The following is a 115,343-nucleotide window of genomic DNA, read 5'->3' on the forward strand; positions in this document are numbered from 1 at the left end:
AAACGTTTAATCATATTAGCCTTTTCCCTCATTCTCCTTGCCGGTTGTAATGATGCCAAATCGACGACATTATCTTATGATGAAGTAAAGAAAATTATGGTCGATGCCATTCAGACAGAGGATGGGAAAAAAGCAATTCGCCAAATGTTTGAAGATAAGAATTTTCGGGAGTTGCTTATTTTAAATACCGAAGAAGTTAAAAAAGCGACTGAAGAGACAATGTTATCAAAAGATGCAATGGATTTTTGGATTAAAACATTCGAAGACCCGAAATTTAAAGAAACATTTGCAAAAAGTATGCAGGATCAGCAGGAAGATTTAATGAAAAACCTACTGAATGACGCGAGTTACCAAGAATCTCTAACGTCTTTCTTCGGTCAGCCGGATATGCAAAAGCAGCTTGAAAGCATCATGAAAGGTGCTGTTATGCGAAAAGAGCTGGAGAAAATCGTAATGGAAACAATCGAAAATCCGCTTATGCAGACAAAATGGCAGGAGCTCATTAAGAAAAGCGGTGAAGCTTCATCCGAGAAGGGTTCTGGTTCGGGGTCTGAATCCGGATCTGGCTCAGGGAAGGATAGCGGCGGCGGTAAAGACAGCGGTGGAGGCTCATAAAAAAACAACCAGTCGTCTCATTGGGACAACTGGTTGTTTTTTTGTTATTTATTTAATTCTGAAATAATTTCTTCAGCAATTTGTAAATAGATTTTACCTGTTGGATGCGATTCTGCATATACAGAAGGTGCGAAGTCTTCCTCTGTCCAATCTGGTTGTCCTAACGGAATTTGACCAAGTAATTTTGTGCGCAGTTCATCAGCTAGCTTCGGACCGCCGCCTTGACCAAATACAAATTCTTTTTCGCCTGATTTGCTTTCATACCAAGCCATATTCTCAATAACACCTAGGATTTCATGATTTGTTTGTAATGCCATCGCACCTGCACGGGCTGCTACGAAAGCGGCTGTCGGGTGAGGTGTTGTCACAACAATCTCTTTTGAAGATGGCAGCATTTGGTGAATATCCAGTGCTACGTCTCCCGTTCCTGGTGGTAAATCCAATAGTAGATAGTCTAAATCGCCCCACTCGACATCACGGAAGAACTGGTCCAATACTTTACCAAGCATCGGTCCGCGCCAAACGATTGGTGCATTATTTTCAACAAAGAATCCCATTGAGATAACTTTTACACCAAGACGTTCCACCGGGTAAATACGGTCATCTTTTACGACCGGCATTTCTGTTACACCCATCATGTCCGGTACAGAGAAACCATAAATATCAGCATCGATTAAACCGACTTTTTTGCCTAGGCGTGCTAGTGCAACTGCCATATTTACAGATACCGTCGATTTCCCTACTCCACCTTTACCTGAGGCAATTGAAATAAATTGTACGCTTGATAAAGGTGATAAAATATCTTGTGCTTCTGCTTCGGTCGCTTGTCCACGGAATGATTGCAGTACTTCTGCCGGTAGCTCTTCAAAACGAATCCCAACGGAAGCCGCGCCATTTTCTTTTAACACTTCAACAATTTTCATTTGAAGTGTCATTTGTTCAGGCGTATTAGTTTTTGCAATCGCAATACGAACACTAACATGCGCTTTTTCTGCTTTAATCGAAACGTTTGTTACACCTTTTGTTTCTGCTAGTGATTTATGTAAAAACGGATCTTGTAGTTCTCCTAATAGTTCTCGGACTTGTTCCTCATTTAACATATCAAACACTCCCCTGAATGAAATTACATTTGTTAGTATATCATAATCGATTCGTATTGTTATTACATGTTGCCTACTCGTATTTTACATGAATATAATTTTCAATTCCGCGTGCAATCGCAAATGCCATTTTTTCCTGATAGCTGTCATTTGCCAGTAAATCACGCTCTTCCTCATTACTTAAAAATCCTGTTTCTACTAATACAGCCGGTTTTTCAATTTTCTTTAATAAATAAACATTTTTAATCGACAGTGCTTCGCGGTCCGTATTTTCCATCGTCTCTCGAATTGATTGTTGTACAGCCTGTGCGAGTGCCTGGCTTTTCTCGTGTCCAGTGTGATGGTAAAACACTTGCGCCCCTCGCCATTTACTATTTGGGATTGCATTTGCGTGAATCGTAACGAATAGATCCGGTTCATGTGAGTCCACTAACGTTTCACGTAAAAAAATGTCCTGCTTTTTACGCTCACGAAGTGTTGGAAATGTTTCACTTGGTGCATGTTCACTTAATACATCTCCATCCGTTGAACGTGTTAATACTACTTCCGCACCTAAACGTGTTAATTGACGAGCTACTTTTTTTGTAATTGCCAGTGTCACGTCTTTTTCAATTACCTCTCCATTTGAAGCACCACCATCAATTCCTCCATGACCAGCATCTAACACAATTTTTACCCCACCTAATGGCTCGGGTAAAAAAAATCGCCGGTCGGATGCGTTCGTTTCATATACAACGACAAGCATCGAACAAAAAATTACGAATATGAGTGCAAGCCAACGTTTCAAAAAAAACACCGTCCTTTTTGCCTACTATACGCAAAAGGACGGCGGAATATTCACCTTATCATTGAGACTGGAGCTGACGTTGTAATGTTGCATAAAAACCTTGTTCCTTCATTAAAGAATCATGATTTCCTTGTTCTAAAATTTGACCGTCCTTAATGACGAGGATCTGATCCGCATTTTCAATTGTTTTAAGACGGTGTGCAATGACAAAGCTTGTTCGCCCTTCCATCAAATTGTTCAAGCCTTTCTGAATATGCACTTCTGTCATCGTATCAACACTTGAAGTTGCTTCATCTAAAATTAAGATATCGGGATCCTCTAGAATTGCACGGGCAATCGCTATAAGCTGACGCTGCCCCTGACTTAAATTTAAGCCTCCGCTTGTCAGTACAGTATCGTACTGTTCAGGCAAATACTTTATAAAATTATGTGCATATGCAATTTTTGCTGCTTGTTCAACTTCATCATCTGTTGCATGGAGCTTACCGAAACGGATATTTTCACGCACCGTTCCTGAAAACAAATACGTATCCTGCAGAACGACACCGACATGGTCGCGCACATTCGTCATTTTGTAATGTTCAATTGGTTCGCCGTCCAGTAAAATCCGGCCACCTGTCGCATCATAAAATCGTGTTAGCAGCTGAATGATTGTCGTCTTCCCGGAACCAGTAGGACCAACAATGGCAATTGTCTCTCCTGCTTTCGCTTCAAAATTAATTCCGTGTAATACAGGCTTGCCTGTTTCATAGGCAAACTGTACGTTTTCGAACTTTACATCACCACTATACTGTTCTTTCGCTTTTGCATTTTCAATATCCGCTACTTCTTTTGCTTCATCCAGCACTTCAAAAACACGTTCGGAACCCGCAATGGCCGATTGGAACGTATTGAGCAGGTTCGATAGCTGGTTGATCGGCCGGAAAAACTGTCGGGTGTACGTAACGAATGATGCGATTACACCGATTGTCAGTCCGCTTGTTACAGCCATGATTGCACCAACACCTATTACAAGACTTAAACCTAAGTTGTTCATAAAGTTATTGATTGGACCCATGAAACCAGAAATAATATCGGCTCGCATTGCTGAACCGCGCAATCGCTCATTGGCTTCTTTAAACTCCGCGAGCGTTGAATTTTCCTGACCGAAAAGCGTAATAATATCCGCGTTCGAAATGGTTTCTTCAATATAACCATTCAAATTACCCAAATCCCGTTGACGTGCCTTATAGTTTACGCTGCTTCGCTTAATAATCTGCTTTGTCGCATTTACGATGAGCGGGATAATGATGAGTGTTACTAGCGCTAATCGCCAATCTAAATAAAAGAGTGCAAAGGCCGTTCCGATTATCGTTAAAAAACTTGAAACAATTTGTATAACACTTTGTGACAATGCCGCATTTAAATTTTCGATATCATTTGTCATCCGGCTCATTAAATCGCCTTGCTGCTTTTTATCGTAAAAGGCGAGCGGCAATGACTGATACTGCTCAAACAGGTGTTGACGCAACCGGCGAATGGTCTTCTGTGAAACACGAATCATGACAAATGTTTGAAGCCAAGTGAGTACGGACGATGCGATATAGACCCCTGCCAAAATAAGTGCCATGCGAATCGCCCCCGGCACATCGAGCTTCACAATATAATCATCAATCGTTTTCCCGATTAGAAATGGACCGACTAAACTTAACAGTGTACTAATAATAACGAAAATGACGACACTGATCAGCTCTACCTTTTGAACACGTAAATAGCTCCAAATCCGAAGCAGTGTTTCCTTTTGATTTTTTGGCTTCACAACTGGACCTGTAAAGCGCCCACCTGGATGCCTCATAGGTACAGGCGGTTCCCCTTGTTGTTTATTCACTTAAGGTCACCCCTTTTTCTGCCTGTGTTTTTGCCATTTCTTGATACAATATACTTTCCTGCAATAGTTGCTCATGTGTTCCTTGTGCAGCAATTTTCCCGTCGTCCATTACAAGTATTTGATCAGCATGGCGAATAGAAGAGATTTTAGACGAAACAATCACTTTTGTAGCATCACTGAACTGCTCTTCAATCGCACGTTGAATTGTTTTTTCAGAAATACTGTCAACCGCACTTGTCACATCATCCAAAACTAAAATACTCGGTTTCCGGATAAAGGACCTCGCCATTGCCAAACGCTGCTTTTGCCCACCGGACAAGTTTGTCGCCCCTTGTGTGAGCAAATGTTCTGTCCCTGCATCCAGTTTGTCGACAAATTCCTTTGCGTTTGCCGACTGTAATGCCTGTACAATGTCCTCTGACGTTGCATCGGATTTACCGTAGCGCAAGTTGTCGGCAATCGTTTTTGAGAACAATGTCGCTTTTTGCGGGGAAAAACCGATTGACTGGCGTAAATGTTCCAATGAATAGCTGCCAATTGGCACTCCGTCTATTTTTACGCTGCCACTGTCAGGATCAAACAGGCGTGGAATCATTTTAACTAATGTCGATTTCCCGCTTCCTGTCATTCCGATAATGCCGACTGTTTCTCCCGCATTCACGTGGAAGCTAATATTTTTCAATACGGATTCTGTTTCTTTTAAATAGGAGAAGCTTACATTTTCAAAACTAATACTTCCCTTAATTTGTTTTATCTCTGGTTTTAAAGGGCTCGTTAAGTCTGTTTTCTCTTCCAGCACTTCTACAATTCGCCCAGCGCTTGGTATTGCACGTGCCAGCTGTACAAGTACCATTGATGAACTCATCAGCCCCTGCATGACCATCATTAAATAGTTGATAAAGGCAAGAATAACCCCTACTTGCAACGTGTTGTTATCCACTTTGATCGCACCCATCCAAAGTGCTGCTACAATACCTAAGTTCACGACAAACATTGTAAGGGGTGCCAGTACGCCTATAATTTGATCGGCTGCCATACTGCGTTTCATCAGCTGTGTATTCACTTCGGTAAACTGTTCAATTTGATGATTTTTCCTGTTGTATGCCTTAATGACACGAATACCAGCCAAGTTTTCTTGAACTTTTGTGTTTACCATATCGACAACCTTCTGCACTTTATGAAAAAGCTTTCCTGAAAGTGCCGTAAAATAATACATGCAAAATGCCAAAATCGGAACCACGACCAATAAAATCGGAAATAGCTCTCGCGCTGTAATAAAAACAATGACAATGGCCCCGATAAACATCATTGGTCCACGGACAAATACTTTCAATAACATCGTCAATGCCCGCTGTAGCATTTCCATATCACTCGTTAAATTTGTAACAAGCTTTCCGAGCGTAAATTTATCTTTACTGCTATTTGAAAAATACGTAATCGTTTCATATAAATCTTGCCGTAGATCGGTTGAAAAGTTTACGGCCGTCCGTGATGCATAAATGGAACACCCTATCCCGCCAATTAGACCGATTACGGATGTCGCTATCATTAAGCCAAACATTTTCACAATATATGACGTATCATTTTGAGCGATCCCATCATCAATAATATGCTGTAATATTGTAGGTTGCAGCAAATCCATACTTACCTCAATAACCATCATTACAGGAGCGATGATCGCAAATAATATATATGGCCTAATATATTTTGAGAGTTTCCATACTGCTTGCATTAAACAAGTTCACTTCCTTATGTTGTGAAAAATTATTCCTCTTCTGTTGCTTGTGCTTCTTCCAATAATTCATTCAGCTGAAACAAGCCGACAAAATCATTCATAATTGCTTCAGTTGCTTTCAATTCCCCTGCAATAACAGGATGAATTGATTTCAATTCTGAAGACTCCAGTTGTTGTTTCAATGTTGAGCGCTTCATTTCGAGTTGACGATAAAACTCCAATGCACGCCCGCGCCGGAATGTTTGTGCACCCTTAGAACGGCGACTACCGTGTTCTCCTTCGCCTCGATGTCTCCCTTTGGTTTCAGACCTCATATTTTTAACCCCATCCTTTTTGAATACTATTGTATACTAATGTATACAAAAATACTACTCCTGCTAAAGTATTTAGGGAGAGTAATTTATTCAAATCCTTTTATTTTGTTTGTTCATTAAAAATCGTTACTATAAAAAAAACAGATTCATTAAAGGAGTACATCATGAAAAACGTGACGAGCGATATTATCCAATTTAGAGGATCCCATTATGAGTTCGGTGTATATCAGGGAGAGCTCTTAAAAAATTCGCCTCTTTTTTATAATAGAGAAAAGCTTTATAAACAATTGGATGATAGGTTTTCTATAGATAAAATATATGTTAAACAACTTTTAGCCCGTTTCGGCCCAGGAATTGAAGAAGAAATCGAAGGCCTCGCTTATACACTTGGTTATAAGGAAGAACAGGCTTTACTTCATTATGGCGGATATTATGCAGCACACAAAAAAAGCGGCTGCTCTATTACGACAAACCCTTCTTATATGATCCGCAACTATGACAATGACCCCGAAAGCTATGATGGGCGTTTTGTGTTATATGAACCAACTGACGGTGGCTATGCGACACTCGGACCTTCCATGCAAATTACAGGACGGATGGATGGGATGAATGAAAAAGGACTCGTCGTCGGTTATAACTTTGTAAATACGAAAAACAGGGCGGATGGCTTTGTATGCAATATGATCGGGCGTCTGTTACTGGAGCGTTGCGCAACTGTTGAAGAGGGGATTTCATTACTAAAAAATATTCCCCATAAACATTCATTTAATTATGTATTACTAGATGCGGAGCAAACGATGGCGGCAGTAGAAGCATCTCCGCGCAATGTAGCTGTTCGGGACGCAACAGCCTGCACGAATCACTTTAAAGTTCTGACAGAAGAAAACCGTTACCGAACAGAGGATTCATTAGCGCGCGAACATATTATTTCGAATGCCCAAGCAACACCACTTACTTTTGAAAATGCGTTCAAATTAATGAATGGTATCGAAAATGGGGTCTTTGCGACAAAATACGGAGCATGGGATGGTACACTCCATACGGTTGGCTATGTACCAACTGAAGGTAAATGTACTATTGCTTTAGGTGGAGATGCATTGCCTATAGTTATCGATTTTAAATCGTGGCTAAGCGGAACTTATTTGCCTCTTTCGAAGATTAAAGGAAAACTTCATGCGACAAATGGCTTTGCGAATGAATAAAGAAAAAACCCTTTCTCGGAAAAATTCCAAGAAAGGGTTTTGTAATTTCGCAAAATAGTAATCGTAAAGATTAACGTTTTGAGAACTGAGGTGCACGACGAGCGCCGCGTAGACCTGGTTTTTTACGTTCTTTCATACGTGAATCACGAGTTAATAGACCCGCTGATTTTAAAGCTGGGCGGAAGTCTGGATCAACTTGTAATAATGCACGTGCGATACCGTGACGGATTGCTCCAGCTTGACCTGTGAATCCACCACCGTTTACGTTAACGTGAACGTCATATGAACCTTTAGTTTCTGTAGCTACTAATGGTTGGTTGATAATTAAGTGTAAAGTTTCGTATGGTAGGTAATCTGCAACATCACGGTTGTTGATTACTACTTTACCTTCGCCTGGTACTAAACGTACGCGAGCAGTTGAGCTTTTACGGCGACCTGTGCCGATGTATTGTACTTGTGCCAAAGTTATTTCCTCCTATTATAGTTTATTGATTAACCACGTAACTCGTAAGCTTCTGGTTTTTGTGCAGCATGTGGATGTTCAGAACCAGTGTAAACGTTCAATTTAGAGAACATTTGACGACCTAAAGAGTTCTTTGGAAGCATACCTTTAATTGCTAACTCAAGCATTTGAGTTGGGTATTTTTCCTTCATTTCACCAGCTGTACGTTGTTTTAAACCACCAGCGAACTGAGTGTGACGGTAGTAAATTTTCTTTTGTAATTTGTTACCTGTTAACTCAATTTTATCAGCGTTGATGATGATCACATGATCTCCTGTATCAACGTTTGGTGTGAAAGTTGGTTTATGTTTACCGCGTAAGATAGAAGCTACTTCAGAAGCTAAACGACCTAACGTTTGGCCTTCTGCGTCAACTACTAACCATTTACGTTCTACTTCTTGACCTTTAGCCATGAAAGTTGTGCGCATGTTTGTATCCTCCTAATCGATATGAATTACCGTTATTTTTCATTATATACACTTTATAAGTTTCGGGGCTTATTTTTGTGGTGGTAATGAAAATACCATACATCATCATATACTGGATCGCGTTTAAAGTCAAGATATTTAATTGAACACCTGGAGAGGTTGTTAACCCTTTTCACAAGCCGATTTCTCTAGGATTTTATAGAGAAAAGGAAAACTTTTTCAAAAAAAAATCACAAATCTTGATAAAAAACTTGTTCTAAATATAGACCATGTGCTGGTGCTGTTTTACCTGCTTGTGCACGGTCCATTGAAGCAATCGTCTTTTCTAATGAAGAAGCTTCTCTTCGTCCAATGCCAACTTCCCATAATGTACCTGCAATAATCCGCACCATATTATATAAAAAGCCGTTGCCGCTAATTGTCATATGCAGCTCTTCCCCTTGCCAGACAAGTTCCAGCGTTTCAACCGTACGTACTTTGTCTACAACACTCGTATTCGCCGCGCAGAAACAGCTGAAGTCATGTGTCCCGACAATTGCTTGTGCGGCTTCACGCATTGCTTCTACATTCGGCTTTACTCCACCTGTCTCGACTGTATAGTGTCTTCTAAACGGGCTTTGAACAGTGCTGCAATCCCAAATATATCGGTAACGCTTGCCTGATACATCATAGCGGGCATGAAACTCTTCCTTTACTTGCTCCATGTGGAGTACACGAATATCACGCGGCAATTGGACATTTAATGCCTTTTGAAATTTCTCGGGCGGAATCTCAAGAGCTGTATCAAAATGTATAACCTGACCCGTTGCATGGACACGCGCATCTGTACGGCCGCTTGCTGTAATTTTAACTTGTGTCCCTTTTTGCATTGTTGTTAATACTTTTTCGATTTCCAGCTGTACTGTACGTTCACCCGGCTGCACCTGATAGCCGGCAAAGCCGGTACCGTCATAGCTAATCGTTGCTTTTAATCTCACCATATCTTTACTCCTCTAACTGCGCAGCATCCATAACAGGACGCCCAATAATACAAGTACAACTAAAATAGCCGTATCTCTAACCATCCACTTTAGCTGACGGTATTTCGTACGCCCTTCTCCCCCACGGTAGCCGCGCACTTCCATTGCAGTCGCTAAATCTTCCGCTCGTTTAAATGCACTGACAAAGAGCGGTACTAACAATGGCACGACCGCCTTTAGACGATCTTTAATTGGTCCTGCACTTAAATCTGAACCACGAGCCATCTGTGCTTTCATAATTTTATCTGTCTCATCCATTAATGTTGGAATGAAACGTAAAGAAATCGACATCATTAGTGCAAGCTCATGAACAGGCAGCTTTACCTTTTTAAACGGATCGAGAAGTACTTCCAGACCGTCCGTAATTGAAATAGGAGAAGTCGTTAACGTTAAGATCGATGTCATAAATACTAGCATTAAAAAGCGCATTGATATGAACATCCCTTGTCGTAAGCCTTCTTCGTATATTTTTATAAAGCCAAGATCAACTAATACAGGCCCTTCCCTCGTCATAAACAAATGCAAAATCAAAGTGAAGAGCATTAAGAATATGACAGGTTTTAAGCCGTTGATTAAAAAATAAAGGCGTATTCTCGACAGTAAAATAACGAGTAATGTAAACGCCAAAAGCAGCGCATAGGTTACCACATTATTGGCAAAAAAGACTACGATAATAAATGCAAAAACAAAAAGCAGCTTTGAACGCGGATCGAGCTTATGCACAAATGAATTTCCTGGTATATAGCGTCCAAAAATCATTTTTTCCATCATTGCTGTTCACGCCCCTTTGGAATGGCCTGTCCTATTTCTACGGCAAGCTCTTCTTCAGTTAAGCATACTTTTTCTAACGTTTTACCCAACATCTTCTCTACCTGATGCTGAAAACGAACAATACGTGGCGGCTCCAGACGGAATTGGGCAAGCGTTTGACGATCGCTGAAAATCGTACGCGGATCTCCAGTTAACACACACCGTCCTTCATGCATAATTGCAACCGAATCCGCATAACGTGCTGCATCTTCCATACTATGTGTTACAAGTATCGTTGTTAAACCGCGCTCTTTATGTAGCGTATAAAATAAGTCCATAATTTCCTTTTGACCACGGGGATCAAGACCCGCTGTTGGCTCATCCAACACAATCACTTCAGGATCCATTGCCAGTACACCCGCAATGGCAACACGGCGCATCTGTCCACCTGATAGGTCAAATGGGGATTTGTCCAATATTTCTTCCGGTAACCCTACTAACGAAATCAGCTCACGGGCACGTTTTTCCGCTTCTTCTTCAGACACCCCAAAATTCATCGGACCAAACATAATATCCTTTAATACGGTTTCCTCAAAAAGCTGGTGCTCAGGAAACTGGAACACGATGCCTACTTTTTGACGTACTGTTTTTAAGTCTTTTGCCTTTTTTCCGGCTTCAATGATTCGGTCCCCGATTTTCACTGTACCGCTCGAAGGTTTTAATAATCCATTAAAGTGAAGGAGGATTGTTGATTTACCAGAACCTGTATGTCCGATAATCGCCTGAAATGTTCCACTTTTAATTGTTAAGTCAACCTCATGTAAAGCTTGCTTTTCAAATGGAGTGCCTTTTGCATAGGCATAGCTTACTTGTTGAAGTTGGATGTCCATAAGTCATTCACCAGCTCTTCTTCTGTCATATGTTGTCCTACAAGTTGTACACCTTGTGCTTGCAACAGCTTCGTCATTTTCATCGCAAACGGCATATCCAAACCAAACTGTACGAGATCATCACCTAAAGCAAAAATCTCTTCCGGCGTTCCCTCAGCGTATTTTTTGCCGGCATTCATAAAAATAATGCGATCGGCCAACAATGCTTCTTCGAGATCATGAGTTATCGCGAGTACCGTAAGATCAATTTCTTTACGCAATGCTTCCACGATTGTTAACACTTCTTCACGGCCTTGAGGATCCAGCATCGATGTCGCTTCATCCAATATTAATATTTGCGGATGCATCGCTAGTGCCCCTGCAATGGCAACACGCTGCTTTTGTCCGCCAGATAAATGATGAGGCTCGTGGTTGATAAAGTCTTCCATCTTTACTTGTCTCAGTGCATTGTGCACACGTTTAACCATTTCTTCATGCGGAACACCGTTGTTTTCCAACGAGAAAGCTACATCATCCTGCACAGTAGCCCCTACAAACTGATTGTCCGGATTTTGAAAGACAATACCAATCTGCGAACGAATATCCCATATATTTTCTTCTGTGAGGATTTCACGTTTAATCCGGATTTCCCCTTGCTGTGGCATTAGTAAGCCACTCATCAATTTAGCCATTGTCGATTTTCCGGAGCCATTATGGCCAACAATCGTAATCCATTCCCCTTTATTGATTGTAAAAGAAACATCCTCTACTGCATTGCGTGTATGAGGCTCTTCCGGTGTATAGGAGTAGGTTACTTGATTAAATGATAAAATTTCACTCATGCGCAGCTACTCTCCCCTCTGCTTCGCTATTGTATGACATATTAGTAGTCAGTTTAAATTTCCCAGGAAATGATACCTATATAAAAATAAAGCACGTTTTCAAACAAGTTTTGCGCGAACGGCCACCTATCTAAACGTACTTTATGTTTGCATATGTATTGGGAATTTAGGGGCTCAACCCTTCATTCCATAAATAAAAAAGCGCGCACCTCATTCAGAGAAATGCGCTTGTCGTTACATTTACAAAATTCGCGGGTGCTCAAGCCCGAGAATTCGTTGAATGAGGTGCGGAGAGCTAAACGAGACGCCAGTATTTACTACCCCGCTCATCATAACGCTCAGCTTAATTATGTCGTATAAATCAATTTTGTTTATATAAAAAAGGGGTGCGGGTTCAACCGGTGAACCGGACACCCCTTTTCCACCTGTATGTTATTAAGAATTAAACTAATTCGATAACTACTACTGGTGCGCCGTCTCCACGACGAGGACCTACTTTAAGAATACGAGTGTAACCACCTTGACGCTCCGCATAACGAGGTGCGATATCGTCAAATAATTTTTGAAGTGCAAAAACAGTTTTTTCTTCTTCGCCTTCTCCAACTGTTACTAGCTCACGACGGATGAATGCTGCTGCCTGACGACGAGCATGTAAATCTCCGCGTTTACCTAAAGTAATCATTTTCTCAACAGCTTTACGAGTTTCTTTAGCGCGCGCTTCAGTAGTTTCGATGCGCTCGTTGATGATTAAATCAGTAGCTAAGTCGCGTAATAATGCTTTACGTTGAGAACTTGTACGACCAAGTTTTCTGTAACCCATGGACGTTTCCCTCCTTTTAAATATATCTGATCTAGCTAAATTTTATAATTTTTCGCTTAGTCTTCTTTACGCAATCCTAAACCAAGCTCTTCTAACTTATGCTTAACTTCTTCAAGAGACTTACGACCAAGATTACGTACTTTCATCATATCGTCTTCTGACTTGTTAGCTAATTCTAGTACCGTATTGATACCAGCACGCTTCAAGCAGTTGTAAGAACGAACAGAAAGATCAAGTTCTTCGATAGTCATCTCTAATACTTTTTCTTTTTGGTCTTCTTCTTTTTCGACCATGATTTCAGCAGTCTGTGCCTCGTTCGTCATGCCAACGAAGATATTTAAGTGTTCAGTTAAAATTTTCGCTCCAAGTGAAATCGCCTCTTTAGGACCGATGCTTCCATCTGTCCATACATCAAGTGATAACTTGTCGTAGTCAGAATTTTGTCCAACACGAGTGTTCTCTACTTGGAAGTTGACGCGTGAAACTGGAGTGTAAATAGAGTCGATCGGGATCACGCCGATAGGAAGATCCTCACGTTTGTTTTGATCAGCAGGAGTATAACCACGGCCACGCTGTGCGTACATACGCATACGTAAATGACCGTTCTTAGCGATTGTTGCGATATATAGATCTGGGTTTAAAATTTCTACATCACTGTCATGTGTAATGTCAGCTGCAGTAACCGTTCCGTCACCTTTTACATCAATCTCAATAACTTTTTCTTCGTCAGAGTAGATTTTTAAAGCTAGCTTTTTCACGTTTAAGATAATCGAAGCGACATCTTCTACAACGCCTTCTACAGTTGAGAATTCGTGTAATACGCCGTCAATTTGAATTGACGTAACAGCAGCTCCAGGTAATGAAGACAGAAGGATACGACGTAGAGAATTCCCCAAAGTATTACCATAACCGCGTTCAAGCGGTTCTACAACAAACTTGCCGTATTTGGCATCTTCGCTAATCTCCACTGTTTCAATCTTCGGTTTTTCAATTTCGATCATTCCAATTTACCCTCCTTCAAAACATCTAATGTATAGGTTCTTATCATCAAGTTGTTAATCTGAGTTAGACTATAAAATGCACAAGACTTTTGTACAAAGTAACATGATGTACGTAGAAGTAATTATACTTCTAAGCTGCACCCATTACACACGACGACGTTTTGGCGGACGGCAACCGTTATGAGGAACTGGAGTAACGTCTTTAATAGCAGTTACTTCTAATCCAGCAGCTTGAAGTGCACGTACTGCAGCTTCACGACCTGAACCAGGACCTTTAACTGTTACTTCAATGTTTTTTAAACCATGTTCCATTGAAGTTTTTGCAGCTGTTTCAGCAGCCATTTGAGCTGCGAATGGAGTTGATTTACGTGAACCACGGAAACCTAAAGCACCAGCTGAAGACCAAGATAATGCGTTACCTTGCATATCAGTGATCGTTACGATTGTATTGTTGAATGTAGAACGGATGTGAGCAACACCAGATTCGATGTTCTTTTTCACACGACGTTTACGAGTTTGTTGTTTACGAGCCATGTTAAGAAGGAACCTCCTTTACTTAATTATTTTTTCTTGTTCGCTACAGTCTTACGTGGACCTTTACGCGTACGCGCATTGTTTTTCGTATTTTGACCACGAACAGGTAAACCACGACGGTGACGGATACCACGGTTTGAAGCAATTTCCATTAAACGTTTGATGTTTAAAGAAACTTCACGACGTAAGTCACCTTCAGTTTTGTATGAATCTAATTGTTCACGAATTTGGTTTAATTGATCTTCTGTTAAGTCTTTAACGCGAGTATTTTCGTCAATACCTGCACCTGCTAATACTTTTTGAGAAGTAGTTTTACCAATACCGTAAATGTATGTTAATGAAATTACAACGCGTTTGTCGCGAGGAATATCAACACCAGCAATACGTGCCATTCGTTAGTGCACCTCCTTGATTAATTATCCTTGTTTTTGTTTGTGTTTAGGATTTTCACAGATTACCATTACTTTACCGCGTCGGCGAATTACTTTACATTTTTCGCAGATCGGTTTCACAGATGGTCTCACTTTCATCTAACCTAACCTCCTTAATAGTCCGGAGTGCAAAAGATTATTTAAAACGGTATGTGATACGACCGCGAGTTAAATCATAAGGAGATAACTCAATAGTAACCTTATCTCCAGGTAGGATACGGATAAAGTGCATACGGATCTTTCCAGATACGTGTGCAAGCACAGTGTGCCCATTTTCTAATTCTACCTTAAACATCGCGTTTGGCAAAGTCTCAAGAACTGTCCCTTCGACTTCAATTACATCGTCTTTCGCCATCTTCTCGACTCCCTTCTATATGCTTATATCAAAAAACTCATGCGAGCTCTTGCAACTGTTTCTCCTAATTAAGAAGCAACTCGTTTCAACATATGGTTTGGATTGCATGAGAGATGTAGAATAAGACGCTCGTCTGGTTTCGCTTCACACAATCCATGGAAACAGTATCCTATAAGGAACCGCATCCTTATGTTAACACGATAGCCGGAATGTCTTGATGAGAGATTCATACCCGTTACACAGATGCTTCCACGAAACCCATTATACGTTACAAAGATGTCATCACACTATTTAAGTGCTCAACCTTTATAGTATATACCGGGCACAATATGCTTTTGCAACTCTCAAAAAATTATGTTTCGTTGTTGCCTCCGCATGACTACCGCGGAAGCTGTCTAGCGCCCGGACGGATATCAGCTGCGGCTGCCCTGCAATAGAGCATCAAGATCAGCAAATACTTTTGAAATTTCTTGCTGTCCATTAATATTTGTAAGTACTCCCTTTGCTTTATAGAAATCAAGTAAAGGTTGTGCTTGGTTCATATTTACTTCCAGACGGTTTGTAACAGTTTCAGGATTATCATCTGCACGCGTGTACAACTCGCCGCCATCTTTATCACAAATGCCATCCACTTTTGGAGGATTAAACACTAAATGATATGATGTACCACAAGTCTTACAAATACGACGACCACTTAAACGTGCGATTAATTCTTCTTTTTCAACTTGAACATTAATTGTATGCTCAACTGGGCGTCCTAATTCTTCAAGGATGCTGTCTAAAGCTTCAGCTTGAGGAACTGTACGCGGGAATCCGTCTAATAAGAAACCTTTTTCGCAGTCTGGTTGTGAAAGACGTTCACGAACAATACCAATCGTTACTTCATCAGGTACTAATGCACCTTGATCCATAAACGCTTTGGCCTGTAAACCTAATTCTGTACCTTCTTTAATAGCGGCACGGAACATATCGCCTGTAGAAATATGAGGGATTGCGTACTTCTCAACAATTTTGTCAGCCTGAGTACCTTTACCGGCTCCTGGAAGACCCATTAAAACGATATTCATACGTAATACTCCCCTTTATAGCATAAGCCGGTAAGGAAACGAGAATGTTTCCTAAACCTGCATTATTTCATAAAGCCTTTATAATGACGCTTCACTAATTGAGACTCTAACTGTTTCATTGTTTCAAGTGCAACACCGACTACGATAATCATACTTGTTCCCCCGATTTGAGCCGAAGCTGGCAGGTTCATGAAGTTAATGAATAAAATTGGCATTACTGAAATAACTACTAAGAATAAAGCACCAACTAATGTTAAACGATAAAGAACTTTTGTTAAGTAAGCTTGAGTGTCATTACCTGGGCGGATACCCGGGATATAGGCACCTTGCTTTTTCAAGTTATCTGCCACATTTTCCGGATTCACCTGAATGAAAGCATAGAAGTATGTGAAGGCGATAATTAAAGCAACATAGATTAACATACCAACAGGTTTAGTATAGTCAAACGTGTTCGTAATAAACGCTGTTACATTATTATCTCCAAAGAATGTTGCTAAAGTTTGAGGTGTAACAATAAACGCAACCGCAAAGATTACCGGAATAACCCCTGCAGCATTTACTTTTAACGGTAAATGCGTTTGCTGTGCACCAACTTTAGGTGAATTCCCAGCAACTCGTTTTGCATATTGGATTGGAATTTTACGCAACGCTTGTTGAATATAAATAACTCCAACAACAACAGCAAGCAGCACTAGAACTAATAGAACTAAAATGGCAATATTGATAAACAATTGATCGCCAGCCCCATCAATTTGTTGTGCATAGATTTGGTTTACTGCGTTAGGAATCGCAGCTACGATACCAGCGAAGATAATGATAGAGATACCATTACCAACACCATATGCAGTAATTTGTTCAGATAACCACAATATGAATGCTGTACCTGCAGTTAATACGATTGAAATCGTTAAGTATGATTGAATACTAGTATCCGTAATCAATGATCCGCCATAAAATTGGTTAAACCCAAAGCTCATTGCGAAAGATTGAATGAATGCTAATACAATCGTGAAATAACGAGTGAATTGAGCCAACTTGCGTCGACCTACATCACCTTGTTTCGCCCATTCTGCAAACTTAGGTACTACATCCATTTGAAGTAACTGGACAATAATTGAGGCTGTGATGTACGGCATAATCCCCATCGCAAAGATTGAGAAGTTTGCCAATGCACCACCGCCAAACGTATTAAGGAAACCTACTAAGCTGAACTCATCAGTTGCCTTTAATACATCTGCGTTAACATTTGGTACCGGAATGAATGTTCCGAGACGAAAAATGATTAACATTAAAAGTGTGAAGATGATTTTATTTCGTATATCTCGAACGCGCATAAAGTTAGAGATTGTCTGAAACATTAGATCACCTCAGTTGTTCCGCCAGCGTTCTCAATTGCTTCTTTAGCAGAAGCAGAGAATTTGTGAGCCTTAACATTAAGCTTAACGCTTAATGTACCATGACCTAGAATTTTGATTCCAGCTTTTTCGTTGCTCACGATACCAGTTTCTAATAATAATGCAGGTGTTACTTCTGCACCATCTTCAAAACGGTTTAACGCGTCAAGGTTAACGATAGCGTATTCTTTACGGTTAATGTTCGTAAAGCCACGTTTAGGTAAACGACGGAAAAGTGGGTTTTGACCCCCCTCAAATCCTGGGCGAACGCCGCCGCCAGAACGAGCGTTTTGACCTTTATGACCTTTACCAGAAGTTTTACCGTTACCAGAACCGATACCACGACCAACGCGGTTACGTACTTTACGTGAACCTTCTGCTGGTTTTAACTCATGAAGTTTCATTTGGGTGGCACCTCCTTGTTCGTATAATTGAAATTAAATTTCTTTAACAGTAACTAAGTGAGCTACTTTTGTAATCATCCCGCGGATCGCAGCGTTATCAGCTTGTTCCACAGTTTGGTTTAATTTACGTAATCCTAAAGCCTCAACAACTTTACGTTGGTTTGGTTTAGTACCGATGACAGATTTATTAAGGGTAATTTGTAATTTAGCCATTATAATTCCCCCCCTTATCCTAATAACTCTTCCACTGATTTACCACGTAGTTTTGCAACTTCTTCTACGCGTTTTAATTCAGTTAAACCTGCTACAGTTGCACGCACCATGTTGATTGGTGTGTTTGAACCAAGAGATTTTGAAAGAATATCAGTAATACCAGCTAGTTCAAGTACGGCACGTACTGGACCACCAGCGATAACTCCTGTACCAGGAGCTGCAGGTTTGATTAAGATTGAACCTGCACCGAAGCGACCTTGCACTAAGTGTGGAGTAGTTCCACCCACGCGTGGTACTTCGATTAAGTTTTTCTTCGCGTCTTCAACAGCCTTACGGATTGCATCTGGAACCTCTTGGGCTTTACCAGTACCAAATCCTACATGACCATTTTTATCTCCTACTACTACTAGAGCAGAGAAGCGGAAGCGACGACCACCTTTAACAACTTTAGCAACACGGTTAATTGTAACTACGCGTTCTTCAAGTTCTAATTTGTTTGCGTCAATGCGACTCATGAAGTATGTCCCTCCTTCTTATTAAAATTCTAAGCCGTTTTCACGTGCAGCTTCTGCTAAAGCTTTTACACGTCCGTGATATAAGTAACCGCTACGGTCAAATACTACTGTAGTAATATTTTTTTCAGCAGCGCGTTTAGCGATTGTTTCACCGATTTTAGCAGCAGCTTCTACGTTTGCGCCCATACCTTCGAAAGCTTTTTCTTGAGTATTAGCAGAAACTAAAGTTACGCCAGCTACGTCATCGATTAGTTGTGCATAGATGTTCTTGTTAGAACGGAATACGTTTAAACGTGGACGTTGTGCAGTACCCGAAATTTTAGAACGAACACGCCCATGACGTTTTTTACGAACTTGATTTTTATCTTGTTTCGTAATCACAGTGGTCACTCCTTTCAAAAATTAATGCGGTTTATGCCGCATTATTTACCTGTTTTACCTTCTTTACGGCGAACGAATTCACCTTCGTAACGGATCCCTTTACCTTTGTAAGGCTCTGGTGGACGTACGTCACGGATGTTAGATGCTAATGCACCAACACGCTCTTTAGAAATACCTTTAACGATGATCTTCGTGTTCGAAGGAACTTCGACCTCTAAACCTTGCTCAGGTGTAAACTCAACTGGGTGAGAGTAACCAACGTTTAGTACAAGCTTAGTACCTTGTAACTGTGCACGGTAACCTACACCGATAAGTTCTAGAGTACGAGTGAAGCCTTCAGAAACACCTGTTACCATGTTAGCTAGTAACGCACGAGTTGTACCGTGGTTTGTACGGTGTTCTTTAGAATCAGAAGGACGAACAACTGATAAAGTGTTGCCTTCTTGCTCGATTTTCATATCTTGGTTGAATTGACGAGTTAATTCGCCTTTAGGACCTTTAACAGTAACAAGATTGTCGGCACCGACTTCGATTGTTACGTTAGCAGGTACCTCGATAACTTTTTTACCTACGCGAGACATTTATATTGCACCTCCGTTCTTTTCTTACTAATTACCAAATGTATGCTAAGATTTCTCCGCCAACTTGTTTAGCGCGAGCTTCTTTGTCAGTTAATAAACCGTTTGAAGTAGATACTAAAGCGATACCAAGACCGTTTAATACTTTAGGTACTTCGTTTGTTTTAGCATATACACGTAAACCTGGTTTAGAAATACGTTTAAGACCAGTGATAACACGCTCGTTCTCTTTACCATATTTTAAGAAAATACGGATGATACCTTGCTTGTTGTCTTCTACATATTCTACATCACGTACGAAACCTTCACGCTTTAAAATTTCAGCGATCTCTTTCTTAACGTTAGAAGCAGGAACTTCTAACTTCTCGTGACGTACCATGTTCGCATTACGAATGCGTGTAAGCATATCTGCAATCGGATCAGTCATTGTCATGAAAATTTACCTCCTTCCCAAATTAGGGGATTACCAGCTGGCTTTTTTAACGCCAGGAATTTGTCCCTTATATGCAAGTTCACGGAAACAAATACGGCAAAGTTTAAATTTGCGGTATACAGAGTGTGGACGGCCACAGCGTTCACAACGTGTATATTCTTGAACTTTAAATTTTTGCGTGCGTTGTTGTTTAACGATCATTGATTTTTTTGCCACGTCTTCGCCCTCCTTATTTTATTACTTTTGGAACGGCATACCGAACTGTGTTAATAACTCGCGAGCTTCTTCGTCAGAATTCGCAGTAGTTACGATCACGATGTCCATACCGCGTACTTTTGAAACTTTATCGTAATCGATTTCTGGGAAAATCAATTGCTCTTTAACACCTAATGTATAGTTACCGCGACCATCGAATGCTTTTTTAGAAACACCACGGAAGTCACGTACACGTGGAAGTGCGATAGAGATTAATTTATCCAGGAATTCATACATACGCTCACCGCGTAATGTAACTTTAGCACCGATCGCTTGACCTTCACGTAAACGGAAACCTGCGATAGATTTTTTCGCTTTAGTTACTACTGGTTTTTGTCCAGTAATTATTGTTAATTCTTCTACAGCTACATCAAGAGCTTTTGAGTTTTGAACAGCGTCACCAACACCCATGTTGATTACGATTTTCTCCACTTTTGGAACTTGCATTACTGATTTATATTCGAACTTGCTCATTAGAGCAGGTGAAACTTCATTTGAATACTTTTCTTTTAGGCGGCTCATGTGTGTACCTCCCTTCTCAATTTACTTATTAGTCGATTACTACACCTGATTTTTTTGCAACACGAACTTTTTTGCCATCCTTGATCTCAATACCTACACGAGTCGGCTCGCCAGATTTAGGATCGATTAGCATTACGTTCGAAATGTGGATTGCAGCTTCTTGAGATACAATTCCACCTTGTGGGTTAAGTTGGTTAGGTTTAACGTGTTTCTTAACGATGTTTACACCTTCAACAAGAACACGGTCTTGTTTAGGGAAAGCAGCTAAGATTACGCCTTCTTTACCTTTGTCTTTACCAGTAATTACTTTTACTTTGTCGCCCTTTTTAACATGCATTATGTGTCGCACCTCCTTGATTGGTACTGTCATGAAATTAAAGAACTTCTGGAGCTAAAGAAACGATTTTCATGAAGTTGCCATCACGTAATTCACGTGCAACTGGTCCGAAAATACGAGTTCCGCGTGGTGATTTATCATCTTTGATAATTACGCAAGCATTCTCATCAAATTTAATGTAAGTACCGTCTTTACGACGAGCACCTGATTTTGTGCGAACGATAACAGCCTTAACAACGTCACCTTTCTTGACAACGCCACCTGGTGTTGCTTTCTTAACTGTACAAACAACGATATCTCCGATGTTTGCAGTTTTACGACCAGAACCACCAAGTACTTTAATCGTTAAAACTTCACGTGCACCTGAGTTGTCAGCAACTTTCATACGACTTTCTTGTTGAATCACTTAGGTTACCTCCCTTCGGAAATATATTTTATTCCGAAATGTGTTATTAAATAATAACCGCTTTTTCTACAACTTCAACTAAACGGAAGCGTTTAGTAGCTGATAGCGGGCGAGTTTCCATGATACGTACGATATCACCGATATTCGCAGTGTTTAGCTCATCATGAGCTTTAAACTTTTTCGAGTATTTTACACGCTTGCCATAAAGCTTGTGCTTTTTATGAGTTTCAACTAATACAGAAATTGTCTTATCCATTTTGTCTGAAACAACACGGCCCGTGTAAACTTTGCGTTGGTTACGCTCAGTCATACTTAAAACCCTCCTTTATCAGTTATTTGCACTGATTTCTCTTTCACGAATCACAGTTTTCATACGTGCAATCGCTTTGCGAACTTCACGGATGCGAGCTGTGTTTTCTAATTGACCAGTCGCCAATTGGAAGCGAAGGTTGAAAAGCTCTTCTTTCAGTGATTTTACTTTTAATTCAATTTCATTAGTGGCAAGGTCACGGATTTCATTAGCTTTCATTAGATTCACCACCAGTTTCTTGACGTTTTACAATTTTACATTTAACAGGAAGTTTATGTGATGCTAAACGAAGTGCTTCACGTGCCACCTCTTCAGATACACCAGCAATTTCGAACATTACTTTTCCTGGTTTTACTACTGCTACCCAACCTTCAGGAGAACCTTTACCAGAACCCATTCGGACTTCTAGAGGCTTTTTCGTGTAAGGCTTATGTGGGAAGATTTTGATCCAAACTTTACCGCCACGTTTCATGTAACGAGTCATTGCGATACGAGCAGATTCGATTTGACGGTTTGTAATCCAAGATGCTGTTGTAGCTTGTAAGCCAAACTCACCAAAAGATACTTCTTTACCGCCCTTCGCTTCTCCACGCATGTTACCACGGTGTTCACGACGATATTTTACGCGTTTAGGTAATAACATATTATTTGCCTCCTTCCACAGAGTTCTTTTTAGTAGGAAGGACTTCACCACGGTAGATCCAAACTTTAACGCCTAGTTTACCGTAAGTAGTATCAGCTTCAGCATGTGCGTAATCAATGTCAGCACGTAATGTATGAAGCGGAACAGTTCCTTCACTATAGTGTTCAGCACGCGCGATATCAGCGCCACCTAAACGACCAGATACTTGTGTTTTAATACCTTTTGCACCAGCGCGCATTGTGCGTTGGATTGATTGTTTTTGAGCACGACGGAATGATACGCGGTTCTCAAGTTGACGAGCGATGTTTTCAGCTACTAATTTAGCGTCAAGATCTGCACGTTTGATTTCAATAATGTTGATATGCACACGTTTGCCAGTTACTTCAGTTAAGTGTTTACGTAAGTTTTCAACTTCCGTACCACCTTTACCGATAACCATACCTGGTTTCGCAGTGTGAATAGTGATGTTTACGCGATTTGCAGCGCGTTCGATTTCTACTTTAGATACAGATGCATCTTTAAGTTTAGTTTCGATATATTTACGTACTTTGATGTCTTCGTGTAATAAGTTAGCGTAGTCTTTCTCAGCGAACCACTTTGACTCCCAGTCACGAATAACACCAACACGTAGTCCTATTGGATGTACTTTTTGACCCACGGATTAAACCTCCTTCTTCTCAGATACCACGATTGTAATGTGGCTAGTACGTTTGTTGATTGCCGACGCACGACCTTGTGCACGTGGACGGAAACGTTTTAATGTTGGACCTTCATCAACAAAGATTTCAGATACAACTAAGTTATTAACATCTAACTCATAGTTATGTTCAGCGTTAGCAACTGCAGATTTTAATACTTTCTCAACGACTGGAGACGCCGCTTTTGGAGTATGACGTAAAATTGCAACTGCTTCACCAATTTGCTTGCCTCGGATTAAGTCTACTACTAGACGAACTTTACGAGGAGCGATACGAACTGTACGAGCGATAGCTTTAGCTTGTGTCATTAGGATTTACCTCCTCTCAAAATTAGCGTCTTGTTTTCTTGTCATCTGCACCGTGACCTTTATAAGTACGAGTTGGTGCGAACTCACCAAGTTTATGACCTACCATATCTTCAGTTACGTATACAGGAACGTGTTTACGTCCATCATATACAGCGATTGTTAAACCGATGAAGTTTGGGAAGATAGTAGAACGGCGAGACCAAGTTTTGATAACCTGTTTTTTCTCAGAAGCCTCTTGTGCTTCCACCTTTTTCATTAGGTGGTCATCAACAAAAGGTCCTTTCTTTAAGCTGCGACCCATTTAGGAACCTCCCTCCGTGATACGACCACGGCTCTCGAACTGAACCGTAGTTTTACCACATTATTTTTTACGTCCACGAATAATAAATTTAGATGATTTATTTTTCTTGCTACGAGTTTTGTAACCAAGAGCTGGTTTGCCCCATGGTGTCATTGGAGATTTACGTCCGATTGGAGAACGTCCTTCACCACCACCGTGTGGGTGATCGTTAGGGTTCATTACAGAACCACGTACTGTTGGGCGTTTACCTAACCAACGAGAACGACCTGCTTTACCGATGTTGATAAGTTCGTGTTGTTCGTTACCAACTTGACCGATTGTTGCACGGCAAGTAGCAAGGATTAAACGTACTTCACCAGATTGTAAGCGAACGATTACGTACTTGCCTTCACGACCTAATACTTGCGCAGAAGTACCAGCAGAACGTACTAATTGTCCACCTTTACCAGGTTTCATTTCGATGTTATGGATTGTAGTACCCATTGGAATGTTTGCTAATGGTAATGCGTTACCTACTTTGATATCCGCTTCTGGACCTGAATAAATAGTTTGACCTACTTCAAGACCTTTCGGAGCTAAGATGTAACGTTTTTCACCGTCAGCATAGTTAATTAAAGCGATGTTCGCAGAACGGTTTGGATCGTACTCGATTGTAGCAACGCGTCCTGGAATGCCGTCTTTAAGACGTTTAAAATCGATAACACGGTATTGTTTCTTGTGACCGCCACCGTGATGACGAACAGTAATTTTACCCTGGTTGTTACGACCAGCTTTGCGTTTAGTCGATTCTAATAAAGACTTTTCAGGTTTATTAGTAGTGATTTCAGCAAAGTCAGAAGACGTCATGTTACGACGACCATTTGAGGTTGGCTTATACTTTTTAATCGCCATTTGTATTCCCTCCTTCTTTAAGGTTACTTATATAAATTTGAAATTAGATTTCGAATAACTCGATTTCTTTTGAATCAGCAGTTAATTTAACAATCGCTTTACGACGTTTGTTAGTGTATCCACCGAATTTACCAACGCGTTTGAACTTACCTTTGTAGTTCATTACGTTTACTTTCTCAACTTTAACACCGAAGATTTCTTCAACAGCGTCTTTAACTTGAGTTTTGTTAGCGCGAGTGTCTACTTCGAAAGTATACTTTTTCTCTGCCATAATTTCTGAAGAACGCTCAGTAATGACCGGACGTTTTAAGATATCACGTGCTTCCATTATCCAAGCACCTCCTCAACTTTTTTTACAGCATCTTGAGTGAATACAACTTTATCGTGACCTAATAGATCTAATACGTTGATTCCTTCAGCTGTTAACACTGTAACACCAGGGATGTTACGAGCAGATAAAATAGCGTTTTCGTTAACTTCAGCAGTTACGAATAATGCTTTTTTGCTGATTTCTAAAGCAGCTAATACTGATTTGAAATCTTTTGTTTTTGGTGCATCAAATGATAATGCATCAAGTACTACTAAGTTTTGCTCTAATACTTTTGCAGATAAAGCAGACTTAATCGCTAAGCGACGAACTTTCTTAGGTAGTTTGTAAGAGTAGCTACGTGGAGTAGGACCGAATACAACACCACCGCCACGCCATTGTGGAGAGCGGATCGAACCTTGACGAGCACGACCAGTTCCTTTTTGACGCCATGGCTTACGACCACCACCAGCAACTGCAGAACGGTTTTTAACTTTGTGATTACCTTGACGTAAAGAAGCACGTTGTGCAACTACAGCGTCGAATAATACAGCTTCGTTTGGCTCGATTCCGAAAATCGCATCGTTTAATTCGATTTCACCAACTGAAGCACCTGTTTGACTAAGTACTGAAACCTTTGTCATTCCTGTTTCCTCCTTTCTTTAAGAGAATTATTTTGATTTAATAGCAGTTTTAACTGTTACTAATGCTTTTTTAGAACCAGGAACATTACCTTTAACAAGTAGTAAGTTGCGCTCTACATCAACCTTAACGATTTCAAGGTTTTGAATAGTAACAACTGTGCCACCCATTTGACCAGGTAATTTCTTTTGTTTGAATACGCGGTTCGGAGCAACTGGACCCATTGAACCAGGACGACGGTGGTAACGAGAACCGTGAGACATAGGGCCGCGAGATTGACCATGACGTTTAATAACACCTTGGAAACCTTTACCTTTTGTTACACCTGTTACATCAATTACATCGCCTTCAGCGAAAATTTCAACCTTGACTTCTTGACCAACTTCGTAAGTCGCAGCTTCTAAGTTGCGGAACTCACGGATGAAGCGCTTAGGAGCAGTATTTGCTTTTGCTACGTGACCTTGTTCAGGTTTGTTTGAAAGCTTAACGCGCTTATCTTCAAAACCTAATTGGATCGCTTCGTAGCCATCAGTTTCAACAGATTTCTTTTGTAAAACTACGTTTGGAGTAGCTTCGATTACTGTTACTGGGATAAGATCTCCGTTTTCAGCGAAAACTTGAGTCATACCAATTTTTCTACCTAAGATTCCTTTAGTCATTTGTCACACCTCCTGTAAATTTTAAGAAAAAGTTTATATTTGTTTTTACCATTAAAGTTTGATTTCGATATCAACGCCAGATGGTAAATCAAGCTTCATTAACGCATCAACAGTTTGTGGTGTCGGGTTAACGATGTCGATAAGACGTTTATGTGTGCGCATTTCAAATTGCTCACGAGAATCTTTGTACTTATGAACCGCACGTAAGATCGTGTATACAGATCTTTCAGTTGGTAGTGGGATCGGACCCGATACTCCAGCACCTGAACGTTTCGCAGTTTCAACGATTTTCTCAGCAGATTGATCAAGGATACGGTGATCATATGCTTTTAAACGAATACGAATTTTTTGTTTTGCCATTACTTTCCCTCCTTCTCGCCTATTTTCTAGACATTCTCCACGAAAATTTCTCCTACACACCGCCATGGCAAAGCGGCCGGGTGTGTCGGCAACCTCTCGCTTCATCGCAGTCAAAGACCAACATTCAACATTATATACAATAAAAAAGAAGTTCGCAAGTCTTTTAGCAAAATTCTTTTCATAATGTTTTATTCTTTATAAATAGGTTCGCTCTTTTTGAGCCGTTTTCTAGTATATAAGTTTATGACGGTGAAAGCAACTGAAAAGGGAGTAATATGCTTTAAATATATTATTCTGAAAACAATTGCTACAGAAAATGAAAAAATCGTCGCTTTCTCTTTGCTGAAAGCGACGACTATATTATAGGAAGAAAACGACTGCAATCCAGCCGAAAATAATCTGTGGAATATTATAGAAGAGAAATGTCGGTACACAAGTATCCCAAATATGGTTGTGCTGTCCATCGACATTTAATCCTGCTGTCGGTCCTAATGTAGAATCGGATGCCGGTGAGCCAGCATCACCAAGTACACCGGCTGTTCCGATTAAACAGATGATCGCTAATTCGCTTAGTCCCAGTTCCATTGCAATTGGAACAAAGATTGCTGCAATGATTGGAATTGTTGCAAATGAAGAACCAATTCCCATTGTGACGATTAAACCGACAATTAACATAATTAAAACTGCAATACTTACATTCCCGTTAAAAATATCCATTGCACCGGATACTAATAACTCAACATCTCCTGTCGCATTAATGACAGCAGAGAACCCGTTTGCTGAAATCATAACGAAACCGACAAACGCCATCATACGCATTCCATCCGATAGGACTGCATCTGCTTCTTTTACTTTTAGCGTCCCTGTTATATACAAAATTATAATACCGGCAATTGATCCGACAATCATTGAATCTGTCATTACTTGTACTGCTATAGAAGTAACTAGTGCTACTGCAGCGAATATGATGTGCAGTTTATTTACTTCTTTATTTAAGTCATTCGTTGTTTCCATTTCAATGTTTTTGTATTGTCTTGGTTTACGATAGGCGATAAAGGCACCTACAAGCCCTACAGCCATCCCTAACGCTACTATAGCCATCGCCTTTGGAACATCTCCCAAAGTAACGTCTAACCCTGCTAAGGCCATTTGATCGACTATAATCCCCTGATAGATCAAACCAAACCCTGCAGGAATGAACATATACGGCATTACTAACCCGAATGTTAGAATACTTGCGATTAAACGGCGGTCAATTTGCAGCATGTTCATAATTTTAATCATCGGCGGTACGATTAAAGGAATAAATGCAATATGCACCGGAATCAGGTTTTGCGACATGATCGCCATTGCCAGCAGCACTAAGAAGATTAACGCTTTGGCAGCACCTTTCTTTTGAGTATCGCCTTCACTCTGTACAATTTTTAAAATCGCTTTCACTAGTACTTCAGGTATACCAGTACGTGAGATTGCAAGTGCAAATCCACCAAGCAGTGCATAGCTTAGCGCAATTGTTGCACCACCGCCAAGACCGTCGACAAAGGCCTTGATTGTTTCTGTTATATTTAATCCGCCAGCAAGGCCACCAATAATCGCCCCGACCGTCAGAGATAAAACGACATTTATACGTAGTAGGCTTAAAATAAGCATAACCCCTACCGCTATTAAAACAGCATTCATGTTGTACACTTCACTTTCGTCTGCTAAATTACTAATGTGTTAAAGTTACAAGAAAAACGAACGCGAGTCAACGGATAAAGATAAAATAAAACCGTCAAATAAGAGAAAATTGACGGTTTGAAGTATTATAAAGCCTGTTTTATAATTTTTCTGTAATAATTGATGGTTAATGCTGCAAACACGATGTACATGACAATATATAAAGCCATTGTAACAAGAAGAGGCGTAGTCAATTCTGTGCCGAATAAAAACCAGCCGGATTTTACAGCAAAGTAGCTGTGGAGTAATCCGATAAGTAATGGTACACCAAAGTTAAATAACTGCTTCTTCATTATACCGCGCGTTAGTTCCTCTTCTGTAAAGCCAATCTTACGGAGAATCTTATAGGATTCCATTTCTTCATCCGCTTCAGACATTTGTTTAAAGTATAATATACTGCCCGTTGCCAGTAAAAAGGCTAAACCTAAAAACGCGGTTGTAAAAATTGTCGTTCCATATAGATTTAAATTATATTCAACCGTTGATCGCAGTGAGCTTAATTTATTTCCCCCACGGTCTATTTCATCATCTTCAAACACTATGTTGGCACCTGTTTGTTTGTAGAGCTTTTCAGCAGCTTCATATGTTTCATCATTCGCATCAATCAGGTTAATGGATGTTTGCTCTTTTGTTAGATAGCCAATTTCATGCTCGTTGTTTAATTGCTGGATCTGGTTAAACAGATTATCTTCAACGATAACTACAAAACCGCCTCCTGTAATACGCCATGCCACAATCGAAGTATCGTTCACTTCCTTAACTTTTAGCGGAAACTGGTGCTCTTGATGCAGGAATATAAAGTCGTGTGGTGCTTCTAGCGGCAATATATTTGCCTGGAACCCGTTATAGCCTGCAATAATTGCCTCCCCCTCTGAAAGCATGACATCAGGATCGAGCTGATGGTAGTCCGAAAGCGGAATCATTAGGACATCCGCTAACGTATCGCCTTGAAGCATTTCTACTATCTCACCAGAAAAAATTTCCGCCATATCAAATTGGGCGCTCGTTAACCTAAACTTATTTTCCTCAAATGCGATTCCTTCCCGCTCCAACGCTTCAATGAATGGCTCTCCACGGCCATCTACCATTATATAGTCTGCTGGTACAGAATTTTCTGCTGTACTGCCTGCTGAGTAGTAACTAATATAGGAAAGTGTCGTAATTGCAAGCGATACCGCCGTAATGACAGTAATGAGCGTCAGTGATTTAGCATTGCCCTTCATTCGGTGCATAATTGGTGTCAGCGCCAAAACATCGTTCAGATTTAAATGCCCTTTCTTTCTTAGGCGGAACATATTTAATATGAATGCAACCGAATAGCGGAAAACAAAGTAAGTCCCGCCAATTGTCGTTGCTAAAATAATAACCATGCTTAAAAATAGGTTTGTTGTTTGCCCTGAGAATAATAACGTACTTTTATAGTAGCCATAAATAATCAACGCTAACCCGATAGCCCCCATCACCATAGGGAATACACTAAAGCGTTTCACACGCTCGTCCGCCTGCTTGGAAGCGTTAAATAACGAGAGTAATGTAGTTCTGTGAACCATAAATGCCATTTGTGCTAAAAGAACTGCGAGCAAAATACCAAATACAATTAACGTATTCACAACCGCTACTTTGCTGATACTTAATGTTACGACCGCATCAAATTTTAGTAGCTTCAGTAAAATCATCGCAAACAGACGTGAACTTAAAAAACCGAGTAAAATTCCGATGCTTACCGCACCTATAAATAGCAGGATATTTTCAAAGGCAATCAGGCGTGTCACAAGCCCTTTTGTCATGCCGACCAATTGATACAACCCAATTTCCTTGCTGCGCCGTTTAATAAATAAATGATTGGCATACAACACAAAGAACAGGACGATAAAATACAGCATATACGATGCCGCTTCAAACCCAGAAGCTGCCGTTCCGCTCGCTTTCGTCGCTTCAATGATCGATTCATTGTACTGCAATGTCACAAATGAGAAAAATAGCGTCACACTGAAAATGAGTGCGAAAAAGTATAAGTAATAGTGACGCATATTTTTTAGCATGCTTTTAAATACAAGCTGACTAAGCTTCACTCTGCTCACCGCCTAAAACACTTTGCGTATTCAAAATTTGCTGGAAAAACTCTTTGCGTGACTTATCGCCCTTATACAGTTCCGTATAAATTTGGCCGTCTTTTAAAAACAGTACACGGGAACAGAAGCTGGCGGCAATGGCATCATGGGTAACCATCATGATCGTTGTATTTTTTGCTTTATTAATTTTTGCTAAATTATCGAGCAGTGCAGTAGCCGCTTTTGAATCAAGTGCCCCTGTTGGTTCATCTGCAAATACAAGGGATGGATTCGATATTAATGCTCTTGCTGCGGATGTACGCTGCTTTTGACCACCGGAAATTTCATTCGGGTATTTCGCTAAAATATCTGCTATCCCTAAAATCGATACAAGCTCCTTTAAACGTTGCTCTGCCGCTGCCTTTGGAATCGAACTTAGCGATAACGGCAGTAGAATGTTTTCCTTCACTGTCAAAGTGTCGAGTAAATTATAGTCCTGAAAAATAAAACCTAGCTCATCCCGGCGAAATTTTGCTAATGTACGTTCCTTCATCCCTTGAAGCTTTTGCCCATTAATCTCGACAAATCCGTCTGTCACTTGATCTATGGAACAAAGTACATTTAATAACGTAGTTTTTCCGGAACCTGAAGCACCCATAATGCCGACAAATTCACCCTTTTCCACTTCTAAATCAATGCCCTTTAATACTTCTTGCGCAAGCGATCGCTTACCATATGTTTTACGAACTTTACGTGCGATTAAAATGCTCATTGTTCTCCATCCTTTCTGTTATTTTCATTCTACATGTTCGGGTCATGTGAATCGTTTGATTTACATGACAAAAACGCTCGGTAAGTGACAAGTTCGTCACATTCCAAGCGTTTTTTGGTAATCATTCATTTTTGGGAAAGCAATTTTCACAGTAGTACCTACCCCTTCTTTTGATTCGATTGCCAGAAGAATATGCAGTGATTCTGCCGCCTGTTTAGCGAGATACAGCCCCATTCCTGTTGCAGCACTCGTTTCACGACCAATTGTTCCCGTGTAGGATTTGCGGAATACACGCGGCAAATCTTCACTCTTTATACCGATTCCCTCATCTTGAATGATGAGAACAGCTTGCTCGTTCGTCATATGAGCGGTTATTCTAACTTCTCCCCCGACATCACTATACTTTACCGCATTCGATAAAATTTGCCGTACGATAAAACCTAGCCACTTTGTATCTGAGTGTACAGTCAGATCGTCCACTTCCAGGTCGAAGGCAATTTTCTTTTCAAAACACCAGGTGCGCAGTGCTTTAATTTCTTGAATAAGTACATCTTTTACGTGTACTTTTTCAATTCGGTTATCAAGCTCGATCGTCATAAGACGTGTTGCATGAAGCTGCTGGTCTAATAATAAATAAAGACGCAGCCATTCATTTTCAATGCGTTCCTTTACTTCACTTTTCTCTACTTTTTCCAGCAACAGCTGCATTGCGGTTAATGGAGACTTCATTTCATGTACCCATGCTAAAAGCTCGTCCTGCCGTTCTAATACAATTTGCTTCTGTTCCTGTACTTTTGCATTCTTATTAGCCAACTGCTCTTTATAATCTTCATGAATAACATCAAAGTAGTTCCCTTTAAACTTCACATACGGCTTCATCAATTTCCTGTCTTTCACATAACGTAAACTGAAATAACCGGCAACGAGTGTAAACCAAATGATGTTTAAATAGAGTAGCGAAACATCGTGGAAGCCTTTATCTAGAAATAGTATTAGATTCAACAACAGCTGAAGAATGATGACAAACAGCATCATAGAAATATATTGTCTTATAAACAAGCGGATCATGCATCCACCGCCAAATAGCCAAGGCCTTTTTTCGTCATAATCACATTGATAAGACCAATATCCTCTAATCGTTGGCGTAAACGATTTACATTGACCGTTAATGTATTGTCATTTACGAAGCGTTCATCATCCCATAATTTACGCATTAGTTCATCACGGGAAACGATCTGTCCTTTCGCCTTTACGAGCACCTTTAAAATAAACAGCTCGTTTTTCGTTAACTCTATCTGCTGATCTTTAAAATGAACAATCGCGCGGTCATAATGAATTTCAACTCCATTCCATTTTTCAATATCACTTTGCTGTGCTTCCTGATAATTATAAGCGCGTCGGAGCAATGCTTGTACTTTTGCGATTAATACTTCCGTATGGAAAGGTTTTTGCACAAAGTCATCTGCTCCCATTTGCATCGCCATGATCATATCCATCGGGTGATCGCGTGAGGAAAGAAATAAAATAGGGACATTCGATATTGCCCTTATTTCACGACACCAATGGAAGCCATCAAATGCTGGCAGCTGAATATCAATAATAACAAGCTGAGGTTCTTCTTCTTTAAACGTCACCATTATATGTTGAAAGTCTTCTGGTCCGATTACTTGTATATTCCACTGTGCTAATCGTTCGCCTATCAGTTCAAAAATGGAGACATCATCTTCTATTAATAACACCTTCAAAGAACATCACTCCTTCTATTTACTCCCATTATACAAAAAACTAACAGTCCAACACTTCCAAACTTTGCTATAATCAATTCAATTACAGGAATTAGAGAAGAGGTGGGGAAAGAAAAATGGATTTACGCCAAATCGAATATTTTGTTGAAGTGGCAAAGCATTTAAGTTTTACGAAAGCGGCAGCTACTTTGCATGTGTCACAGCCATCAATTAGTAAAGCAATTCAAAACTTTGAGTCGGAACTGGGTGTCCCGTTATTTTACCGGTCATCCAAACAGCTTGAACTAACAGATGCCGGTCATGCCGTTCTTGTGAATTCAATGCAAGTACTTGAATCATTTCAAAATTTACGTTCCGAGTTAACGGACTTAATGCAATTAAAAAAGGGACAAATCCGTATCGGCATTCCACCAATCGTTGGGGCCGAGTTTTTTTCGAAATTAATCAGCTATTATAAAGAGCTTAATCCATATATCGAAATTTTATTAACGGAAGTCGGAACGAAACGCATACGCCACGAAATTGAAGCAGGCGAACTGGATGTTGGGTTAGTATGCAGTGTAACTTCCTCGAATGAATCTTTGGAAACAATACGATTTTTAAAAGACCCTTTAGTGTTAATCGTACATGAAAGCCATCCATTGGCAAAGAAGGAGTCAATCCAGCTAAGTGACTTAGCGAGTGAAACTTTTATTATTTATCGGAAAGACTTTATTTTATATGATCGCATTATCGAGGAGTGTTCCAAACACGGGTTTTTCCCTACGATTGCCTGTGAAACGACCCAGAAAGATTTATTTATCGAAATGGTTCAGGCAAAATTGGGGATTGCACTACTTCCAGAAAAGCTTGCCGAGAAAATTCCTTACACTTCGATTAAATGCATCCCTTTTCAGGAAGAAGCCATTTTTCTTGAACTGGGGGTTACGTGGAAGAAAAATAAATACTTGTCTTTTGCAGTACGGGAATTTATTAAACTTGCCCGTGAATTTGTTTCCCAATAAATAAGTTGCCTAGAAAATTTGAATCTCTAGGCAACCATTTATAATTTATTTGCATATTCATTTAACTGCTCAGACATTGTTTGAATTTCATTCACAAAGTCGGAAACTTGTTGAATAGATTCGCTTTGTGATGTTCCAATAGTGGAGATTTGAGCAATAGAGTTCGTAATGTTTTGTGTAGCCTCACTAATTTGGGCCATCGTTTCTCTAATTTTCTGTGTTGATTCAACTGTTTCTTTCGAAAATCTACGGATCTCCGTCGCTACGACTTCAAAGCCTTTCCCTTTTTCACCTGCACGGGCAGCTTCGATTGCCGCATTTAATCCTAACAAATTGGTTTGGTCCGCCATACGTTTCAACAACGTTAAAATGTCGGAAGTCTGTTGAACATTCACTTCAGCCTGCTTTGATTGTTTTAATAACTCATCTGCTGATTCTTTCAATTTTGTAGAACCACCTGCAATACTGCCAATCTGCTTGTTCGCATGTGATAGAGAACCCATTATTGCTTGGGAAATTTCTATTAACTCCGAGTGCTTTCTCAATTGAACAGCAATTCCTCCGACTGTTTTACCTGTTTTATCAAATAATGGCGTAGCTGTACCGATAAATTCAAAACCATAATAATCGGCTGGTACAATGGCCTCTAAACGGCGGTTTTTATTTAATGCCATCTTTAATGGCTCTTCCGGATTTAATTGTTGCCCAACACGTATTTTCAGGTCTAAATCTTCAGCAGGGAAATAGGCTACAAACTTTTCTAAATCACATATTGCAATTGATAAGTCTGCTGGAATTGCTTCTTTCACGATCGTTATCATGGAAATTAGCGCATCTAAAGATTCTATTTTATTAAGCATGTTTAACTCTCTTCTTTCCTGTTGCTATTACAATTTCGTTACTATTATACCATTTTTACACTTAATTGATTAAATTCCCATTAATTTTAGATACTTAAACGAAAAAGACTACTATTTCAGAAGAAATAGTAGTAGCTTAGTAAATCTTATGCGTTTACTTTTTGTTTTGCTTTCGCTTCAATACGCTTTTTGTGTAAAATCGGCTCTGTGTAACCATTTGGTTGATCATAGCCTTTAAATATAAGCTCACTTGCTGCTTGGAAAGCTACAGAATCCTCGTAGTTTGCTGACATTGGTAAATATTCGGGATCGTCTGCATTTTGCTCATCTACAATTTTTGCCATACGTTTCAATGATTCCTCTACTTGTTCTTTCGTACAAATACCGTGATGCAGCCAGTTTGCAACATGCTGACTTGAAATACGCAACGTTGCGCGGTCTTCCATTAAGCCGATATTATTAATATCCGGCACTTTTGAACAGCCCACACCATGTTCCACCCAACGGACTACGTAGCCAAGGATTCCTTGTGCATTATTATCAAGCTCATGTTGAATTTCTTCACGTGTCCAATCTGTATTTGCCGCTACTGGGATTTCCAAAATCGCATCTTGTAAATCTTCCGATGACACAATACCTTTTTGAACGTCTTTTACATTTACTTCATGATAATGTGTTGCATGTAATGTTGCGGCTGTCGGCGATGGTACCCAAGCAGTATTTGCCCCTGCTTTTGGATGATTGATTTTCTGCTCAATCATCTCTGCCATTAAGTCCGGCATAGCCCACATCCCTTTTCCAATTTGTGCACGGCCTTGCAAGCCTGCATTTAACCCAACGATGACATTGGATTTTTCATAAGATGTGAGCCATGTTGATGTTTTCATTTCGCCTTTGCGAATCATTGGGCCCGCTTCCATTGATGTATGGATTTCATCTCCTGTACGATCCAGGAATCCTGTATTAATAAAGACAATACGATTCTTCACTTCACGTATACATGCTTTTAAGTTAAGTGATGTACGTCGTTCCTCATCCATAACACCAATCTTTAACGTGAATCGTTCCAATCCGATTAAATCTTCTACACGCTCAAATAGTTTATTTGCAAACGCTACTTCCTTTGAGCCGTGCATTTTTGGTTTTACAATATAGATAGAGCCTTTTTGCGAATTTTTATACGAACCATTGCCAATTACTTCATGCTTCGCTATTAAGCTCGTTACGACACCATCCATAATTCCTTCAGGCACTTCGCTGCCATCTTGATCTAAAATTGCCGGATTTGTCATTAAGTGACCTACATTGCGAATAAACATTAAAGAGCGGCCATTTAATGTTACCGTATCACCATTAACTCCCGTATATACTCGGTCAGGATTTAATGTACGTGTTACCGTTTTCGATCCTTTTGCAAAAGTTGCCGTTAAGTCGCCTTTCATTAGCCCTAACCAGTTTGCATAAACTTCCACTTTATCTTCTGCATCTACTGCTGCTACCGAGTCCTCGCAGTCCATAATTGTCGTAATAGCAGACTCTAAATAAATATCTTTTACTCCAGCTGCATCATCTTTTCCAATTGGGTGATTTCGGTCAATTTGTATTTCAATGTGCAAATCATTATTTTTCAGTAAAATCGCAGTCGGCTGTTCTGTTGTTCCTTGGTAGCCTACTAACTTTTCCGGCTCTGCCAATGTCGTCGTTTCACCATTTACGAGCGTAATTACTAATTTACTTTCTGCAATTTTATAAGTTATTGCATCTTTATGTGAAGCTGCTTTTAAAGGAGCGGCTTGATCTAAAAACTTTTTCGCATAATCGATTACTTTGTTTCCACGAATCGGATTATAACCCTTGCCTGCTTCAGTACCGTCTTCGTCACTGATGACATCTGTACCGTATAGTGCATCATAGAAACTTCCCCAACGTGCATTTGCTGCATTAATTGCATAGCGTGCATTGCTGACAGGTACTACTAATTGCGGACCTGCCTGATATGCAATTTCTGCATCTACGTTTTCTGTTTCCACTTGGAAGTCTTCTGCTTTTGGTTCTACATAACCGATTTCTTCTAAAAAAGCCTTATAGTCGGCAAATTGGAAATTCCCCTTATTTCCTTTATGCCACTCATTAATTTGTACTTGCAATGCATCACGTTGAGCAAGCAATGCTTTATTTTCAGGTGCCAACTCATGAACCAGCTTATCGAAGCCATCCCAAAATGCCGTTTGCTCTACTCCACTGTTTGGTAATACTTGCTCATTAATAAACTGAAATAATACTTCTGCTACTTGTAAGTTCCCCACTTGCACGTAATTTGTCACCATTAAATCCCCCTTTTAAATGAACGTTTCTAATAATGAATTAGAATCCCCTGTTCTTACGTTTCATTATACAAGAGTCATTATATATAAATGAAATACATATATTGAATAAACATTATGCATTTACGTTATAAAGGGCACAAAAAAAACATCTTGCAAGCGTCCCTGCAAGATGTTTTTGAAAATTAGCAATAAGCTAAAATTATTTTTGGATAGATGCTACTACGCCAGCGCCTACAGTACGGCCACCTTCGCGGATAGAGAACTTAGTACCTTCTTCTAAAGCGATTGGAGCGATTAATTCAACAGTCATTTCGATGTTGTCGCCAGGCATTACCATTTCTACGCCTTCTGGTAACATGCAGATACCAGTTACGTCAGTTGTACGGAAGTAGAACTGAGGACGGTAGTTAGAGAAGAATGGAGTGTGACGTCCACCCTCTTCTTTTGATAAAACATAAACTTCAGCTTTGAAGTTAGTGTGTGGAGTGATTGAACCTGGTTTAGCTAATACTTGACCACGTTGGATGTCTTCACGAGCAACACCACGTAATAAAGCACCGATGTTGTCACCAGCTTCAGCATAGTCTAATAATTTACGGAACATTTCTACACCAGTTACAGTAGTTTGTTTCGCTTCTTCTTCGATACCTACGATTTCAACTACGTCACCAACTTTAACTTGACCACGTTCAACACGGCCAGTTGCAACTGTACCACGACCAGTGATAGAGAATACGTCCTCTACTGGCATCATGAATGGTTTGTCAGTTTGACGTTCTGGAGTTGGGATGTAAGAATCTACAGCGTCCATTAACTCAACGATTTTTTCTTCCCATTCTGCTTCGCCTTCTAAAGCTTTTAAAGCAGAACCTTTGATTACTGGAATGTCGTCGCCTGGGAAGTCGTACTCAGATAATAAGTCACGGATTTCCATTTCAACTAATTCTAATAATTCTTCGTCGTCTACCATATCACATTTGTTCATGAATACTACTAAGTAAGGAACACCTACTTGACGAGATAAAAGGATGTGCTCACGAGTTTGTGGCATTGGACCATCAGCAGCAGATACTACTAAGATACCGCCGTCCATTTGTGCAGCACCAGTGATCATGTTTTTAACATAGTCAGCGTGTCCTGGGCAGTCAACGTGTGCATAGTGGCGAGTTTCAGTTTCATACTCTACGTGAGAAGTATTGATTGTGATACCGCGCTCTTTTTCTTCTGGAGCGTTATCGATGTCAGCGTAAGATTTAGCTGCACCACCCATTTTTTTAGAAAGAACTGTTGCGATAGCAGCAGTTAAAGTTGTTTTACCATGGTCAACGTGTCCGATTGTACCAATATTAGCATGCGTTTTAGAACGGTCAAATTTTTCTTTAGCCATTAGAAAATGCCTCCTCAGAGATATGTTTTATTTTTTAAAATTATTCTAAGATGCCGACTATAAACGGGCCCCATCTATAGTCAGTCAATCATAGCTTACAAATTATTTATACTTGATGCAAGGTGAAATTTCAATTATTCACCTTTATTTTTTTTGATGATATCTTCTGCAATTGATTTTGGTACTTCTTCATAGTGATCGAACGTCATTGAGAATACACCGCGACCTTGAGTTGCAGAACGTAAAGTTGTAGCATATCCGAACATTTCAGATAGTGGAACCATAGCACGTACTACTTGAGAGTTACCACGAGCTTCCATACCCTCTACGCGACCGCGACGAGCAGTAATGTTACCCATAATATCACCAAGGTACTCTTCTGGAATTACAACTTCTACTTTCATCATTGGCTCTAAGATAACTGGGTTACATTTTTTAGCTGCTTCTTTTAAAGCCATAGATGCAGCGATTTTGAACGCCATTTCACTTGAGTCAACGTCATGGTAAGAACCGAATACTAATTTCGCTTTGATGTCGATTAGTGGGTAACCAGCAACAACACCGCGGTCAAGAGAGTCACGTAGACCCGCTTCTACTGCAGGGATGTATTCACGAGGTACAACACCACCAACGATAGCGTTTTCGAATTCGAAACCTTTACCCTCTTCGTTTGGAGAGAACTCGATCGTTACGTCACCGTATTGACCGCGACCACCAGATTGACGAGAGAATTTACCTTGAACTTTAGCTTCGCTACGGAATGTTTCACGGTAAGATACCATTGGAGCACCCACGTTAGCTTCAACTTTAAATTCACGTTTCATACGGTCAACTAAGATATCAAGGTGAAGTTCACCCATACCAGAGATGATTGTTTGACCTGTTTCAGTGTCTGTATGTGCACGGAATGTTGGATCTTCTTCTTGTAGTTTTTGTAAAGCTTGACCCATTTTATCTTGGTCAGCTTTAGATTTTGGTTCTACAGAAAGAGAGATTACTGGCTCTGGGAAGTCCATTGACTCTAAGATAACAAGGTTTTTCTCGTCACATAGAGTATCACCTGTTGTAGTATCTTTAAGACCTACAGCAGCAGCGATATCACCAGAGTATACTTTTGCGATCTCTTCACGAGAGTTAGCGTGCATTTGTAGGATACGTCCTACACGCTCACGTTTACCTTTAGAAGAGTTTTGTACGTAAGAACCTGCTTCTAATGTACCTGAGTACACACGGAAGAATGTTAACTTACCTACGAATGGGTCTGTCATTACTTTGAATGCAAGAGCTGAGAACGGCTCTTCATCAGAAGAATGGCGGATGATTTCTTCTTCACCGTCAACGTCAGTACCTTTAATAGCTTCTACGTCAGTAGGAGCTGGAAGGTAATCAACAGCAGCATCTAACATTTTACGAACACCTTTGTGTTTGAATGCTGTACCACAAAGTACTGGGTAGAATTCTACCGCGATAGTAGCTTTACGGATTGCTGCTTTTAATTCTTCTTTAGTAATTTCTTCGCCTTCTAAGTATTTCTCCATAAGTTCTTCATCAACACTTGCAACAGCGTCGATTAATTTCTCACGGTACTCTTCAGCTTGATCCATGAATTCTGCAGGGATTTCACCTACAGTTACATCTGTACCTTCATCGTTACCGTAGAAAGTAGCGTTCATTTCGATTAAATCGATAATTCCGCGGAACTCGTCTTCAGCACCGATTGGTAATTGGATTGGGTGAGCATTAGCTTGTAAACGCTCGTGTAATGTACCTACAGAATATAGGAAGTCAGCTCCCATTTTATCCATCTTGTTGATGAATACGATACGAGGAACTCCATAAGTTGTAGCTTGACGCCATACTGTTTCAGTTTGAGGCTCAACACCTGATTGAGCATCTAATACTGTTACAGCACCATCAAGTACGCGTAAAGAACGTTCAACTTCAACAGTGAAGTCTACGTGTCCTGGAGTATCGATGATGTTGATACGGTGACCGTTCCATTGAGCTGTTGTTGCAGCAGAAGTGATCGTGATACCACGCTCTTGTTCTTGCTCCATCCAGTCCATTTGAGAACCGCCATCATGAGTTTCACCGATTTTGTGAATCTTACCAGTGTAATAAAGGATACGCTCAGTAGTTGTTGTTTTACCAGCATCAATGTGAGCCATGATCCCAATATTACGTGTATTCTCTAGAGAGAATTCGCGTTTCATAGGAAATTTCTCCTTCCATATTGGGTTAACTGTATAGATGGTAAAAATCTTAGCCCCAGCAATGCTAGAGCAAAGATCAAATTACCAACGGTAGTGAGCGAATGCTTTGTTCGCTTCTGCCATTTTGTGCATATCTTCACGTTTCTTAACTGAAGCACCAGTGTTGTTAGATGCATCTAAGATTTCGTTAGCTAAGCGCTCTTCCATCGTTTTTTCTCCACGAAGACGAGCATAGTTTACTAAATAACGTAAACCTAAAGTTGTACGACGTTCTGGACGAACTTCTACTGGCACTTGGTAGTTAGAACCACCAACACGACGAGCACGTACTTCTAATACAGGCATCACGTTGTTTAATGCAGCTTCAAATACTTCTAAAGCATTTTGACCCGAACGCTCTTGAACTAATTCGAAAGCTCCGTATAAAATCTTTTGAGAAGTACCTCTTTTACCATCAATCATCATTTTGTTGATTAAACGAGTTACTAGTTTTGAGTTATAAAGTGGATCTGGTAACACGTCACGTTTGGAAACAGGACCTTTACGAGGCATGTGTTTTCCTCCTTTCAAATCGTTGTATATTTAAACTTGAATTATTTTTTTTCTTTAGGGCGTTTAGTACCGTATTTAGAACGAGATTGTAAACGACCGTTAACACCAGCTGTATCAAGTGCACCACGAACGATGTGGTAACGTACTCCAGCTAAGTCTTTTACGCGTCCGCCACGGATAAGAACTACACTGTGCTCTTGTAAGTTGTGACCTTCACCTGGGATATACGCAGTAACCTCAAGTTGGTTAGTTAAGCGTACACGAGCGTATTTACGTAAAGCCGAGTTCGGTTTACGTGGTGTCATTGTACCTACACGAGTACAAACTCCGCGTTTTTGAGGAGACTTAACGTCAGTTAAAGATTTTTTAAATGAGTTATATCCTTTGTTTAACGCTGGAGATTTTGATTTCGTGCTTTTAGATTGACGAGGCTTACGTACTAATTGGTTAATTGTAGGCATCGATTTGTCCTCCCTTCATTTTTTCCTTGTTTCAATACCACACATCCAGGTGGTTCATTTTTTGGGTAAAAACAAAGTCTTTGTGTACTTTACACAAAAACTACATCGCAGTAATCGCAACAACTGCAGCTCCAACATGAATGCCGCAAGCTTTACCAAGTTCTTTCTTTGAATCGACGTAATTAACTGGTACACCGATTTCTTTCGCGAGAAGAATGGCCGGATCGGTTACCCATTTGTCTGCATCGATTGCGACAAAAAGAGCTGTTACTTGTCCAGCATACATTGCTTTCACTGCTTGCTTTATACCTATGATTGTTTTACTGGCCTGTTTTACTTGATCGTAAGACATTTTCATATCCTCCTAAGTACAGACAGTTAACTATCAACCTTCAATATATTATCATTCCAAACTTACACTGTCAACAGATTTCTTATGAAAGTATGTTGGTTAATATTTATTTCAAGGAAGTTTTCAAGAAAATCTCCCGTCAGAGAATAGTCTCTGACGGGATCTCTTCATTATATACTGCTATTCAGCTGTAATTACTTCTGCTGATTCTTCTTGCTCCATACGGATTTGACGGTAACGTTGCATACCAGTACCAGCCGGAACTAGTTTACCGATAATTACGTTTTCCTTCAGACCTAGAAGCTCATCACGTTTACCTTTAATTGCAGCATCCGTTAACACACGTGTTGTTTCTTGGAATGATGCAGCTGATAAGAATGATTCTGTTTCAAGAGAAGCTTTTGTAATACCTAAAATGACAGGACGGCAAGTTGCTGGTGTTTTACCGCTAAGTACGGCTTCAGCATTCGCCTCAGAGAATTGGTGAATATCAAGAAGTGAACCTGGTAATAACTCAGTGTCACCTGCTTCAATCACACGCACTTTACGAAGCATTTGGCGAACCATTACTTCGATGTGTTTGTCTCCGATTTCTACCCCTTGCATACGGTATACTTTCTGTACTTCTTTTAATAAATATTCTTGAACTGTCGATACATCTTTAACTTTTAATAATTGCTTCGGATCGATAGAACCTTCAGACAATGTTTGACCCGCTATAATTGTGTCGCCTTCTGCTACTTTTAGACGCGCGTTATAAGGTGCTTGGTATTTACGTGTTTCCACATCACCTTGGATTGTTACTTCTTTAAGACCTTCACGAATTTCTTCAATTTCTACTACTGTACCAGTAATTTCAGAAATGACTGCTTGACCTTTAGGGTTACGCGCCTCGAAAATTTCCTGGATACGTGGAAGACCTTGTGTAATATCGTTTCCGGCTACCCCACCAGTATGGAATGTACGCATCGTTAACTGTGTACCTGGTTCACCGATAGATTGTGCAGCAATAATACCAACTGCTTCACCAACTTCTACCCCTTCACCAGTAGCTAAGTTCATACCGTAACATTTTTTACATACACCGTGTTTTGTATTACATGTAAATGCAGAACGGATTGTAATTTCTTTGATATTTGCATCATCGATTACGCGAGCAATATCTTGTGTAATTAAACCATCACGCTCTACGATAACCGCTCCTGTTTCTGGATGGCGAACTGTTTTCTTCACGTAACGACCAACAATACGTTCGTCTAACGCTTCAATCAATTCGTTTCCTTCCATTAATGAACCGATTAATAAACCGCGGTCAGTACCACAGTCGTCTTCACGAACGATAACATCTTGTGCTACGTCAACTAAACGACGAGTTAAGTAACCTGAATCGGCAGTTTTTAGTGCTGTATCGGCAAGACCTTTACGCGCACCGTGTGTAGAGATGAAGTACTCTAATACTGTTAAACCTTCACGGAATGAAGACTTGATTGGTAACTCGATGATACGACCAGCCGGGTTGGCCATCAGACCACGCATACCAGCTAACTGTGTAAAGTTCGATGCGTTACCACGGGCACCAGAGTCAGACATCATGAAGATCGGGTTAGTTTTTTGTAAAGATTTCATCAGCTTGCCTTGAATTTCATCTTTCGCAGCTGTCCATACGTTAATAACTCGGTTATAACGCTCTTCCTCCGTAATTAAACCACGGCGGAACTGGATCATTACTTTATCTACTTTGCTTTGGGCTTCCTCAAGGATTACGCCTTTATCCGGTAATACGACGATGTCAGATACACCTACTGTAATACCTGCACGAGTAGAATATTTGAAACCTAAGTTTTTCATGCGGTCAAGCATCTTAGAAGTTTCTGTAATGTGGAACTCTTTAAATACTTCAGCAATAACATTCCCTAAGAATTTTTTACGGAAAGGATCTACTACAGGCATATTTGTGAAGTGCTTCGCTAACATAGCACGGCGTTGCGCTTCAATTTTTTCTGATTCAGATAAATCAGCATAGCCTTCTGTTGCTTCGATTTCTTTCAGTAATTCTTCGTCAATTGTTAAGTTCACGAAGTACTTTTCAGGTGTTTTTTGCTCTAAGTTGACTGAAGTCGGCTCATTAATATAAGGGAATGAGCGTGGTAAAATTTCATTGAAGATTACTTTACCTACAGTCGATAATAGGAACATTTTATTTTGTTCTTCTGTAAATGTCGGGTTATTTAATGAGCTTGCTTTAATCGCAATACGAGAGTGTAAATGTACATGACCGTTTTGGTAGGCGATTAACACTTCGTTTGAATCATTAAATACAGCACCTTCACCACGAGCACCTTCACGCTCAAGTGTTAAGTAATAGTTACCTAATACCATATCCTGAGATGGAGTTACTACCGGTTTCCCGTCTTTCGGGTTAAGGATGTTTTGTGCCGCTAACATAAGTAAACGGGCTTCTGCTTGTGCCTCAGCTGATAATGGAACGTGAACCGCCATTTGGTCACCATCGAAGTCAGCGTTATAAGCTGTACATACTAATGGGTGAAGACGGATTGCACGGCCTTCTACTAGTGTAGGCTCGAATGCTTGGATACCAAGACGGTGTAATGTCGGTGCACGGTTAAGTAATACCGGATGCTCACGAATTACATCTTCTAATACGTCCCAAACTTCATTGTGTAAACGCTCAATTTTACGTTTTGCACTCTTGATGTTATGGGCAAGGCCACGTTCCACTAACTCTTTCATTACGAAAGGTTTGAACAGTTCGATTGCCATTTCTTTTGGAAGACCACATTGGTACATTTTTAAGTTAGGACCTACTACGATAACCGAACGACCAGAGTAGTCTACACGTTTACCAAGTAAGTTTTGACGGAAACGACCTTGTTTCCCTTTCAGCATATGTGAAAGTGATTTTAAAGGACGGTTACCAGGACCTGTTACAGGACGGCCACGACGACCATTATCGATTAATGCATCAACCGCTTCTTGTAACATACGTTTCTCGTTTTGAACGATAATGCTTGGTGCACCAAGGTCAAGTAAACGTTTTAAACGGTTGTTACGGTTAATAACACGACGGTAAAGGTCATTTAAGTCAGATGTAGCAAAACGTCCACCATCTAATTGCACCATCGGACGAAGCTCTGGTGGAATTACCGGTAGTACATCTAAAATCATCCACTCTGGTTTGTTGCCTGAGTTACGGAATGACTCTACTACTTCTAAACGTTTAATCGCACGTGTACGGCGTTGGCCTTGTGCAGATTTTAACTCTTCTTTTAAAACTTGTGTTTCATCTTCTAAGTCAATTTTTTCTAAAAGACGTTTAATCGCTTCAGCACCCATTGCTGCTTCGAATTCACTGCCATACTTTTCACGGTATGCACGGTATTCTTTTTCAGAAAGTAAGTCTTTATAGCCTAAAGACGTTTGACCTGGCTCGATTACTACATATGAAGCAAAGTAAATTACTTCTTCCAATGCACGTGGAGACATATCTAAAATAAGACCCATACGACTTGGAATACCTTTGAAGTACCAAATATGTGATACAGGTGCTGCTAGTTCGATATGTCCTTGGCGTTCACGGCGAACTTTCGAACGCGTTACTTCTACGCCACAGCGGTCACAAACGACACCTTTATAACGTACGCGCTTATATTTACCACAGTGACATTCCCAGTCTTTAGTTGGTCCAAAAATACGTTCACAGAATAGACCATCTTTTTCTGGTTTTAATGTACGGTAGTTAATTGTTTCTGGTTTTTTTACTTCTCCGTATGACCAAGAACGGATCTTGTCAGGTGAAGCTAAACCAATTTTCATATATTCAAATTCATTAACATCGATCAAGGAGCCTACCTCCCTTTAGTTATAAGTCGTAAATGACTTTTAATGTAGCTCTACACTTACAAAATTTCATATTAGGCCATAATGAAACTTGCATCTAAAATATAAGAAAAATCGGGCAGGGCATATACCTGCCCGATTCAATTGAAGTTATTCAAATGATTCTACTGGGTCTTCTTCTTTATCATTAGATCGTTCGACAGGTGCAGCTACTTCATCTTCATCGTCAAGGTCGCGTAATTCCACTTCCTCGTCATTGATTGTAAGCATCTTCACATCCATACCTAATGATTGAAGTTCTTTAATTAATACTTTAAATGATTCTGGAACACCTGGTTCTGGAACACTTTCACCTTTTACGATTGCTTCGTATGTTTTCACACGACCTACAACGTCATCCGATTTTACAGTTAAAATCTCTTGTAACGTGTATGCTGCACCGTATGCTTCAAGTGCCCAAACCTCCATCTCACCAAAGCGCTGACCACCGAATTGTGCTTTACCACCAAGCGGCTGTTGCGTTACTAATGAGTAAGGTCCAGTTGAACGTGCATGAAGTTTATCGTCAACCATGTGCGCTAGTTTGATCATGTACATGATACCAACAGAAACACGGCTATCGAACGGCTCACCTGAACGTCCATCATAAAGAATTGTTTTACCATCACGGTTCATACCAGCTTCTTCCATCGTTTCCCAAACATCGGCTTCGTTGGCACCATCGAATACTGGTGAAGCCATATGAATACCTAAGTAGCGTGAAGCCATACCTAGGTGTAGCTCAAGCACTTGTCCGATGTTCATACGTGAAGGTACCCCTAGTGGGTTAAGCATGATATCAACTGGAGTTCCGTCCGGCATGAACGGCATATCCTCTTCCGGTAAGATACGAGAAATTACACCTTTGTTACCGTGACGTCCGGCCATTTTGTCACCAACGCGGATTTTACGTTTTTGAACAATATAAGCACGAACTAATTGGTTTACACCTGGTGGTAATTCATCGCCGTCTTCACGGTTGAATACTTTTACATCTAAAATGATACCGCCAGCTCCGTGTGGTACACGTAGAGACGTATCACGTACTTCACGCGCTTTTTCACCAAAGATAGCATGTAATAAACGCTCTTCCGCAGTTAACTCTGTAACTCCTTTAGGCGTAACTTTACCTACTAGAATGTCACCATCGCGAACTTCTGCACCAATACGGATAATTCCGCGGTCGTCCAAGTTACGAAGTGCATCTTCACCCACGTTTGGAATATCACGTGTGATTTCTTCAGGTCCAAGCTTTGTATCACGAGACTCTGATTCATATTCTTCAATATGAACAGAAGTATATACATCGTCTTTAACAAGGCGTTCGCTCATAATTACAGCATCCTCGTAGTTGAAGCCGTCCCATGTCATGAACGCAACAAGTACGTTTTGACCAAGTGCTAATTCGCCTTTTTCCATAGATGGACCATCAGCTAAAATATCACGAGGTTTTACACGGTCGCCAACTTTTACGATTGGACGTTGGTTATAAGAAGTACCTTGGTTAGAACGAATGAATTTTTGTAATTTATATTTTGTTAAATCGCCTTTAACTTCTTTGCCATCTACTACTTCAATACGACGTACGTGAATTGAACGCGCTTCTACATGTTCAACAATACCATCGAATTTGGCAACTACAGCAGCACCAGAATCACGTGCATCTACGTGCTCCATACCCGTACCAACGAATGGTGCGTTTGGATATAGTAATGGAACAGCTTGACGTTGCATGTTCGCTCCCATTAACGCACGGTTTGAGTCGTCGTTTTCTAAGAACGGAATACATGCTGTCGCAGCAGATACTACTTGTTTAGGCGATACATCCATGTAGTCGATGCGGTCTTTAGAGAATACAGTGTTGTCACCACGGAAACGTCCAACAACTTCTTCATTCGCGAAAGTACCGTCTTCATTTAGGATTGAGTTCGCTTGTGCTACTACATAGTTATCTTCTTCGTCAGCAGTTAAGTAATGGATTTCACTCGTTACAGCACCTGTTTCTGGATCAACACGGCGGTAAGGAGTTTCAATGAAGCCAAACTTGTTTACTTTTGCGAAAGAAGATAATGAGTTAATAAGACCGATGTTTGGTCCCTCAGGCGTCTCGATCGGACACATACGACCATAGTGAGAGTAGTGAACGTCACGTACTTCCATACCAGCACGCTCACGTGTTAAACCACCAGGCCCTAATGCAGACAGACGACGCTTATGCGTTAATTCTGCTAACGGGTTTGTTTGGTCCATGAATTGAGACAATTGAGAGCTACCAAAGAACTCTTTAATTGAAGCGATAACAGGACGGATATTGATTAATTGCTGTGGTACGATTGCTGCTGTGTCGTTAATTGACATACGCTCACGCACTACACGCTCCATACGAGATAAACCGATACGGAACTGGTTTTGTAGTAATTCGCCAACAGAACGTAAACGACGGTTACCTAAATGGTCAATATCATCTGTGTTACCAACGTCATATAATAAGTTGAAGAAGTATGATACTGATGCCAATACATCGGCTGGAGTAATATTTTTCACTTCTTCATCTACATAGGCGTTTGAAATAACATTAATTTCTTTTTGCGCTTCATCATTTGGTGCAAAGATTTTAACCGACTGGATTGTAATATCATCTTCCAATACACCACCAACTTGGTTTAATGTACGGAAACCGACACCACTTTCTAAATATGGAATTAACTTATCCAGATTACGGCGGTCTAATAATGTACCTGCTTCTACGATAATTTCCCCTGTATCAGGATCCACTAACGTTTCTGCAATCGTTTGGTTGAATAAACGATTTTTGATATGAAGCTTTTTGTTCATTTTGTAACGACCAACATTCGCTAAATCATAGCGTTTTGCATCGAAGAAGCGAGAATATAATAAGTTCTTCGCAGATTCAACTGTTGGTGGTTCACCTGGACGTAAGCGTTCATAGATTTCAAGAAGGGCCTTTTCAGTACCTTCCGTGTTATCTTTTTCTAACGTATTACGTAAATATTCATTGTCGCCAATGATATCTAAAATTTCTTGATCCGAGCCAAAACCTAATGCACGTAAAAGCACCGTTACTGGTAATTTACGTGTACGATCGATACGTACATAAACAACGTCTTTAGCATCTGTTTCATATTCAAGCCATGCACCACGGTTTGGAATAACCGTTGCACCAAAGCCTTTTTTACCGTTTTTATCCGTTTTTTCGTGGAAGTATACACTTGGAGAACGAACTAACTGTGAAACAATTACACGCTCAGCACCGTTAATAATAAACGTACCTGTTTCCGTCATTAATGGGAAATCACCCATAAAGACGTCTTGCTCTTTCACTTCGTTTGTTTCTTTGTTGTGCAAACGTACTTTTACACGTAATGGTGCAGCATAAGTAACGTCACGCTCTTTACATTCATCCACATCATACTTAGGTTCTCCTAAAGTATAGTCGACGAATTCTAATGAAAGATTACCTGTAAAATCTTCGATTGGAGAAATGTCGTGGAACATCTCGCGCAACCCTTCTTCAAGGAACCACTCATAAGATGCTGTTTGGATTTCGATTAGATTCGGAAGTTCCAGCACCTCACTAATACGCGCAAAGCTTCTACGCTGGCGGTGTTGTCCGTACTGAACTAGTTGACCTGTCAACTCATTCACCCCTCAATAAAGCGATAATAGGTCTTTGCAAAAACATACAAATAGTGTATGATTTCGAAAGACAAAAAGAAAACGAGACTTTTTTTAAACCTCATTTTCGGTTAAACTTAACTTATTCTTAGCAGTATACCCGTAACTTTGAATATTTAATGCAAAAGGGCATACTACCTCAAAATAATAATTTTGCATTTTATTATGTTATCATATTCAATTTGTCAAGTCAATATTGGAAACTAATCTTACTTATTTTTTTGCACGAATAATCCAATATCCTTTTTTCTTCTCAACGACATCTACTTCTGAAAACATTTCTTCTAAATGACTCATAGTTGATGGAGCGCCTTGCTTCTTCTGAATAACAATCCACAGCTCACCATTTTCCTCCAATAATTCATATGCACCGTCATAAAACTTAAAGATCGTTTCTTTACCGGCACGAATCGGAGGATTTGTTAATACAGCAGCTACTTTCGTCCCAGATTCTACAGCCGCTAATCCATCGCTTTCAAAAATACGTACATTTTGAACCCCGTTAAGCTGGGCATTTTTTTGAGACAAACTAACCGCTCGTGAATTTATATCCATCATGTAAATTTCACGATCAGGGTTGTTTTTTGCAATCGATAATCCGATTGGTCCATAGCCACAACCTACATCAAGCAAAACACCATCAATTTTAGGCATTTCAAACACATCGATTAGTACACGGGAACCAAAATCTACTTCGCTTTTACTGAATACACCCGTATCCGTTTCAAACGTAAATGTATTGCCTAATAAAGTGAATTTCCATTGGCGTGGTTTACTCTCAGTTTGAGGCTTATTTGAATAATAATGTTCAGACATGCAACACGCCTCCTTAGAAAAAATACATTTTGCGCTAATTTGTGCAAAATGATGTCTTTTCATGTGGGTTACTATAAAAATCAATATTTTCATATCCACAAAAGTTAATAAAGAAAAGCCCGCCGCAAAATTGTGACGAGCTTTCCTTATTAAACTAAGCTCATAGCTTAGCAATTAAAGTTAAACTAAAATTATTTAACTTCTACTGAAGCGCCAACTTCTTCAAGTTTAGCTTTGATAGCTTCAGCTTCGTCTTTAGAAACGCCTTCTTTAAGAGCTTTAGGAGCGTTATCAACAACTTCTTTAGCTTCTTTTAAGCCTAAACCAGTGATTTCACGAACCACTTTGATTACTTTGATTTTTTCTCCACCAGCAGAAGCTAATACTACATCAAACTCAGTTTTTTCTTCAGCTGCAGCAGCACCGCCAGCAACTACTGCTACTGGAGCAGCAGCTGTTACACCGAATTCTTCTTCGATTGCTTTTACTAAATCGTTTAACTCTAGAACTGTCATAGCTTTGATAGCTTCTAAGATTTGCTCATTGTTCATTTTAATTTCCTCCTATGGAATGTTTATTAGTTTTAGGCAGTTTGCCTGATTTTTGAAGTTATGAGGCTACTATTAAGCGCCTTGCTCTTCTTTTTGTTCTGCAACAGCTTTTGTTGCAAGTGCGAAGTTGCGCACTGGAGCTTGAAGTACAGATAAAAGCATTGATAATAGACCTTCGCGAGATGGAAGTTCTGCAAGAGCTTTAACGTCTTCAACTGATGCCACAGTACCTTCGATAATACCAGCTTTAATTTCTAACGCTTCATTTTTCTTAGCGAATTCGTTAATAATTTTAGCAGGAGCTACTACGTCCTCGTTAGAGAATGCGATAGCGTTAGGACCAGTTAAGAATTCATTGATTCCTTCTAAACCAGCAGCTTCCGCAGCACGGCGAGTTAAAGTGTTTTTGTAAACTTTGAACTCAACACCTGCTTCACGTAATTGCTTACGTAATTCAGTTACTTGTGCTACTGTTAAACCACGGTAATCTACTACTACGATAGAACCAGCAGCAGAGAATTTATCAGCGATTTCTTGAACTTGAACTTTTTTAGTTTCGATTGCTTTGCTCATGATGACACCTCCTATTAGAATGAGTCATTTATACCGACAAAGAAAAGCCTCTATATCAAAATAGACATAGAGGCTGAAAGTACATCATCTTAAAAAGAATCCGAACTCCTATGTCCTCGGTAGGATCATTAAGTGCGTATGGCACCCCTACTGTCTACGGTACAAATGGATGATTCACAACAGCACTCATCTTACCAAGTAAGAGGTGCGTTGTCAACAAATTTTATTTTACGATTTTTAAAAAATCGGAAATTATTTAACTGTTACGTTAGCAGCGTCAACTTTTACAGCAGGACCCATTGTAGTTGTAACGTTTACAGACTTCATGTAAGTACCTTTTGCTGCAGCTGGCTTAGCTTTTTGAACTACTTCAAATACAGCTAAGAAGTTTTCTACTAATTTTTCTGTCTCGAAAGAAACTTTACCGATTGGTGCGTGGATGATACCAGACTTTTCAGCACGGTACTCTACTTTACCAGCTTTGATTTCTTCGATTGCTTTTGTTACGTCAAATGTAACTGTACCTGTTTTAGGGTTTGGCATTAAACCTTTAGGACCTAATACACGACCTAATTTACCAACTTCACCCATCATGTCAGGAGTTGCAACGATTACATCGAAATCAAACCAACCTTGTTGGATTTTTTGGATGTATTCTGCATCGCCTACATAGTCTGCGCCAGCAGCTTCTGCTTCTTTAAGTTTTTCACCTTTAGCGAAAACTAATACGCGTTGAGTTTTACCAGTACCGTGTGGTAATACTACCGCACCACGGATTTGTTGGTCGTTTTTACGAGTATCGATACCTAATTTGAATGCTACTTCTACAGTTGCATCAAAGTTTACTGTGCTTGTTTTTTGCGCTAATGCTACTGCTTCTTCAACAGAGTATAAAGTAGCGCGGTCGATTAATTTAGCTGCTTCTTGCAGTTTTTTACCTTTTTTAGCCATTATAATTTCCTCCTTGATTGTGGTTGTAACGGATTTGACCTCCCACGAATAAAGGTTGCGCACTCATCAAACAAGTATCCGAGTGCAGCAACCTTCCAAAAACAAAAACATCATCAAGTGTTGAAGATGGGATTAGTCTTCGATCGTAATACCCATGCTTCGCGCAGTACCTTCAACCATTAACATAGCAGCTTCAACTGAAGCAGCGTTAAGGTCTGGCATTTTTTGTTCAGCGATTTCGCGAACTTTATCACGTTTAACCGTTGCAACTTTTTTACGGTTTGGTTCACCAGATCCAGATTGGATACCAGCAGCTACTTTAAGTAATACTGCAGCTGGCGGAGTTTTCGTAATAAAAGTGAATGAACGGTCTTCAAATACTGAAATTTCAACTGGAATGATAAGACCAGCTTGATCAGCAGTACGAGCGTTAAATTCTTTACAGAATCCCATAATGTTTACACCTGCTTGACCTAATGCAGGACCAACCGGTGGCGCTGGGTTTGCTTTACCAGCAGGGATTTGAAGTTTTACAACTTTAATAACTTTTTTAGCCACGAGACACACCTCCTTAAGTCCGTGATGTGGTAATTGGGTTACCCCTCCCACTCAAATATCTGTTCGTCAGCTAACTTGCCGATAACATTAAAACTAATTATAATCACACGCCCAAAACTTGGACAGTCTGACCTTTGAAATGATAACACTTTTAAATTGCTTAATCAAGTATAAATAATTCTATATTTTTTGAACTTGGTTAAAGTCTAGCTCCATTACTGTTTCGCGACCAAACATATCAACAAGAACTTTTAATTTTGCTTTGTCGACATCTACTTCTTCTACGCGACCTTGGAAATGTGCAAATGGTCCTTCTAGAACTTCTACAACTTCACCAACAGAAATCTCAACTTCACCTAATAAGGATTCGTTCATACCCATTTGTGCAAGCAGACGTTCCGCTTCTTCCGGTAATAAAGGAGTTGGTTTTACACCGCCGCCCGAAGAACCGATAAATCCTGTCACACCAGGTGTATTACGAACGACATACCAAGCGTCATCTGTCATAATCAATTCTACTAAAACGTAACCTGGGAAGATTTTACGCATTACCGCTTTTTTCTTGCCGTCTTCTTTTACATCGATTTCTTCATGCTCAGCTACGATTACACGGAAAATTTTATCTTGCATTCCCATCGTTTCCACGCGTTTTTCAAGATTTGCTTTTACTCGGTTTTCATAACCGGAATACGTATGAACTACATACCAATTTTTCTCCATATAGGTAGGACTAAATCGTCCGTCCCTCCTTTACATTATGTGTGTAGGGTATATATTTCCCTGATCACAAAACTTCAATAATCTATTTCTTTAAATTAAGCTGTCAGCATTTTTTAACAAATGAAAAAACCCGTTATATGGCATGGACGGGCTATTTCGAAATATTAACATGATATAGCTTACAGAGACAAGAACCAACGGAATAATTCTGAGATTCCTAAATCTATTGCTGTAAAGAATAACGCCATTACGATAACTGTAGAAACTACTACTACCGTATACTTCGTTAACTCTTTACTTTTCGGCCAACTTGTTTTGCGCATTTCTGAGCCGACTTCTTGTAAAAAGTTTGTTACTTTACTCATCTTTGCCTAACCTCCGAACAACGAATTAATCTATTTTCATTTATAACGTTTGTTTATGCATTGTATGCTCATTACAGTGAGAGCAAAATTTCTTCAGTTCTAAACGCTCGCTTGCCCCTTCTTTTTTCGGGACACTGTAGTTTCTTGAACCACATTTTTCACAACTTAAAACGACTTTCTTTGCCATGTTTATCACCTTTTCGGCAGTTTGTCCTTTAAAGACTAACACCTAAATTTCCCACTGTCAATAAAGGCTCATGGTGTTTAAGTCATTTCTTTTAGTTCAAGATGACGCTCCAATTTGCGCTTCACCCGCTGTAATGCATTATCAATGGATTTTACATGTCGATCCAATTCTTCAGAAATTTCATTATAGGATTGTCCTTCCAAATAACGAACCAACACCTGCTGTTCGAGTTCGCTTAATACTTCACCCATCTTCTCTTCCAAATAAAGATAATCTTCGCGATTAATCATCAAATACTCAGGATCGTCCGAAATAGGACTCGTAATAATATCCATCAGTGTGCGCTCTGATTCTTCATCGTAAATTGGCTTATCTAAAGAAACATATGAATTTAGCGGAATATGCTTTTGTCTAGTAGCTGTTTTAATTGCCGTAATAATTTGCCGTGTAATGCAAAGTTCTGCAAAGGCACGGAATGACGCAAGCTTGTCCTCTTTAAAATCCCGAATCGCTTTATATAAGCCAATCATTCCTTCTTGAATTATATCTTCTTTGTCCGCACCAATTAAAAAATACGACCGCGCTTTCGCCTTAACAAACAATCGGTATTTTGAAATTAAAAAATCTAACGCATCTGTATTGCCTAGATGCACTTGTTCTACAAGCTCTTCATCTGTCAAATGTTCAAAACGTAGTACCATTTGTAACTTCTCACTTTTAAGCAATGAAAATCACCTCAGTTACGCTAGAATAATTAGGAATAGTATAACTTAATTGGAAATAACGGGCAATCTATTACTTGAGCCCTCTTCTCCATTTTTCAAACTGTAGTTCCACTTCTTTTGATAGCTTGATTCTTGAGGCCGGTTTTTCGTCGGTCGATTCTTTTACTTTGGATGAAATTTTAGATTGAATAATTTGCATTTCAATTTCAAGCTCACGTGCCGATTTTCTTAATGCACCATGACCAAATACAACATTTTGTTCAGTCATATCGGATGTTGCGACGTGTATTTGGATTTTTCGCCCTTTTAATTCGTTCGATAATTTTTCAATGCGCTCGTCCGCTGTTTCGTTTTTACGTGTATAAAGCACTTCCACGGCATGCTGAATATAAAGTTGTTCAGTGCCCGGAACAAGATGCGCGTCAAATACAACAATAACACGCCAGCCTGTATGCGCTTTATACTCCGCCATTCGTTCAATTAACCGATCACGCGCATCTTCGAAGTGAGGCTCGCGTAACGGACGAAGCTCACTCCATGCACCGATCATGTTATAGCCGTCTACTAGCAATATGTTCTGCATGACCTCATCCGTTAGCTTCTTGTCGTTTGCGGTACACTTCATACATAAGTAATGCCGCTGCTACGGAAGCATTCAATGATGTTACATGACCAACCATCGGTAAGTGATATAAGAAGTCACATTTATCTTTTAAAAGACGGCTCATTCCCTTACCTTCACTACCAATAATTAATGCAAGCGGTAATGTTGCATCCATTTTACGATAATCTGCCGAACCTTTTGCATCTGTTCCGGCAATCCATACACCGCGGTCTTTTAGCTCATCCACCGTTTGGGCCAAATTGGTCACACGCACAACAGGCACATGCTCGATAGCACCTGTTGAAGCTTTAGCAACAACTGCTGTTAAACCGACTGCGCGACGCTTCGGAATAATGATACCATGTGCACCGATCGCATCTGCTGTACGCATAATCGAACCTAAGTTATGCGGATCTTCCAACTCGTCCAGTATTAAAAAGAACGGGTCTTCGCTTTTTGCCTTCGCTGCGGCAAATAGATCGTCCAATTCTGCATAGTCATATGCCGCGACTGATGCCACGATTCCCTGATGGTTTTCTGCAAGTTTATCGACTTTTTGCTTTGGTACAAACTGTACGAGGACACCTTGTTCTTTCGCTAAGTCCATTAGCTCCTGCACACCTGTTTTCTTAACGCCTTCAGCAATCCATAACTTATTTATTTCTCGGCCTGCGCGAAGTGCCTCAAGTACCGGATTTTTTCCTGCAATCATTTCTCCTGATAGTTCTTCCTGGGCAGATTGCGGCTTTTCTTGTTGCTTTTTCTCCTGAGTTTTAAAAGTATCTGCTTTTTTATCGCGACCTTTAAAATCTTTTGGTTTACGATTTTGCTGTCTTTTCTCTGCCATAGTTACACTCCTTTTGCCTGTTCGACAATTTCGATTGCGTAATCGATTATTTCATTTGCGCGATGATGTTCTTTGCTAAGGAATAAGAAGCCTAAAACCGCTTCAAATCCTGAACTATTACGATATGTGCGTACATCTGTGTTTTTCGGAACAGATCCTGATTTGGCATTGCGTCCCCTACGGAAAACAGCTTGCTCTTCTTCTGTTAAGTAATTTTCTTCGATCATACGATGTACAATATTGGACTGGGACTTGGCCGAAACATATTTTGTCGCCTCTTTATGCAATGTGTTAGGCTTTGCGCGGCCCGACAATATTAAATGTTCCCGAATTCTTTGTTCCAGCACGGCGTCGCCCATATAAGCGAGCGCCAGTGCATTTAGTTGTATGACATCATGTGGTGTTAAATTTTGCATTTACTGTCCTCGTTTCCAGCGTGTACCTTGACGAGTGTCTTCAAGCACAATATCCATGCCCAGCAGTTGGTCACGGATTTCATCTGAACGAGCGAAATCACGGTTTTTGCGGGCTTGATTACGTTCCTCGATTAATGCCTCAATTTCTTCATCGAGTAAGCCAGCTTCTACTTTTATATGAATACCTAGTACATTTCCAATTGTATCAAACATCGTTAAAATTGCCTGCAATACTTCTTTATCCGTATTTGCTTCGTTTAAATACACATTGGCAATATGGGAAAGTTCAAATAGCGCCGAAACCGCATTTGCTGTATTAAAGTCATCATTCATCGCGTTTTCGAAATCAACTTTAATCTGACCAATTTTTTCAAGCCATTGCTCACTGTTATCCCCTAAACTTGCAGAAGATGTGAGACGGTGCTCCACATTCGTATAAGATGTACGTATACGGTCTAAACCATTTTTCGCTGCTTCCACTAAATCCTGAGCGAAGTTGATCGGATTACGGTAATGAACAGACAGCATAAAGAAACGCAACACTTGCGGGTCAATTTGCTGGCGGATATCATTCACTAATATAAAGTTGCCCAGTGATTTTGACATTTTTTCATTATCAATATTAATATAGCCGTTATGCATCCAATAACGCGCGAATGTTTTATCATTATGCGCTTCAGATTGGGCAATTTCGTTTTCATGGTGAGGGAATGTTAAATCCTGTCCGCCTGCGTGAATATCGATTGTATCACCTAAATGCTCACGTGCCATTACAGAACACTCAATATGCCATCCTGGACGTCCTTCTCCCCATGGTGATGCCCACTTAATTTCGCCTGCTTTCGCCGCTTTCCATAATGCGAAATCCAACGGGTCTTCCTTTTTCTCGCCGGCTTCAATACGTGCTCCTACTTTTAAATCATCGATAGATTGGTGACTTAACTTACCGTAGCCATTGAATTTACGCGTACGATAATAAACATCGCCTTGGGATTCATATGCGTAGCCTTTGTCGATCAGCACTTTTATGAACTCGATAATATCATCCATATGCTCTGTTACACGTGGATGGGCATCCGCCTTTTGGCATCCAAGCGCCGTAATATCTTCAAAGTAAGCAGCGATAAAGCGATCTGTTAAGACAGAAGTTTCTTCACCTAATTCATTTGCTGCTTTAATAATTTTGTCATCCACATCGGTAAAGTTCGAAACGAATTTCACCTCATAGCCTGCATACTGTAAATAGCGACGTACTGTATCATAGACGATTACCGGACGGGAATTCCCAATATGAATGTAATTGTATACAGTCGGTCCGCATACATACATTTTTACTTTGCCTTCCTCCAACGGAATAAATGGTTCTTTTTGTCTTGTCAACGAATTGAAGATTTGAATCGTCATATTGCCTCTCCTTTTTCATATTGCTCTTTTCGGTGTGTATTGGGTTAATTTGCCATTCAAATGAAAAAAGCGTCTCCATCACCTAAAGAAGGTGACAGAGACGCTAGATGCGCGGTTCCACTCTGGTTGAAAAAGTAGCCATACTTTTTCCGCTTAAAGTCCTGTAACGTGGACAAATCGATTTAACCTACTTCAAATTCAGTTAAATACTCAAAGGTGCATTTCAGCTTTGCCTTAACCTGGATCACTTTCAGCCGGTGGTGATCCTCTCTAATAAGGGGTGCGCAGCGTACTTCTCCTTCTCAACGTGCTATCACTTATAGAATTATATTCATTTTACATCTATTTTCAGAAAAATCAATCATTTTATCCATTCTAGAGAACTGTTAAGTAAGCTCCCTATTTACAAAATGAATTACTTTGCAAATTTTTCAACACGGGCAATTGTTTTTTCCTTGCCGATTAAAGCAATGGCATTCGGTAATTCCGGACCATGTGTTTGACCAGTCGTCACAACACGGATTGGCATAAACAGATTTTTACCTTTTACACCCGTTTCTTTTTGTACAGCTTTAATCGCTGCTTTAATTGAAGCGGCATCAAAAGTTTCTAAAGCTTCTAATTGAGTTTTAAATGAAGCCATAACAGCCGGCACAGTTTCACCCGCTAACACTTCATTTGCTTCTTCATCATATGCAATTTCTTCTGTGAAAAATTGGCTCGATAATTCTACGATTTCTGCACCGAAGCTCATTTGCTCATGGTAAAGCGCGATTAAATCAGAAGCCCATGCATGTTGCTCTTCTGACAGCTCTTCTGGAAGTAAGCCCGCTTTTTGCAAGTGTGGCAATGCTAAAGCAACTACCTCTTCATGAGACATTTTTTTAATATATTGGTTGTTCATCCATGTTAGTTTTGTTTTATCAAACATAGATGGTGATTTTGATAAGCGTTTTTCATCAAACAGCTTTACAAATTCGTCATGCGAGAAGATTTCCTCTTCTCCTTCCGGTGACCAGCCAAGCAATGCAAAGAAGTTAAACATCGCTTCCGGTAAGTAACCAAGGTCCTTGTATTGTGTAACGAACTGGATGATTGATTCATCACGTTTCGATAATTTCTTGCGCTCTTCATTTACGATTAATGTCATATGACCATATTGCGGATATTCCCATCCGAATGCGTCAAAAATCATCATTTGTTTTGGTGTGTTTGATAAATGCTCTTCCCCACGGAATACATGTGTAATTTCCATGAAGTGGTCATCCAGTACTACCGCATAATTGTATGTTGGAATACCGTTTGCTTTTACAAGTACCCAGTCGCCGATATCTTTTGATTCGAACGATACTTCGCCGCGAACTAAATCAGTGAACTGATACGTAACATTTTCCGGAACACGCATACGAATTGTGTGAGGGATACCAGCAGCCTCTTTTTCAGCAACTTCCTCGGCTGTTAAATGACGGCATTTTCCATCATATGCAGGTGCTGCAACACCTTGTGCTTTTTGTTTTTCGCGTGATGCTTCAAGCTCTTCTGAAGTACAGAAACATTTATACGCCTGTCCGTTTTCCAGCATTTTTTCTGCATGCTCTTTATAAATATCAAGACGTTCCATTTGACGGTAAGGTGCATATGGGCCACCGATATCAATCGATTCATCCGGTGTAATGCCTAACCAGCGTAAGTTATCAAGTTGAGAAGCTTCCCCGCCCTCTACATTACGCTCAATATCTGTATCTTCAATACGTACTACAAAAGTACCGTTGTGATGTTTTGCATATAAATAATTGAATAATGCTGTACGTGCGCCACCGATATGTAAGAATCCTGTTGGCGATGGTGCATAACGAACGCGAACTGTTTTCGTCATAATATTGCCTCCTAATTTTAGCGTCAAAACGCTCGACCTTTTCCGAATATAAAAAATTTACTTTTATATGGATATGAACGGACATTATATTGTCCAATATCGGCACAATAGATGTCTTTTAAACTTTAACCATTCTACCACTGTAAGTTATTAAATTAAAGTAGCGTGTGCCGATTTTTGACACACGCCCTCAATTTTATCGCACTTTATGCTTTTACTAAAAGAATCGTTGCCATTGCTGCAATTCCTTCTTCACGGCCCACAAAACCTAACTTCTCTGTTGTTGTCGCTTTTACATTAACTTGCGAAGGTTCGGCATTCAGTAGTTGTGCGATACGGTTTTGCATCTGTAAAATATATGGGGCCATTTTCGGACGCTGTGCCATAATCGTACAATCCACATTGCCTAATTTATATCCGCGCTCTTCAACCATCTTCCAGATGTGTTCAAGTAACTTCGCTGAATCTGCATCTTTCCACTCCGGATCTGTATCAGGGAAGTGACGGCCGATATCCCCTTCACCAATTGCACCTAATGCCGCGTCTGTTACTGTATGTAAAAGTACATCGGCATCTGAATGACCTACTAAACCGCGCTCATGTGGAATTGTAATACCACCTAAAATTAATGGACGTCCTTCTGCAAATTCGTGAACGTCAAACCCTTGTCCAATTCGAAACATATCGTTGCTAGCCTACAAAGTAAACTAGCCTTCACCTTCTTTCTGGTAATCTCATTATCATTAGTATAATCAACTTGTCCGAAAAAAGCCTCGCAAACCTATATTCTTTTCAAGGTATCTTCTATTTTCGTTGTTTTAAAATAGCTTCCCCAAAAATCAGATCTTCCTGCGTTGTCATTTTTACATTTTCATAACTGCATTCCACAATATGAATATCATGTCCTAAACGCTCCACGAGCATCGCTTCATCCGTTCCTAAAAAACCCACCTTTTCAGCTACATTCTCAGCTTCTGCCAGTAAATCATAACGGAACGCTTGTGGTGTTTGAACCATCCATAAAGACTCCCGGTCAACGGTTTCTTTAATAAGACCGTTATGGACGACCTTCATCGTATCTTTCGCACGAACTCCTGCAATAGCCGCTCCTTTTTCATAAGCGACTTTTGCAAGTTCGGTAATTTTCGGAATAGTAATAAAAGGTCTTGCAGCATCATGAACAAGGACAACATCCACTGCACTCATTTCTTTTATGCACGAATGCACTGAATGTTGGCGTTCTTCACCACCTGTCGGCAAGCCTTTTACTTTTGTAATATTATGTTTTTCGATGAGCGCCTGGATAAATGGCCGTTCCTCATCCTTTACGGCAAGCCAAATTCCTGTACAATTTTCATCACGTTCAAAAACAAGAAGTGTATGAACTAAAATCGGTTTATCCGCTAAGTTTAAAAATAATTTATTTTGCCCGGCACCCATGCGCTTTCCACTTCCTGCTGCCGGCAAAACGACTTCATAACGCAAAATGCTTCACATCCTAATCCTCTTTTGGCTTGGCGAAAATCATTCGCCCTGCTGATGTTTGAAGTACGCTCGTTACCGTCACTGTAATCGCCTGGCCAATATAGCTTCGGCCGCCTTCTACTACAATCATTGTACCGTCATCTAAATAGGCCACACCTTGATTGTGTTCTTTCCCGTCTTTAATGACTACGACTTGCATATCTTCACCCGGAATTACGACCGGTTTCACCGCATTTGCCAAATCATTAATATTCAATACTTGTACACGGTGCAGTTCACAGACCTTATTTAAGTTAAAATCATTCGTCAGTATTTGGGCACTCATGTTTTTGGCTAATCGAACCAACTTTAAATCCACTTCAGACACATCTTCAAAATCAACTTCCGTAATAAGTACCTTCGACGCACGTTCGTCCTGAAGCCTTTTTAAAATATCTAGACCCCTGCGACCACGCGTACGCTTCAATGTATCAGATGAATCCGCGATATGCTGTAGTTCCGTCAAAACAAACTGAGGTACAACTAAAACCCCTTCAACAAACCCTGTTGCTGAAATATCAGCAATACGGCCATCAATAATGACACTTGTATCAAGTAATTTATACTGCTCCTGATCTTGAACTTCCTTGACAGAACCGTCACTCTGACGCTTTTTCGTCGACTTCCCGGAAAAAATTTGCAACAGCTCATCCCGTTTACTAAAACCTAGCCGGAAACCAAGATAACCAAGAACAATGGATAAAATAGCAGGAACAACAGCGGTAATAACCGGAATGTTCATTTGATTGATCGCGACACCGACCAATGTTGCTACACATAATCCTACGATTAAACCGAGCGTACCAAATAATAAATCCGCTGCAGGCAATTTGAATAATACTTCCTCTAACCAAGTAATTAATTTTACAAAGTAATCAGATAATGCAAACGATAAAACGAATAACAAAGCAGCACCTATCGCAACACTGAAATATGGATTATTAAGCCAAGGATTGGATGATAAGTTCATGAATGCATATAATGGCGGTAAGAAAATGAGGCCTAATGCTCCACCGATAAATAAAAATGCTACTTGAATTATTTTCTTCAACATTTGTTTCACCTCCAAGTAATAATTATACATCTAAAGTTTCATTCATGCGAAGCCCAGGTACCAAAAGCAAGGGTAAATAAACAACAAACGCCAATTGAATTCCAATATTAGGATTTTACCCATTTTTTAAGATTATTCCCTATTTTTTTTAGTTAGATTTGCGCGATATTAATTCAATAATGACGTACTTCATTCTAAATTTCCGTTCCCTGTAGCTTAAACAAACTAATGAATATATTATATTAATATAATAGAAAATTTTAACATAGAAGAGGAGAATACGTTTTGAATACTGCAAAAGAAGTAAAAATTACTACTGCTGATCCGTCTGCAATCGGTCTATTCGGTTTGGCGATTGTAACATTTGTTGCTTCCACTCAAAAGTTAGGCTGGACAGAGGGCTTAGGTTTGGTTATTCCTTGGGCAATATTTTTAGGTGGTATTGCACAATTTTACGCATCTGTCTTAGACTCAAAACATAATAATACATTTGGTACGACTGCATTCGGCGCATACGGTTTATTCTGGATGGGTGTAGGTATGAGCTGGTTCGTTCAAGCCGGTGTATTTGGTGCAACATTACAGGCATCTGTTGATACATCTCAGCTCGGTGTTGTGTATTTAGGTTATTTAATCTTTACCCTATTTATGACGATTGGTGCAGCTGAAACAAATAAAGTTCTATTCGCGATCTTTGTAATGATCGACTTCTTATTTATTGGTCTGGCATTAAGTTCATTTGGCATTATGGAGCACGGTATGCATTTATTAGCAGCCTACTCTGAATTAATCATTGCTCTTTTATCACTTTACGGTGCAGGTGCTAATGTATTGAACAAGCATTTCGGCTTCAATTTCTTACCGATTGGAAAGCCTTTTGGTATTTTCACAAGAGAAGCATTTTTAAAGAAAGAAAAAACAGTAAAAGCATAATTTAAAGAGGCATGGAAATTTTTAACTTCCCGTGCCTCTTTCTTGTGCGGATTATTATGAATCCGTTCACTATAAATTTTGGAAAGATTCCCGCAGTGCATCACTGATTGTTTCAACACCGACGACTTGTATGTCCGGCGGGAATTCCCAGCCCCCAATATTAGAAGCTGGAATAAAGGCGCGTTTAAACCCTAACTTTGCCGCCTCCTGTACACGTTGCTCAATTCTGGAAACACGACGTACTTCACCCGTTAAGCCCACTTCACCGATAAAACAATCTGTCGGACGTACTGTCTGATCTTTAAAGCTTGATACAATACTTGTTAAGACAGCTAAATCAATCGCAGGCTCATCCAGTTTCACACCACCCGCAACTTTAATATACGCATCCTGTGCCTGAAGCATCATGCCCATACGTTTTTCCAATACCGCCATTAAAAGCTGAACACGGTTTTGGTCAACCCCGGTTGCCATACGCTTCGGATAATTGAAACTGGTTGGTGTAACAAGCGACTGTATTTCTACCAAAATTGGGCGTGTCCCTTCCATCGATGCAACAATTGTTGAACCAGGGGCACCTTGTGAACGTTCCTGTAAGAACAGCTCGGACGGATTCAATACTTCCTTTAATCCCCCATGGAGCATTTCAAAAATTGCAATTTCATTTGTAGAACCAAAACGGTTTTTCTGACTGCGTAAAATCCGGTGGTTATGGTGACGTTCCCCTTCAAAGTAAAGCACCGTATCTACCATATGTTCTAAAATACGCGGACCGGCAATCTGTCCTTCTTTTGTAACGTGACCAACAAGGAAAATAGCGATATTTTTTGTTTTTGCAATACGCATTAATTCTGCTGTACATTCACGTACTTGTGACACACTGCCCGGCGCACTAGTAACTTCCGGATGGTGCACCGTTTGAATCGAATCGACAATGACAAATTTCGGTTGGACTTCATCGATTGTTTGATTTAAAAATTCCAGATTCGTTTCCGAGTAAATATAAAGCTCTGGTGTATGGACACCTAAACGTTCAGCACGCAGCTTCGTCTGACGTACAGATTCTTCACCGGATATATATAAAACACGTTTCCCCTGATTAGAAAGAAGTGCAGATACTTGCAGTAGTAATGTCGATTTCCCGATACCCGGATCACCGCCTATCAGCACGAGTGAACCTGGTACAATACCGCCTCCGAGTACACGATTAAATTCATTCATTTCTGTAGCGATACGTGTTTCTTCTTGTACTTCCACATGGATAATAGGGGTTGCTTTTGTAGCCGTTGTAGAATGCTGGAACGCCCCGCGTGGCCCTTTTGAGATGACTTCGACTTCTTCATTCATCGTATTCCATTCGCCACAGCCAGGACAGCGCCCCATCCATTTTGCTGCTTCATAGCCACAGCTGCTGCACATAAATTTAGACTTCTTTTTTGCCATTTTGCTAGCTCCTTCGAATGTTTGTTCCTATAATTGTACACGAAACAAAATTGAATACCCACTAATCCGTCGCAAAATTCTTTTTCGGTTAGCTTCTCATACATATAACAATTCCTGTACATCCCGTTTAATTGCGTATGTGTAACCGGCGCGTTTCGCTTGTATATGCCACCAGTACCCAGCAACTTCAGTCTGCATAAAAAAGACGAGGCAGGAACTATCCCGACTCGTCTGGTTTTACTAATTTGTTGCTACTTTTTCTTGTGTACGTACGACAAACTCATCATTTACATAGTCAAGTACGACTGTTTGAGTCTTATCCAATGTACCTTTTAACAGTTCTTCGGATAAGCGGTCTTCCACATGTTTTTGTAATGCACGACGTAATGGACGCGCACCATATTGTGGATCATAACCTTCTTCTGAAATTTTCTCAAGCGCTGCATCTGTAAGCTGCAGTTCGATATCCTGCTCTTTTAGACGTTTCTTTAATGAATTCGCCATTAATGATACGATTTCTTTTAAGTGATCCTTCTCTAATGAATGGAATACGATCATTTCATCAATACGGTTTAAGAACTCTGGACGGAACGCCTTTTTCAGTTCTTCCAGCATTGTGCTCTTCATGTCTTTATCTTTCGATGCATTTAAACCGGCGCCGAAGCCAACATGTTTGCGGTATTTCAGTGCATCTGCCCCAACATTCGATGTCATAATGACAACTGTGTTACGGAAATCAACTACACGGCCTTTTGAGTCAGTTAAGCGGCCGTCTTCCAACACTTGTAATAAGATGTTGAATACATCCGGGTGCGCTTTTTCGATTTCATCCAGCAGTACAACTGAATATGGTTTACGACGAACTTTTTCTGTTAATTGACCGCCATCATCAAATCCTACATAGCCTGGAGGTGAACCGACTAAACGAGAAGTCGAATGTTTCTCCATATACTCGGACATATCTACACGGATCATTGCATCTTCATCACCGAACATTACTTCAGCAAGCGCTCGTGCAAGTTCCGTTTTACCGACACCAGTAGGTCCAAGGAAGATAAAGGAACCGATTGGACGTTTTGGATCTTTTAAGCCGGCACGGGCACGACGGATTGCACGGGAAATTGCTTCTACTGCTTCACCTTGACCAACTACGCGTTTGTGTAATTCTTCTTCAAGATTTAATAACTTCGCAGATTCAGCCTGAGCAATTTTCGAAACAGGAATTCCCGTCCACATCGCTACCACTTGTGCAATATCGTCTACATATACTGTAGATTCTTCTTTGCCTTGTTTTTCTTTCCACTCTTTTTTCAATTGTTCAAGCTCTTGTTTCAGCTTCTGCTCCGTATCACGCAATGCAGCAGCTTTTTCAAATTCCTGTCCTGAAACAGCAGCATTCTTTTCAGACTTAATGCCTTCCAGCTTATCTTCTAACTCTTTTAAATTAGGTGGAACAGTATAAGAGCGTAAGCGCACTTTTGAACCAGCCTCATCAATTAGGTCAATTGCTTTATCCGGTAAGAAACGATCCGAAATATAGCGATCTGATAATTTTGCTGCTGCTTCTACCGCTTCATCCGAAATTTTCACACGGTGATGTGCTTCATAACGGTCACGCAAGCCATTAATAATTTGGATTGTTTCTTCAACAGATGGCTCATCAACTTGGATCGGTTGGAAACGACGCTCTAATGCTGCGTCTTTTTCAATATATTTGCGGTACTCATCCAATGTAGTTGCGCCGATACATTGCAGTTCGCCTCGTGCCAATGATGGTTTTAAAATATTCGATGCATCAATCGCACCTTCTGCACCACCTGCACCGATTAATGTATGAAGCTCATCGATGAATAAAATAATATTGCCGGCCTGACGAATTTCATCCATCACCTTTTTAAGACGGTCTTCAAATTCCCCACGATATTTTGTACCTGCAACAACTGTTCCCATATCGAGCGTCATAACACGTTTATCGCGTAATGTTTCAGGTACTTCATTATTGATGATTTGCTGTGCCAATCCTTCTGCAATGGCCGTTTTACCTACACCCGGCTCCCCGATTAGTACCGGGTTGTTTTTTGTACGACGTGATAGTACTTCTACAACACGTGTAATTTCTTTAGAGCGGCCGATAACCGGATCAAGTGAACCTTCACGCGCCACCGCTGTTAAATCGCGGGCTAAACTATCAAGTGTTGGTGTATTTACTGTTTGCGTCATACTGGAATTACCGCTAGTGTTTGAGTCATTGTTGCCTAATAACAATAAAACTTGTTGGCGGGCTTTATTGATACTTACACCTGTATTCGCCAATACGCGGGCAGCAACGCCTTCACCTTCACGAATTAAAGCTAATAAAATATGCTCTGTTCCGACATATGCATGCCCTAATTTACGGGATTCATCCAATGAAAGTTCGATTACCTTTTTAGCACGTGGTGTGTAGTGAACGATAGGACCTACATCTTCTGTGCCTTTCCCAACAAGTTCCTCAATGCCGGTTTCGATCATTTGAGGGCTAATATTAATTGCTTCCAAAGCTTTAGCGGCAATTCCGCCACCTTCACGAATTAAGCCAAGTAAAATATGTTCTGTTCCGATTTCTTTATGCTTAAGACGAATTGCCTCTTCTTGAGCAAGTTGTAATACCTTTTGAGCACGTTGTGTGAATCGATTAAACATCATAGAAAATCCTCTCCTTTTTCCCCATTGTTTGTAGCTTCATCTTGCTCGTTTAACTTTTCTTGCAACAGCTTCGCACGATACATGTCGCGTTCTGCTGGTTGTAACGTAGTACCAATATATTGCTGAATGAGTCCAGGTTGCATAATAAGCATGCACTCATTTAGTTTACGCTGTGAAATTGCTTCTAATAATCCTAAACTTACCCCAAGACGCACATTTGATAAACAGCTTGCCGCTTCTTCACTCGTTAAAATTTTTGCGTACTTTAACGTACCGAGTGAACGGCTTAAACGGTCTTCCAACGCGGAGGGGGCACGCATCAATAAATTTTTGCGTGCAAGCTCTTCCTTTTTGATAACTTGCTCGACAACATCCTGAAGCTCCTGTAAAATCGTTTCTTCTGATTTACCTAGTGTAATCTGGTTCGAGATTTGATAAATATTGCCTAAATTTTCACTGCCTTCCCCATATATACCCCGCACAACCATTCCTAATCGTGTCATCATCTGAATTAATGGATTCATCTGTTTCATCATTGTGAGTGCAGGTAAATGGAGCATGACAGATGCTCGAAGCCCTGTTCCGACATTTGTTGGGCAACTTGTCAAATAACCATAGCGGTCTTCATATGCGTAATTAATTGACTTACTTAAGTAGCGGTCAATATTACGAGCCTTATCAAATGCTTCTTTTAAATTCATTCCTTGCGTAAGACTCTGTATACGAATATGATCCTCTTCATTTACTAATATGCTAATGGATTCATCTTTTGTTAAAAAAAATGATCCAATTTTTTTTCTTCGTGCCAAATTCGGACTGATCAAATGCTTCTCCACTAAAATTTGGCGTTGTAAAACGGGCATATCTTTTATTTGGAAATAAGAAAACTGATACGGGTTGTCATCTAAAGATAATAATGACTGCATCATTTTTTCTTCGATCATTTGTGCTTCCTGTTCTGTAAAACTAATCGGAAATCGAGTATTGGCAATATTACGAGCAAGCCGAATGCGCGTGCTAATGACGATATCTGAATCGCTTTCGTGCTGCATCCAGCTGGGACTGGCATTCGTTAAAAAATGCTCGATGTTCATGCGTTCCCCTCACCTTCCTGTTTTATTTTACTTTCCAATTCCCTAACTTCATCACGTATGGACGCTGCATCTTCAAAACGCTCTTCCTCAATTGCTTGCTGCAGTGATGAACGGAGCTCTTGGATTTGTTGTTCCACTTTTTCTTTTGAAGGTCCTTCTTCCACATATCCTACATGCTGAGTACCTGCCTGCAGACGTTCAAGTAGCTGTGGTAATTGCTCACTAAATGTTTCGTAACATTGACCGCATCCAAATTTGCCTTGCTTTAAAAACTGTCGGTACGTAAATCCACAGGATGGGCAGGATTTTGGGCTGGCAGTATTTGTTGTCGTGCTTTCTTTCTTTGCATTCACAGGTACAAAATTAAACCAATTTGAAATAAGCTGCTGAAGAGATGCAGGCTCTTCATTTACGTCAAATTGAAATGGATGAAATTGAGTTGCACATACTTCACAGTAGTGACGCTCGACTTTTTGACCATTGTGAACTTGAGTAACGGTAACATTGGCATGACGCTGTTTACAATGCTCACATATCATAATAATCCACCTCTACTTTTCAAAAGAAATCGTTTGTAGCATTGCGTGCATAATCCGCGCTCTTAGCTGATCACGCAACGGTAAAGCTACCTGTAATGTGACACGATCTAAAGCGGCCTTCATAATGCTTGCTTCTCGCTCTGTAATGATATCCTCTTCCAATAAACGGAAAATAATACGCTCAGCATTAGTTTGGGCTATGGCGTTACCTATTTGTGTTTCCATTTCGTCCAGTAAATTTTTCTTAGAGTGGATTGTTACACGCAAAATCCGAATATAACCGCCACCACCCCGCTTACTCTCTACATAGTAGCCATGCTCGGTCGTGAAACGCGTATTGATAACGTAATTGATTTGGGAAGGAGCACAGGCAAATTGCTTTGCTAATTCATTTCGCTTTATTTCAATATGTCCCTGTCCCTCTAATTCAATAACTTCCTTCAAATACCCTTCAATTATGTCAGATATATTCCTCATGCTGTCTCTCACCTCTCATCAACTGACTTTGACTATCTTTGACTTAAATATACAATATTTATTTTTCGAAATGCAACTAATCACTCTTGTTTTAGGTTTCCCTATTTTCACATTAATAAATCCCTATTTATGTAAAAAAGCGGTAAGGTGTTTTTTAAACAAACCTTACCGCTTTTATAAACTTTGCCAAGACGAGGATAAATTATACCCAGCGTCCGACGATTGGATAATTCCAGTGCTGATCAGACAATGCTTTAACAATACCGATGATCGGTGCAATCCAGAAGATGGCTAAAAATACTAACAGGAATGGTAAACCAATTAATATAACTGAAAGGACACCTGCAATCGCTATGAAGATACCGAATACGATTTGGAAAAGCAATGCTTGAATCGCGGTACGCTTTACTTCATCTTCAGAACTTATTAAGAAAAACAGAATCGGTACTAGGAACGGCGCAAAGAATGCACTGGCATGAATGATGATTTTCGACCATTTAGATTCCATTTGTTATCAACCTCACTTTAGTTTATTAGCTTATTTACGGATAATATTCGTAAAAGTTTCATAGAGAGGGCAAAAAATCCCGAATTTTTATTTCGAGATTTCCGGTCATTTCTGTATTTGGTCAATATGGGCCTCTATCTTTCGGGTTGTCCCCTTCTTGTGGAAATAAGAAGTAGGAAATAATCGCCGTTAAGATGGTTGCTCCTATAACTATTAAAATCCGGTCACGGTCGCCTACTTCTGCATAATTGTTTACAAGCATAATATACGATGCGATCGCCACCCCAAGTGACAATGGTATAACAAATTTCAAACGCCCTTTATGAAACTTCATTAATACAACGCCTTTCACTATTTACTGCATCCATTTTAATTAGTTATTATATTACCTCATATACAAATTACTGTAAATTTTTTATCCTTATAGAATAATACTGATATGATCCGATATAAACAGTAATAGAGTATTATTTAATAAATAGACGAAACGAGGAAGAACATGGGTATTCTGTTTTCAAGAGCGACAAAAGTTTCAAACAAGCCATATTTTGATATAGCTAATTATGCACAGCAAGTAAATCTGGATGTTTCAACCTATCCTAACTTACACAAACAGATTGAGTTGCTAAAATTAACGAAAGAGGATTTAGCTGTAATTAAACAGTTAGAACCTTTTGCACAACAGGTTGTCCCGAATATGGTGGAAAAGTTTTACGGTGCAATCAGTTTAAGTCCGGAACTAATAGATATTATTGGGAGTTCAGCTCGAATGGATCGTCTAAAAGGTACATTAACGAAGCATTTAGAAGCGATGTTCAACTGTAATATCAATTCACATTATATAGAAGAGCGACAAACGATTGCGCATGTTCATGTCAAAATCGGACTTCAATCCAAGTGGTATATCGCTTCATTCCAATCGCTAATGACAACGTTTATCGATTTCATTAGTAAAATAGAAATGTCGAATGTTGACATGGCTAAAGCAGTTGATGCTTTTTCAAAACTCATTAACTTCGAGCAACAGCTTGTCATTGAAGCATATGAAAAAGAAGAGCAACGAATTCGTACTGAAAGTTTAGATGTAAAATACAGAATTGTAGAGCGAATTCAACATACTGCACAAGAGTTAACGCATATTAGTGATCAAACAAATGCATCATTACAGGAAATTGCGAGCCAATCAGAAGAAATTGCTTCCAATACAAAACAAGGTTTAAATTTAGTAGCAGAAACAGAAAATAAATCAACAACAGGTACTACATATTTAATTAACCAGACAACAATCATGACCAACATTTTGAATCGTGTGGATACACTTGAATCGTCAATGGTTAAACTCCGTCAATCGTCTAAAAAAATTGCCGAAATTGTAGGATTGGTAACAGGTATTGCTGATCAGACAAACTTGCTTGCATTAAATGCATCGATTGAAGCAGCACGTGCAGGTGAACACGGAAAAGGGTTTGCCGTAGTAGCTGATGAAGTCCGAAAGCTTGCTGAAGAAACTAAAAATGCAGTTCAAAACGTCTCTCATTTAATTAAAGAAACCGAACTTAGTATTTCACAAATGTCTGACTCTGTTTCTAGTGTAGATGAGCAAGTAAAAATGAGTGTTGATACGCAAAAAAGCCTGGCAGATTCCTTTACATCGATTACAGAAGCGGTACATGGAATCAAAACGCAATATGAAAACACGAATGAGGACATTCATGCCATTTCTTCTGTTATTACCGGTTTGACACATACAACGAATGATGTAATGACATCATCCGATTCATTGCTGCACATTGTCCAGGAACTGCATGATTAATTTTGCTTAATACCAAAAAGGGATATCAACTGGCATTTTGCCTTTGATATCCCCTTTTTTTATGCACGACGTTTTTTTGATAATGCACGTTTTTGTTTTCGATGTTCCTGACGAATTGGGCCTGTTTCAAATAAATGACGTTCGAAATCCGTCTCCGGTTCAACTCCCGGCACTTCTTTCGGCTTGCCATTTTCGTCAATTGCAACCATCGTTACGAAAGATTCAGTCGTTAATTTCTTTGCACCTGTTTTAATATTTCTTGATACAACCCGTACATATACTTCCATCGAAGTACGACCTGTTCCAGATACAACAGCTTCCAGTTCAATCATATCACCTGCATAGGCAGAAGATACGAAGTCTACTGAGTCAAAAGAAGCAGTAACGACTTCACCTTGGCAATGTTTCATTGCTGCAATCGCAGCAATTTCATCAATATATGCTAACACTTTCCCTCCAAATATCGATTGATGATGATTTGTATCAGGAGGCAGTACTAATCGTGTTTGGATAGATTTTGAAAAGCTCATTGGCAGAGTATTTTTCATAATCTTCCTCCTTTCTAGACTACACTCCATGTTACTATTCGGAAGATGGAAGTGCTAGTACAAACTATTCATAATTCAACTTCATCGTAATAAATTTTAAATCGGTCATTTCTTCTACTGCATACTTAATGCCTTCTTTACCATATCCGCTCATTTTGACGCCCCCATATGGCATATTATCTACACGGAATGTTGGAATATCGTTAATGATGACCGCACCTGCTTCAATTTCTTCCGCGGCCTTCATTGCATCAGTTAATACATTTGTGTAAATACCAGCATTTAACGCAAGCTCCGATTCATTTACAAGTGCAATTGCTTCGTCCAGCGTATCGTATGGCACAATGGAGACAATCGGCGCAAAAGTCTCTTGGCAAACAATTTTCATATCGGACTTCACATTCGTCATGACAGTTGGGGAGCAAGTACGTTCTGTAAATTCAGCTCCCGTTGCAACCGTTGCACCTTGCTGTTTCGCCTGTTCAATCCATTCTTTTATACGGCTAACCTCATCCGGGTGAATCATTGCACTCACATCCGTTTTTTCATTATGCGGATCACCGACAACTAGTTTCTTTGTCTCTTCTACAAATGCCTTTGTAAATGCTTCATAAATTGAAGAATGAACATAAATTCGTTGCAATGAAATACATACTTGTCCTGCAAATCCAAATGCACCGCCTACACAGCGTTTCATAATTTTTTCAAGCGGTGTTGAAGGCTCAACAATGAGTGCCGCATTTGATCCAAGCTCTAGTGTAATTTTCCGCAAGCCGACTTTTTCTTTAATCTTCAAGCCAACCGTACCACTACCCGTAAACGTCACTTTTTTCACAAGCGGATGTGTTACGAGTGTCTCGCTCAATTCCCCGCCGCTACCTGTCACGATTTGCAATGCGCCGTCCGGTAAACCTGCTTCTTTGAAAATTTCCGCCATCGCAAGTGCACTTAACGGGGTTTGAGATGCAGGCTTTAATACAACTGTGTTCCCTACAGCAAAGGCTGGACCTAATTTATGCGCTACGAGATTAAATGGAAAATTAAATGGTGTAATTGCCGAAACTACGCCTAAAGGTACTCGCTTTGTATAACCGATTCGATCTTTTACACCTTGTGCTGCATCCATCGGAATCGTTTCGCCTGTACTTTGTTTAGCCGCCTCTGCAGCAAATTGATACGTCGCAATAGTACGATCCAATTCAGTAAGCCCTGCAGAGATTGGTTTTGCCGCTTCATCTGCTAAAATTTCTGCAAGCTCGTTTTTACGTTCACGCATGATTTCCACGACTTTGTATAAAATTTCTGCACGCTCATAAGCAGTCGTATTTTTGAATGATTTGAATGCTTGATGTGCGCCTTCGATTGCGCGCTCCACGTCCCCTGCCGATGCTTTTGCTACATTTGCAAGCAATTCTCCTGTATAAGGTGCCGTTAACTTACTTGTTTCATTTGTACTTTCCCAAATGCCGTTAATCCATAATTTTGTCTGTTTCATTTTATTCACTCCTTACTATTGTTTACCCAAATTAAAAAAATATATCGAGAATATCGATGGCAAGTAAAATTGGGATATCATCTATATAATCGCTCATCTCAAGAGCCTGCAAAAATAATAAACTATCATTGAAATGAGATAACAATTCGTTTTCAATTAACCTTTTCAGCACATATTGGGCAGCGGTCATTAAAGCATACGCTTGCATCCCAGTAAACATCGGGAGCTTTGCGAGTGCTCGTTCCATTTCAACAATTTCATCGACAACTTCCGATGAAGCCCCTACTAACGCCAGTAAAGCTAAATATGGATAAGACCTTTTCTTCACTTTCACACCATTATTTAAAAATGACTGCTTCATCGCGACTACATAATCAACTAATACCGGCTGAAACTCCTCATCATACAATGGCAATAGCTGTGTCATTGCTTGCAAGGCATCCCCATTTTTAAAACCTTTGCCGTTCAAGGCATCATAGTATTTCCGCATTGTTTGAGCTAGCTTAACCGGATTATTTTGCTTTTTTGTCAGTAAAACTGCATATGGAATATCATCTTTACCGGTCAGGAAAAAATGATGTTTTTTCATTTCATCATGTAATGCTTTTGCTTTTCCAGCATGTGCTTCATCCACTAAAAAAAGGGCCGCGATTCTTTGATAGCTGCTGGATTTAAACCCTGCATTCAATAATGCCTTTTCATTTAACTTTAAACGATGAAGCTCCTGCTCAGGTTGTGGGTGCAATGCGAAATGGGCTAACATTTTATATGTTAAAACTGAATTATTTGATGGTGTAGAGAAAAACTCGAAAAATGATTGCCTTGATTTTTGATTATGTATTTCTTTTACATTCTTCTCAAATGCAGGGCCATTAAATGTTTCACGTGAAAATGTAAATTGTACCGCTAATGGTATCCTGGCAGCACTTTGTACGTCCGCCCCGAAAAAAAGCTCCATCCGCTCATTATTATTTTTAAGTAATTGTATAAAAGCTGTTTGCTCCATCAGTACACCCTCCTTTCCTTGATTATACGCCTAAAATTTTAAAGTGAAAAAAATTTGATTTTTTCTCCACAAAAAAGAGGAATACTGATTGTTGAACCAGCATTCCTCTTTTACAACTTTATATTTGAAGCTCATCAAGCTCTTCTTTTGTGAAAGCCCGTGATCTAGATAAAAAGCGTTTTCCTTCGACGCCCTCTAACGAAAACATTCCGCCACGCCCATCGACGACATCAATAATAATCTGTGTATGCTTCCAATAATCATATTGGTTTTTGTGCATATAAAATGGACTTCCGCCAATATGACCGAGCAATATATCCTGGTTGCCGACAATTAAATCGCCATCCGGATAGCACATTGGAGACGAACCATCACAGCAGCCTCCCGATTGATGGAACATAACCGGGCCGTGGCGCTCTTTCAATTTCTCGATCAACTGTAGTGCTGCTTCGGTTGCTATAACGCGATCAACCAAATTCTGCACCCCCTCTCTTAGAAGAAGCCTAAGCGGTTTTCATCATAACTTACTAGCAAGTTTTTCGTTTGTTGATAGTGGCTTAACATCATTTTATGGTTTTCGCGACCAACACCACTCATTTTGTAGCCCCCAAACGCCGCATGTGCCGGATATGCATGATAGCAGTTCGTCCATACACGTCCCGCCTGAATACCACGGCCAAAGCGGTAAGCAGTATTCATATCACGTGTCCATACACCTGATCCTAATCCATATAATGTATCATTTGCGATTTCCAACGCTTCTTCTTTCGTTTTAAATGTTGTTACAGCAACAACAGGGCCGAAAATTTCTTCCTGGAAAATACGCATTTTATTATGACCTTTAAATACAGTCGGTTTAATATAGTAGCCGTCTGCATAATCACCGCCTAAATCATTTTTCTCGCCGCCGATTAAGCATTCCGCGCCTTCCTCTTTACCAATTTGTAAATAGGATTGGATTTTTTCCATTTGTTCCGATGATGCCTGTGCACCCATCATTGTATCTGTATCTAAAGGGTTGCCTGTTTTAATTGCTTCAACACGCTTTAATACGCGCTCCATAAATTTCTCGTAGATTGATTCCTGAATAAGTGCACGAGAAGGACATGTACATACTTCACCTTGGTTTAAAGCAAATAATACGAAGCCTTCAACCGCTTTATCCAAAAATGCATCATCTGCATCCATAATATCTTCAAAGAAAATGTTCGGTGATTTACCGCCCAATTCCAGAGTAACCGGAATCAGATTTTGAGATGCATATTGCATAATAAGGCGACCTGTCGTCGTCTCACCTGTAAATGCTATTTTACCGATGCGCGGATTCGATGCTAACGGCTTTCCTGCTTCTAAACCGAAGCCATTTACAACATTCAGCACACCTGGTGGAAGTAAATCTTCAATCAGCTCAACAAGCAATAAAATTGATGCTGGTGTTTGCTCAGCCGGCTTTAATACGACACAGTTTCCTGCAGCAAGTGCAGGCGCCAGTTTCCATACAGCCATTAATAGTGGGAAATTCCATGGAATAATTTGTCCAACTACACCAATCGGCTCATGGAAGTGATAGGCCACTGTATTTTCATCAATCTGACTAAGAGATCCTTCCTGTGCACGTAAAGCACCCGCAAAATATCGGAAGTGATCAATACCCAAAGGTAAATCTGCATTCAAAGTTTCACGTACCGCCTTACCGTTATCCCATGTTTCTGCAACGGCCAGCATTTCTAAATTTTGTTCCATACGATCTGCAATTTTCAGTAAAATATTCGAGCGTTCAGTTGCCGATGTCTTACCCCAGGCATCCTTTGCCGCATGGGCTGCATCTAAAGCAAGCTCGATATCTTCTTCCGTAGAACGCGCGACCTGGGTAAATACTTTGCCCGTAACAGGAGTAACATTGTCGAAGTACTCCCCCTTTACTGGCGGTGTCCATTTACCACCGATAAAGTTGTCATAACGCTCCTTGAAATTTACTAATGTGCCATCCGTGTTTGGATTTTGATACACTGCTGCCATTGAAATCTCTCCCCTTTGCACAAATTGTGGTGACCATACCTTCTCATAAAAAGGCAGTGCTGACATCCATGCTGTAAAGCTCACTTTTCTGTGAGAGGTATCTTCATCTATTATATTGTCAGAAAAGTTGAATCATTTCAAATATTAAACTACAATTTTCAGATTATTTTATTATTCCCTATTCTGTTATACTGAAAATGAAGAGATTACTATAATAAAAATGTATAAAATGGGTAAATTCCAGTAAAGATAAGTTTATCCATCCATTGGATAATCAACTGTCATTTCGAACGAAGTATTACAAGTACAGATAGACTCCTGTATACTGAAGATATTCTATTAGTAGGTGAAAAATTATGAGAATCAATAAGTTTTTAGCAGAAACCGGCATCGTGTCCCGTCGCGGTGCAGATAAATGGGTAGAAGATGGCCGTGTAAAAATCAATGGGGTTGTTGCGACAAACGGCAGCCAAGTTGAAACAGGCGATGAAGTATTAGTTGACGGTAAGCCTGTAAAAAGACAGGAAGAATTAGTTTACATTGTACTGAACAAGCCTGTTGGGATTACAAGTACAACAGAAAAACAAATTGAAGGAAATGTTGTGGATTTTGTAAATCATCCGCTTCGTATTTTCCATATCGGACGTTTGGATAAAGATTCAGAAGGTTTACTGCTTCTTACAAATGACGGAGATATCGTCAATGAAATTTTAAGAGCAGAAAACCATCATGAAAAGGAATATGTCGTACAGGTAGACAAGCCGATTACCGATCAATTTATTCACGATATGAGCTCGGGAGTGGAAATTTTAGATACAACGACATTACCTTGTCGAGTAGAGAAGGTGTCTTCTAAAGTGTTTAAGATTATTTTAGAACAAGGATTAAATCGCCAAATTCGCCGAATGTGTTCTGCACTTGGCTATTCTGTACAGCGATTACAGCGCATTCGTATTATGAATATTCATATCGGCAATTTAAAGGTCGGACAGTGGCGTGACCTTACAGATAAAGAAAGAAATGAACTATTTCAGTTACTGAACTACACACCAAAGCAATAAGAAATGTTCAAATATCCAGATAACGAATGCATTGTTTGGTAGCATTTGTTAGAGTCTTTATAGAACAAGTCCGCTATTTTCGATAGGAAAGTAGCGGACTTGTTATTTTATAATCCGCCTAAATAAGCGGCTCTTACTTCATCGCTCTCCTGCAGTTCTTTTGCTGAACCTGTTAGGACGATTTTGCCTGTTTCCAAAACGTAGGCGCGGTGGGCAACCGATAATGCCATGTGTGCGTTTTGCTCTACAAGCAATACTGTCACACCTTCTTTGTTGACCATTTCAATAATGTTGAAGATATTTTTTACCATAAGAGGGGCTAGACCCATTGATGGCTCATCCATAATGATCAGCTTCGGCTTAGCCATTAAAGCACGGCCCATCGCAAGCATTTGCTGTTCTCCGCCTGATAAAGTCCCTGAAAGCTGCTTGCGTCGTTCCAACAGACGAGGGAACAACTCAAACACATGATTTAAATCCTTTTTTATAGCCTCTCGGTCATTCCGTAAATAGGCACCCAATTCCAGATTTTCTTCCACTGTCATGTTCGAAAATACGCGACGTCCTTCCGGTACATGGGAAAGCCCTGCCTTTACGATCGTTTGTGCCGGCTTTCCATCGATTGCCGCACCTAAATATTCAATCGAACCCCGCTTTGGCTTCAGTAAACCTGAAATTGTTTTCAGCAATGTACTTTTCCCTGCTCCATTGGCACCGATCAATGTTACAATTTCGCCTTCTTTTACTTCGAGGGAGATTCCTTTCAATGCTTGGATATTACCATAGAATACATCGATATCATTAATTATTAGCATATTATTCTGTAACCTCCTCACCTAAGTAAGCCTCAATTACTTTCGGGTTTGAACGGATTTCTTCAGGTGTCCCATCGGCAATTAACTGTCCGTGGTCAAGTACGTAGATTCGCTCACAAATACCCATAACTAAGTTCATATCATGTTCGATCAATAAAATCGTTAAATCAAATTCCTTACGAATAAAAGCAATTAGCTCCATTAAATCATGCGTTTCCTTTGCATTCATCCCGGCTGCCGGTTCATCCAATAATAATAGCTTTGGTGCAGCAGCCAACGCTCGGGCAATTTCCAGGCGACGCTGCATTCCGTATGGCAAGTTTTTCGCAAGCTCGTCACGGTATACATCAAGCCCGAATATTTTCAAGAATGCTAATGACTCCTGTTCCATTTTCTCTTCGCCTTTAAAGTGACTTGGCAACCTGAAAATGCTCGAAACTAAATTATGTTTTGCCAAACCATGGTTAGCGACCTTTACATTATCCAGTACAGACAACTCTTTAAATAGGCGAATATTTTGGAATGTCCGGCTAATACCTTGGCGTGTCACCTTATATGGATCCAGGCCGCCAATTGCTTTTCCGTTGAATATAATTGTCCCTTCCGTTGGTGTATATACCCCTGTCAGCATATTAAATGTTGTTGTTTTCCCTGCACCATTCGGACCGATTAAACCTATCAACTCTCCTTGATTCAAATGCATTTCTACATTTTGAACAGCCTTTAAACCCCCAAACTGAATACCTAGCTTTTCTACTTTTAGAAGTGCACTGCTCATACGCGAGTACCTCCTTTTTTACCAAACTTGAAGTATGCTGTGATCTCTTTTGAACCTAATAAACCTGTAGGTCGATAAAGCATAACTAATATTAAAATCAATGAGTAAATAATCATCCGCGTTTCCGGGAAGTCCTGTAAATACGTAGAGACGAATGTCAGTAATACTGCTGCAATAACAGAACCAGATAAACTGCCTAATCCGCCCAATACGACGAATATTAAAATATCAAATGACTTTAAAAACCCGAATGCTGTCGGCTGAATAATATAATAATTATGGGCATAGATGGCACCCGCCACTCCAGCGAAGAACGAACCGATTGCAAATGCGACAACTTTGTAATAGGTTGTGTTAATGCCCATTGCGTCAGCCGCAATTTCATCTTCACGTATGGAAATACACGCACGACCATGACGAGAATTTGTAAAGTTCGAGATGACGAGAATTGTAATGAATGTCGCAAAAAAGGCATATGTCCATGTTGACTGATGGGCAACTTGCAAGCCTGCTGCACCACCTACATAGTCAGTATTCACAAATACAATTCGAATAATTTCAGCAAACCCTAGCGTAGCAATCGCCAAGTAGTCGCCTTTTAAACGAAGTGAAGGAATTCCTACAAGCAATCCGGCAAGTGCTGCGACAATAGCGCCAATTAAAATGGCTGTAATAAATGGCATGCCAAATTTCATTGTACAAATAGCCGATATGTAAGCTCCGACAGCTAGAAAACCTGCATGCCCTATCGAGAACTGACCTGTAACCCCGATAATGACATGTAAACTTACCGCCAAAATAACATTAATACACATTGCTATGAACATGTTTTGATAGTAGAACTGGATAACACCGTTGGAAATCAATAATTGAACAACTGCATAAATCACAAGTGCTAGGACGGCATAACCCCAAAAGATTTTCGATTTTTTCATGCTGTTCACCTACACTTTCTCGCGCGTATTTTTACCGAAAATACCCGCTGGACGTAATATTAGAATTAAAATCAGGATGACAAATGCGGCTGCATCTCGCCATAATGAATATCCAAGTGCCGAAACAACTGTTTCAACAACCCCTAGTACAAGACCGCCTACCATTGCCCCCGGAATAATGCCAATACCACCTAACACAGCGGCAATGAATGCTTTAATACCAGGCATAATCCCCATTAACGGATCAATACGTGTATAGTAAATACCAAAAATTACGCCTGCAGCTCCTGCCAGTGCGGAACCAATTGCAAATGTGGCTGAAATCGTATTATCTACGTTAATGCCCATTAAACGAGCTGCATCTGCATCATGGGATACGGCGCGCATTGCTTTACCGATCTTTGTTTTATGAACAATGAATTGTAATAAGATCATTAAGAAAATCGAAACAGATAAGATGAATATCGCCAGTGTACTGATTTGTGCACCGAAAATTTCAATATTTTTCGTTGCAAATACAGACGGATACGCCTCTGGTGACGGACCTCTAAAGAAAATTACCGTATATTCAATTAACAGTGAGACACCGATTGCCGTAATAAGGGCTGCGATTCGCGTTGCATTACGCAGTCGCTTATAGGCGACACGCTCGATTATTACTCCAATAACGGCACATAATATCATCGCGATAATAAGGGCTAAAAAGACATTCATTTCCCAACGTGCAATGGCATAAAAGCCGATAAAAGCACCAAGCATGAAAACATCACCATGGGCAAAGTTGATGAGCTTAATAATTCCGTATACCATCGTATAGCCTAGTGCGATTAGTGCATAAATACTACCTAGCGAAATACCATTCACTAATTGTTGGATCCATTCCATACAGTTCACTCCTTTTTTCTCTATTAATGTATGAAAAAAAAAGGGAGGCTAGTTCCGCCCCCCTTACTCGTAAAAAATTAAGGATTAACTTTAGAGTTGAACTGTTGTTTGCCGTCTACGAATTCTAGAACTGTTGCAGATTTTACTGGGTTGTGGTTTTCGTCAACTGTGAAAGTACCTGTTACTAAGCTTAAATCTTTCGTTGATGCAAGCTGCTTTTGAATTGCTTCGCCTGTAATGTCTCCATCTACACGCTTAATCGCATCAACGATAAAGTAAATCGAATCATAACCTAATGCATGGAAAGCATTCGGTGATTTGCTGTACTCATCATTAAATGCTGTAACGAAGTCCTGAATTTTTGAATCCGGATCTTCAGATGAGTAGTGGTTAGTAATAAAGGTATTATTTAACGCATCAGCACCCGCTAATTCAATTAGTGTTGGCGAATCCCAACCATCAGCACCCATAAGCGGTACGGTAATACCTAATTCCCGTGCTTGTTTTACGATAATCCCTACTTCTTCATAGTAGCCAGGGATGAAAATGAAATCAGGATTTTTCCCTTTAATATTAGTTAATTGAGATTTAAAGTCTACGTCCTTTGCAACATACGCCTCTTCTGCGACTACCGAACCGCCATTTGCAGAAATAGTTTCCTTAAATGATGCGGCTAAACCTTTCGCGTAATCTGAAGCATTATCCGCGAAAATTGCCACATTTTTAGCTTGTAGTTCATTTGTCGCAAAGTTTGCTGCTACCGTCCCTTGGAATGGGTCGATGAAACAAGTACGGAATGCATATTCATTTACTGTTCCGTCATCGTTTACTGTTACATTTGGTGCAGTACCTGACCCTGTCACCATCGGAACTTTATGCTGACTTGCGATTTGTACTGTTGCAACGGAGTTCCCTGAAGTAGCCGGCGCTAACATTGCCACTACTTTTTCTTGTTCTGCTAATTTCATGGCAGCAGAAGTTGCTTCCGCTGTTTCTGATTTATTGTCGACTGGAATGTACTCCAGTTTTTTTCCATCTATACCGCCTGCTGCATTAATTTCTTCAATCGCCAATTTTGCTCCATCATTAATCGATGATCCGTATGAAGCTACAGCACCTGATAATTCTAAGTTGGCTCCGATTTTAATCGTGTCGCCAGCTGCATTGCCGCCGTCTCCTGATCCAGAAGAACTAGAGTCATCTGTACCACAACCAGCTAACACCCCTGTTAATAAAGCTGTTGCCATGAATAATGAACCATACTTTTTTGTCTTTTTGTGATTTGTCATCATCATTTCCCCCTTAGTCATACTACAAATGTTAGATATTTCTGATAATTATAACCAATACCCTACATTCGCACAATCTAATTTTTCAATATTCAGAATAAATCTACGAGAATAATATAAACAATTATTCCAACTTCTGTATTGTAATCGAATACTAATTATTAGTCTAGTATGATTATTCTGTTAATTTTATGTATTCTAAATTTACAGTCTACTATTTTCTGATAATAAAAAAACGCCGTTTATTGTTTCGGAATACGAAAAACGACGATACGTTCATTTTCATTTTTTTCATGGCGTAATTTTATATCTAAATAGCAATGTAGTGACTGCTCTTGTTGCAGGAAATCCATATAGTCAGGGGATGGATAATATAAAATAATATCTACTATTCGCGGGTATAACGTGATGGAATCCATAACATGCTTTATAAACTCACGAAATACATGTACTGAAAAGGGGTTGAAGAAGAAAAAGACATTATCGTGCTTTTTAATTTCATATGTCTCGGCGATGATGTTCAAAAATTGAATCGGTGCTTGTTTCTTCTTTACCTTTTTTAAATATTGCTCTGCATTATGTTCCGCTTCTGTAAAAAACTTCTGATCCATTTCAATGCCAATAACGGGAATATGGAAGCGATGATATATATAAATAGGAACACGCCCTTTTCCGCAGCCGATATCCAGAAAATGTGCTTTAGGGGGTAGCTCGTAGGATTCGAATAATTGCTCCAGTCCGCTATAGGGTGTAGGTTCATAGCGATGGTATTTTGCTAATTTGGGAAAACCGTATTGATAGCCGGTTGTTTCGATATTTAGCATATGATCATATTGCTGCTCGTTCATTCATTCACCTCACTAACTAGTTTAAAAAAATATATTTCTATAACGTTAATCTAAATTGAAGCTATATTTAAGCTCATGTTCAAGCAGCCACTGTTTTCTCCATAAACCGCCTGCATACCCTGTAAGTTTACCATTTTTGCCGATAATCCGGTGGCATGGGACGATAATACTTATCACATTTTTGCTATTTGTCATTCCAACAGCGCGGACAGCTTTTTCATTTTCAATCTGTTGGGCAATTTCTTTATAGGAAGCGGTTTTGCCATAAGGAACTGTTGTTAATGCTTGCCATACCGTTGTTTGAAACATTGTTCCTTGCAATTTATAAAGTATCGAAAAATCTTTGCGTCGGCCTTTAAAATATTCATCCAGCTCTGTACTGCAGTCCAATAAAAGCTGAGGGGTATCATTAGCTGGGAAGTTTATAATTTCTTCTCGCTCTGCAAATAATACCGATGCTATAAAATGTTCAGTTCCTGCAATCTCAATAACGCCAATTGGTGAAGCATAATCTAATTTATACATTGTACTCCTCCTTCCCTTCTCCAAATTTACTATAGCGTAATTTCTTTATTAAAAAAAGAACCTTTAATCCGACAATGATTAAAGGTTCTTTCTATTAACAATTATGCTTTGTTTAAACCTAAAGCTTTCGTTGTTGTTTCATGTACTTCTTTAAGAAGTTCTGTATTTTCAACTAAGTTTTCACCGTAAGATGGAATCATTTCCTTAATCTTTGGTTCCCAAGCTTTCATCTCTTCTGGGAAGCATTGGTTGATTACTTTTAACATAACAGATACAGCTGTAGAAGCACCTGGAGATGCACCTAATAATGCTGCGATAGATCCGTCGTGTGCAGTTACAACTTCAGTACCGAATTGTAATGTCCCTTTACCAGCGTCTGTGTCTTTAATTACTTGTACACGCTGACCTGCAACACTAACTTCCCAGTCTTCTGACTTGGCAGTTGGAATGAATTGACGTAATTCCTCCATACGTGCTTCTTTTGAAAGAACTAATTGAGAAACTAAATATTTGCTCAACGACATTTCTTTCACACCACAAGCTAGTAAAGTTAATAAGTTATGTGGTTTAATCGATGCAAATAAGTCCATATTTGAACCTGTTTTTAAGAACTTCGGAGAGAAGCCTGCGAATGGTCCGAATAATAATGATTTTTTACCATCGATATAACGAGTGTCTAAGTGTGGTACTGACATCGGTGGCGCACCAACCGCTGCTTTACCATATACTTTTGCATGGTGTTGGTTAACTACTTCTTCATTGTTACACACTAAGAATAAACCAGAAATCGGGAATCCACCGATATGTTTTGATTCAGGGATACCGGATTTTTGTAGTAACTCAAGGCTACCACCACCAGCTCCAAGGAATACAAATTTCGCAATGTGGTATTCGACTTTACCGTTTTCTTTGTTATGAACTTTTACTTCCCAAGAACCATCTTTTAAACGTTTTACATCTAAAACATTATGGTTGTAGTTTACATCTACATCTTGCTTTTGTAAGTTCGTGATTAACGTACGAGTTAACGCCCCAAAGTTAACATCCGTACCAGAATCGATTTTTGTTGCAGCAATTGGTTCACTTGATTTACGTTCATTCATAATTAAAGGAATCCATTGTTTTAGTGTTTCAGGATCATCCGAGAATTCCATACCTTCGAATAATGGATTTGCTGTCATTGCTGCATGACGCTTTTTAAGATACTCAACATTGCTAGCACCTTGTACCATACTCATATGTGGTAATGGCATAATGAATTCTTCAGGTTTCTCGATTTGCTTTGTGTTAACTAAATGTGTCCAAAATTGTAGTGAATCTTGGAATTGTGTGTTAACGTTAATCGCTTTTGTAATATCGATTGTTCCGTCTTTTTTCTCGCTTGTGTAGTTAAGCTCACATAAAGCAGCATGCCCAGTTCCGGCATTATTTAATTCGTGAGAGCTCTCTTCACCCGCTTTAGCTAGGTTCTCAAATACTTTGATCTTCCAATCCGGTGCTAATTCTTTAAGCATTGTACCTAAAGTAGCACTCATAATTCCGGCACCAATTAAGATAACGTCTGATTTGATATGCTTGTTACTCATTTTTACCTTCCCTTACATATATATTAAGATTTTTAGAATAATGTAAGCGCTCTATTTTACTATCGACAACCCTTTATAGGAGACGATTCCATTGATTCTATATCATTTATTACCTTATTGTAGTGTAACACAATTGTGAAAAGATTAAAATATATACAAACCGAGACAATGCAAGCAAGTGAAAAGGTTGTCTTTTGCGAGAATAGGCTAAACATTTATGAGCATATTTTGTAGAAGCTTAAAATTATTTATTTATGTTTTCTTTATTTTCTAACAACTTTTTTCTAACTATTTTGTCTATTTTACGTTATGCTACAATGAGAAGCTTATACTTTTCATTAAATGGAATTTCTATAAATATCAACTTGAAATATCGTCAATATTTTGTAAGAATAGTAGGCATCGCTCTGTGCATAAACTATATAATAAATACAGTTATCATAGGAAAAACATGACAAATGTAAATAGTTCATAATTTAAATTAAACTAAAATCTGAGTGAGATAAGGGGGATGTTTATGAAAATTTATACGGATAGTGGTTCTGACTTACCGAAATCATTTTTTGATAACGAAGAAGTACATCTTTTTCCGTTACGCGTGTTAGTGAAAGGTGTTGAGTATGATGACATTATTGGCATCACAACAGACCAGGTATACGCGGCAATTGCTGAAGGTGAGCAACTTAAAACATCACAAGTTTCATTAGAAGTATTTATCAACGCTTTTGAAGAATTAGCAAAATCCGGTGAAGAAGGAGTTTATATTGCCTTTTCATCTGAATTGTCTGGTACATGCCAAACAGCAATTTTAGCAAAAAATCAGGTATTAGAAAGTTATCCGAACTTGAAATTAGAAATTATTGATACGAAATGTGCTTCTTTCGGGCAAGGCTTAGTTGTGAAAGAAGCCGTACGTTTAAATAAATTTGGCATTGAGTTTAATGAAGCCGTTGAAAAACTAACAACAATGGCTAATTCAATGGAACATCTATTTACAGTTGGCGATTTAAACCACTTAGCAAAAGGCGGTCGTGTATCAAAAGCGAGTGCTTTTATGGGTGGATTACTTAATATTAAGCCTATCTTAAATATGGATGATGGTAAGCTTGTACCAATAGAAAAAACACGTGGCTTTAAAAAGGCTACCCAACGTATGATTGCCCTTATGAAAGAACGTGGAGGAGACTTTTCGAATAAAGTTGTCGGTATTTCCCACAGTAATGATGAGGAATTAATGCTAGAAATAAAAGCCGCAATTGCAGATTCATTACACCCGAAGGCAATTGAAACCACAACAATTGGTGCGGTGATCGGTGCACATGTCGGTCGAGGCACAATTGCTATTTTCTTTACGGGACAATAAGTATACATTGTAAAAGCTGCCTAGAAAATTACTTTCTAGACAGCTTTTTTTACTTAAATGAAAAAAAGCCCTGCAAGTGCAATACCGGTAATCGCTCCTAAAGCAATGCCATAACCAAATCCAGCCCCGCCAAAGCCCCAAAATCCAATACCATAACCATTTCTATCGGGCATAATCCATACTTGGCGATTATCGACTTGTGTAATTCTACCTACATGCAGATTACCTTGATTATCTGTAATCCTTACCCGCTTCCCTTGATATTTGCAGCATAAATCATACGCCTCTTTTGGATGCATCTATTTCACTCCTTTCCTTACTTTTTTCTACTATATGTTCAAGCAATTCGCACATACGAGCGCTTCGTCTAATTCATACACTAAGAAAAAGGAGAAAATTATGCCCATTCTGGAGACAAAATTATTATTTGAAAAAACGGAGCATCGTGAGCTGGCAGCCTATCCAATCATCCAATCCATTTTCCCTCGATTTCCACCTGAGGCCGTTCAATTTGAACTTTTACAGCAGGGGCTGCTTCAACATGAGGAACTCCGCTTAACATTGGATGTTTGGCAAATATCAAAAAGACTTTTAGAGGAATTAATACTTTTATGGAACGGTCCGGATATACCTGTTGCCATTTTGCCAATAAAAAACGGATTTGTAAAAAATGGTGTTGCCTATCCTAATGGCATTTGTTTGTATGTATCCCCTCGCGTCACAATAAAAGAACTTCATGCACTGTTTACCCATGAATATCATCATATTTGCAGGCGCAGGTTTTTAATAGAACCCCCTACATTACTTGACTCATTGCTTATGGAAGGACTGGCCGAGCATGCGGTGGAAAGCTTATATGGAGAGTATGCATTAAGTTCATGGACGAAACGGTATTCCATGGAGGAAGTATTAAGTTATTGGGATACTCATTTCACCCAAGCATTGCATGTGTCAGGTTTGCATGAACATCAAGCCTTTTTATTCGGGGACTCGGCATTAAATTTACCCCCTTGGATTGGGTATTGTACCGGGTATCGATTGGTTGAAGCCTTTTTACAAAAGAAAGGTCCTTATGATGTAAAACAACTGCTCTCCATGCCTTCACTTTATTTATTAGAAGGTGCAGGATGGAAAAAGGGAGTAACCGAATAATTAATACGGTTACTCCCTTACATATTATTTTTGAACGACTGGCTCCGGATAATCAAAGCCTTTCGTGTCAACTTCAACTGTTTTTATCTTTTGATCTTCCAGCGGTTTATCATTTTCCGCGCGTTCAGCAGCAACAATCTCATCGACTGTTTCCATTCCTTCAGTTACCTTGCCGAATGCTGCATAGTCACCATCCAAATGCGTTGCTTGCTCCGTCATTATAAAGAATTGTGAGCCCGCCGAATCCGGATCTTGGGAACGAGCCATCGAGATTACACCTCGCTCATGTGTTAACGTATTTTCAAATCCGTTTGAGGTAAATTCCCCTTTAATTGCATAATCAGGTCCACCCATACCTGTACCATCCGGGTCTCCACCTTGGATCATGAAACCGGGAATGACACGATGGAAAATTAGTCCATCATAAAACCCATCTTCTACAAGGGAGATAAAATTGGCCACTGTATTAGGAGCTGTTTTTGGCTCTAGCTCAATAACGATCTTTTCATCATTTTCCATTGTGATCGTAACAATTGGATTTTCTGTAACTTCTTCAGCATAATTTACAGTGGTTTCCTGTTCTTTGTTTTCCGCCGTTTCCTTACCGCATGCAGCTAAAATGACGATTAGCACGGTAAATAAAACTATTTGATAATACTTCTTCATTCACATTCATCTCCTTTTTCCAACTTAATTCCATCATACTACGGATATATATATTAGAGCATCAATTGGGAGCAGCGTTTTCATTAAAAAACATCTAAAACTTTGCAACTGCAAGGTTTTAGATGTTATATAAAATGCTTTTATTTAAATTCGACAGAAAAAACTATGGTTTTAAAATAAATTTAATACTTTGATCTTCATGGTCATGGAATTTCTTATATGCCTCACTAGCCTCAGACAGCGGCACTTTATGGGTAATGATTTCTGTTGGATCAATCTTCCCTTCAGCAACCATTTCATAAAGCATTGGACTATAATGAATAGCCGGTGCTTGTCCCGTTTTTACTGTTACATTGCGCTCGAAAATATTGCCTAATGGGAACATATTGTATTTTGATCCATATACACCTGTCAGCTGAATTGTACCAAATTTTCTGACAGCCTTAATTCCAACATCAATTGCACTCAATGTTCCACCTTGAAGCTTTAGTTTTTGCTGTGCCTTTTCTACAAGGGACATTTTACCATCCATACCTACACAGTCGATTACTACATCGGCACCTCCATGTGTAAGCTCATGAAGATGATTTCCTACATCATCGAAATCATCAAAGTTAAATATTTCTACATTGTTTGTACGTTTTGCATGTTCTAAACGATAGTTTAAAGGGTCTACTACCATTACACGCTTCGCACCTTTCATCCATGCGAATTTTTGTACCATTAAGCCGATGGGGCCAGAGCCTAATACAATAACCGTATCTCCCTTTTTAACTCCCGAATGTTCCACACTCCAATAGGCAGTCGGCAATACATCAGATATAAACAGCAATGCCTCATCTTCTAGTTCACAGTTGTCAGGTACTTTAAATGGTATGAAGTTCCCGTACGGTACACGCAAGTATTCTGCCTGTCCACCCGGGAAGTTACCATAGCGCTCTGTATATCCAAAATAGGCACCCGAATCAATCGCCGGATTTTCGTTGGCATTGTCACATTGGCTTTCCAATTGATTTTGACAGTAAAAGCATTCTCCGCAAGCAACATTAAAAGGAATAACAACGCGGTCCCCTTTTTTAACTTTTGTCACATCAGGTCCGACTTCTTCCACGATTCCCATAGGTTCATGTCCAATAACAAAATCTTCTCGTGCCGGAACAGCCCCGCGATAAATATGGAGATCTGACCCGCAAATTGCCGTTGAGGTAATACGTACAATAATGTCATCTGGCTTTTCAATTTTTGCATCTGGAACTTCTTTTACTTCTACTTTTTTGGCACCTTGATATGTTACTGCTTTCAATAAGACCCCTCCTGTTGGATAAAGTATTAGAATTAAACTTCGGTAAAGTCATTCTGTAAGTTATATACCCTCCAGATAAGAAAATATACATAAAAACTGCCATTGTGTATTCTATTTACAGCTAAAAAAACACTGATCCTAAAATAAAAGGCTCAGTGTTTTTATTTATGGCTGCTTAACATTATTACGTTCCAAATAGGCAGTATAGTTCGTCCCTTCTTTTAACGCTTTTTCCTCCAGTGGAATACGAATAGAAAGGATAATGAAATTTAAAATTGTGAAACAGATAGCTGTAAAATATGCCTGGAACATAAGTGGCAATACAGCAATCTCTAAACATACAACCAAATAGTTTGGGTGACGGATAAAAGAATACGGCCCCTTCGCTACTACATTTGCTCCTGGTAAAATAATAATTTTTGTATTCCAGAAAGATCCTAATGAAACTAGACACCATACTCTTAACATCTGCAACAATAAAAATAAAATGAGCCATATATAATGCGGCGTAAACTGTCCACTGAAAAATAAGACTTCAATAAGAAGGCTTACAAAAAAGCCAGTATGCAGTACAATCATGAATGGATAATGAGAGGCACCTACTTCATATGCTCCTTTAGCAAGCATTAATTTTTCATTTCTTTTTGCTATAACCAGCTCTACTAATCTTTGAATAATTACAAAAGCTAGTACAATATAAAAAATCAGCTTACTCCCTCCATTCCAATAATACGACTTCTCCGCTAAAACCTGGCCCTAGAGCAACTAGTAAACCTAAAGTATCCGCTCTTTTTTCATTTAACATAAATTGCTCCAAAACATACAGAACTGTAGGAGAAGACATGTTTCCATTTTTTTGAAGTATTTCACGTGAAACATCTGTATGTTCCGTTGTTAAATTTAGTGTTTCCTCGTATGCTTGCAATACTTTTTTTCCACCAGGATGTGCTACAAAGTTTACAATTTGTTCAGGTAAAACATCGTACTTATTTAAAAACTCATGGATAAATGGTCCAAGCCACTTTGAAATAATGACCGGTATGCTTTTTGAAAATACTACATGCAAACCGCTATTTTTTACATCCCAGCCCATTACATCTTCAGAATCCGGCATCCACTTTGAGCCACTTCCCTTAATATAGGGGATTGGTACATTTTGCTCTAGCTCAACATCATCGCCGCACACGAGGGCACAAGCCGCTCCATCAGCAAATAATGAAGTACCTACGAGATTACTTTTAGAATAATCATCTTTTTGGAATGTAAGGCTGCATAGTTCCACACAAACGACAAGTACCTTTGCCTTTGGGTGCGCTTTGCAATAGTCAGAAGCCCTACTAATACCTGCCGCTCCCCCTGCACAGCCTAGCCCCCATAACGGGATTCTGACTAGTTCATTTGAAAAAGGTAGAATATTCATAACACGTGCATCAATACTTGGTGTTGAAATGCCTGTACTACTAATAAAAATAATAGCATCTATATCTTCAGTAGAGATGTCCTGTTGTAAAAAGGTACGATTTGTTAAACATTTTTGAATGACTTCAACACTATACTCAGTAGCCAGTTTTATATAAAGTTCATTGCGTTCTTCAAATGTATGATCTTCACGATACCAGTCAGGTGAAACACATAAATTTCTTGTTTTTATTTCACCATTCTCAAAAACTTTTAATAACCGTTCTAACTTTGGAATTTTATGTTGGAAAAGCTCTTTCGTCAATTGCTCAATATTCGACTGAGCTAATGAAAAAGGCGGTGTATGCGTACTTACTGAAGCGATTTTTGGAATAGTAATTTCTCCTTATATGAGTTATTTTCTTTCAATGTATTGATAAAACCAAAAAAATATACAGAAATAGATGGAATATTTATGTTATTTTTCATGAATAATAGCACTATCCATTAACAGGACGGTGCTATTATCTTTTTTATTAATTTTTAGATGCAATTATTGAAGAACGACTACCAGCCTCTTCGTTTTGAACAACCACAGTCACCATGTGGTCTAAACGGTGTTCCACACATTGTATTAGTTTCGAAACACTCATTCACAACAGATTGTGTATGAGGGAAATAGTGTTGGTTGTTAATATAATGTTGGTTGACCGTTGTTAAATGTGATGGATGAACGTGTGGCACCACCGTGTTCGATATATTTCTTTGAACATATTGTCTCGTTGGCGATACTTGCGGTGATGCATACTGAGTTGGTCCTGTTTGCGTTGGTAATTGCTGTGCATTATTGAAAAACGATTGACCTCTTTCATCATTAAAAGAATTAAACCAGTTTCTATTAACCAATTTTATCCTCCTTCCTTCATCTTGATGTATCTTTACTAACGTATGAAAGGAATTCGGAATAACCTATTTACTTGCCTATTGTTTAGAAACAAATTTTAAAGAATAGGCTGTAATCTGCAAAAATAGTGAAGTAAAGTCAAAAAATATTTGTCTAGTAAAAACCTATTGAATCTTTTGTGATAATGGCGTGTAAAGTTTTTCCCATATTTCTTTTACACCGGCTGATGCGTGCCCTTTTGCATAATGAATATGGTCATTTTGCGATAATGCTAATATGGCTTCACATGCGTTTCCAACTGCAATTGCAGGATAGCCGAGATTGAAAAGACTGAGATCATTTTCCGAATCCCCCGCTATAACTACCTCGCCATCATAGTTACACTTATTAAGTACATATTTCAGAGCAGCACCTTTATTAATATTTGCAGGGAGAATATCTACATCTCTTTCACTGCTAAAAATAAGATCAACTGCTAAATTATGCTGCTTGATCGCTTTCTTAAGTATTTGAACCTGCAGTTCACTCGCAAAATAGGCCAATCGCCAAGGGGTATCAATTGGCTGTCTGGCGATGTCAATGGATTTTGCAATCGTATTAACCTGTTCAAAGTCTTCCTGCTTAATATTGCTCGCCCATTCCTGATCAAGCTCATATGAAGGACCAAGATAGATCGAAGCTCCAACGTCACATATTAAAATGTCCGGCTTTGGCAGTTGTTCGCGTTCAATTAAATCAATCGCCGACTGCCTATATCTTCCTGTAATGTATATAAGAGATGTGTTTTCAAGTGCCAGCGTTTCCCACAAATCAGTATGTGGAACCTTATCGCTAACAATCGTATTATCTAAATCTGTTGCTAAAACACGAGGTTTAAGGTAAGGAAATGTAAGCATTTTTTCGTTCATACAGCTCCTTTACTTTGCGGGAAATGAGAGACCAGTTAAATTCTTTCATTGCATATTGTTTTGCATCACGACGCATTTTTAATAGTTTTGGCGAGCTCTTTAAGAAATACGCCATGCTTTCGCTCAATTTTTGCACATTTGCTTTTGGTATATGAAGGCCAGTCACTCCGGATTTGACGACATCTTTTAGTCCGCCTACATGTGTCGCAATTACAGGACAGCCACAAGCCTGCGCTTCTGCAGCTACCATACCAAATGATTCATAATGTGAAGGCATAATGGTTGCTAAGGCACCACCGTAAAGGTTCTTTAACTGTTTTTCATTTTTGGGGCCGAGGAATAATACACGATCTTCCATTCCTTTAATTGCTTCTTTTAGCGGTTCGCTTTTTGGGCAATAGTTTTTAATATCAATTGATTCCGGACAGCCACCTGCAATAAGCAGTTTCACGTTATCCGGGACATCATACTTTTTCAGCATATGTCTGAATCCTTCTAAAAGATCAAAAATCCCTTTTGAAGTTTCTAAACGGCCGGCATAAAAATAGTATGGAAATGCAAACTGATCCACTTCCTCAGGGGATGTCAGATACACTGGTGAAACTCCTACCGGCACAACAGATACTGCACTTTTTTTCTTTGTAAAAACTTCAATCTGTTGCTTTTCATTTGGAGTAGTCGCAATAACTACATCCGCTTGCTCCATAATTAGTTTTTCAAAGTGCTTACGCTTACTTTCTATAAAGCCTGTACCTTGCTCTTTTGCAATGGCAAGGGAGTGATTTGTATGGCACCAGTAAAATGAATATTCTTTTTGCAGATTATATGCAAGTACTCCTGATAACCAGTAATGGGTATGAACAACATCATAGCTGCTTATATCCAGTGTTTCGGTCATTTCTTCGTATAAACGAGGAAGTAAAGTAAACATCTGACGCTTATCAACAAAGCCTTTTTGACCACCTGCAAAGCGGTAAACTTTACTGCGCTCACCCAGCTGTTCAACTGCCGGCTTTTGTTCACTACTCCAATGGGTAACAATATCAACACTGTACCCAAGCCCATCAAGCTGCAGGGCTAAATGTTTTACATAATTGTTTTGTCCACCTGCTTGTTTACTTCCAAGTGGAATTAAAGGGTCGCCATGATCGGAAATAAATAATATCTTTCTCAAATGAAATCTCATCCTTTCGTTCTTAAGCAGCGAATCATAGCTGTAAATATTTACTGCTGTCTTGCTGATTTTTAATGAAATGATGGTAACTTTTCATAAAATTACTCTTCATTAGCTAGGTAGAATTTATAACTTCTTATGCTGTCCTTTATTCTCAATTGATTTAAACACCCTCACACTACCTAGCAAATAATAGAAGAGAGATTAAGGGTGTTGGAATTTAATATTTTATTAATTAGGTTCAATTGATACGTACCCCACTCAGTAAAAATTAAACAAAATATTCTAAAAAATAGTAAAAACAAAACTTTATTATTACACTATTTTTTCAAAATAGGTTAAAAGCACCTGCATTTTGTAATCTTTATAAGCCAGCACACTTTATTTAAATCACTTCAAGCGTGACCTCAATATTGCCTCTTGTTGCTTTTGAGTAAGGACATACTTCATGTGCTTTATGCACCAGTTCTTCTAATTGATCGCGCTCTATATCTGTGCCTTTCACCTGAAGCACAACACCAAGCTTAAACCCCTGATCTTGTTCATCTTTCAATAAGCTGACATTAGCTGTTACTTCAGAAGTGAATTTAATACGGGCTTTACTTGCCGTTAATTGGAGAGCGCTATCAAAGCAAGCAGCATAACCTGAAGCAAATAATTGTTCCGGGTTTGTTGCATTTTCAAGTTTTTTCGCTCGCGGTGTTCCTGGCATTGCTGTTTCAAATTGAATTACCCCATCATCCGACTGTACTTTCCCTTCACGTCCTCCTGAAGCAGTTGCAATAGCAGTAAATAATTTTTCAGACATTCCACTTCCACACCTTTCATTTTTAAATACAACTTATCCTTACCCGTTTTTTTCTTTTTCCAAAAGTGTTTTTGTTAATTAATTGTTAAATTCATGATGAAGTAGCAATAAATTATTCAGCAAAAAATTTTTATAGGTCGATATAATCGCCAAAATGAGTAATGAGGGCTTGTGTTTCTTTATTGGATTTATACAGTCCAATACTTTTTTACTATTTCTCTATACTATTTTTTCCCCAAACAAATTGGATGCAAGTGTTGTTAATCAAGCGATTGCTTATGTTTTGAATTGATAATCGGGGGTATCAACTTACAAGTATTCGTTGGGAGGGGATAGTAATATGTTTGGCATATCCGATCTCATTTCACTTGTCATTTCTGCATTTATTATCCTGCCTGCTGTTGTATTTATTCGGGAGATGGGATACGTAATAGTCAGTTGGCTTTTCGGAGTAATTAAACCAAGAGTAACGATCGGATCCGGGCGTAGAGTTTTTAAGTTTGGTATGTTCGATATCCGCAGTTGCTATCATTTTTATAGCTGGTTTTCGTATGACAAATTAAAACATGAAAATAAGTTTGCCTATATTAGCATTTATTCGGGACCTATTTTAATCAATCTTGTATTCGGTCTTACAATTAATTTTCTAATTGCTAATGGGGTGATTGAAGAATATAAAACATTTTGGGATCGCTTTGTTTTTTATGCATTTTATTATGTATTATTCGATGCAGTTCCAATGACCACATTTAACGGAAAACCAAATAACGGGATGATAATTTATAAGATGATTCGTTATGGAAAGCGGATCGACTCATCTAAGGAACACATTCTCCCCTCAACATCGGAAGTAGAGAAAGAATACCAGGAATACATGAAAGAAATTGACGAAAATGAAAAGAAGGTAAATAAGGAAAATCATTACTAAATCAATCAGCTTGTAATTGCCGAACCAAAATGTTAAATGATATAACCTGTTTGCAATTTGAAAAGTAACTTTCAATAAAAAAGAACCAAGGCTTATGCCTTAGTTCTTTAATTCAATGTACAAAATAGATGTCAAATATAAATTAGTTCCAGGCAGTTCGTTCACTTTCAGCCTCGTTCATGCCTGTTTTATTTCTTTTAGCAGGAACATTGCTTTCTTTTGCTGGAGCTGCATTAAAAATAAAATCAAGTTCTGATACAAACTCTTCTTGCTTGGAGTTTTTACGATTTTGATTTACTTCTAGCTTATTCGCACTTTGCTTACGACTTGCTTTTGCATAGTTGCGTTTAAAATCCATATTTGACATAGCCATCCTCCATTGATTTTTATTTGAAAAGTATAAAAATCTTTTCCCCTTTATACTTTTCATTTTAAAGTTTAACCACTCTTACTTCCTTTTATTAAAAATATATACAATCTCCTTTCCCAAATTAGTGAATTAGTTCCCACCTTTTTTTATCTCTCGTATGAAAGTTCTACTATTTTACCAAATTACTAGGAAGATTGATTTACCCTATATTTACCATACTGATACTATTTATCAATCTTTTGGAAAATACAGAAATTTCGATATTCGGATAAATTCAATTGTGATAAATTGGTAATACCGCATTAAACAGAATAGTGCGAAAATTTAATACAAAGGGGAAATGAGGATTGAAAAAGTTTAAATTTACGAGATTCTTTAGCAGTATTCTAGCTTTCGTTATGGTGCTCTCTTTATTAGTTCCATTCTCGAATGCAAGTGCTGAGGAATTAAAACCATTCAAGCAGGATGGACAGAGTGAAAGTACCCTCCAGCTAAAAGCGGCGATTGCTGAACAGCTAAGCTTGTCTAAAGATGGTCCAACTCTTCATGAAAGCCTGCAAAATATTTCAGGCAATCAAGAGGTTGCAGTTATCGTTCATTTATCTGAAAAACCGGTAGCTTTAGAGCAAGGAATCAGCCAAATTAAAGGCAAAAAATTTTCTAATGCCCGCGCAAATGAAGTTCGCGCAAATGTAAAAGCACAACAGGCAAAAGTAAAAAAAGAGTTAACTGCCAAACAAGTTCAAATGACTCAAGGATACACTTTTGATACGGTACTAAACGGGTTTGCAGCAACAATTAAAGCAAATGACATTCCAAAACTGCTATCAGTAGAAGGAATCACTTTAATTGAACCGGATGCAACAGTATACGCATCAGAAGACATTACAACAAAATCAAAATCATCAGGACTTATTAAAGATGAGCAATTGGAAGCACAAATGAATACAAGTATTTCTTTCCTTGGTATTGAAAATCTTTGGAAGGAAGGAATTGAAGGACAAGGGATAAAAGTGGCAGTACTTGATACAGGTATTGATGCAGACCACCCTGAATTTACTGACATTTATAAAGGCGGGAAGAACTTTATTCCTAACTCTTCAACTTATACTAAACCTCGTGCAGATGACGATGCATCGGAAACATTACCTTCAGAGCGCCCAGCAGGAACACCTGAATTTAATGCAAACGGAAGCTCGTTCTATACTTCTCATGGAACGCATGTTGCCGGGACAATTGCGGCAATTGGCGCTAACGAATTCGGTATTAAAGGGATTGCTCCAAAAGTAGACCTTTATGCTTACCGCGTTCTTGGAGCATACGGAAGCGGTGCGACATCAGGTATTGTTAAAGCAATTGAAACAGCTGTTATAGAAGAAATGGATGTTATTAACCTTTCACTTGGTGGTGGTGCTAACACTGAAACGGATGCAGGATCATTTGCGATCAATAACGCAATGATGGCTGGAACAATCGGTGTTGTTGCAACAGGAAACTCAGGTCCAAACCGTGGAACAATGGGCACACCTGCAACTGCCCGCTTAGGGATTGCAGTCGGTAACACAACAAATCCGGAAACAATGTATAACGGAGAAGTGAACATTACAGTAGGCGACTACAACTTAACAAAACAGCTTCCTTTAATGGGAACAACTTTTGGTAAAAACCTAGCAACACAGCTGCAAGGTGAGTTTAATCTAGTTGCGATTCCTGGAAACGGGGAAGTGAAAGATTATGAAGGAATTGATGTTGAAGGTAAAGTGGCATTAATTTCGCGCGGTAGTATTGCATTTGTTGATAAAATTGCAAATGCTAAAGCAAACGGAGCAGTCGCTACAATTATCCATAACTTTGCCGGTGGGACGAATGCTCCCGACATTTCAGGCACATTCCTTGGTGATTCATTTGAGTTCCTTCCAACATTCGATATGTCTGTAACAGACGGCAATGCAATTCGCACTGCATTGGCTGGTGGAACTGGAAAAGTAAGCTTTGGCAAGTTTGCTTCAACTACGACAACTGGAGATGATGTAAACTCTTCTAGTTCACGTGGACCTTCTACACCAAACTTCGATATTAAACCAGATGTCACGGCACCTGGGACAAATATTATGTCAACGATTCCTATGTATAAAGTGGACTTCCCTGAAGCAGTTTACAACGAAGCGTATGCTCGTAAAACAGGTACTTCTATGGCAACACCGCATATTGCAGGTATTGCAGCATTAGTAAAACAAGCAAATCCAGATTGGGATGCTTTCGATGTAAAAGTTGCCCTTTCGAATACAGCAAAAGTGCTGGATACAGCAAAATATGATGTGTTCTCTCAAGGTGCGGGACGCGTAAATGCCTATGCAGCGGCTCACCCGGAAATTCTTGCGTATGCACTTGATACAGCAGTTTTAGATGCTACAGGTGCTGTTGTAGACAACAAAAAAGGGACGGTTACTTTTGGTCCTCAATCATTGAAAGACGGAAACATTTCTGTAACGAAACAAGTATTAGTTAAAGATATGGAAGGAAATGGCGGTAATTACAACGTATCCGTAGATGTGACAAAAACATTTGGCGATGCAGCTGTTACAGTCGATCAGTCTACCTTTAATTTAGCTGGTGAGCAGCTTTTAAACATTACATTAACTGCTTCACAAGCTGTGGCACCAAATGGCTCTGAAATTTTAGGCTTTATCCATATAAACGGTGGCTCTACAGAAGCTTCATTGCCATTCGCGGCTGACTTCGGTAGCGCGGCAGTAACTGAAATTAAAGATTTCAACATTACAGAAACAGACCTGTCATTTAACGGTGATGGCATCAAAGATTCAGCGGTACTTTCATTTACCCTGACTGGTGATGTTACAACAAACTATATCGAGCTTTGGGACATTATGAATCCTGAAGGCGGAGAATATGGGGACGGTTATATCGGATATCTGCATGCAGGTTCTGCACTAGGAAAAGGATCTTATACGCTGAATGTTGGCGGGCAGTACAAACCTTGGGGCAGTGCACCTGCAACTACGATTCCGGATGGTCTATATACAATTGACTTTACTGGTCTTGCAGCTACAGGAACAGTTTCGGATTATGTCGGACCAATCGTTGTAAAAACGACAAAACCGGAAATTAAAGGTTCAGTAGCTGAAGGTGTAGCTACAGGACAAGTAACAGATAAGTATATCGACTACAATGAAGAATTATATTTATACGGCTTAGATTACAATTTAAATGATAAATTAAAAGCTTCATATGTTGCGACTGTAAACGGCGAAGTACAAGCACCGGTTGCATTCGACTTAAATCAGAATGGTAGCTTTACATTCCCGGTAACAGCAGAAACAAATGCTGTAACAGTAGTCATTACAGATGCTGCAGGAAATGTTGGCGAAGCGACTATCTTTGAAAAAGAATTAGTAGAACCAGTTGTCACTCTTTCTGTAACTCCAACAGAGCTTAATTTAACAGCTGGTGAAACAGCACAGCTTGCGGTAACGGAAACAACAACACCTGCTGAAGGCGATGCAACAGAAAAAGACGTAACTTCACAAGCTACGTATGTTGTGGCAGACGAAAATGTTGCTACAGTTGTAAACGGTTTAGTAACTGCAGTAGCGGAAGGCACAACGACAGTTACTGTTAAACATGGTGAAAATGAAGCGACAGTAACTGTAACAGTTAAAGCTCCTGCAATAGAAGAACCAGTTGTAACACTAGAAATCGACCAAACTCAAGTTGAGACAAGCATCGGTAAAGAAGTTAAGGTTAAAATTACTGAAGTATCAACGTTGAACGGTGAAACAACAGAAAAGGATGTTACAAACCTTGCAAACTACCAAGTTGAAAACGAGAAGATTGCTACTGTTAAAGCAGGCACTGTAAAAGGAAAAGGCCAAGGTACTACTTCTGTTACAGTAACATATGGTGAGCATACATTAACGTTTGATGTGACTGTTGTAAAGCCTGGCAACGGTAATGGCAATGGTAATGGTAACGGTAACGGTAACGGCAATGGCAATGGCAATGGTAACGGCAATGGTAATGGCAACGGCAACGGCAATGGCAATGGCAATGGCAATGGCAATGGCAATGGCAATGGCAATGGTAATGGTAAAGGTCCTAAAAAGAACAATGAAGTTACCGAATTTGAAATTTAATTAATATAGCCAAGTTTAAGCTTCATCCCCGATGGAGCCTAAACTTGGCTTTTTTGTCCTACGAAGAAAAAGGATGCTTTTATTAAAGCACCCCTCCACACTTTATCCTATTACTATTTCTTTTTTCTTATTAAACTCTTCGTTTTCCAAGTTCACTTTTTCAGGTTTAACAACGAATATACTAATTAAAGTGGCAAGCGTAAACAAAGCTGCAATTACGTATAATACCATGTCATAAGATTGGGTTTTTTCAAGAATAATGGCACTTAGCTGGTTGCCTGTCAATCCTGCAAACGCCCATGCAGATAAGGCTAAGCCATGCACAGTTGAGATACTGTCGATACCAAAGCGGTCTGATAACAGTGGCGGTAACGATGAGAATCCTCCCCCGTAACCTGCATTCACAATACAAAGTAAGGCAATGATAAGAATGGCCATGGAATTATTTATTCCATCAAATATAACGGTACATAAAATAATGACAATGGAAGAAATGAAAATAATTTTATAAATGGAGTTCCGATCTTTTAAACGGTCCCCCCAAGAAGAAAATGCAATTCGTCCGCCTGCATTAAAAATAGCTGTGAGCGAACTAACTAAACCAATCGCTCCAAATCCAATGAAAGCTAAAATGCCTTTTTCCTGTGAAATTAACGCTAAGCCACATGTAATGTTAATATAGAACATCAGCCAAATACCGATAAATGTCTTATTCGTTAATACTTTTCTATAACTAAAGCTTTGCATTTGTAAACTTTCTTCTTCATATCCAGCCGGTTTCTTTAAAATTAAGTGTCCGACAACCATCATTACTAAATAGATTGCTGCCAAAATATAAAACATAGTATAGATATTTGTCGGATTCACTAAAATACCTTCACTATTGCGATCACCAAGTAACTTTTCCATTAATGGACTTGCAATAACTTTTGCTAAGCCAAATCCTGCAACAGCAAGACCCGTTGCTAATCCCTTTTGTTCTTTAAACCAAAGCATCAGTGTTTTTACAGGTGTTAAATAGCCGATTCCAAGCCCAATCCCCATAACAACTCCATATGAAATATAAATTCCGATTAAGGATTTTTGATAAATAAAGAATCCTGTTGCTGCCATCCCTACAACAAAAAATATGGCCGCAAGCAAGGATGACTTATGAATATCTTTTTCAACAAATTTCCCGCCAAAAGCAGCAGACATACCAAGAACAAAAATAGCTATACTGAATGCCCATTCCACTTCACTGACAGGTTTTCCGATGTAAGAGGCAATATCACCCTTAAATAATGACCAGCAATAAACTGTACCAATACTACAGTGAATCAATAAAGCCGGAATGACAGCACGCATCCACTTGTTTTCAAACTTCCCCACATTAAAACTCCTCATTATTCATTTAACCCAAAACACGAACTTTAATTAAAAATAAATAAATATAGTTCGTATATAAACTATATTATTAATTATAATAAGTGATTTATAGATTAAATATTTTATTTTCACGAACATTAACAAAGTGATTATATAATAATATTCATGATAAATGAATAATAATTTTAATATAATTTTTAAATTGCTAGAAATGATTCATATATTATTCAAATTATTCTGTACTTAAGAAAATAAAAAACAGCCTAATTTAGTAATTAGACTGTTTGAAGCAGCAAAATATATCTTTTGTTTAATCGGGTATAATTAAAATCTATTTAAATGTTATTTTCACAGCATAACCTAGATTTCGGAAAAAACCTGCGAGAACTTTCTCCGCACTTTTTTCTGCTGATTCCAGCAACCCGATTTCAATGGCTTCATCTTTAATTTGCTTTTGCGCTACTGCTGCCAGATTATATCCCTCATCCCACTTCACTTCCCCACGGAATAATCCTTCGTCCGAGAAAGTTTTGACATCTTCCATTTGAATAGCAGGATCCTGTATTAGTGTTGCTCGTGGCAGGACAATCTCTAACTCTTTATCATCTTCGTTGATTTTGATATCATCCGAAGTTATTCCTTTAAGATCAACACCTGCAATGACTGTGGCAGGGACAATTAATAATAGCTCCCTTTTTGTACCTGGTAAATTAACCGAAATATCATTTCCGAACAGCTTATTATCCTTTTGTTCAATGACTACTTTCACATGTGCTTCAGCCGTTGCGAGCGTTGCTAATTCCTGAACCTGTTCTACAAATACTGTACTATCTTTTTTCAATGTATTTCCGAAAAATAACCAAGTACCTCCAAAGGTAATGAGTATTAGGAGCAGTGCAATTAATAAAATCTTAAATCCCCAAAATTTAAATATAACCTTAAATATTGCTCCGGAAATATTGGCGTTTCCTCTGTGCTGTCCTATAACCGCTGTGGCAGCACTTTCTTCCTCACCCTTTTTCAATTCCTTCAATACTTGTTCAATTTGTGTTAATGCTTCTTCTTTTTTACTCATGGCATCTCCCCCCTTCCCGATATCTTGTTAAGGAAAATTAAATTATAGTTTCCATATTTATACTTGAATATCATATCAAATTATTTACCTTTATTAGTACTAAAAAGGTGACTACGAGATATAACTCAGAAGGTGTAATCGTTTTTCATTTTTTTCAAATCTTGTTAATAGCAATTTTCATAAAATACATTTAAACTATCGAATGGAATTATATTAAGAGAGGTTACAAAATGAAAAAACAATCGTTGTTTATACGAGGAACTCTATTTGCAGCAATTTTAACAGGTTTATTCTTTGCACTTTACAAAAGCGGTATTTCTGTTTCCGATCTGTCACCCCAGCTTATTTTAGAGCTTGCTCATAATAATCTAACTATCGTTATTTTAATAATGATGTTATTAATGCTCTTGCAAAACTTATTTACATTTATTCCGTTAATTTTAGTTATCACAATTAATATTGCATTATTCGGGTTTTGGCGCGGTTATTTTTTTAGTACATTCAGCAGTGTTATTGGAAGTACATCGATTTTCATTTCCATCCGCTATTTTTTTGCAAACTTAATTACTTCGGAAAAACTAAAAAAATATGAGCAGAAAATCAATCAAAACAGCTTTCTATTTGTTCTTTCAGGACGTATTTTGCCATTCCTTCCTACGAATCTAATTAACATCGTATCCGGCTTAAGCAAAATGAAAATATCGTATTTTATCTCAGCTACTACAATTGGTAACATGATTTATGGACTTGTATTAGCCTCTATTTCTTTTGGAATTATCTCTGTCTCACAGCAATATAGACAACTATTTTATGTGATTATTGCAATTGCCGCCATTATCGTTGCGGTTCGATTCATTAAAAAGCAACGTACAACCAGTATTTAAAAAAGAAGGTATTATACCTTCTTTTTTATTGCGCTAATTACACAACAGCCTAATTATTTTTCTTTTGGATAAAGGAAATAATATTAATATACAATGCAGTCATCTCTTCAGGGGTCTTGTCTAAATTATTTTGAACCCATTGTTCAATTAATCCTAAAAAAGCAGATGTGATAAAGGCTAAAAAGTACTCCATCGGGACCTTTAAATTTGCATTAAAACTTTCATTCCCCTCCAAGTTTACACGCACTTTTTCTGAAAAGGCTGCTCTAAACCGAAGATGAAAACCCGCTCTTCCATGTTCACTTAAAAAGATTTTTAAAAATGGTGCCTGCATTTTTATCGAATTAAATAATGCGGAAGCTAATTGCTCTTGTCCTTTTTCAAACGTATGTGTAGATGAGTAGTTTAATTGCAATTCATCAATATGATCCCCTAGCTCTTCAAACAGTTGTAATTCAATCTGATCTAGCAAATCAAACTTATCGATAAAGTGTAAATAAAACGTTCCACGATTAATCTTGGCTGTTTTCGCAATATCCCCTACTGTAATTGAATCGAAAGTTTTCTTTTCCAGCATCTCCATAAATGATTTTTGAATAAGCTCTTTTGTTCTTCGATTTTTTTCTGTATAAACGCTCAAAAAAAACACCCTCTTCCACCAAAAATGAACAATCTGTTTATTTTGTTGATTGCTTTGATTTCCCCTTAAATTATAAAATAAACGAGTAATAATAAACAACATGTTGAAATTTGAGAAAGGGTGAAATTCATTTGAGATTATTTAAAGAAAAATTAGCATGGGCTGCTCCTATTGCTGTTATATTAATCATTGCACTATTTTCGGTAAACTTATTCGCACAAGGAAATCCGCAAGTAAAAAATCTGCCGGTTGCTCTTATTGTTAACGATGAGGGACAACACGTTGAGATGGTTCTCGAGGCTGTGGAACAAATGAGTAAAGGTGTAGACGGTTCAGAACCAGTTATAGCATTTACAAATGAGAAAGAAGAAAATATTGAATCACTATTTGCAGATAAAACGTATTATGCAGCACTTGTCATTCCTGAAGGTTACAATGACATACTACAAAATGCACTAACAAATAATCAAGCTGCCAAACTGCAAATATATATTAACCAAGGCTTTAATATGACAGGTGCAAACTTTGCAAAAACAGCTTTAAACGGCTTTGTATCTGGAATGAATGACCAATATTCCGCAAACTTTTTAGCACAGCTTGGTACTGAAAAAATTGATGCAACGCAAGCTTCCATTTTAGTAAATCCAATTGTTGCTGAAGAAAAAATATACAATCCTATTACAGCTTCTACTGCAAACGGGGCTGCCCCAACTTTATTGGCAGTACCTGCATGGGTAGGTGCGTTAATCGGTGGATTCATTGTATTTTTAGCAACATCAGGCATCTTTAAGAAAGAGCTGTTAACACGTAAACAAACATTAGGCCTAATTGGCGGGCAAGTTTTATTCGGCATAATTATTGCCCTATTTTCAGGCTTCACTGTTGCAACACTTGCACAGATCGCAGGTATTAATATGCCAAGCTACTTCCTGGTGGCTTTCTTTGTATCATTTGCAGCATTCTGTTTCTATTTATTAGTATCGGCAATTACCGCATGGATTGGCAAACCAGCTATTACATTATTCATGGTTGTCATGCTTTTAGGTATGGGTGTTCTTATGACACCACAGGAAATGCTTCCAAGTTTCTTCGTAAACTTCATTCGTCCATGGGTACCAATTCGCTTTGCTTCTGAAGGTTTACGGGAAATTTTCTACTTCGGCAGCGGATTCTACACAGGCGCTTCCTTCAACACAATTTTAGGAATTGGTATTGCAGGGTTAGTAATTTTCTTACTTTCTATCTTCAAACCGGTAAAAGTAAAAAAACAACAGAACTAACACATTAAAAAACGTTATTTTGCATTCAGTGCAAAATAACGTTTTTTATTTAACTTCTTTTAGATAAGCCCGATATATATTTCAATATTTTAACTTTTTTGGTTTTATTGCGAAAAAAGGTCATCACCATACGTTATATATAATGTAAAAGCTTTTGCAGTAACAATACTATAAAAAGGAGAACGATATGAAGATTGATGAGCAAAATTTTATAAAATATCTTCAAGCCGGCAAAGAACATGCTCTTGATTACGTAATCGACCACTATCTTCCATTAATAAAAGGTGTTGTTTTAAAAATTTTAGGTCCGCTAGACATTAATGAAAGCCCAAAGGAATGCTGTAACGATATTCTATTATCTATTTGGAAAAATGCAAAAAAGTTCCATGGCGATGCAGCTGATTTTAAGAAATGGGTTTGCGTTATTGCTAAATATAAAGCAATCGATTATTACCGGATGGAAATGAAGAAAAAAGAAAGCCCTTCTTTGAACATAGAACTGACACAGGCCGAATCCATGATGTATGAAAACTCCTTCCTGGAAGAACAGGAGGAAATTCAGGTAATCATCTCTAGTTTAAAGCCCGTCGATCAGAAAATTTTTATAATGAGATACTTGTTAGATTTTGATACAGAAGAAATTGCTCGTCAGTTGGAGATGACAAAATCGGCAATAGATAACCGCCTTTACCATGGTCGAAAAAAACTAAAAAAAGATTTAGGGGGTATGCCCATTGAAAAATCTGTTTAAACACTTTAATGATATTGACATTGATGTAAATGAATTTGAAGAAGCTGATGTAACAGAATTTGAAAAGGCTCAGTTTAAAAGAGACTTGAAAAGACAAGTATCCAAAACAAAAAACAGAAAGTGGATGAAAGGAGTTGCGGCTGTCTGCCTTTCGCTCGGTATCGGTACCGCATCACTTATAGGTCTATCCTATACCACCTTTGCTCATGAAATTCCGATAGTAAACAGTATTATCAAACTCTTCTCGACCAAGGACAAGATAATTTCAGGCTATGAGGAGTTTGCGGATCAGCAGCATCTTGAAGCAGAAAGCAATGGCACAACGATTACGGTAAATGAAAGCTTATTTGACAGTAAAAAGTTTTTAGTTGGCTATTATATTGAAACAGACAGAGATTTAGGTGAGCATCCGGAAATAGAAACTACATTTAAAGTGGATGGTCGTGAGCATGCCCTCTTTCATACAGAGCATATAATTGAAAAGGTCGGACCAAACAAATATGCCGGCTTAACAACAGCAATTCTGAACTTATCTAATCAATTGGAACAGGCGAATTTCGAATTCCACATTAGCAGTCTTTCCAATCGGGATACAAAAGAAATGGTTCAAGGTAGTTGGGATTTTGAAATAGATGCCAAAGCTACTGAGAATAAAGTTCAAATTGTGGAAGCACCTGCATCAAAAAAAGCTGATCTAGGTATTAAAATAAATGAAGTTATATACACACCGATCTCCTTTATCGTCAATTATACAGAAACGCAAAAAAATGAGATGTTAAAAGAGAAATGGGACGTTATTTCTTCCGATTTAAATGTAAAGGATGATTTAGGCAATACGTATACATCAAGGTTAACAGGCGGCACAGGAAACGGGCAGGGGTTTATGGAATATGTATTCACATATGAAAAACTACACCCGGATGCCAAAACTTTAATATTCACTCCCATATTCAAATTGATGGAGGCGGAAATCGATGAAAACGGCGTAAAATGGGTAAATCCTGATAGCGATTTAAAAATGGAAATAATCGAACTTAGTGATATTATTATTAAAATTCCTAAGTAATACGTCATCTAAAATGAATAACCTGCCTAGATCTCCTTGGAATTAGGGAGAAACGCAACCAATAGAAAAGCCAAAACGTAGAATTAACGTTTTGGCTTTTTGAATATTAGTGATTTTGTAATAAAACATTGAACTGCCCTCTCAATATTTTATTCTTTCGATGACCCATCATTTAAATAAACTTCACCGTCTTTATAAACCATTTGTTCTGGATAACGCAGGTTTATAACTGCATCTTGAAGTTCTTGTGAAGGAGCCCGTGTTGAAAGCGAAACAATAATATTTGTAGCGAAGGCAGCAATTGCTCCGAAAATACCAGCACCTGTATCAATGATGCCTAATATCGTAAAGCCACCGTACTTCGCACTAAAGATGTAGATAAGTGTTACCGCTAATCCGACAAGCATTCCCGCTATTGTTCCTTTTGCATTAGCACGCTTCCACCAGACACCTAAAACGAGTGCTGGGAAGAAGGTACCTGTTGCAAGCGCGAAAGCCCATGCAACAATTTGAGTAATGGCACCAGGTGGGTTTAATGCAATAATACCAGCCAACAGTGTTGCCACAACAATTGAAATACGTCCTATTAACAGGCGTTTTTGTTCAGAGGCTTGTGGATTGATGATGCGATAATAAATATCGTGTGCAAATGACGAGGATATAGAAATCATTAAACCACCAGCTGTAGATAATGCGGCTGCCATTGCACCTGCTGCCACGAGTCCAATAACAAACACACCTAGGTTTGCGATTTCAGGTGTTGCCATTACGACAATATCGTTGGCTATTTGCAGTTCTAGCCATTGAAGAATGCCATCACCATTCGTATCGGCTATCCCTAATTTGCCTGTATCAATCCATGATTGAGTCCAAGCCGGTAGCTCAGCAATTTTTCTACCAGCCACTTCCGTCATTAAAATAAAGCGAGCAAAAGCTGCATAAGCTGGTGCGCTAAAATATAAAAGCCCGATAAAAACCAATGCCCATGCACCTGACCAACGAGCCGCCTTCATAGTACCTACTGTATAAAAACGTACGATTACATGCGGAAGCCCGGCTGTACCACACATTAACGTAAACATAAGAGCTAAAAACTGCCACTTAGTTCCATTTGTAAAAGGTGCAAAATACTCCGAAATACCGAGTTCCCGGTCGAGTTCACCCATTTTCGTTAAAATTTCACCATAGGAAATCCATGGTAAGGGATTACTAGTCAAATGGAATGACATAAAAATAACAGGTACTAAATATGCGATAATTAAAATCACATATTGTGCTACTTGAGTCCAAGTAATACCTTTCATACCACCAAATGCAGCATAAAATGCAATGAGCACAACGCCGATTAGCGTTCCAATTTTCGCATCAATTTCAAAGAGACGTCCAATTACTACACCAGAACCTGATAGCTGTCCGATTGAATACGTGAAGCTTATAATAATTGTACATATAGCTGCTATTATTAGTGCTGCTTTACTATTAAAACGGTCTCCAATAAATTCTGGCACAGTATAGCGACCAAATTTACGAAGCTGCGGTGCAAGTAATATTGTTAAAAATAAATATCCGCCAGTCCATCCCATAATATAAGCCAATCCATCATAGCCAAGTAACATGATCGTACCAGCCATCCCGATAAAGGATGCTGCACTCATCCAGTCTGCCCCAATTGCCATCCCATTAAAAATTGGTGGCACTCCACGACCAGCAACATAGAAGTCCGATGTTTGTTTAGCAGTGTTATAAACTGCAATCCAAATATATAAAGCGAATGTTGCCAGTATAATTAACATTGACACTATAAATTGAGTATCCATAAATTACCTCCCTTCATTAGTGATTCATCATATTGTTTGCGCCTATCTCTTCATTTCGCGCTTCACTAATTCCATACTTTTTATCAATTTTGTCTCCAACAATTGCATTTACAAAAAGTAAAATAATGAAAGTAAGTAAAGCTCCAATTGCCCCCATAAAATAGTGGAATGGGAACCCTAAAAATTGAACTTCAGTTAATGAGTCTGCAAGCGCTACCATAACAAAAGACACTAAAAACCAAATAACAAAATAAATAGCCATGTACGTATTTTTCTCACGGAAATAGGCATCAGCAACTTTTTTGTCAATTTTTTTCATCTAGACCTTCTTTCTTCTAATTTTTATCGTAAATCAAAAATAAAAAGAATTGTTTCCTTTAACGGAAGCGGTACTAAAATTACCTTAACAACCATTAAAATAATAAGTCCTATTACTGGAAAGGTGAGAGCGATGAAACGTTTTTTTATTAGTCCATAAGCAAGACAGCAAATGGAGAAAAGAATAATGAACAGCAGCAACTAATTCCCCCTTTGTCTCCAAGTTTTTTTTAATGTATGTTGAAAATGTCCAGGATAAAACGACTATAGAATAAAAAATCCAGTTGAGTACGAATATTAAAACAGACAAGCATGAAAAATTAAAACCACCTGGAACGATGACAAATCAACGTTCCAGGTGGTATTTATTAAAACTGCCCCTACTTATAATATGGTTTGTTTCCTCTTTTATCGATTATGATTTTTCTTATAAACTTAAACACAGAATACATAATTATTAATGATTCCACGGTTTACTATGTTATATTGAAATAGTAGTATTTTTGACATCGAAAATGTTAATTTAAGATTGTTAAATCAGCATTATTGGGTGCCAAACCCATTAGAGTTCTTCAGGAACAAAGAATTCTACCGCAGCATCTCCAAGTGGGATGCTGCTTTTTTGTTTGTTTCCGAAACAAGTTAATCTCCTCTAAGCTTTTTCATATCTGTTTTCTTACAGTCCAATAATGGTTCTGAATTTTTAAGATTGCGGCAACCAAATTGTAAAGATTGTGCCTTTTTCCTTCTCACTTTTTACTTTTACTCTTCCTCTATGCAACTCAATAATGTGATAGCTCATCGATAATCCCAGTCCCAACCCGCTTTTTTTCGTTGAATGAAAAGGAGTGGATAGTTTTTCTAACGTATCTTTATCCATTCCAGATCCATCATCTCGGATTGTAATTTCAACCTCACCATCAGATTGATTTTGATTGACAGCAATTGATATATTGCCTTCAAAGTCAATAGCTTCATAGGAATTTTGTAGGACGTTTAGAAAAACCTGCTTGATTTTATCCTTATCTACATTAATTTTATTCTTAAAAGTAGCCTGATAATGGACCTTTATATTTTTATTTTTAAAATCATTTTCCATTAACATTAAGATATCTTCTATAATTTCATGTATACTCACACTGGATTTAGAGACTTCTTTTGCATCCGGTTTAGCCATCATTACAAATTGCTGAACAAGATTTTTTATTCTTTCTAATTCACTGAAGATGATTCTAAAATATTCTTTTTGGTTGTCATTATCTATTTTTAAATTTACCTTAAAGACTTCTAACAAACCTATGATTGAAGTAAGAGGATTTCTAATCTCATGAGCAAGTCCGGCACTGATCTTTCCTATTGCTGACAATTTCTCACTTAGCATAAGTTGCCTTTCTAATACGAGCCTTTCTGTAATATCTCTAAACTGGCCAAATACTCCATTTATTTGGTTGGATTCATTATAAATTGGAAATGAGTCAAATAAATACGTTTTATTGGATATAGATATTTCAATATCTTCGTACTTTTTACTCCCCCTCAAAACATTTTCCATGTACCCGCCAATTACTGCGATTTCTGTAATAGGGCGATTGCATATTTCTTCTTTATTGCAAGATAATACTTTCTCAGCAAAAGCATTTATCTCAATTATTTTTCCGTCCTCATTGGTCATAATGACCCCGTTTCGACTGTTTTCCATCAGCACTTGATTTAAGATTAATAGTTTCTTATTCTGCTGCTTAACTTTAACCTCTCGTTCTATAGAATCCACCGCAGACTGAAGTAATCCTGAATGGAATGAACTTGCATGATGAGCAGCCATCATCACCGAAATAGTCCCGCCTATCTTACCTAACGAATTGAATGGTACGGAGAAACAAGCACTTTTATGTAAACAATGGAAGAAATGGTCTGATCCAATGAGTTGGACAGATTCCCCTAATTTTAGTGCCATTTCAATACTATTCGTTCCCGCTTCTTCTTCCTTTAACCTGATTCCGGTAGATAAACCTAACGATTCACTTTGGCACTTAATCATTTCATCTCCGTACAACTCAATAATGTATCCTTCATGATCAGTGATAACGATTAAAACAGCTGTTCCATCAAGTTCAGCTATTAACTTCGTCATAAATTTTCTCGCCACTGTAATGGTATCTTCAAGCACCTTCTTTTTTTGTACCAACTCACTTTTTGACAATTTCCCTCCAGGAATAGGAAGTTTATAAGGATCCAATTTCCTATCAAGACATCTTTGATGCGAATTATATATATATTCATTTCTAGTTTCCATTTTTTTAATGCCACCATTTGCAATTTATTTGTTATTCCATCCAATCTATTAAGAATACCATTACTTGTACATTTAGGTAGATATGCTTATAAAAATATAATACTAGAAACTCTATTAATTTTAATTCCAGTTATATCAATGAATAATCTATTAATGCCTTAACTATATAACTTCCGGTAATTGTTCTATTCTTGGTATGATGTTAAGGTTGTGTAATTACTATGTCACACATTTACATTCATCTAAGAAAGAGGTATTTATGCACTCCACAGAATTATCAAAGCAACATTGGTTGCTGATCTTAACACTTTCTTTATTAACATTTGTTCTCGGGACAAGTGAATTTGTTATTGTCGGAATTTTAACAGATATTTCTTCAAGTCTTAATATGACTAATGTAAAAACCGGCACACTCGTTTCTGCGTTTGCAATTACGTTTGCCATCGCTACACCACTGGTGATGTCAGTAACAAGTCATTTACCAAAGCGAAAATGGATGTTGTTTTTAATAGCATCTTTCATCATTCTAAATGCTTTGTGCGTAATTTCGACGAGCTATATCATGCTCCTTACACTACGGATTATGACAGCGATTGTAACAGGAGTTTTAATCTCTCTAGCCATGATTGTAGCAAGTGAAACCATACCGATTAAAAAACGCGGACTTGCTATTTCATTCGTTTTCGGTGGTTTCACACTTGCAAATGTCGTTGGAGTGCCAATTGGTATTGTTATCGCCGAAGATTACGGCTGGAATGCCACTTTCATGTTAACCACTTTCCTAGGAGGATTGGCGTTTTTGGCATCCTTTTTTGTCTTACCTCATAAACTCAGCCAAGTACGCAGTTCGATACGTGATCAGTTTTCTTTATTGACCAAGCCTCGTATATTGATGGCTTTTTTCATTCCTGCACTCGGATTTGGCGCAACTTATGCAGTCTTTACATACCTTGTACCAATCTTGAAAGAAATGGGAACACCAAATAAGTCAATTAGTATAATCTTATTTAGTTATGGGTTTATTTCGATTTTCAGCAACATCCTCGCTGGTAAAATTGCTAGCCAAAATGCAATCGGTCGCCTTCGGTTTGTTTTTCTCGTGCAAGCAGTTGTTCTGACAAGTTTATTTTGGACTACCAATCAATTTGTTTTAGGATTAATAAATATTGGATTAATGTCGTTAATGGCTATCCTTTTAACAACATCTACTCAGCTATATTTAATTGACCTTGCAGGAATTTATCAGCCAAAAGCAACAGGACTCGCCGCTTCACTAATGCCAGTGGCAAGCAACGTAGGCATCGCTTTTGGTTCTGCATTAGGTGGAATTGTGTACCATCAAGGAAATTTAATGAATGTAGCTTGGGTCGGTGGGATAATTGCCGTCTGTGCAAGTCTGCTAACTTTCTTTAGTCATCAATTAGACCAAAAACAAAATACATCAGAATAGAAATGATCAATTAAACAAAAGTTAAATTAATTCTACATCGATCATTGCTACCGGTTTATATTTTTCGGCAGATAGAGATGAATTTTCAGAAACAGTTGCCAATTAAAGTGCTTACTTAGTTACAACCTATATTTTAGTAGAAAAACAGGCACAATCGCATGAAGCGAATGTGCCTGTTTCAAAAACCGCACTTATTTATGATACGGTTCTCCCTTAATTATTCTAAAACTGCGGTATATTTGTTCTACTAGCACGAGTTTCATCAACTGGTGAGGCAGCGTCATTTTTCCGAAGCAAAGCTTTTCATCCGCGCGCTGAAGTACATCCGTATGCAATCCTAATGATCCGCCTATAATAAATGCAACTTTGCTTTTCCCGTAAGTCATCAGTGCCTCTAAATCTGCCGCCATTTCTTCGCTCGTTTTCATTTTACCGTCGAGTGCCAAAGCGATGACATATGTACCATCATTAATTTTCGCAAGGATACGGTCACCTTCTTTTCGTTTAACGATTTCCATATCGGCATCGCTTAACTGTTCAGGTGCTTTTTCATCCGGGACTTCTACTAAATCGATTTTTGCATAGCCGCCTAATCGCTTCACATATTCCTCGATACCCATTTTTAAATACTTTTCTTTTAACTTTCCAACCGAGATGATAGTAATATTCACAACTTATCCACCTTTACGTTCCATTTACAAACAAGTTATCCACAAAAGTTATGCACATATCCACAAACAAAAACTATATATTGTGTAAAGTTATTTACTTGATACAACATATGTTGCTGACTGTTCACAGTAAGAACAAGCTGTTGATAACTTTTCCTCTTCCGATAAAAAATCCATCATAGGGAATTCTTCCATTTCTGCCACGTGCATATCTAACGCATGATCTATATGGGTTTCACAGCTGTATGTCTTCATTTTTAAACCTTCTTTCTTTTCTGAAATTTCCACAAACTTATTCACAATTTTTGAAATGTTATC

Annotated in this window: 124 protein-coding genes and 2 other annotated features (1 of these 126 cut by a window edge); of the genes, 15 read left to right on the plus strand and 109 right to left on the minus strand. The window is 39.0% G+C overall.

The window, feature by feature from the left end:
* Positions 1 to 615, plus strand: partial view of a spore germination lipoprotein GerD gene (gerD, locus tag MKY07_RS18945; protein ID WP_339263356.1) — the 3' portion only. The gene continues 3 nt to the left of window position 1, outside the view; 615 of the gene's 618 nt are visible here — the last part of the coding sequence; its start codon lies off the left edge, out of view; it ends in the stop codon at positions 613 to 615.
* Between the two features lie 44 nt (positions 616 to 659).
* On the opposite strand, the gene MKY07_RS18950 is transcribed toward gerD, so the two are convergent.
* The 5 genes from MKY07_RS18950 to MKY07_RS18970 form a co-directional block, all read right to left on the minus strand.
* Positions 660 to 1,715, minus strand: a complete 1,056-nt coding sequence (locus tag MKY07_RS18950) for a P-loop NTPase (RefSeq protein WP_008406699.1) — start codon at positions 1,713 to 1,715, stop codon at positions 660 to 662.
* A gap of 73 nt (positions 1,716 to 1,788) precedes the next feature.
* Positions 1,789 to 2,502, minus strand: coding sequence for an N-acetylmuramoyl-L-alanine amidase (locus MKY07_RS18955; RefSeq protein WP_014822426.1), 714 nt, complete (start codon positions 2,500 to 2,502; stop codon positions 1,789 to 1,791).
* 58 nt (positions 2,503 to 2,560) lie between these two features.
* On the minus strand, positions 2,561 to 4,336 hold the full coding sequence (locus tag MKY07_RS18960; RefSeq protein ID WP_339264670.1) for an ABC transporter ATP-binding protein: 1,776 nt from the start codon (positions 4,334 to 4,336) through the stop codon (positions 2,561 to 2,563).
* Between the two features lie 25 nt (positions 4,337 to 4,361).
* A complete protein-coding gene (locus tag MKY07_RS18965; RefSeq protein ID WP_339263358.1) occupies positions 4,362 to 6,101 on the minus strand; it encodes an ABC transporter ATP-binding protein in 1,740 nt (579 codons plus the stop codon).
* Between the two features lie 32 nt (positions 6,102 to 6,133).
* Positions 6,134 to 6,418 carry a 2-keto-3-deoxygluconate kinase gene (locus MKY07_RS18970; RefSeq protein WP_339263359.1) on the minus strand — a complete coding sequence of 95 codons (285 nt, stop codon included), beginning with the start codon at positions 6,416 to 6,418 and terminating at the stop codon, positions 6,134 to 6,136.
* Positions 6,419 to 6,582: 164 nt separating this feature from the next.
* Between MKY07_RS18970 and MKY07_RS18975 the strand changes: the two genes are divergently transcribed.
* Positions 6,583 to 7,620, plus strand: coding sequence for a C45 family peptidase (locus tag MKY07_RS18975; protein ID WP_339263360.1), 1,038 nt, complete (start codon positions 6,583 to 6,585; stop codon positions 7,618 to 7,620).
* 70 nt (positions 7,621 to 7,690) lie between these two features.
* Here the strand turns inward: MKY07_RS18975 and rpsI are convergent, their stop codons facing one another.
* The 40 genes from rpsI to MKY07_RS19175 form a co-directional block, all read right to left on the minus strand.
* Entirely contained in the window at positions 7,691 to 8,083 is a 393-nt protein-coding gene (gene rpsI, locus MKY07_RS18980) for a 30S ribosomal protein S9 (protein WP_008406708.1), read from the minus strand.
* Positions 8,084 to 8,112: 29 nt separating this feature from the next.
* Positions 8,113 to 8,550 (minus strand): 50S ribosomal protein L13, encoded by a 438-nt coding sequence (gene rplM / locus MKY07_RS18985; protein WP_008406709.1) that lies wholly within the window; start codon positions 8,548 to 8,550, stop codon positions 8,113 to 8,115.
* Between the two features lie 230 nt (positions 8,551 to 8,780).
* A complete protein-coding gene (truA, locus tag MKY07_RS18990) occupies positions 8,781 to 9,530 on the minus strand; it encodes a tRNA pseudouridine(38-40) synthase TruA (RefSeq protein WP_339263362.1) in 750 nt (249 codons plus the stop codon).
* Between the two features lie 12 nt (positions 9,531 to 9,542).
* Positions 9,543 to 10,340 (minus strand): energy-coupling factor transporter transmembrane protein EcfT, encoded by a 798-nt coding sequence (locus tag MKY07_RS18995; RefSeq protein WP_014822421.1) that lies wholly within the window; start codon positions 10,338 to 10,340, stop codon positions 9,543 to 9,545.
* On the minus strand, positions 10,337 to 11,209 hold the full coding sequence (locus tag MKY07_RS19000; RefSeq protein WP_339263364.1) for an energy-coupling factor ABC transporter ATP-binding protein: 873 nt from the start codon (positions 11,207 to 11,209) through the stop codon (positions 10,337 to 10,339). Before MKY07_RS19000 ends, MKY07_RS18995 begins: the two co-directional genes overlap by 4 nt.
* Entirely contained in the window at positions 11,185 to 12,030 is an 846-nt protein-coding gene (locus MKY07_RS19005; protein WP_008406713.1) for an energy-coupling factor ABC transporter ATP-binding protein, read from the minus strand. Before MKY07_RS19005 ends, MKY07_RS19000 begins: the two co-directional genes overlap by 25 nt.
* A 442-nt stretch (positions 12,031 to 12,472) precedes the next feature.
* Positions 12,473 to 12,850: a 50S ribosomal protein L17 gene (rplQ, locus tag MKY07_RS19010; RefSeq protein WP_008406715.1), complete on the minus strand. Its 378-nt coding sequence runs from the start codon at positions 12,848 to 12,850 to the stop codon at positions 12,473 to 12,475.
* 56 nt (positions 12,851 to 12,906) lie between these two features.
* Positions 12,907 to 13,851 (minus strand): DNA-directed RNA polymerase subunit alpha, encoded by a 945-nt coding sequence (locus MKY07_RS19015; RefSeq protein WP_008406717.1) that lies wholly within the window; start codon positions 13,849 to 13,851, stop codon positions 12,907 to 12,909.
* A gap of 144 nt (positions 13,852 to 13,995) precedes the next feature.
* Positions 13,996 to 14,385: a 30S ribosomal protein S11 gene (gene rpsK, locus MKY07_RS19020; RefSeq protein WP_008406718.1), complete on the minus strand. Its 390-nt coding sequence runs from the start codon at positions 14,383 to 14,385 to the stop codon at positions 13,996 to 13,998.
* Positions 14,386 to 14,411: 26 nt separating this feature from the next.
* Complete coding sequence (gene rpsM / locus MKY07_RS19025) at positions 14,412 to 14,777, minus strand: 30S ribosomal protein S13 (RefSeq protein WP_008406720.1); 366 nt, start codon at positions 14,775 to 14,777, stop codon at positions 14,412 to 14,414.
* A 24-nt stretch (positions 14,778 to 14,801) separates the two neighbouring features.
* On the minus strand, positions 14,802 to 14,915 hold the full coding sequence (gene rpmJ / locus MKY07_RS19030; RefSeq protein ID WP_000868344.1) for a 50S ribosomal protein L36: 114 nt from the start codon (positions 14,913 to 14,915) through the stop codon (positions 14,802 to 14,804).
* 37 nt (positions 14,916 to 14,952) lie between these two features.
* Entirely contained in the window at positions 14,953 to 15,171 is a 219-nt protein-coding gene (infA, locus tag MKY07_RS19035; protein ID WP_008406932.1) for a translation initiation factor IF-1, read from the minus strand.
* Between the two features lie 413 nt (positions 15,172 to 15,584).
* Complete coding sequence (locus MKY07_RS19040; RefSeq protein WP_008406933.1) at positions 15,585 to 16,238, minus strand: adenylate kinase; 654 nt, start codon at positions 16,236 to 16,238, stop codon at positions 15,585 to 15,587.
* A gap of 62 nt (positions 16,239 to 16,300) precedes the next feature.
* Positions 16,301 to 17,596: a preprotein translocase subunit SecY gene (secY, locus tag MKY07_RS19045; protein ID WP_008406934.1), complete on the minus strand. Its 1,296-nt coding sequence runs from the start codon at positions 17,594 to 17,596 to the stop codon at positions 16,301 to 16,303.
* Complete coding sequence (gene rplO / locus MKY07_RS19050) at positions 17,596 to 18,036, minus strand: 50S ribosomal protein L15 (RefSeq protein WP_008406935.1); 441 nt, start codon at positions 18,034 to 18,036, stop codon at positions 17,596 to 17,598. Before rplO ends, secY begins: the two co-directional genes overlap by 1 nt.
* A gap of 33 nt (positions 18,037 to 18,069) precedes the next feature.
* Positions 18,070 to 18,252 carry a 50S ribosomal protein L30 gene (gene rpmD / locus MKY07_RS19055; RefSeq protein WP_173364522.1) on the minus strand — a complete coding sequence of 61 codons (183 nt, stop codon included), beginning with the start codon at positions 18,250 to 18,252 and terminating at the stop codon, positions 18,070 to 18,072.
* Positions 18,253 to 18,263: 11 nt separating this feature from the next.
* Positions 18,264 to 18,764: a 30S ribosomal protein S5 gene (gene rpsE / locus MKY07_RS19060; protein WP_008406937.1), complete on the minus strand. Its 501-nt coding sequence runs from the start codon at positions 18,762 to 18,764 to the stop codon at positions 18,264 to 18,266.
* A 21-nt stretch (positions 18,765 to 18,785) separates the two neighbouring features.
* Positions 18,786 to 19,145: a 50S ribosomal protein L18 gene (gene rplR / locus MKY07_RS19065; RefSeq protein WP_008406944.1), complete on the minus strand. Its 360-nt coding sequence runs from the start codon at positions 19,143 to 19,145 to the stop codon at positions 18,786 to 18,788.
* Between the two features lie 41 nt (positions 19,146 to 19,186).
* Entirely contained in the window at positions 19,187 to 19,726 is a 540-nt protein-coding gene (gene rplF, locus MKY07_RS19070) for a 50S ribosomal protein L6 (protein ID WP_008406946.1), read from the minus strand.
* A 31-nt stretch (positions 19,727 to 19,757) separates the two neighbouring features.
* Positions 19,758 to 20,156, minus strand: a complete 399-nt coding sequence (rpsH, locus tag MKY07_RS19075) for a 30S ribosomal protein S8 (protein ID WP_008406947.1) — start codon at positions 20,154 to 20,156, stop codon at positions 19,758 to 19,760.
* A 30-nt stretch (positions 20,157 to 20,186) separates the two neighbouring features.
* Positions 20,187 to 20,372, minus strand: coding sequence for a 30S ribosomal protein S14 (gene rpsN, locus MKY07_RS19080; RefSeq protein WP_008406949.1), 186 nt, complete (start codon positions 20,370 to 20,372; stop codon positions 20,187 to 20,189).
* Between the two features lie 21 nt (positions 20,373 to 20,393).
* The gene (rplE, locus tag MKY07_RS19085; protein ID WP_008406951.1) at positions 20,394 to 20,933 is read right to left on the minus strand and encodes a 50S ribosomal protein L5; all 540 of its coding nucleotides are present in this window, start codon (positions 20,931 to 20,933) and stop codon (positions 20,394 to 20,396) included.
* A 28-nt stretch (positions 20,934 to 20,961) separates the two neighbouring features.
* Entirely contained in the window at positions 20,962 to 21,270 is a 309-nt protein-coding gene (rplX, locus tag MKY07_RS19090; RefSeq protein WP_008406953.1) for a 50S ribosomal protein L24, read from the minus strand.
* A 37-nt stretch (positions 21,271 to 21,307) separates the two neighbouring features.
* Positions 21,308 to 21,676: a 50S ribosomal protein L14 gene (gene rplN / locus MKY07_RS19095; protein ID WP_008406955.1), complete on the minus strand. Its 369-nt coding sequence runs from the start codon at positions 21,674 to 21,676 to the stop codon at positions 21,308 to 21,310.
* Between the two features lie 46 nt (positions 21,677 to 21,722).
* On the minus strand, positions 21,723 to 21,986 hold the full coding sequence (gene rpsQ, locus MKY07_RS19100) for a 30S ribosomal protein S17 (protein WP_008406957.1): 264 nt from the start codon (positions 21,984 to 21,986) through the stop codon (positions 21,723 to 21,725).
* An 18-nt stretch (positions 21,987 to 22,004) separates the two neighbouring features.
* On the minus strand, positions 22,005 to 22,205 hold the full coding sequence (rpmC, locus tag MKY07_RS19105; protein WP_008406958.1) for a 50S ribosomal protein L29: 201 nt from the start codon (positions 22,203 to 22,205) through the stop codon (positions 22,005 to 22,007).
* Entirely contained in the window at positions 22,195 to 22,629 is a 435-nt protein-coding gene (gene rplP, locus MKY07_RS19110) for a 50S ribosomal protein L16 (RefSeq protein ID WP_008406960.1), read from the minus strand. Before rplP ends, rpmC begins: the two co-directional genes overlap by 11 nt.
* Position 22,630: 1 nt before the next feature.
* Entirely contained in the window at positions 22,631 to 23,287 is a 657-nt protein-coding gene (gene rpsC, locus MKY07_RS19115; RefSeq protein ID WP_008406961.1) for a 30S ribosomal protein S3, read from the minus strand.
* Positions 23,288 to 23,290: 3 nt separating this feature from the next.
* A complete protein-coding gene (gene rplV / locus MKY07_RS19120) occupies positions 23,291 to 23,635 on the minus strand; it encodes a 50S ribosomal protein L22 (RefSeq protein ID WP_008406963.1) in 345 nt (114 codons plus the stop codon).
* A gap of 22 nt (positions 23,636 to 23,657) precedes the next feature.
* On the minus strand, positions 23,658 to 23,936 hold the full coding sequence (gene rpsS, locus MKY07_RS19125; RefSeq protein WP_004233637.1) for a 30S ribosomal protein S19: 279 nt from the start codon (positions 23,934 to 23,936) through the stop codon (positions 23,658 to 23,660).
* Between the two features lie 60 nt (positions 23,937 to 23,996).
* Positions 23,997 to 24,827 carry a 50S ribosomal protein L2 gene (gene rplB, locus MKY07_RS19130; RefSeq protein WP_339263365.1) on the minus strand — a complete coding sequence of 277 codons (831 nt, stop codon included), beginning with the start codon at positions 24,825 to 24,827 and terminating at the stop codon, positions 23,997 to 23,999.
* A 43-nt stretch (positions 24,828 to 24,870) separates the two neighbouring features.
* On the minus strand, positions 24,871 to 25,155 hold the full coding sequence (gene rplW, locus MKY07_RS19135) for a 50S ribosomal protein L23 (RefSeq protein WP_008406966.1): 285 nt from the start codon (positions 25,153 to 25,155) through the stop codon (positions 24,871 to 24,873).
* Positions 25,155 to 25,778 (minus strand): 50S ribosomal protein L4, encoded by a 624-nt coding sequence (gene rplD / locus MKY07_RS19140; protein ID WP_008406968.1) that lies wholly within the window; start codon positions 25,776 to 25,778, stop codon positions 25,155 to 25,157. Before rplD ends, rplW begins: the two co-directional genes overlap by 1 nt.
* A gap of 27 nt (positions 25,779 to 25,805) precedes the next feature.
* Entirely contained in the window at positions 25,806 to 26,435 is a 630-nt protein-coding gene (rplC, locus tag MKY07_RS19145) for a 50S ribosomal protein L3 (protein WP_008406969.1), read from the minus strand.
* Between the two features lie 51 nt (positions 26,436 to 26,486).
* Entirely contained in the window at positions 26,487 to 26,795 is a 309-nt protein-coding gene (gene rpsJ, locus MKY07_RS19150) for a 30S ribosomal protein S10 (protein WP_008406970.1), read from the minus strand.
* A 360-nt stretch (positions 26,796 to 27,155) separates the two neighbouring features.
* Complete coding sequence (locus tag MKY07_RS19155) at positions 27,156 to 28,475, minus strand: Na+/H+ antiporter NhaC family protein (RefSeq protein WP_339263366.1); 1,320 nt, start codon at positions 28,473 to 28,475, stop codon at positions 27,156 to 27,158.
* 125 nt (positions 28,476 to 28,600) lie between these two features.
* Positions 28,601 to 30,586, minus strand: a complete 1,986-nt coding sequence (locus MKY07_RS19160; protein ID WP_339263367.1) for an ABC transporter permease — start codon at positions 30,584 to 30,586, stop codon at positions 28,601 to 28,603.
* Entirely contained in the window at positions 30,576 to 31,337 is a 762-nt protein-coding gene (locus MKY07_RS19165; RefSeq protein WP_339263368.1) for an ABC transporter ATP-binding protein, read from the minus strand. The genes MKY07_RS19160 and MKY07_RS19165 overlap by 11 nt, the downstream gene beginning before the upstream one ends.
* A gap of 96 nt (positions 31,338 to 31,433) precedes the next feature.
* Positions 31,434 to 32,405: a sensor histidine kinase gene (locus MKY07_RS19170; protein ID WP_065217674.1), complete on the minus strand. Its 972-nt coding sequence runs from the start codon at positions 32,403 to 32,405 to the stop codon at positions 31,434 to 31,436.
* Positions 32,402 to 33,082, minus strand: coding sequence for a response regulator transcription factor (locus tag MKY07_RS19175; protein WP_339263369.1), 681 nt, complete (start codon positions 33,080 to 33,082; stop codon positions 32,402 to 32,404). The genes MKY07_RS19170 and MKY07_RS19175 overlap by 4 nt, the downstream gene beginning before the upstream one ends.
* A gap of 116 nt (positions 33,083 to 33,198) precedes the next feature.
* Here MKY07_RS19175 and MKY07_RS19180 point away from each other — a divergent pair, with 116 nt between their 5' ends.
* Positions 33,199 to 34,086: a LysR family transcriptional regulator gene (locus tag MKY07_RS19180; protein ID WP_065217676.1), complete on the plus strand. Its 888-nt coding sequence runs from the start codon at positions 33,199 to 33,201 to the stop codon at positions 34,084 to 34,086.
* Positions 34,087 to 34,124: 38 nt separating this feature from the next.
* On the opposite strand, the gene MKY07_RS19185 is transcribed toward MKY07_RS19180, so the two are convergent.
* From MKY07_RS19185 to MKY07_RS19310, 26 genes are all read right to left on the minus strand, one after another.
* Complete coding sequence (locus MKY07_RS19185; protein WP_339263371.1) at positions 34,125 to 34,946, minus strand: methyl-accepting chemotaxis protein; 822 nt, start codon at positions 34,944 to 34,946, stop codon at positions 34,125 to 34,127.
* 146 nt (positions 34,947 to 35,092) lie between these two features.
* Entirely contained in the window at positions 35,093 to 37,273 is a 2,181-nt protein-coding gene (locus MKY07_RS19190; RefSeq protein WP_339263372.1) for a malate synthase G, read from the minus strand.
* A 199-nt stretch (positions 37,274 to 37,472) separates the two neighbouring features.
* Positions 37,473 to 38,660: an elongation factor Tu gene (gene tuf / locus MKY07_RS19195; RefSeq protein ID WP_008406980.1), complete on the minus strand. Its 1,188-nt coding sequence runs from the start codon at positions 38,658 to 38,660 to the stop codon at positions 37,473 to 37,475.
* 134 nt (positions 38,661 to 38,794) lie between these two features.
* Entirely contained in the window at positions 38,795 to 40,873 is a 2,079-nt protein-coding gene (gene fusA, locus MKY07_RS19200) for an elongation factor G (RefSeq protein ID WP_008406981.1), read from the minus strand.
* An 81-nt stretch (positions 40,874 to 40,954) separates the two neighbouring features.
* Complete coding sequence (rpsG, locus tag MKY07_RS19205; RefSeq protein WP_008406982.1) at positions 40,955 to 41,425, minus strand: 30S ribosomal protein S7; 471 nt, start codon at positions 41,423 to 41,425, stop codon at positions 40,955 to 40,957.
* Between the two features lie 41 nt (positions 41,426 to 41,466).
* Entirely contained in the window at positions 41,467 to 41,886 is a 420-nt protein-coding gene (rpsL, locus tag MKY07_RS19210) for a 30S ribosomal protein S12 (protein ID WP_008406983.1), read from the minus strand.
* Positions 41,887 to 41,986: 100 nt separating this feature from the next.
* Entirely contained in the window at positions 41,987 to 42,238 is a 252-nt protein-coding gene (locus tag MKY07_RS19215; RefSeq protein ID WP_008406985.1) for a ribosomal L7Ae/L30e/S12e/Gadd45 family protein, read from the minus strand.
* A gap of 180 nt (positions 42,239 to 42,418) precedes the next feature.
* Positions 42,419 to 46,099 (minus strand): DNA-directed RNA polymerase subunit beta', encoded by a 3,681-nt coding sequence (gene rpoC, locus MKY07_RS19220; RefSeq protein WP_008406987.1) that lies wholly within the window; start codon positions 46,097 to 46,099, stop codon positions 42,419 to 42,421.
* A 147-nt stretch (positions 46,100 to 46,246) separates the two neighbouring features.
* Positions 46,247 to 49,801: a DNA-directed RNA polymerase subunit beta gene (rpoB, locus tag MKY07_RS19225; protein WP_173364513.1), complete on the minus strand. Its 3,555-nt coding sequence runs from the start codon at positions 49,799 to 49,801 to the stop codon at positions 46,247 to 46,249.
* A 243-nt stretch (positions 49,802 to 50,044) separates the two neighbouring features.
* The gene (locus MKY07_RS19230; RefSeq protein ID WP_339263374.1) at positions 50,045 to 50,647 is read right to left on the minus strand and encodes a class I SAM-dependent methyltransferase; all 603 of its coding nucleotides are present in this window, start codon (positions 50,645 to 50,647) and stop codon (positions 50,045 to 50,047) included.
* Between the two features lie 191 nt (positions 50,648 to 50,838).
* Positions 50,839 to 51,198 carry a 50S ribosomal protein L7/L12 gene (gene rplL / locus MKY07_RS19235; protein ID WP_008406994.1) on the minus strand — a complete coding sequence of 120 codons (360 nt, stop codon included), beginning with the start codon at positions 51,196 to 51,198 and terminating at the stop codon, positions 50,839 to 50,841.
* A 72-nt stretch (positions 51,199 to 51,270) separates the two neighbouring features.
* Positions 51,271 to 51,771 carry a 50S ribosomal protein L10 gene (rplJ, locus tag MKY07_RS19240; RefSeq protein WP_008406995.1) on the minus strand — a complete coding sequence of 167 codons (501 nt, stop codon included), beginning with the start codon at positions 51,769 to 51,771 and terminating at the stop codon, positions 51,271 to 51,273.
* Positions 51,772 to 51,803: 32 nt separating this feature from the next.
* Positions 51,804 to 51,949, minus strand: a sequence feature (ribosomal protein L10 leader region).
* A gap of 74 nt (positions 51,950 to 52,023) precedes the next feature.
* A complete protein-coding gene (gene rplA / locus MKY07_RS19245; protein ID WP_008406997.1) occupies positions 52,024 to 52,722 on the minus strand; it encodes a 50S ribosomal protein L1 in 699 nt (232 codons plus the stop codon).
* 132 nt (positions 52,723 to 52,854) lie between these two features.
* A complete protein-coding gene (gene rplK / locus MKY07_RS19250; RefSeq protein WP_008406998.1) occupies positions 52,855 to 53,280 on the minus strand; it encodes a 50S ribosomal protein L11 in 426 nt (141 codons plus the stop codon).
* A 180-nt stretch (positions 53,281 to 53,460) separates the two neighbouring features.
* Positions 53,461 to 54,000 carry a transcription termination/antitermination protein NusG gene (gene nusG / locus MKY07_RS19255; protein WP_008407000.1) on the minus strand — a complete coding sequence of 180 codons (540 nt, stop codon included), beginning with the start codon at positions 53,998 to 54,000 and terminating at the stop codon, positions 53,461 to 53,463.
* Positions 54,001 to 54,179: 179 nt separating this feature from the next.
* Positions 54,180 to 54,365: a preprotein translocase subunit SecE gene (gene secE / locus MKY07_RS19260; protein WP_008407002.1), complete on the minus strand. Its 186-nt coding sequence runs from the start codon at positions 54,363 to 54,365 to the stop codon at positions 54,180 to 54,182.
* A gap of 40 nt (positions 54,366 to 54,405) precedes the next feature.
* The gene (gene rpmG, locus MKY07_RS19265; RefSeq protein ID WP_039967164.1) at positions 54,406 to 54,552 is read right to left on the minus strand and encodes a 50S ribosomal protein L33; all 147 of its coding nucleotides are present in this window, start codon (positions 54,550 to 54,552) and stop codon (positions 54,406 to 54,408) included.
* A gap of 77 nt (positions 54,553 to 54,629) precedes the next feature.
* Entirely contained in the window at positions 54,630 to 55,253 is a 624-nt protein-coding gene (gene sigH / locus MKY07_RS19270; protein ID WP_169797433.1) for an RNA polymerase sporulation sigma factor SigH, read from the minus strand.
* 94 nt (positions 55,254 to 55,347) lie between these two features.
* Positions 55,348 to 55,860: an NYN domain-containing protein gene (locus MKY07_RS19275; protein ID WP_008407006.1), complete on the minus strand. Its 513-nt coding sequence runs from the start codon at positions 55,858 to 55,860 to the stop codon at positions 55,348 to 55,350.
* Between the two features lie 4 nt (positions 55,861 to 55,864).
* Positions 55,865 to 56,728, minus strand: a complete 864-nt coding sequence (gene rlmB / locus MKY07_RS19280; protein WP_339263375.1) for a 23S rRNA (guanosine(2251)-2'-O)-methyltransferase RlmB — start codon at positions 56,726 to 56,728, stop codon at positions 55,865 to 55,867.
* 2 nt (positions 56,729 to 56,730) lie between these two features.
* Complete coding sequence (locus MKY07_RS19285) at positions 56,731 to 57,144, minus strand: Mini-ribonuclease 3 (RefSeq protein ID WP_014822403.1); 414 nt, start codon at positions 57,142 to 57,144, stop codon at positions 56,731 to 56,733.
* Positions 57,145 to 58,548, minus strand: a complete 1,404-nt coding sequence (cysS, locus tag MKY07_RS19290; RefSeq protein WP_087617868.1) for a cysteine--tRNA ligase — start codon at positions 58,546 to 58,548, stop codon at positions 57,145 to 57,147.
* A 93-nt stretch (positions 58,549 to 58,641) separates the two neighbouring features.
* Positions 58,642 to 58,863 (minus strand) — a binding site (T-box leader).
* Between the two features lie 100 nt (positions 58,864 to 58,963).
* Positions 58,964 to 60,424 (minus strand): glutamate--tRNA ligase, encoded by a 1,461-nt coding sequence (gene gltX, locus MKY07_RS19295; RefSeq protein WP_008407013.1) that lies wholly within the window; start codon positions 60,422 to 60,424, stop codon positions 58,964 to 58,966.
* A gap of 206 nt (positions 60,425 to 60,630) precedes the next feature.
* Positions 60,631 to 61,107 (minus strand): 2-C-methyl-D-erythritol 2,4-cyclodiphosphate synthase, encoded by a 477-nt coding sequence (gene ispF / locus MKY07_RS19300; protein WP_339263377.1) that lies wholly within the window; start codon positions 61,105 to 61,107, stop codon positions 60,631 to 60,633.
* Positions 61,108 to 61,228: 121 nt separating this feature from the next.
* Positions 61,229 to 61,909, minus strand: coding sequence for a 2-C-methyl-D-erythritol 4-phosphate cytidylyltransferase (gene ispD, locus MKY07_RS19305; RefSeq protein WP_339263379.1), 681 nt, complete (start codon positions 61,907 to 61,909; stop codon positions 61,229 to 61,231).
* 13 nt (positions 61,910 to 61,922) lie between these two features.
* A complete protein-coding gene (locus MKY07_RS19310) occupies positions 61,923 to 63,002 on the minus strand; it encodes a PIN/TRAM domain-containing protein (RefSeq protein WP_008407019.1) in 1,080 nt (359 codons plus the stop codon).
* Positions 63,003 to 63,287: 285 nt separating this feature from the next.
* Between MKY07_RS19310 and MKY07_RS19315 the strand changes: the two genes are divergently transcribed.
* Positions 63,288 to 63,935, plus strand: coding sequence for a GPR1/FUN34/YaaH family transporter (locus MKY07_RS19315; protein WP_008407020.1), 648 nt, complete (start codon positions 63,288 to 63,290; stop codon positions 63,933 to 63,935).
* 69 nt (positions 63,936 to 64,004) lie between these two features.
* Here the strand turns inward: MKY07_RS19315 and radA are convergent, their stop codons facing one another.
* The 7 genes from radA to MKY07_RS19350 all read right to left on the minus strand — a co-directional run bounded on the left by radA (position 64,005) and on the right by MKY07_RS19350 (position 71,015).
* Positions 64,005 to 65,378 carry a DNA repair protein RadA gene (gene radA / locus MKY07_RS19320; protein WP_008407021.1) on the minus strand — a complete coding sequence of 458 codons (1,374 nt, stop codon included), beginning with the start codon at positions 65,376 to 65,378 and terminating at the stop codon, positions 64,005 to 64,007.
* A gap of 240 nt (positions 65,379 to 65,618) precedes the next feature.
* Positions 65,619 to 68,063 (minus strand): ATP-dependent Clp protease ATP-binding subunit, encoded by a 2,445-nt coding sequence (locus MKY07_RS19325; protein ID WP_014822400.1) that lies wholly within the window; start codon positions 68,061 to 68,063, stop codon positions 65,619 to 65,621.
* A complete protein-coding gene (locus MKY07_RS19330) occupies positions 68,060 to 69,157 on the minus strand; it encodes a protein arginine kinase (RefSeq protein WP_014822399.1) in 1,098 nt (365 codons plus the stop codon). Before MKY07_RS19330 ends, MKY07_RS19325 begins: the two co-directional genes overlap by 4 nt.
* A complete protein-coding gene (locus MKY07_RS19335; RefSeq protein ID WP_008407026.1) occupies positions 69,154 to 69,696 on the minus strand; it encodes a UvrB/UvrC motif-containing protein in 543 nt (180 codons plus the stop codon). The genes MKY07_RS19330 and MKY07_RS19335 overlap by 4 nt, the downstream gene beginning before the upstream one ends.
* 12 nt (positions 69,697 to 69,708) lie before the next feature.
* A complete protein-coding gene (locus MKY07_RS19340) occupies positions 69,709 to 70,173 on the minus strand; it encodes a CtsR family transcriptional regulator (protein ID WP_008407027.1) in 465 nt (154 codons plus the stop codon).
* A gap of 202 nt (positions 70,174 to 70,375) precedes the next feature.
* Positions 70,376 to 70,681, minus strand: coding sequence for a DUF4870 domain-containing protein (locus tag MKY07_RS19345; protein WP_008407029.1), 306 nt, complete (start codon positions 70,679 to 70,681; stop codon positions 70,376 to 70,378).
* A 121-nt stretch (positions 70,682 to 70,802) separates the two neighbouring features.
* A complete protein-coding gene (locus MKY07_RS19350) occupies positions 70,803 to 71,015 on the minus strand; it encodes a hypothetical protein (protein ID WP_014822397.1) in 213 nt (70 codons plus the stop codon).
* Between the two features lie 165 nt (positions 71,016 to 71,180).
* Here MKY07_RS19350 and MKY07_RS19355 point away from each other — a divergent pair, with 165 nt between their 5' ends.
* Positions 71,181 to 72,494 (plus strand): globin-coupled sensor protein, encoded by a 1,314-nt coding sequence (locus MKY07_RS19355; RefSeq protein ID WP_339263381.1) that lies wholly within the window; start codon positions 71,181 to 71,183, stop codon positions 72,492 to 72,494.
* A gap of 59 nt (positions 72,495 to 72,553) precedes the next feature.
* Here the strand turns inward: MKY07_RS19355 and MKY07_RS19360 are convergent, their stop codons facing one another.
* From MKY07_RS19360 to adh, 5 genes are all read right to left on the minus strand, one after another.
* On the minus strand, positions 72,554 to 73,042 hold the full coding sequence (locus MKY07_RS19360; RefSeq protein ID WP_008407032.1) for an acyl-CoA thioesterase: 489 nt from the start codon (positions 73,040 to 73,042) through the stop codon (positions 72,554 to 72,556).
* 64 nt (positions 73,043 to 73,106) lie between these two features.
* Positions 73,107 to 74,537, minus strand: coding sequence for an aldehyde dehydrogenase family protein (locus MKY07_RS19365; RefSeq protein ID WP_339263382.1), 1,431 nt, complete (start codon positions 74,535 to 74,537; stop codon positions 73,107 to 73,109).
* A gap of 31 nt (positions 74,538 to 74,568) precedes the next feature.
* Complete coding sequence (locus tag MKY07_RS19370; protein ID WP_065217684.1) at positions 74,569 to 75,543, minus strand: DUF4003 family protein; 975 nt, start codon at positions 75,541 to 75,543, stop codon at positions 74,569 to 74,571.
* 118 nt (positions 75,544 to 75,661) lie between these two features.
* A complete protein-coding gene (locus MKY07_RS19375; protein WP_339263383.1) occupies positions 75,662 to 76,018 on the minus strand; it encodes a DUF779 domain-containing protein in 357 nt (118 codons plus the stop codon).
* A gap of 17 nt (positions 76,019 to 76,035) precedes the next feature.
* Positions 76,036 to 77,562, minus strand: a complete 1,527-nt coding sequence (gene adh, locus MKY07_RS19380) for an aldehyde dehydrogenase (protein WP_339263384.1) — start codon at positions 77,560 to 77,562, stop codon at positions 76,036 to 76,038.
* 356 nt (positions 77,563 to 77,918) lie between these two features.
* On the opposite strand from adh, the gene rluF reads away from it, so the two are divergent.
* Entirely contained in the window at positions 77,919 to 78,623 is a 705-nt protein-coding gene (gene rluF / locus MKY07_RS19385) for a 23S rRNA pseudouridine(2604) synthase RluF (RefSeq protein WP_065217687.1), read from the plus strand.
* 107 nt (positions 78,624 to 78,730) lie between these two features.
* On the opposite strand, the gene MKY07_RS19390 is transcribed toward rluF, so the two are convergent.
* The 8 genes from MKY07_RS19390 to mqo form a co-directional block, all read right to left on the minus strand.
* The gene (locus MKY07_RS19390) at positions 78,731 to 79,438 is read right to left on the minus strand and encodes an ABC transporter ATP-binding protein (protein ID WP_008407040.1); all 708 of its coding nucleotides are present in this window, start codon (positions 79,436 to 79,438) and stop codon (positions 78,731 to 78,733) included.
* A gap of 1 nt (position 79,439) precedes the next feature.
* Positions 79,440 to 80,216, minus strand: a complete 777-nt coding sequence (locus tag MKY07_RS19395; protein WP_008407042.1) for an ABC transporter ATP-binding protein — start codon at positions 80,214 to 80,216, stop codon at positions 79,440 to 79,442.
* Entirely contained in the window at positions 80,213 to 81,151 is a 939-nt protein-coding gene (locus tag MKY07_RS19400) for a branched-chain amino acid ABC transporter permease (protein ID WP_014822390.1), read from the minus strand. Before MKY07_RS19400 ends, MKY07_RS19395 begins: the two co-directional genes overlap by 4 nt.
* A gap of 9 nt (positions 81,152 to 81,160) precedes the next feature.
* Positions 81,161 to 82,036 carry a branched-chain amino acid ABC transporter permease gene (locus MKY07_RS19405; RefSeq protein WP_008407046.1) on the minus strand — a complete coding sequence of 292 codons (876 nt, stop codon included), beginning with the start codon at positions 82,034 to 82,036 and terminating at the stop codon, positions 81,161 to 81,163.
* A gap of 77 nt (positions 82,037 to 82,113) precedes the next feature.
* Positions 82,114 to 83,325, minus strand: a complete 1,212-nt coding sequence (locus MKY07_RS19410; protein ID WP_014822389.1) for an ABC transporter substrate-binding protein — start codon at positions 83,323 to 83,325, stop codon at positions 82,114 to 82,116.
* Positions 83,326 to 83,567: 242 nt separating this feature from the next.
* Positions 83,568 to 84,173 (minus strand): class I SAM-dependent methyltransferase, encoded by a 606-nt coding sequence (locus tag MKY07_RS19415; RefSeq protein ID WP_014822388.1) that lies wholly within the window; start codon positions 84,171 to 84,173, stop codon positions 83,568 to 83,570.
* A gap of 45 nt (positions 84,174 to 84,218) precedes the next feature.
* Positions 84,219 to 84,698 carry a methylated-DNA--[protein]-cysteine S-methyltransferase gene (locus MKY07_RS19420; RefSeq protein ID WP_014822387.1) on the minus strand — a complete coding sequence of 160 codons (480 nt, stop codon included), beginning with the start codon at positions 84,696 to 84,698 and terminating at the stop codon, positions 84,219 to 84,221.
* Between the two features lie 101 nt (positions 84,699 to 84,799).
* Positions 84,800 to 86,284, minus strand: coding sequence for a malate dehydrogenase (quinone) (gene mqo, locus MKY07_RS19425; protein WP_014822386.1), 1,485 nt, complete (start codon positions 86,282 to 86,284; stop codon positions 84,800 to 84,802).
* 517 nt (positions 86,285 to 86,801) lie between these two features.
* On the opposite strand from mqo, the gene MKY07_RS19430 reads away from it, so the two are divergent.
* On the plus strand, positions 86,802 to 87,647 hold the full coding sequence (locus tag MKY07_RS19430; RefSeq protein WP_065217689.1) for a DegV family protein: 846 nt from the start codon (positions 86,802 to 86,804) through the stop codon (positions 87,645 to 87,647).
* A gap of 53 nt (positions 87,648 to 87,700) precedes the next feature.
* Here the strand turns inward: MKY07_RS19430 and MKY07_RS19435 are convergent, their stop codons facing one another.
* The gene (locus MKY07_RS19435; protein ID WP_014822384.1) at positions 87,701 to 87,946 is read right to left on the minus strand and encodes a hypothetical protein; all 246 of its coding nucleotides are present in this window, start codon (positions 87,944 to 87,946) and stop codon (positions 87,701 to 87,703) included.
* Positions 87,947 to 88,046: 100 nt separating this feature from the next.
* Between MKY07_RS19435 and MKY07_RS19440 the strand changes: the two genes are divergently transcribed.
* Positions 88,047 to 88,799: a DUF2268 domain-containing putative Zn-dependent protease gene (locus MKY07_RS19440; protein ID WP_014822383.1), complete on the plus strand. Its 753-nt coding sequence runs from the start codon at positions 88,047 to 88,049 to the stop codon at positions 88,797 to 88,799.
* 24 nt (positions 88,800 to 88,823) lie between these two features.
* On the opposite strand, the gene MKY07_RS19445 is transcribed toward MKY07_RS19440, so the two are convergent.
* The 8 genes from MKY07_RS19445 to MKY07_RS19480 form a co-directional block, all read right to left on the minus strand.
* Positions 88,824 to 89,465, minus strand: a complete 642-nt coding sequence (locus MKY07_RS19445) for a peptidylprolyl isomerase (RefSeq protein WP_014822382.1) — start codon at positions 89,463 to 89,465, stop codon at positions 88,824 to 88,826.
* Positions 89,466 to 89,628: 163 nt separating this feature from the next.
* A complete protein-coding gene (locus MKY07_RS19450) occupies positions 89,629 to 90,768 on the minus strand; it encodes a zinc-dependent alcohol dehydrogenase (protein ID WP_008407061.1) in 1,140 nt (379 codons plus the stop codon).
* A gap of 165 nt (positions 90,769 to 90,933) precedes the next feature.
* On the minus strand, positions 90,934 to 91,395 hold the full coding sequence (locus MKY07_RS19455; RefSeq protein ID WP_008407062.1) for an isoprenylcysteine carboxylmethyltransferase family protein: 462 nt from the start codon (positions 91,393 to 91,395) through the stop codon (positions 90,934 to 90,936).
* Between the two features lie 82 nt (positions 91,396 to 91,477).
* Positions 91,478 to 92,560, minus strand: a complete 1,083-nt coding sequence (locus tag MKY07_RS19460) for a 3-oxoacyl-[acyl-carrier-protein] synthase III C-terminal domain-containing protein (RefSeq protein WP_041865669.1) — start codon at positions 92,558 to 92,560, stop codon at positions 91,478 to 91,480.
* Between the two features lie 173 nt (positions 92,561 to 92,733).
* On the minus strand, positions 92,734 to 93,072 hold the full coding sequence (locus MKY07_RS19465) for a CotD family spore coat protein (RefSeq protein ID WP_008407064.1): 339 nt from the start codon (positions 93,070 to 93,072) through the stop codon (positions 92,734 to 92,736).
* Between the two features lie 162 nt (positions 93,073 to 93,234).
* Entirely contained in the window at positions 93,235 to 93,978 is a 744-nt protein-coding gene (locus MKY07_RS19470) for an HAD-IIB family hydrolase (RefSeq protein ID WP_339263386.1), read from the minus strand.
* Positions 93,944 to 95,152, minus strand: a complete 1,209-nt coding sequence (locus MKY07_RS19475) for a glycosyltransferase (protein WP_014822379.1) — start codon at positions 95,150 to 95,152, stop codon at positions 93,944 to 93,946. Before MKY07_RS19475 ends, MKY07_RS19470 begins: the two co-directional genes overlap by 35 nt.
* A gap of 385 nt (positions 95,153 to 95,537) precedes the next feature.
* Positions 95,538 to 95,960, minus strand: a complete 423-nt coding sequence (locus MKY07_RS19480) for an organic hydroperoxide resistance protein (RefSeq protein WP_065217694.1) — start codon at positions 95,958 to 95,960, stop codon at positions 95,538 to 95,540.
* Positions 95,961 to 96,300: 340 nt separating this feature from the next.
* Here MKY07_RS19480 and MKY07_RS19485 point away from each other — a divergent pair, with 340 nt between their 5' ends.
* Positions 96,301 to 96,888, plus strand: a complete 588-nt coding sequence (locus tag MKY07_RS19485) for a hypothetical protein (protein WP_014822377.1) — start codon at positions 96,301 to 96,303, stop codon at positions 96,886 to 96,888.
* 142 nt (positions 96,889 to 97,030) lie between these two features.
* On the opposite strand, the gene MKY07_RS19490 is transcribed toward MKY07_RS19485, so the two are convergent.
* Complete coding sequence (locus tag MKY07_RS19490) at positions 97,031 to 97,255, minus strand: hypothetical protein (RefSeq protein ID WP_065217695.1); 225 nt, start codon at positions 97,253 to 97,255, stop codon at positions 97,031 to 97,033.
* Between the two features lie 350 nt (positions 97,256 to 97,605).
* Here MKY07_RS19490 and MKY07_RS19495 point away from each other — a divergent pair, with 350 nt between their 5' ends.
* Positions 97,606 to 101,412, plus strand: a complete 3,807-nt coding sequence (locus MKY07_RS19495; protein ID WP_339263388.1) for a S8 family serine peptidase — start codon at positions 97,606 to 97,608, stop codon at positions 101,410 to 101,412.
* Between the two features lie 102 nt (positions 101,413 to 101,514).
* Here the strand turns inward: MKY07_RS19495 and MKY07_RS19500 are convergent, their stop codons facing one another.
* Entirely contained in the window at positions 101,515 to 102,783 is a 1,269-nt protein-coding gene (locus tag MKY07_RS19500; RefSeq protein WP_065217697.1) for an OFA family MFS transporter, read from the minus strand.
* A gap of 328 nt (positions 102,784 to 103,111) precedes the next feature.
* Positions 103,112 to 103,855: a DUF4230 domain-containing protein gene (locus MKY07_RS19505; RefSeq protein ID WP_339263389.1), complete on the minus strand. Its 744-nt coding sequence runs from the start codon at positions 103,853 to 103,855 to the stop codon at positions 103,112 to 103,114.
* Between the two features lie 230 nt (positions 103,856 to 104,085).
* Here MKY07_RS19505 and MKY07_RS19510 point away from each other — a divergent pair, with 230 nt between their 5' ends.
* Positions 104,086 to 104,739 (plus strand): VTT domain-containing protein, encoded by a 654-nt coding sequence (locus MKY07_RS19510; protein ID WP_339263390.1) that lies wholly within the window; start codon positions 104,086 to 104,088, stop codon positions 104,737 to 104,739.
* Between the two features lie 49 nt (positions 104,740 to 104,788).
* Here MKY07_RS19510 and MKY07_RS19515 read toward each other — a convergent pair whose 3' ends face one another.
* Entirely contained in the window at positions 104,789 to 105,379 is a 591-nt protein-coding gene (locus tag MKY07_RS19515) for a TetR/AcrR family transcriptional regulator (RefSeq protein ID WP_339263391.1), read from the minus strand.
* 131 nt (positions 105,380 to 105,510) lie between these two features.
* Between MKY07_RS19515 and MKY07_RS19520 the strand changes: the two genes are divergently transcribed.
* The 3 genes from MKY07_RS19520 to MKY07_RS19530 all read left to right on the plus strand — a co-directional run bounded on the left by MKY07_RS19520 (position 105,511) and on the right by MKY07_RS19530 (position 108,476).
* Positions 105,511 to 106,659, plus strand: coding sequence for an ABC transporter permease (locus tag MKY07_RS19520; protein WP_339263392.1), 1,149 nt, complete (start codon positions 105,511 to 105,513; stop codon positions 106,657 to 106,659).
* A gap of 187 nt (positions 106,660 to 106,846) precedes the next feature.
* Positions 106,847 to 107,410, plus strand: a complete 564-nt coding sequence (locus MKY07_RS19525) for a sigma-70 family RNA polymerase sigma factor (RefSeq protein WP_339263393.1) — start codon at positions 106,847 to 106,849, stop codon at positions 107,408 to 107,410.
* Positions 107,394 to 108,476, plus strand: coding sequence for a DUF4179 domain-containing protein (locus MKY07_RS19530; protein WP_339263395.1), 1,083 nt, complete (start codon positions 107,394 to 107,396; stop codon positions 108,474 to 108,476). The genes MKY07_RS19525 and MKY07_RS19530 overlap by 17 nt, the downstream gene beginning before the upstream one ends.
* A 149-nt stretch (positions 108,477 to 108,625) precedes the next feature.
* Here MKY07_RS19530 and MKY07_RS19535 read toward each other — a convergent pair whose 3' ends face one another.
* The 3 genes from MKY07_RS19535 to MKY07_RS19545 form a co-directional block, all read right to left on the minus strand.
* Entirely contained in the window at positions 108,626 to 110,293 is a 1,668-nt protein-coding gene (locus MKY07_RS19535; RefSeq protein ID WP_008408319.1) for a sodium:solute symporter family protein, read from the minus strand.
* A gap of 16 nt (positions 110,294 to 110,309) precedes the next feature.
* The gene (locus tag MKY07_RS19540; protein ID WP_008408321.1) at positions 110,310 to 110,612 is read right to left on the minus strand and encodes a sodium/substrate symporter small subunit; all 303 of its coding nucleotides are present in this window, start codon (positions 110,610 to 110,612) and stop codon (positions 110,310 to 110,312) included.
* Positions 110,613 to 111,314: 702 nt separating this feature from the next.
* Complete coding sequence (locus tag MKY07_RS19545; protein WP_339263396.1) at positions 111,315 to 112,904, minus strand: ATP-binding protein; 1,590 nt, start codon at positions 112,902 to 112,904, stop codon at positions 111,315 to 111,317.
* Positions 112,905 to 113,163: 259 nt separating this feature from the next.
* Here MKY07_RS19545 and MKY07_RS19550 point away from each other — a divergent pair, with 259 nt between their 5' ends.
* A complete protein-coding gene (locus tag MKY07_RS19550) occupies positions 113,164 to 114,354 on the plus strand; it encodes an MFS transporter (RefSeq protein ID WP_339263397.1) in 1,191 nt (396 codons plus the stop codon).
* Positions 114,355 to 114,545: 191 nt separating this feature from the next.
* On the opposite strand, the gene rlmH is transcribed toward MKY07_RS19550, so the two are convergent.
* Together rlmH and MKY07_RS19560 are read right to left on the minus strand one after the other, a co-directional pair.
* Positions 114,546 to 115,025: a 23S rRNA (pseudouridine(1915)-N(3))-methyltransferase RlmH gene (gene rlmH / locus MKY07_RS19555; protein ID WP_008408327.1), complete on the minus strand. Its 480-nt coding sequence runs from the start codon at positions 115,023 to 115,025 to the stop codon at positions 114,546 to 114,548.
* Between the two features lie 90 nt (positions 115,026 to 115,115).
* Positions 115,116 to 115,280: a CxxH/CxxC protein gene (locus tag MKY07_RS19560; protein WP_339263398.1), complete on the minus strand. Its 165-nt coding sequence runs from the start codon at positions 115,278 to 115,280 to the stop codon at positions 115,116 to 115,118.
* Between the last annotated feature and the right edge of the window lie 63 nt (positions 115,281 to 115,343).

Source organism: Solibacillus sp. FSL W7-1472 (assembly GCF_037969775.1).
Lineage (GTDB): Bacteria > Bacillota > Bacilli > Bacillales_A > Planococcaceae > Solibacillus > Solibacillus silvestris.

Coding starts and splice junctions, on each gene's coding strand:
- MKY07_RS18950 (WP_008406699.1), bottom strand. CDS start 1,715: ATGTTAAATGAGGAACAAGTCCGAGAACTATTAGGAGAACTACAAGAT.
- MKY07_RS18960 (WP_339264670.1), bottom strand. CDS start 4,336: ATGAGGCATCCAGGTGGGCGCTTTACAGGTCCAGTTGTGAAGCCAAAA.
- MKY07_RS18965 (WP_339263358.1), bottom strand. CDS start 6,101: ATGCAAGCAGTATGGAAACTCTCAAAATATATTAGGCCATATATATTA.
- MKY07_RS18970 (WP_339263359.1), bottom strand. CDS start 6,418: ATGAGGTCTGAAACCAAAGGGAGACATCGAGGCGAAGGAGAACACGGT.
- MKY07_RS18975 (WP_339263360.1), top strand. CDS start 6,583: ATGAAAAACGTGACGAGCGATATTATCCAATTTAGAGGATCCCATTAT.
- rplM (WP_008406709.1), bottom strand. CDS start 8,550: ATGCGCACAACTTTCATGGCTAAAGGTCAAGAAGTAGAACGTAAATGG.
- truA (WP_339263362.1), bottom strand. CDS start 9,530: ATGGTGAGATTAAAAGCAACGATTAGCTATGACGGTACCGGCTTTGCC.
- MKY07_RS18995 (WP_014822421.1), bottom strand. CDS start 10,340: ATGATGGAAAAAATGATTTTTGGACGCTATATACCAGGAAATTCATTT.
- MKY07_RS19000 (WP_339263364.1), bottom strand. CDS start 11,209: ATGGACATCCAACTTCAACAAGTAAGCTATGCCTATGCAAAAGGCACT.
- MKY07_RS19005 (WP_008406713.1), bottom strand. CDS start 12,030: ATGAGTGAAATTTTATCATTTAATCAAGTAACCTACTCCTATACACCG.
- rplQ (WP_008406715.1), bottom strand. CDS start 12,850: ATGGGTTACAGAAAACTTGGTCGTACAAGTTCTCAACGTAAAGCATTA.
- MKY07_RS19015 (WP_008406717.1), bottom strand. CDS start 13,851: ATGATCGAAATTGAAAAACCGAAGATTGAAACAGTGGAGATTAGCGAA.
- rpsK (WP_008406718.1), bottom strand. CDS start 14,385: ATGGCTCGTAAACAACAAACTCGTAAACGTCGTGTGAAAAAGAACATC.
- rpsM (WP_008406720.1), bottom strand. CDS start 14,777: ATGGCACGTATTGCTGGTGTTGATATTCCTCGCGACAAACGCGTTGTA.
- rpmJ (WP_000868344.1), bottom strand. CDS start 14,915: ATGAAAGTGAGACCATCTGTGAAACCGATCTGCGAAAAATGTAAAGTA.
- infA (WP_008406932.1), bottom strand. CDS start 15,171: ATGGCGAAAGACGATGTAATTGAAGTCGAAGGGACAGTTCTTGAGACT.
- MKY07_RS19040 (WP_008406933.1), bottom strand. CDS start 16,238: ATGAATATCGTTTTAATGGGTCTTCCAGGAGCCGGTAAAGGTACTCAG.
- secY (WP_008406934.1), bottom strand. CDS start 17,596: ATGTTTCAGACAATCTCTAACTTTATGCGCGTTCGAGATATACGAAAT.
- rplO (WP_008406935.1), bottom strand. CDS start 18,036: ATGAAACTTCATGAGTTAAAACCAGCAGAAGGTTCACGTAAAGTACGT.
- rpsE (WP_008406937.1), bottom strand. CDS start 18,764: ATGAGTCGCATTGACGCAAACAAATTAGAACTTGAAGAACGCGTAGTT.
- rplF (WP_008406946.1), bottom strand. CDS start 19,726: ATGTCTCGCGTAGGTAAAAAAGTTATCGAGGTACCTGCTAACGTAACA.
- rpsH (WP_008406947.1), bottom strand. CDS start 20,156: ATGACAATGACTGATCCGATTGCAGATATGCTTACACGCATTCGTAAT.
- rplE (WP_008406951.1), bottom strand. CDS start 20,933: ATGAGCCGCCTAAAAGAAAAGTATTCAAATGAAGTTTCACCTGCTCTA.
- rplX (WP_008406953.1), bottom strand. CDS start 21,270: ATGCATGTTAAAAAGGGCGACAAAGTAAAAGTAATTACTGGTAAAGAC.
- rpsQ (WP_008406957.1), bottom strand. CDS start 21,986: ATGACTGAGCGTAACCAACGCAAAGTTTACACGGGCCGTGTTGTTTCA.
- rpmC (WP_008406958.1), bottom strand. CDS start 22,205: ATGAAAGCTAATGAAATCCGTGACCTTGCCACTAATGAAATTGAATTA.
- rplP (WP_008406960.1), bottom strand. CDS start 22,629: ATGTTATTACCTAAACGCGTAAAATATCGTCGTGAACACCGTGGTAAC.
- rplV (WP_008406963.1), bottom strand. CDS start 23,635: ATGACACAAGCTAAAGCTATCGCTCGTACAGTTCGTATCGCTCCTCGT.
- rpsS (WP_004233637.1), bottom strand. CDS start 23,936: ATGGGTCGCAGCTTAAAGAAAGGACCTTTTGTTGATGACCACCTAATG.
- rplB (WP_339263365.1), bottom strand. CDS start 24,827: ATGGCGATTAAAAAGTATAAGCCAACCTCAAATGGTCGTCGTAACATG.
- rplW (WP_008406966.1), bottom strand. CDS start 25,155: ATGGAAGCACGTGATATCTTAAAACGTCCGGTCATTACTGAGCGTTCT.
- rplD (WP_008406968.1), bottom strand. CDS start 25,778: ATGACAAAGGTTTCAGTACTTAGTCAAACAGGTGCTTCAGTTGGTGAA.
- rplC (WP_008406969.1), bottom strand. CDS start 26,435: ATGACTAAAGGAATCTTAGGTAGAAAAATTGGTATGACTCAAGTTTTC.
- rpsJ (WP_008406970.1), bottom strand. CDS start 26,795: ATGGCAAAACAAAAAATTCGTATTCGTTTAAAAGCATATGATCACCGT.
- MKY07_RS19155 (WP_339263366.1), bottom strand. CDS start 28,475: ATGAATGCTGTTTTAATAGCGGTAGGGGTTATGCTTATTTTAAGCCTA.
- MKY07_RS19165 (WP_339263368.1), bottom strand. CDS start 31,337: ATGAGCATTTTAATCGCACGTAAAGTTCGTAAAACATATGGTAAGCGA.
- MKY07_RS19170 (WP_065217674.1), bottom strand. CDS start 32,405: ATGATCCGCTTGTTTATAAGACAATATATTTCTATGATGCTGTTTGTC.
- MKY07_RS19180 (WP_065217676.1), top strand. CDS start 33,199: ATGGATTTACGCCAAATCGAATATTTTGTTGAAGTGGCAAAGCATTTA.
- MKY07_RS19185 (WP_339263371.1), bottom strand. CDS start 34,946: ATGCTTAATAAAATAGAATCTTTAGATGCGCTAATTTCCATGATAACG.
- MKY07_RS19190 (WP_339263372.1), bottom strand. CDS start 37,273: ATGGTGACAAATTACGTGCAAGTGGGGAACTTACAAGTAGCAGAAGTA.
- tuf (WP_008406980.1), bottom strand. CDS start 38,660: ATGGCTAAAGAAAAATTTGACCGTTCTAAAACGCATGCTAATATTGGT.
- fusA (WP_008406981.1), bottom strand. CDS start 40,873: ATGAAACGCGAATTCTCTCTAGAGAATACACGTAATATTGGGATCATG.
- rpsG (WP_008406982.1), bottom strand. CDS start 41,425: ATGCCTCGTAAAGGTCCTGTTTCCAAACGTGACGTGTTACCAGATCCA.
- rpsL (WP_008406983.1), bottom strand. CDS start 41,886: ATGCCTACAATTAACCAATTAGTACGTAAGCCTCGTCAATCTAAAAGC.
- MKY07_RS19215 (WP_008406985.1), bottom strand. CDS start 42,238: ATGTCTTACGATCAAGTAAAACAGGCCAGTAAAACAATCATAGGTATA.
- MKY07_RS19230 (WP_339263374.1), bottom strand. CDS start 50,647: ATGTCTGAACATTATTATTCAAATAAGCCTCAAACTGAGAGTAAACCA.
- rplL (WP_008406994.1), bottom strand. CDS start 51,198: ATGAACAATGAGCAAATCTTAGAAGCTATCAAAGCTATGACAGTTCTA.
- rplJ (WP_008406995.1), bottom strand. CDS start 51,771: ATGAGCAAAGCAATCGAAACTAAAAAAGTTCAAGTTCAAGAAATCGCT.
- rplA (WP_008406997.1), bottom strand. CDS start 52,722: ATGGCTAAAAAAGGTAAAAAACTGCAAGAAGCAGCTAAATTAATCGAC.
- nusG (WP_008407000.1), bottom strand. CDS start 54,000: ATGGAGAAAAATTGGTATGTAGTTCATACGTATTCCGGTTATGAAAAC.
- secE (WP_008407002.1), bottom strand. CDS start 54,365: ATGAGTAAAGTAACAAACTTTTTACAAGAAGTCGGCTCAGAAATGCGC.
- rpmG (WP_039967164.1), bottom strand. CDS start 54,552: ATGGCAAAGAAAGTCGTTTTAAGTTGTGAAAAATGTGGTTCAAGAAAC.
- sigH (WP_169797433.1), bottom strand. CDS start 55,253: ATGGTACTACGTTTTGAACATTTGACAGATGAAGAGCTTGTAGAACAA.
- MKY07_RS19275 (WP_008407006.1), bottom strand. CDS start 55,860: ATGCAGAACATATTGCTAGTAGACGGCTATAACATGATCGGTGCATGG.
- rlmB (WP_339263375.1), bottom strand. CDS start 56,728: ATGGCAGAGAAAAGACAGCAAAATCGTAAACCAAAAGATTTTAAAGGT.
- MKY07_RS19285 (WP_014822403.1), bottom strand. CDS start 57,144: ATGCAAAATTTAACACCACATGATGTCATACAACTAAATGCACTGGCG.
- cysS (WP_087617868.1), bottom strand. CDS start 58,548: ATGACGATTCAAATCTTCAATTCGTTGACAAGACAAAAAGAACCATTT.
- gltX (WP_008407013.1), bottom strand. CDS start 60,424: ATGACGAAAACAGTTCGCGTTCGTTATGCACCATCGCCAACAGGATTC.
- ispF (WP_339263377.1), bottom strand. CDS start 61,107: ATGTTTCGAATTGGACAAGGGTTTGACGTTCACGAATTTGCAGAAGGA.
- MKY07_RS19310 (WP_008407019.1), bottom strand. CDS start 63,002: ATGTTGAAGAAAATAATTCAAGTAGCATTTTTATTTATCGGTGGAGCA.
- radA (WP_008407021.1), bottom strand. CDS start 65,378: ATGGCAAAAAAGAAGTCTAAATTTATGTGCAGCAGCTGTGGCTATGAA.
- MKY07_RS19325 (WP_014822400.1), bottom strand. CDS start 68,063: ATGATGTTTAATCGATTCACACAACGTGCTCAAAAGGTATTACAACTT.
- MKY07_RS19330 (WP_014822399.1), bottom strand. CDS start 69,157: ATGAACATCGAGCATTTTTTAACGAATGCCAGTCCCAGCTGGATGCAG.
- MKY07_RS19335 (WP_008407026.1), bottom strand. CDS start 69,696: ATGATATGTGAGCATTGTAAACAGCGTCATGCCAATGTTACCGTTACT.
- MKY07_RS19340 (WP_008407027.1), bottom strand. CDS start 70,173: ATGAGGAATATATCTGACATAATTGAAGGGTATTTGAAGGAAGTTATT.
- MKY07_RS19345 (WP_008407029.1), bottom strand. CDS start 70,681: ATGGAATCTAAATGGTCGAAAATCATCATTCATGCCAGTGCATTCTTT.
- MKY07_RS19350 (WP_014822397.1), bottom strand. CDS start 71,015: ATGAAGTTTCATAAAGGGCGTTTGAAATTTGTTATACCATTGTCACTT.
- MKY07_RS19355 (WP_339263381.1), top strand. CDS start 71,181: ATGGGTATTCTGTTTTCAAGAGCGACAAAAGTTTCAAACAAGCCATAT.
- MKY07_RS19360 (WP_008407032.1), bottom strand. CDS start 73,042: ATGAAAAATACTCTGCCAATGAGCTTTTCAAAATCTATCCAAACACGA.
- MKY07_RS19365 (WP_339263382.1), bottom strand. CDS start 74,537: ATGAAACAGACAAAATTATGGATTAACGGCATTTGGGAAAGTACAAAT.
- MKY07_RS19370 (WP_065217684.1), bottom strand. CDS start 75,543: ATGGAGCAAACAGCTTTTATACAATTACTTAAAAATAATAATGAGCGG.
- adh (WP_339263384.1), bottom strand. CDS start 77,562: ATGGCAGCAGTGTATCAAAATCCAAACACGGATGGCACATTAGTAAAT.
- rluF (WP_065217687.1), top strand. CDS start 77,919: ATGAGAATCAATAAGTTTTTAGCAGAAACCGGCATCGTGTCCCGTCGC.
- MKY07_RS19390 (WP_008407040.1), bottom strand. CDS start 79,438: ATGCTAATAATTAATGATATCGATGTATTCTATGGTAATATCCAAGCA.
- MKY07_RS19395 (WP_008407042.1), bottom strand. CDS start 80,216: ATGAGCAGTGCACTTCTAAAAGTAGAAAAGCTAGGTATTCAGTTTGGG.
- MKY07_RS19400 (WP_014822390.1), bottom strand. CDS start 81,151: ATGAAAAAATCGAAAATCTTTTGGGGTTATGCCGTCCTAGCACTTGTG.
- MKY07_RS19405 (WP_008407046.1), bottom strand. CDS start 82,036: ATGGAATGGATCCAACAATTAGTGAATGGTATTTCGCTAGGTAGTATT.
- MKY07_RS19410 (WP_014822389.1), bottom strand. CDS start 83,325: ATGACAAATCACAAAAAGACAAAAAAGTATGGTTCATTATTCATGGCA.
- MKY07_RS19415 (WP_014822388.1), bottom strand. CDS start 84,173: ATGAACGAGCAGCAATATGATCATATGCTAAATATCGAAACAACCGGC.
- MKY07_RS19420 (WP_014822387.1), bottom strand. CDS start 84,698: ATGTATAAATTAGATTATGCTTCACCAATTGGCGTTATTGAGATTGCA.
- mqo (WP_014822386.1), bottom strand. CDS start 86,284: ATGAGTAACAAGCATATCAAATCAGACGTTATCTTAATTGGTGCCGGA.
- MKY07_RS19430 (WP_065217689.1), top strand. CDS start 86,802: ATGAAAATTTATACGGATAGTGGTTCTGACTTACCGAAATCATTTTTT.
- MKY07_RS19435 (WP_014822384.1), bottom strand. CDS start 87,946: ATGCATCCAAAAGAGGCGTATGATTTATGCTGCAAATATCAAGGGAAG.
- MKY07_RS19440 (WP_014822383.1), top strand. CDS start 88,047: ATGCCCATTCTGGAGACAAAATTATTATTTGAAAAAACGGAGCATCGT.
- MKY07_RS19445 (WP_014822382.1), bottom strand. CDS start 89,465: ATGAAGAAGTATTATCAAATAGTTTTATTTACCGTGCTAATCGTCATT.
- MKY07_RS19455 (WP_008407062.1), bottom strand. CDS start 91,395: ATGCTTGCTAAAGGAGCATATGAAGTAGGTGCCTCTCATTATCCATTC.
- MKY07_RS19470 (WP_339263386.1), bottom strand. CDS start 93,978: ATGAACGAAAAAATGCTTACATTTCCTTACCTTAAACCTCGTGTTTTA.
- MKY07_RS19480 (WP_065217694.1), bottom strand. CDS start 95,960: ATGTCTGAAAAATTATTTACTGCTATTGCAACTGCTTCAGGAGGACGT.
- MKY07_RS19485 (WP_014822377.1), top strand. CDS start 96,301: ATGTTTGGCATATCCGATCTCATTTCACTTGTCATTTCTGCATTTATT.
- MKY07_RS19490 (WP_065217695.1), bottom strand. CDS start 97,255: ATGTCAAATATGGATTTTAAACGCAACTATGCAAAAGCAAGTCGTAAG.
- MKY07_RS19505 (WP_339263389.1), bottom strand. CDS start 103,855: ATGAGTAAAAAAGAAGAAGCATTAACACAAATTGAACAAGTATTGAAG.
- MKY07_RS19510 (WP_339263390.1), top strand. CDS start 104,086: ATGAAAAAACAATCGTTGTTTATACGAGGAACTCTATTTGCAGCAATT.
- MKY07_RS19525 (WP_339263393.1), top strand. CDS start 106,847: ATGAAGATTGATGAGCAAAATTTTATAAAATATCTTCAAGCCGGCAAA.
- MKY07_RS19535 (WP_008408319.1), bottom strand. CDS start 110,293: ATGGATACTCAATTTATAGTGTCAATGTTAATTATACTGGCAACATTC.
- MKY07_RS19540 (WP_008408321.1), bottom strand. CDS start 110,612: ATGAAAAAAATTGACAAAAAAGTTGCTGATGCCTATTTCCGTGAGAAA.
- MKY07_RS19545 (WP_339263396.1), bottom strand. CDS start 112,904: ATGGAAACTAGAAATGAATATATATATAATTCGCATCAAAGATGTCTT.
- MKY07_RS19550 (WP_339263397.1), top strand. CDS start 113,164: ATGCACTCCACAGAATTATCAAAGCAACATTGGTTGCTGATCTTAACA.
- MKY07_RS19560 (WP_339263398.1), bottom strand. CDS start 115,280: ATGAAGACATACAGCTGTGAAACCCATATAGATCATGCGTTAGATATG.